The 112711-nt window shown below is 68.5% G+C and carries 100 protein-coding genes and 2 tRNA genes (2 of these 102 only partly in view); 48 read left to right on the plus strand and 54 right to left on the minus strand.

Translation table 11 applies throughout. The features are described from left to right. Positions 1 to 343 carry the 3' end of an alpha/beta hydrolase gene (locus AC3WQM_RS07870; RefSeq protein WP_492677756.1) on the plus strand. 659 nt of this gene lie to the left of the window's left edge, so the window shows 343 of its 1002 coding nt (coding positions 660–1002); its start codon lies beyond the left edge, outside the window; it ends in the stop codon at positions 341 to 343. Positions 344 to 348: 5 nt separating this feature from the next. On the opposite strand, the gene AC3WQM_RS07875 is transcribed toward AC3WQM_RS07870, so the two are convergent. Both AC3WQM_RS07875 and AC3WQM_RS07880 read right to left on the minus strand, forming a co-directional pair. Beyond that, complete coding sequence (locus tag AC3WQM_RS07875) at positions 349 to 636, minus strand: hypothetical protein (protein ID WP_492677758.1); 288 nt, start codon at positions 634 to 636, stop codon at positions 349 to 351. A 124-nt stretch (positions 637 to 760) separates the two neighbouring features. Further along, positions 761 to 836, minus strand: a tRNA-Lys gene (locus AC3WQM_RS07880). A 150-nt stretch (positions 837 to 986) separates the two neighbouring features. Between AC3WQM_RS07880 and AC3WQM_RS07885 the strand changes: the two genes are divergently transcribed. Then, positions 987 to 1694 carry an SDR family NAD(P)-dependent oxidoreductase gene (locus AC3WQM_RS07885; protein WP_489061801.1) on the plus strand — a complete coding sequence of 236 codons (708 nt, stop codon included), beginning with the start codon at positions 987 to 989 and terminating at the stop codon, positions 1692 to 1694. Between the two features lie 80 nt (positions 1695 to 1774). On the opposite strand, the gene AC3WQM_RS07890 is transcribed toward AC3WQM_RS07885, so the two are convergent. Beyond that, a tRNA-Ala gene (locus AC3WQM_RS07890) sits at positions 1775 to 1850 on the minus strand. An 88-nt stretch (positions 1851 to 1938) separates the two neighbouring features. Here AC3WQM_RS07890 and AC3WQM_RS07895 point away from each other — a divergent pair. Beyond that, positions 1939 to 2805, plus strand: a complete 867-nt coding sequence (locus AC3WQM_RS07895) for an alpha/beta hydrolase (RefSeq protein ID WP_492677760.1) — start codon at positions 1939 to 1941, stop codon at positions 2803 to 2805. Positions 2806 to 2847: 42 nt separating this feature from the next. On the opposite strand, the gene AC3WQM_RS07900 is transcribed toward AC3WQM_RS07895, so the two are convergent. Then, positions 2848 to 3825 (minus strand): GMP reductase, encoded by a 978-nt coding sequence (locus tag AC3WQM_RS07900; protein ID WP_095744259.1) that lies wholly within the window; start codon positions 3823 to 3825, stop codon positions 2848 to 2850. Between the two features lie 220 nt (positions 3826 to 4045). Continuing rightward, positions 4046 to 4699, minus strand: a complete 654-nt coding sequence (locus tag AC3WQM_RS07905; protein WP_492677762.1) for an OmpW/AlkL family protein — start codon at positions 4697 to 4699, stop codon at positions 4046 to 4048. Between the two features lie 199 nt (positions 4700 to 4898). Here AC3WQM_RS07905 and AC3WQM_RS07910 point away from each other — a divergent pair, with 199 nt between their 5' ends. The 3 genes from AC3WQM_RS07910 to AC3WQM_RS07920 all read left to right on the plus strand — a co-directional run bounded on the left by AC3WQM_RS07910 (position 4899) and on the right by AC3WQM_RS07920 (position 12779). Continuing rightward, a complete protein-coding gene (locus tag AC3WQM_RS07910; protein ID WP_307694475.1) occupies positions 4899 to 7352 on the plus strand; it encodes a UvrD-helicase domain-containing protein in 2454 nt (817 codons plus the stop codon). 109 nt (positions 7353 to 7461) lie between these two features. Next, positions 7462 to 11295 (plus strand): DUF2339 domain-containing protein, encoded by a 3834-nt coding sequence (locus AC3WQM_RS07915; protein ID WP_492677764.1) that lies wholly within the window; start codon positions 7462 to 7464, stop codon positions 11293 to 11295. Continuing rightward, positions 11292 to 12779: a DUF3999 domain-containing protein gene (locus tag AC3WQM_RS07920; RefSeq protein ID WP_492677766.1), complete on the plus strand. Its 1488-nt coding sequence runs from the start codon at positions 11292 to 11294 to the stop codon at positions 12777 to 12779. The genes AC3WQM_RS07915 and AC3WQM_RS07920 overlap by 4 nt, the downstream gene beginning before the upstream one ends. A 6-nt stretch (positions 12780 to 12785) precedes the next feature. Here the strand turns inward: AC3WQM_RS07920 and AC3WQM_RS07925 are convergent, their stop codons facing one another. The 3 genes from AC3WQM_RS07925 to AC3WQM_RS07935 form a co-directional block, all read right to left on the minus strand. After that, entirely contained in the window at positions 12786 to 13616 is an 831-nt protein-coding gene (locus tag AC3WQM_RS07925) for a BPSS1780 family membrane protein (protein ID WP_492677768.1), read from the minus strand. A gap of 8 nt (positions 13617 to 13624) precedes the next feature. After that, positions 13625 to 14674: a homoserine kinase gene (locus tag AC3WQM_RS07930; RefSeq protein ID WP_492677770.1), complete on the minus strand. Its 1050-nt coding sequence runs from the start codon at positions 14672 to 14674 to the stop codon at positions 13625 to 13627. Positions 14675 to 14747: 73 nt separating this feature from the next. Then, entirely contained in the window at positions 14748 to 15122 is a 375-nt protein-coding gene (locus AC3WQM_RS07935; protein ID WP_492677772.1) for a hypothetical protein, read from the minus strand. A gap of 97 nt (positions 15123 to 15219) precedes the next feature. Here AC3WQM_RS07935 and polA point away from each other — a divergent pair, with 97 nt between their 5' ends. The 6 genes from polA (at position 15220) to AC3WQM_RS07965 (ending at position 24586) form a co-directional block, all read left to right on the plus strand. Further along, positions 15220 to 18036 (plus strand): DNA polymerase I, encoded by a 2817-nt coding sequence (gene polA / locus AC3WQM_RS07940; RefSeq protein ID WP_492677774.1) that lies wholly within the window; start codon positions 15220 to 15222, stop codon positions 18034 to 18036. Positions 18037 to 18098: 62 nt separating this feature from the next. After that, positions 18099 to 19385, plus strand: coding sequence for a M20/M25/M40 family metallo-hydrolase (locus AC3WQM_RS07945; RefSeq protein ID WP_095946818.1), 1287 nt, complete (start codon positions 18099 to 18101; stop codon positions 19383 to 19385). Between the two features lie 22 nt (positions 19386 to 19407). Beyond that, positions 19408 to 20310 (plus strand): LysR family transcriptional regulator, encoded by a 903-nt coding sequence (locus AC3WQM_RS07950; RefSeq protein WP_095946819.1) that lies wholly within the window; start codon positions 19408 to 19410, stop codon positions 20308 to 20310. Positions 20311 to 20351: 41 nt separating this feature from the next. Next, positions 20352 to 20711: a hypothetical protein gene (locus tag AC3WQM_RS07955; RefSeq protein WP_492677776.1), complete on the plus strand. Its 360-nt coding sequence runs from the start codon at positions 20352 to 20354 to the stop codon at positions 20709 to 20711. A 117-nt stretch (positions 20712 to 20828) separates the two neighbouring features. After that, positions 20829 to 22994: a TonB-dependent receptor gene (locus AC3WQM_RS07960; RefSeq protein WP_492677778.1), complete on the plus strand. Its 2166-nt coding sequence runs from the start codon at positions 20829 to 20831 to the stop codon at positions 22992 to 22994. A 17-nt stretch (positions 22995 to 23011) separates the two neighbouring features. After that, entirely contained in the window at positions 23012 to 24586 is a 1575-nt protein-coding gene (locus AC3WQM_RS07965; protein WP_492677780.1) for a PepSY domain-containing protein, read from the plus strand. Here AC3WQM_RS07965 and AC3WQM_RS07970 read toward each other — a convergent pair. Beyond that, on the minus strand, positions 24519 to 25745 hold the full coding sequence (locus AC3WQM_RS07970; protein ID WP_492677782.1) for a D-amino acid dehydrogenase: 1227 nt from the start codon (positions 25743 to 25745) through the stop codon (positions 24519 to 24521). The two genes, AC3WQM_RS07965 and AC3WQM_RS07970, sit on opposite strands and share 68 nt — an antisense overlap. Positions 25746 to 25946: 201 nt before the next feature. On the opposite strand from AC3WQM_RS07970, the gene AC3WQM_RS07975 reads away from it, so the two are divergent. From AC3WQM_RS07975 to AC3WQM_RS07995, 5 genes are all read left to right on the plus strand, one after another. Then, positions 25947 to 26837: a transporter substrate-binding domain-containing protein gene (locus AC3WQM_RS07975; RefSeq protein ID WP_062468917.1), complete on the plus strand. Its 891-nt coding sequence runs from the start codon at positions 25947 to 25949 to the stop codon at positions 26835 to 26837. A gap of 29 nt (positions 26838 to 26866) precedes the next feature. Further along, a complete protein-coding gene (locus AC3WQM_RS07980) occupies positions 26867 to 27607 on the plus strand; it encodes an aspartate/glutamate racemase family protein (RefSeq protein WP_492677784.1) in 741 nt (246 codons plus the stop codon). 127 nt (positions 27608 to 27734) lie between these two features. Then, positions 27735 to 28634 (plus strand): dienelactone hydrolase family protein, encoded by a 900-nt coding sequence (locus tag AC3WQM_RS07985; protein WP_492677786.1) that lies wholly within the window; start codon positions 27735 to 27737, stop codon positions 28632 to 28634. Between the two features lie 112 nt (positions 28635 to 28746). Next, positions 28747 to 29652 carry a ZIP family metal transporter gene (locus AC3WQM_RS07990; RefSeq protein WP_139701903.1) on the plus strand — a complete coding sequence of 302 codons (906 nt, stop codon included), beginning with the start codon at positions 28747 to 28749 and terminating at the stop codon, positions 29650 to 29652. A 130-nt stretch (positions 29653 to 29782) separates the two neighbouring features. Then, positions 29783 to 30001 (plus strand): hypothetical protein, encoded by a 219-nt coding sequence (locus tag AC3WQM_RS07995; RefSeq protein ID WP_489062376.1) that lies wholly within the window; start codon positions 29783 to 29785, stop codon positions 29999 to 30001. 11 nt (positions 30002 to 30012) lie between these two features. Here AC3WQM_RS07995 and AC3WQM_RS08000 read toward each other — a convergent pair whose 3' ends face one another. The 14 genes from AC3WQM_RS08000 to AC3WQM_RS08065 all read right to left on the minus strand — a co-directional run bounded on the left by AC3WQM_RS08000 (position 30013) and on the right by AC3WQM_RS08065 (position 47216). Further along, a complete protein-coding gene (locus AC3WQM_RS08000) occupies positions 30013 to 31398 on the minus strand; it encodes an amidase (protein WP_139701902.1) in 1386 nt (461 codons plus the stop codon). A 63-nt stretch (positions 31399 to 31461) separates the two neighbouring features. Continuing rightward, positions 31462 to 33093 carry a dipeptide ABC transporter ATP-binding protein gene (locus tag AC3WQM_RS08005; RefSeq protein ID WP_492677788.1) on the minus strand — a complete coding sequence of 544 codons (1632 nt, stop codon included), beginning with the start codon at positions 33091 to 33093 and terminating at the stop codon, positions 31462 to 31464. 2 nt (positions 33094 to 33095) lie between these two features. Next, positions 33096 to 34046 carry an ABC transporter permease gene (locus tag AC3WQM_RS08010; protein WP_492677790.1) on the minus strand — a complete coding sequence of 317 codons (951 nt, stop codon included), beginning with the start codon at positions 34044 to 34046 and terminating at the stop codon, positions 33096 to 33098. A gap of 21 nt (positions 34047 to 34067) precedes the next feature. Next, positions 34068 to 35009, minus strand: a complete 942-nt coding sequence (locus AC3WQM_RS08015; protein WP_307694464.1) for an ABC transporter permease — start codon at positions 35007 to 35009, stop codon at positions 34068 to 34070. Positions 35010 to 35149: 140 nt separating this feature from the next. Further along, positions 35150 to 36748, minus strand: coding sequence for an ABC transporter substrate-binding protein (locus tag AC3WQM_RS08020; protein WP_492677792.1), 1599 nt, complete (start codon positions 36746 to 36748; stop codon positions 35150 to 35152). Positions 36749 to 36754: 6 nt separating this feature from the next. Next, positions 36755 to 37291 carry a MarR family winged helix-turn-helix transcriptional regulator gene (locus tag AC3WQM_RS08025; protein ID WP_095946830.1) on the minus strand — a complete coding sequence of 179 codons (537 nt, stop codon included), beginning with the start codon at positions 37289 to 37291 and terminating at the stop codon, positions 36755 to 36757. Positions 37292 to 37525: 234 nt separating this feature from the next. Further along, entirely contained in the window at positions 37526 to 38983 is a 1458-nt protein-coding gene (locus AC3WQM_RS08030; protein WP_492677794.1) for an N-acyl-D-amino-acid deacylase family protein, read from the minus strand. 13 nt (positions 38984 to 38996) lie between these two features. After that, positions 38997 to 40001 carry an ABC transporter ATP-binding protein gene (locus AC3WQM_RS08035; RefSeq protein WP_492677796.1) on the minus strand — a complete coding sequence of 335 codons (1005 nt, stop codon included), beginning with the start codon at positions 39999 to 40001 and terminating at the stop codon, positions 38997 to 38999. Beyond that, positions 39998 to 41032, minus strand: a complete 1035-nt coding sequence (locus tag AC3WQM_RS08040; protein ID WP_070095027.1) for an ABC transporter ATP-binding protein — start codon at positions 41030 to 41032, stop codon at positions 39998 to 40000. Before AC3WQM_RS08040 ends, AC3WQM_RS08035 begins: the two co-directional genes overlap by 4 nt. Positions 41033 to 41045: 13 nt before the next feature. Continuing rightward, a complete protein-coding gene (locus AC3WQM_RS08045; protein ID WP_492677798.1) occupies positions 41046 to 41963 on the minus strand; it encodes an ABC transporter permease in 918 nt (305 codons plus the stop codon). A 29-nt stretch (positions 41964 to 41992) separates the two neighbouring features. Continuing rightward, positions 41993 to 42928 (minus strand): ABC transporter permease, encoded by a 936-nt coding sequence (locus tag AC3WQM_RS08050; RefSeq protein WP_056574393.1) that lies wholly within the window; start codon positions 42926 to 42928, stop codon positions 41993 to 41995. 15 nt (positions 42929 to 42943) lie between these two features. Further along, positions 42944 to 44521: an ABC transporter substrate-binding protein gene (locus AC3WQM_RS08055; protein ID WP_489062388.1), complete on the minus strand. Its 1578-nt coding sequence runs from the start codon at positions 44519 to 44521 to the stop codon at positions 42944 to 42946. Between the two features lie 49 nt (positions 44522 to 44570). Further along, positions 44571 to 46022, minus strand: a complete 1452-nt coding sequence (locus AC3WQM_RS08060; RefSeq protein ID WP_492677800.1) for a M81 family metallopeptidase — start codon at positions 46020 to 46022, stop codon at positions 44571 to 44573. A 33-nt stretch (positions 46023 to 46055) separates the two neighbouring features. Then, a complete protein-coding gene (locus AC3WQM_RS08065) occupies positions 46056 to 47216 on the minus strand; it encodes an NAD(P)/FAD-dependent oxidoreductase (protein ID WP_492677802.1) in 1161 nt (386 codons plus the stop codon). A 204-nt stretch (positions 47217 to 47420) separates the two neighbouring features. Between AC3WQM_RS08065 and AC3WQM_RS08070 the strand changes: the two genes are divergently transcribed. The 3 genes from AC3WQM_RS08070 to AC3WQM_RS08080 are packed head-to-tail and all read left to right on the plus strand — an operon-like array spanning position 47421 to position 48791. After that, on the plus strand, positions 47421 to 48134 hold the full coding sequence (locus AC3WQM_RS08070) for a helix-turn-helix domain-containing protein (RefSeq protein WP_390345616.1): 714 nt from the start codon (positions 47421 to 47423) through the stop codon (positions 48132 to 48134). Between the two features lie 58 nt (positions 48135 to 48192). After that, positions 48193 to 48390 (plus strand): hypothetical protein, encoded by a 198-nt coding sequence (locus AC3WQM_RS08075; RefSeq protein ID WP_492677804.1) that lies wholly within the window; start codon positions 48193 to 48195, stop codon positions 48388 to 48390. A 50-nt stretch (positions 48391 to 48440) separates the two neighbouring features. After that, positions 48441 to 48791: a DUF2200 domain-containing protein gene (locus AC3WQM_RS08080; RefSeq protein WP_492677806.1), complete on the plus strand. Its 351-nt coding sequence runs from the start codon at positions 48441 to 48443 to the stop codon at positions 48789 to 48791. 7 nt (positions 48792 to 48798) lie between these two features. Here the strand turns inward: AC3WQM_RS08080 and AC3WQM_RS08085 are convergent, their stop codons facing one another. From AC3WQM_RS08085 to AC3WQM_RS08125, 9 genes are all read right to left on the minus strand, one after another. Further along, positions 48799 to 49614: a class I SAM-dependent methyltransferase gene (locus AC3WQM_RS08085; protein ID WP_492677808.1), complete on the minus strand. Its 816-nt coding sequence runs from the start codon at positions 49612 to 49614 to the stop codon at positions 48799 to 48801. Positions 49615 to 49829: 215 nt separating this feature from the next. Continuing rightward, on the minus strand, positions 49830 to 50195 hold the full coding sequence (locus AC3WQM_RS08090; protein ID WP_492677810.1) for a DUF2845 domain-containing protein: 366 nt from the start codon (positions 50193 to 50195) through the stop codon (positions 49830 to 49832). Positions 50196 to 50239: 44 nt separating this feature from the next. Further along, a complete protein-coding gene (locus AC3WQM_RS08095; RefSeq protein ID WP_159274588.1) occupies positions 50240 to 50536 on the minus strand; it encodes a hypothetical protein in 297 nt (98 codons plus the stop codon). 134 nt (positions 50537 to 50670) lie between these two features. Continuing rightward, a complete protein-coding gene (locus AC3WQM_RS08100; RefSeq protein WP_492677812.1) occupies positions 50671 to 51129 on the minus strand; it encodes a chromate resistance protein ChrB domain-containing protein in 459 nt (152 codons plus the stop codon). Continuing rightward, the gene (locus tag AC3WQM_RS08105) at positions 51126 to 52052 is read right to left on the minus strand and encodes a Fe-Mn family superoxide dismutase (protein ID WP_492677814.1); all 927 of its coding nucleotides are present in this window, start codon (positions 52050 to 52052) and stop codon (positions 51126 to 51128) included. Before AC3WQM_RS08105 ends, AC3WQM_RS08100 begins: the two co-directional genes overlap by 4 nt. Positions 52053 to 52062: 10 nt before the next feature. Next, positions 52063 to 53436 carry a chromate efflux transporter gene (gene chrA, locus AC3WQM_RS08110; RefSeq protein WP_492677816.1) on the minus strand — a complete coding sequence of 458 codons (1374 nt, stop codon included), beginning with the start codon at positions 53434 to 53436 and terminating at the stop codon, positions 52063 to 52065. Between the two features lie 129 nt (positions 53437 to 53565). Next, positions 53566 to 54657, minus strand: coding sequence for a hypothetical protein (locus tag AC3WQM_RS08115; protein WP_492677818.1), 1092 nt, complete (start codon positions 54655 to 54657; stop codon positions 53566 to 53568). A 16-nt stretch (positions 54658 to 54673) separates the two neighbouring features. Then, complete coding sequence (locus AC3WQM_RS08120; protein WP_492677820.1) at positions 54674 to 55114, minus strand: surface-adhesin E family protein; 441 nt, start codon at positions 55112 to 55114, stop codon at positions 54674 to 54676. Between the two features lie 195 nt (positions 55115 to 55309). After that, a complete protein-coding gene (locus tag AC3WQM_RS08125) occupies positions 55310 to 55846 on the minus strand; it encodes a GNAT family N-acetyltransferase (protein WP_492677822.1) in 537 nt (178 codons plus the stop codon). Positions 55847 to 56101: 255 nt separating this feature from the next. On the opposite strand from AC3WQM_RS08125, the gene AC3WQM_RS08130 reads away from it, so the two are divergent. Beyond that, positions 56102 to 57163 carry a type II asparaginase gene (locus AC3WQM_RS08130; RefSeq protein WP_492677824.1) on the plus strand — a complete coding sequence of 354 codons (1062 nt, stop codon included), beginning with the start codon at positions 56102 to 56104 and terminating at the stop codon, positions 57161 to 57163. 24 nt (positions 57164 to 57187) lie between these two features. Here the strand turns inward: AC3WQM_RS08130 and AC3WQM_RS08135 are convergent, their stop codons facing one another. Beyond that, positions 57188 to 58852, minus strand: a complete 1665-nt coding sequence (locus AC3WQM_RS08135; protein WP_492677826.1) for an ankyrin repeat domain-containing protein — start codon at positions 58850 to 58852, stop codon at positions 57188 to 57190. Positions 58853 to 59034: 182 nt separating this feature from the next. Further along, on the minus strand, positions 59035 to 59667 hold the full coding sequence (locus AC3WQM_RS08140; protein WP_492677828.1) for a class I SAM-dependent methyltransferase: 633 nt from the start codon (positions 59665 to 59667) through the stop codon (positions 59035 to 59037). 136 nt (positions 59668 to 59803) lie between these two features. Between AC3WQM_RS08140 and AC3WQM_RS08145 the strand changes: the two genes are divergently transcribed. Continuing rightward, on the plus strand, positions 59804 to 61075 hold the full coding sequence (locus tag AC3WQM_RS08145; protein WP_492677830.1) for a M20/M25/M40 family metallo-hydrolase: 1272 nt from the start codon (positions 59804 to 59806) through the stop codon (positions 61073 to 61075). 40 nt (positions 61076 to 61115) lie between these two features. On the opposite strand, the gene AC3WQM_RS08150 is transcribed toward AC3WQM_RS08145, so the two are convergent. The 8 genes from AC3WQM_RS08150 to AC3WQM_RS08185 form a co-directional block, all read right to left on the minus strand. Beyond that, complete coding sequence (locus tag AC3WQM_RS08150; RefSeq protein WP_492677832.1) at positions 61116 to 63371, minus strand: DUF3300 domain-containing protein; 2256 nt, start codon at positions 63369 to 63371, stop codon at positions 61116 to 61118. Between the two features lie 188 nt (positions 63372 to 63559). Continuing rightward, positions 63560 to 64186 (minus strand): DUF3299 domain-containing protein, encoded by a 627-nt coding sequence (locus AC3WQM_RS08155; RefSeq protein WP_070061814.1) that lies wholly within the window; start codon positions 64184 to 64186, stop codon positions 63560 to 63562. Positions 64187 to 64188: 2 nt separating this feature from the next. Beyond that, positions 64189 to 65451 carry an ABC transporter permease gene (locus tag AC3WQM_RS08160; protein ID WP_139701878.1) on the minus strand — a complete coding sequence of 421 codons (1263 nt, stop codon included), beginning with the start codon at positions 65449 to 65451 and terminating at the stop codon, positions 64189 to 64191. Further along, positions 65448 to 66194, minus strand: coding sequence for an ABC transporter ATP-binding protein (locus AC3WQM_RS08165; RefSeq protein WP_492677834.1), 747 nt, complete (start codon positions 66192 to 66194; stop codon positions 65448 to 65450). Before AC3WQM_RS08165 ends, AC3WQM_RS08160 begins: the two co-directional genes overlap by 4 nt. A 4-nt stretch (positions 66195 to 66198) precedes the next feature. Further along, the gene (locus AC3WQM_RS08170; RefSeq protein WP_492677836.1) at positions 66199 to 66789 is read right to left on the minus strand and encodes a DUF2796 domain-containing protein; all 591 of its coding nucleotides are present in this window, start codon (positions 66787 to 66789) and stop codon (positions 66199 to 66201) included. Then, positions 66786 to 67694 (minus strand): sulfurtransferase, encoded by a 909-nt coding sequence (locus tag AC3WQM_RS08175; RefSeq protein WP_492677838.1) that lies wholly within the window; start codon positions 67692 to 67694, stop codon positions 66786 to 66788. Before AC3WQM_RS08175 ends, AC3WQM_RS08170 begins: the two co-directional genes overlap by 4 nt. 53 nt (positions 67695 to 67747) lie before the next feature. Continuing rightward, complete coding sequence (locus tag AC3WQM_RS08180) at positions 67748 to 68680, minus strand: DMT family transporter (RefSeq protein WP_369644206.1); 933 nt, start codon at positions 68678 to 68680, stop codon at positions 67748 to 67750. A gap of 58 nt (positions 68681 to 68738) precedes the next feature. After that, positions 68739 to 69884 (minus strand): aromatic ring-hydroxylating oxygenase subunit alpha, encoded by a 1146-nt coding sequence (locus AC3WQM_RS08185; RefSeq protein ID WP_139701876.1) that lies wholly within the window; start codon positions 69882 to 69884, stop codon positions 68739 to 68741. Positions 69885 to 70156: 272 nt separating this feature from the next. Between AC3WQM_RS08185 and xseB the strand changes: the two genes are divergently transcribed. From xseB to AC3WQM_RS08205, 4 genes are all read left to right on the plus strand, one after another. Next, positions 70157 to 70423 carry an exodeoxyribonuclease VII small subunit gene (xseB, locus tag AC3WQM_RS08190; RefSeq protein ID WP_062468817.1) on the plus strand — a complete coding sequence of 89 codons (267 nt, stop codon included), beginning with the start codon at positions 70157 to 70159 and terminating at the stop codon, positions 70421 to 70423. Between the two features lie 11 nt (positions 70424 to 70434). Further along, a complete protein-coding gene (locus AC3WQM_RS08195) occupies positions 70435 to 71349 on the plus strand; it encodes a polyprenyl synthetase family protein (RefSeq protein WP_492677840.1) in 915 nt (304 codons plus the stop codon). A gap of 175 nt (positions 71350 to 71524) precedes the next feature. Continuing rightward, positions 71525 to 73369 (plus strand): 1-deoxy-D-xylulose-5-phosphate synthase, encoded by a 1845-nt coding sequence (dxs, locus tag AC3WQM_RS08200; RefSeq protein WP_492677842.1) that lies wholly within the window; start codon positions 71525 to 71527, stop codon positions 73367 to 73369. Positions 73370 to 73499: 130 nt separating this feature from the next. Beyond that, a complete protein-coding gene (locus AC3WQM_RS08205; RefSeq protein ID WP_354347505.1) occupies positions 73500 to 74579 on the plus strand; it encodes a TRAP transporter substrate-binding protein in 1080 nt (359 codons plus the stop codon). Between the two features lie 72 nt (positions 74580 to 74651). Here AC3WQM_RS08205 and AC3WQM_RS08210 read toward each other — a convergent pair whose 3' ends face one another. The 3 genes from AC3WQM_RS08210 to AC3WQM_RS08220 form a co-directional block, all read right to left on the minus strand. Then, positions 74652 to 75173, minus strand: coding sequence for a hypothetical protein (locus tag AC3WQM_RS08210; protein ID WP_492677844.1), 522 nt, complete (start codon positions 75171 to 75173; stop codon positions 74652 to 74654). After that, a complete protein-coding gene (locus tag AC3WQM_RS08215) occupies positions 75170 to 76708 on the minus strand; it encodes a TRAP transporter large permease (RefSeq protein ID WP_492677846.1) in 1539 nt (512 codons plus the stop codon). Before AC3WQM_RS08215 ends, AC3WQM_RS08210 begins: the two co-directional genes overlap by 4 nt. Before the next feature lie 64 nt (positions 76709 to 76772). Further along, the gene (locus AC3WQM_RS08220) at positions 76773 to 77312 is read right to left on the minus strand and encodes a TRAP transporter small permease subunit (protein ID WP_492677848.1); all 540 of its coding nucleotides are present in this window, start codon (positions 77310 to 77312) and stop codon (positions 76773 to 76775) included. A 167-nt stretch (positions 77313 to 77479) separates the two neighbouring features. On the opposite strand from AC3WQM_RS08220, the gene AC3WQM_RS08225 reads away from it, so the two are divergent. After that, positions 77480 to 78772, plus strand: a complete 1293-nt coding sequence (locus AC3WQM_RS08225; protein ID WP_492677850.1) for an SUMF1/EgtB/PvdO family nonheme iron enzyme — start codon at positions 77480 to 77482, stop codon at positions 78770 to 78772. A 6-nt stretch (positions 78773 to 78778) separates the two neighbouring features. Here the strand turns inward: AC3WQM_RS08225 and AC3WQM_RS08230 are convergent, their stop codons facing one another. The 5 genes from AC3WQM_RS08230 to AC3WQM_RS08250 all read right to left on the minus strand — a co-directional run bounded on the left by AC3WQM_RS08230 (position 78779) and on the right by AC3WQM_RS08250 (position 85459). After that, complete coding sequence (locus AC3WQM_RS08230; RefSeq protein ID WP_492677852.1) at positions 78779 to 80221, minus strand: MFS transporter; 1443 nt, start codon at positions 80219 to 80221, stop codon at positions 78779 to 78781. Between the two features lie 77 nt (positions 80222 to 80298). Then, on the minus strand, positions 80299 to 81429 hold the full coding sequence (locus AC3WQM_RS08235; protein WP_492677854.1) for a 2-aminoethylphosphonate--pyruvate transaminase: 1131 nt from the start codon (positions 81427 to 81429) through the stop codon (positions 80299 to 80301). A 51-nt stretch (positions 81430 to 81480) separates the two neighbouring features. Continuing rightward, positions 81481 to 83205, minus strand: coding sequence for a putative 2-aminoethylphosphonate ABC transporter permease subunit (locus tag AC3WQM_RS08240; RefSeq protein ID WP_492677856.1), 1725 nt, complete (start codon positions 83203 to 83205; stop codon positions 81481 to 81483). Further along, on the minus strand, positions 83202 to 84344 hold the full coding sequence (locus AC3WQM_RS08245) for a putative 2-aminoethylphosphonate ABC transporter ATP-binding protein (protein WP_492677858.1): 1143 nt from the start codon (positions 84342 to 84344) through the stop codon (positions 83202 to 83204). The genes AC3WQM_RS08240 and AC3WQM_RS08245 overlap by 4 nt, the downstream gene beginning before the upstream one ends. A gap of 77 nt (positions 84345 to 84421) precedes the next feature. Continuing rightward, on the minus strand, positions 84422 to 85459 hold the full coding sequence (locus AC3WQM_RS08250; protein WP_492677860.1) for a putative 2-aminoethylphosphonate ABC transporter substrate-binding protein: 1038 nt from the start codon (positions 85457 to 85459) through the stop codon (positions 84422 to 84424). A gap of 160 nt (positions 85460 to 85619) precedes the next feature. Here AC3WQM_RS08250 and AC3WQM_RS08255 point away from each other — a divergent pair, with 160 nt between their 5' ends. From AC3WQM_RS08255 to AC3WQM_RS08275, 5 genes are read left to right on the plus strand one after another with little or no spacing between them, the layout of a single operon-like run. Beyond that, positions 85620 to 86366 carry a phosphonate utilization associated transcriptional regulator gene (locus tag AC3WQM_RS08255; protein ID WP_492677862.1) on the plus strand — a complete coding sequence of 249 codons (747 nt, stop codon included), beginning with the start codon at positions 85620 to 85622 and terminating at the stop codon, positions 86364 to 86366. A 1-nt stretch (position 86367) separates the two neighbouring features. Beyond that, positions 86368 to 87594 carry a phosphonoacetate hydrolase gene (gene phnA, locus AC3WQM_RS08260; protein WP_492677864.1) on the plus strand — a complete coding sequence of 409 codons (1227 nt, stop codon included), beginning with the start codon at positions 86368 to 86370 and terminating at the stop codon, positions 87592 to 87594. 21 nt (positions 87595 to 87615) lie between these two features. Further along, positions 87616 to 89064: a phosphonoacetaldehyde dehydrogenase gene (gene phnY, locus AC3WQM_RS08265; RefSeq protein WP_492677866.1), complete on the plus strand. Its 1449-nt coding sequence runs from the start codon at positions 87616 to 87618 to the stop codon at positions 89062 to 89064. 2 nt (positions 89065 to 89066) lie between these two features. Continuing rightward, the gene (locus tag AC3WQM_RS08270) at positions 89067 to 89639 is read left to right on the plus strand and encodes a phosphonate degradation HD-domain oxygenase (protein ID WP_492677868.1); all 573 of its coding nucleotides are present in this window, start codon (positions 89067 to 89069) and stop codon (positions 89637 to 89639) included. Between the two features lie 9 nt (positions 89640 to 89648). Continuing rightward, the gene (locus tag AC3WQM_RS08275; RefSeq protein WP_492677870.1) at positions 89649 to 91037 is read left to right on the plus strand and encodes an FAD-dependent oxidoreductase; all 1389 of its coding nucleotides are present in this window, start codon (positions 89649 to 89651) and stop codon (positions 91035 to 91037) included. A gap of 18 nt (positions 91038 to 91055) precedes the next feature. Here AC3WQM_RS08275 and AC3WQM_RS08280 read toward each other — a convergent pair whose 3' ends face one another. Both AC3WQM_RS08280 and aptA read right to left on the minus strand, forming a co-directional pair. Beyond that, complete coding sequence (locus tag AC3WQM_RS08280) at positions 91056 to 92573, minus strand: CoA-acylating methylmalonate-semialdehyde dehydrogenase (protein WP_492677872.1); 1518 nt, start codon at positions 92571 to 92573, stop codon at positions 91056 to 91058. 22 nt (positions 92574 to 92595) lie between these two features. Next, on the minus strand, positions 92596 to 93951 hold the full coding sequence (gene aptA, locus AC3WQM_RS08285; protein WP_095744314.1) for an omega-aminotransferase AptA: 1356 nt from the start codon (positions 93949 to 93951) through the stop codon (positions 92596 to 92598). Positions 93952 to 94057: 106 nt separating this feature from the next. Between aptA and AC3WQM_RS08290 the strand changes: the two genes are divergently transcribed. Further along, the gene (locus tag AC3WQM_RS08290; protein ID WP_062468761.1) at positions 94058 to 95038 is read left to right on the plus strand and encodes a LysR family transcriptional regulator; all 981 of its coding nucleotides are present in this window, start codon (positions 94058 to 94060) and stop codon (positions 95036 to 95038) included. 20 nt (positions 95039 to 95058) lie between these two features. Beyond that, positions 95059 to 95517 (plus strand): GNAT family N-acetyltransferase, encoded by a 459-nt coding sequence (locus AC3WQM_RS08295; RefSeq protein WP_492677874.1) that lies wholly within the window; start codon positions 95059 to 95061, stop codon positions 95515 to 95517. Positions 95518 to 95529: 12 nt separating this feature from the next. Here the strand turns inward: AC3WQM_RS08295 and AC3WQM_RS08300 are convergent, their stop codons facing one another. Further along, a complete protein-coding gene (locus tag AC3WQM_RS08300; protein ID WP_489062442.1) occupies positions 95530 to 96294 on the minus strand; it encodes a FadR/GntR family transcriptional regulator in 765 nt (254 codons plus the stop codon). 214 nt (positions 96295 to 96508) lie between these two features. Here AC3WQM_RS08300 and AC3WQM_RS08305 point away from each other — a divergent pair, with 214 nt between their 5' ends. The 9 genes from AC3WQM_RS08305 (at position 96509) to AC3WQM_RS08345 (ending at position 105498) form a co-directional block, all read left to right on the plus strand. Continuing rightward, entirely contained in the window at positions 96509 to 97714 is a 1206-nt protein-coding gene (locus tag AC3WQM_RS08305; protein ID WP_492677876.1) for an ABC transporter substrate-binding protein, read from the plus strand. 88 nt (positions 97715 to 97802) lie between these two features. Then, a complete protein-coding gene (locus tag AC3WQM_RS08310) occupies positions 97803 to 98663 on the plus strand; it encodes a branched-chain amino acid ABC transporter permease (RefSeq protein ID WP_062468750.1) in 861 nt (286 codons plus the stop codon). Positions 98664 to 98670: 7 nt separating this feature from the next. Continuing rightward, positions 98671 to 99630 (plus strand): branched-chain amino acid ABC transporter permease, encoded by a 960-nt coding sequence (locus tag AC3WQM_RS08315; RefSeq protein WP_492677878.1) that lies wholly within the window; start codon positions 98671 to 98673, stop codon positions 99628 to 99630. Then, positions 99627 to 100394: an ABC transporter ATP-binding protein gene (locus tag AC3WQM_RS08320; protein ID WP_492677880.1), complete on the plus strand. Its 768-nt coding sequence runs from the start codon at positions 99627 to 99629 to the stop codon at positions 100392 to 100394. The genes AC3WQM_RS08315 and AC3WQM_RS08320 overlap by 4 nt, the downstream gene beginning before the upstream one ends. Continuing rightward, a complete protein-coding gene (locus tag AC3WQM_RS08325) occupies positions 100391 to 101098 on the plus strand; it encodes an ABC transporter ATP-binding protein (RefSeq protein ID WP_070063982.1) in 708 nt (235 codons plus the stop codon). The genes AC3WQM_RS08320 and AC3WQM_RS08325 overlap by 4 nt, the downstream gene beginning before the upstream one ends. Before the next feature lie 27 nt (positions 101099 to 101125). Continuing rightward, positions 101126 to 102406 carry a Zn-dependent hydrolase gene (locus tag AC3WQM_RS08330; RefSeq protein ID WP_492677882.1) on the plus strand — a complete coding sequence of 427 codons (1281 nt, stop codon included), beginning with the start codon at positions 101126 to 101128 and terminating at the stop codon, positions 102404 to 102406. Beyond that, positions 102403 to 103539, plus strand: coding sequence for an ABC transporter substrate-binding protein (locus AC3WQM_RS08335; protein WP_492677884.1), 1137 nt, complete (start codon positions 102403 to 102405; stop codon positions 103537 to 103539). Before AC3WQM_RS08330 ends, AC3WQM_RS08335 begins: the two co-directional genes overlap by 4 nt. After that, a complete protein-coding gene (locus AC3WQM_RS08340) occupies positions 103536 to 105029 on the plus strand; it encodes a M81 family metallopeptidase (protein ID WP_492677886.1) in 1494 nt (497 codons plus the stop codon). The genes AC3WQM_RS08335 and AC3WQM_RS08340 overlap by 4 nt, the downstream gene beginning before the upstream one ends. 91 nt (positions 105030 to 105120) lie before the next feature. After that, entirely contained in the window at positions 105121 to 105498 is a 378-nt protein-coding gene (locus tag AC3WQM_RS08345; protein ID WP_447742316.1) for a nuclear transport factor 2 family protein, read from the plus strand. A gap of 13 nt (positions 105499 to 105511) precedes the next feature. On the opposite strand, the gene AC3WQM_RS08350 is transcribed toward AC3WQM_RS08345, so the two are convergent. Then, positions 105512 to 106651 carry a helix-turn-helix domain-containing protein gene (locus AC3WQM_RS08350; protein ID WP_492677944.1) on the minus strand — a complete coding sequence of 380 codons (1140 nt, stop codon included), beginning with the start codon at positions 106649 to 106651 and terminating at the stop codon, positions 105512 to 105514. Between the two features lie 190 nt (positions 106652 to 106841). On the opposite strand from AC3WQM_RS08350, the gene AC3WQM_RS08355 reads away from it, so the two are divergent. The 5 genes from AC3WQM_RS08355 to AC3WQM_RS08375 form a co-directional block, all read left to right on the plus strand. Beyond that, complete coding sequence (locus AC3WQM_RS08355; RefSeq protein ID WP_099795899.1) at positions 106842 to 107339, plus strand: (2Fe-2S)-binding protein; 498 nt, start codon at positions 106842 to 106844, stop codon at positions 107337 to 107339. A 13-nt stretch (positions 107340 to 107352) separates the two neighbouring features. After that, positions 107353 to 109737 (plus strand): xanthine dehydrogenase family protein molybdopterin-binding subunit, encoded by a 2385-nt coding sequence (locus AC3WQM_RS08360; RefSeq protein WP_492677888.1) that lies wholly within the window; start codon positions 107353 to 107355, stop codon positions 109735 to 109737. Between the two features lie 35 nt (positions 109738 to 109772). Beyond that, a complete protein-coding gene (locus tag AC3WQM_RS08365; RefSeq protein WP_492677890.1) occupies positions 109773 to 110564 on the plus strand; it encodes an FAD binding domain-containing protein in 792 nt (263 codons plus the stop codon). A gap of 64 nt (positions 110565 to 110628) precedes the next feature. Further along, entirely contained in the window at positions 110629 to 111531 is a 903-nt protein-coding gene (locus tag AC3WQM_RS08370; protein WP_070063989.1) for an AAA family ATPase, read from the plus strand. Positions 111532 to 111550: 19 nt separating this feature from the next. Then, on the plus strand, positions 111551 to 112711 hold the 5' portion of the coding sequence (locus tag AC3WQM_RS08375; RefSeq protein WP_492677892.1) for a vWA domain-containing protein. Its footprint extends 54 nt past the window's final position; only the first 1161 of its 1215 coding nucleotides appear in the window; its start codon is at positions 111551 to 111553; its stop codon lies off the right edge, out of view.

Below are 112711 nucleotides of genomic sequence, written 5' to 3' on the forward strand. Positions count from 1 at the left end.
CGGCGCCTTCGGCGGCTTCCTGCGGACCGTGTTCTGGTCGTACAGCGGCAGCAAGGATTTCCAGAACGCACCGGCTTTCGAGACCGCGTCGGTGCGCCGCTATGTGACCGGGGCCTTTCCGCCGTCGTTCATCACCGCGGGCAACGGCGATCCGCTCGAAGGGCAGTCGCGGTCGATGGCGCAGACCTTGGTCGCCAAAGGCGTGCAGGTCGACAGCCTGTTCTTCCCCGCCGACCAGACGCCGGCGTTGCCGCACGAGTACCAGTTCAACCTCGACGATGCGCCGGGGCGACTTGCCTTGGAGCGCTCGCTGCAGTTTCTTCGGCGCGTCACGGCGCCGTAGCTGCGTCAGCCCTGGGGCTTCTTGCTCGGCAGATCGCCTTCACGCAGCTTGCGGCCGACCCACATCAGGCCGGTGGCGTAGTCGGCGCTGCCGACCTGGACGCCGCCCACGGTGCGCAGCGCGCCGGTGCCGTCATCGGTGGCCGGGCCTTCGCCCGTGAGGTCGCCGGGGACCAGCAGGCGGCCGTCTTTCAGGAAGTCGGCAATGCGCAACTGGCGCATGCCGCGGCCCCAATGCCAGTGCTGCTTGAGGTCGAAGGATGTCGGCGATGGCGCAGGTTTGGATTTCTTCACGGGATGTCGGGGAGGGGCTTGCGAAGGGGCGCGTCGGCGCAAGCAAACGTACAAGCGAACGCACCATGAAAAAAGCCTGCTACCTTGTGGGTAGCAGGCTTTCCAGCGTTGCCGCGATGTTGGTTGGTGGGCCCTGAGTGACTCGAACACTCGACCTACGGATTAAGAGTCCGCTGCTCTACCAACTGAGCTAAGAGCCCTTGCTTTGAAAACCGTTAGTGTTTTCTGGCAAGACCACGAGTATATACCAATCTTTTTGGGACTTCAAAAATTTTCTGCACATTTGTACGAGAGCGTTAGGATGCGCGACCGTCGGGGCCCCGCCCCACCCCCTATCCGAGGAGTTTTCGATGAGCGATGCAAGCAACACGCCCCATGTCCTGATCACCGGCGCCGCGGGCGCGCTGGGCCGGGCCGTGGCCCAGCACTTTCTTGACCAGGGCGCGCGGCTCGCGCTGGTCGATCACCACGCCGGTCGCCTGGCCGAAGTCTTCCCGGGCCTGGACAACTCGCAGCACCTGCTGCTGGCCGGCGACGTGACCTCGGCGCCCGACATGGCCGCGCTCACCGGCCAGGTGCTGCAGGCCTTCGGCCGTGTCGACGCGCTGGTGCACATCGCCGGCGGCTTCGAGATGGGCGAGGCGACGCACGCACTCACGCGCGCGAGCTGGGACCGGATGATGAACCTCAACGCCTGGTCGTTCGTCGCCGTGACGCAGGCCGTGCTGCCCTCGATGATCGAGCGCCGCGCGGGCCGCATCATCGCGGTGACGGCGAAGGTGGCGGCGCGCGGCCTGCCGGCGATGGCGGCATACATCGCGTCGAAGAGCGCGCTGCAGCGGCTGGTGGAATCGATGGCGGCCGAGGCCGCGCCGCACGGCGTGAACATCAACAGCGTCGCGCCCAGCGTGCTCGACACGCCGGCCAACCGCCAGGCGATGCCCGACGCGAACCCGGCCGAGTGGGTTTCCACCTCGGTCGCGGCGCAGACCATCGGCTTCCTGGCATCGCCGGGCGCCGCGGCGCTGCACGGCCAGCACCTGACGCTCGACGCCTGACCTGATATTTCCCGGCGGCAGCGCACAGCTGCAAACGAAAAAGGCCTTGGCGATTGCCAAGGCCTTTTTGCTGGGTCGGTTGGTGGAGAGGATGAGGATCGAACTCACGACCTCCGCATTGCGAACGCGGCGCTCTCCCAGCTGAGCTACCCCCCCAACACACCCCACATTTTATCCAGCCGGGCAATTCCATGCACGCGGCCGTGCCAAGATGCGCCCCGGAAAAACTAGGAGCAAGCACCGCATGGAAGCGCACGATCCCGCCTGGCTGGAAGGCATGTACAACAACCTGGCGCGGGTGAAGGACCACCCCGCGTACTTCGCGCGCTGGGGGCGCGATTCCGCCGCGGCGCGCGACACCCTGCCGTGCCGCATCGATGTGCCCTACGGCACCGGCCCGAACGAAACGCTCGACGTCTTCCCGGCGCCCGTGCCCGATGCGCCGGTGCTGGTCTTCATCCACGGCGGCTACTGGCGCGCGATGGACAAGAAGGACCATTCGTTCATCAGCCCCGCGTTCCACGACCGCGGCATCTGCGTGGTGCAGCCCAACTACGCGCTGTGCCCGGGCCCGGCCGACCAGCCGGTGACGGTGCCGGGTATCCTGCTGCAGATGGTGCGGGCGCTCGAATGGACCTGGCGCCATGTGGCGGCGTATGGCGGCGATCCGTCGCGCATCACCGTCGCGGGGCATTCCGCGGGCGGCCACATGGCGGCGGCGTTGCTGGCCTGCGACTGGAAGGCGGTCGCGCCCGATCTACCCGCGCAACTCGTGCGCAATGCGTTGTCGGTGTCGGGGTTGTTCGACCTGCGGCCGTTGCAGCGCACGCCGTTCCTTGAGCACACGCTGAAGCTCACCGATGCCGACGCGCGGCGTGCGAGCCCGGCGCTGTGGCCTGCGCCGGCGCGCGGCCAGCTCTATGCGGCGGTGGGGGGCAACGAGAGCGCCGAGTTCCTGCGCCACAACGCGATGATCCGCGAGGCCTGGGGCCGACACACCGTGCCGGTGTGCGAGGTGCTGCCGGGGCTGGACCACTTCGGCGTGGTCGATGCGCTGGCCGATCCGGCGCACGCGCTGCACCGCTACGCGGTGCAGTTGCTCGAGGCCTGAAAGAAAGACGGGCGAAGACGGGCGGAGGGCCGCCCGTCGTGCTCACATCAGCAGGTGTTCGCCGGCGTTGTCGCCGCCCAGCGTGACGTAGTTGACCTTGCGGATGTCCATCAGCGTGCGGCCGCCCGCGTAGCTGATCGAGCTCTGCACGTCCTGCTCCATCTCGACCAGCGTGTCGGCCAGCTTGCCCTTGATGGGCTCGAGGATGCGCTTGCCTTCGACGTGCTTGTACTCGCCCTTGTTGAAGTCGCTGGCCGAGCCGTAGTACTCCTTGAAGAGCGTGCCGTCGACGTCGACCGTCTTGCCCGGCGACTCTTCGTGGCCCGCGAACAGCGAGCCGATCATGACCATCGACGCGCCGAAGCGGATGCTCTTGGCGATGTCGCCATGGTCGCGGATGCCGCCGTCGGCAATGATCGGCTTGGTGGCCACGCGCGCGCACCACTTGAGCGCCGACAGCTGCCAGCCGCCCGTGCCGAAGCCGGTCTTGAGCTTGGTGATGCAGACCTTGCCCGGGCCGATGCCGACCTTGGTGGCGTCGGCGCCCCAGTTCTCCAGGTCGATCACGGCTTCGGGCGTGCCGACGTTGCCGGCGATCACGAACGACTTGGGCAGCTTGGCCTTGAGGTAGCCGATCATGTTCTTCACGCTGTCGGCATGGCCGTGCGCGATGTCGATCGTGATGTATTCGGGCACGAGGCCCTGGGCCACCATCTGGTCGACGGTGTCGTAGTCGGGCTTCTTCACGCCCAGCGAGATCGAGGCGAACACGCCCTTGCCCTGCATGTCCTTCACGAACTGGATGTTGTCCAGGTCGAAGCGGTGCATCACGTAGAAGTAGCCGTTCTGCGCGAGCCACAGGCAGATCGACTCGTCGACCACCGTTTTCATGTTGGCAGGCACCACCGGCAGGCGGAAGGTGCGCTCGCCCAGCGTGACGCTGGCGTCGCATTCCGAGCGGCTTTCCACGCGGCATTTGCGCGGCAGCAGAAGGATGTTGTCGTAATCGAAGATTTGCATGACCAGGCTCCAGAAAGGAATCGTTGAGTGGAACGAATGAGCGCTTGGTCCGGCCGGTTCTCGTGGTCGCGTCATGAAAATGACGGCCAAAAAAAACCGGACGCAAGAAACTTGGGCCCGGTGATTGATTTTACGGCCATGGCGGTGATGCGCAAGTTGCCGGGGCGTATTGACCCTATGGGTTGCTGCGTATACCCGACGACCGTGGTGCGGTTCTTCGTCAGAACCGGTAGCCGATGCCCACGCCGAACAGCCACGGGTCGACCTTCACGGTCGACAGCTGCACGCCGTTCATGTTCACGGCGCTGCGGATGCGCAGCTTCTTCACGTCGAGGTTGAGGTAGGTGTTCTTCGCCACCTCGATGTCGACGCCGGCGCCCAGCGCGAAGCCGAAGCTCTCGTTCTGCAGCTGCAGGCGGCCGACCGTCGGCACCTGCAGATTGACGCTGCTCAGTCGCGTGTAGTTCAGGCCCGCGCCGATGTAGGGCCGGACCTTCGCGGTGGGCATGAAGTGGTATTGCAGCATCAGCGAGGGCGGCAGGTGCTTGAAGGTGCCGATGTCCACCGGGCCGCCCAGTGCGCTCTGCTGCACGGTGACCGTCTGCTTCTGCGGCACCGTCAGCACCAGTTCGGCGGCGATGTTCGGCGTGAAGAAGTAGGTGACGTCGAGCTCGGGAATGGTCTTGCTGTTGATGGTGATGGCATCGGCCGGAATCGACAGGTCGGCCACCGGGGCCGAGTGGTTCGCCGGCTTCAGGTACACGGCGCGGGCGCGCACCAGCCAGTTGCCTTGTGCTTCCTGCGCCGCGGCCGGCAGGGCGGCCATGGCGCCGAGCAGGGCGGCGAGGCAGGCGGGGGCGAATTTCTTGGGCATGGGTTCTCCAGTGACGGCCGGCGCGCAGGGCCGGCAACTGGACGGCAGTCTCCCGCCGGGCACCGCCGCCTCGCTTGATCTGTCGCAAGCGCGGCGGGCCGGCGCACGCCAGTGGGCACTGCCTTGATCCAGGTCATGCCCGCAGGGGCAACCGGGTCCGGCGGCGCCCGCGGCGGGGCAGCTTTCTACAATGGGCCCCATGCTCCCTCACGACCTGTTTTCCGGCGCGTCCGCAGCCGATACGGGCGGCCCTGCCTCGCCGTTGCTGAACAACCTCAACGCCGAGCAGCTTGCTGCCGTCACGCTGCCCGCGGGCAATGCCCTCATCCTCGCCGGTGCCGGCTCCGGCAAGACGCGGGTGCTCACCACCCGCATCGCGTGGCTGCTGCAGACGGGGCAGGTGTCCGCCGGCGGCATCCTGGCCGTCACCTTCACCAACAAGGCCGCCAAGGAAATGATGACGCGGCTGACCTCGATGCTGCCCGTCAACGTGCGCGGCATGTGGATCGGCACCTTCCACGGCCTGTGCAACCGCCTGCTGCGCGCGCACTGGAAGCTGGCCAACCTGCCCTCGACCTTCCAGATCCTCGACACGCAAGACCAGCTCTCGGCCATCAAGCGCCTCATGAAGCAGTTCAACGTCGACGACGAGCGCTTTCCGGCCAAGCAGACGCAGTGGTTCATCGCCGGCGCCAAGGAAGACGGCCTGCGCCCCGGCGACATGGAAGCGCGCAGCGACGACGACCGCAAGAAGGTCGAGCTCTACCAGCTGTACGAAGAGCAGTGCCAGCGCGAAGGCGTGGTCGACTTCGGCGAGCTGATGCTGCGCAGCTACGAGCTGCTGCGCGACAACGACCCGGTGCGCGAGCACTACCAGCGGCGCTTCCGTCACATCATGGTCGACGAGTTCCAGGACACCAACCGCCTGCAGTACGCGTGGCTGAAGATGCTCTCGGGCCACACGGCGGCCGGCGGCCACTTCACGCCGGGCGAGCACAACAGCGTGATCGCCGTGGGCGACGACGACCAGAGCATCTACGCCTTCCGCGGTGCGCGCGTGGGCAACATGACCGACTTCGTGCGCGAGTTCGACGTGCGCCACCAGATCATCCTGGAGCAGAACTACCGCAGCTACAGCAACATCCTCGACTCGGCCAACGAGCTCATCAGCCACAACAAGAAGCGCCTGGGCAAGAACCTGCGCACCGAGCAGGGGCCGGGCGAACCGGTGCGCGTGTACGAATCGCCCACCGACCTCGCCGAGGCGCAGTGGATGGTCGAGGAAATGCGCCAGCTGGCGCGCGACGGCTTCGACCGCAAGGAAATGGCCGTGCTCTACCGCAGCAATGCGCAGAGCCGGGTGATTGAAACGGCGTTGTTCAACGCCTCGGTGCCGTACCGCGTGTACGGCGGCCTGCGCTTCTTCGAGCGCGCCGAAATCAAGCACGCGCTGGCCTACCTGCGCCTGCTCGAGAACAAGGACGACGACACCAGCTTCCTGCGCGTCGTCAACTTCCCGCCGCGCGGCATCGGCGCACGCACGCTCGAAAGCCTGCAGGACGCGGCACGCGCTGCCGGACGCTCGCTGCACGACGCGGTGAGCGCGGTCGGCGGCAAGGCCGGCTCGAACCTCACGGCCTTCGTCGCCAAGATCGACGTGCTGCGCGAGCAGACACAAGGTGTGAGCCTGCGCGAGATCATCGAGCTGGTGCTCGACCACAGCGGCCTCGTCGAACACTACAAGGCCGATCGCGAAGGCGCCGACCGCCTCGAGAACCTGGACGAACTCGTGAACGCGGCCGAAAGCTTCGTCACGCAGGAAGGCTTCGGCCGCGACGCCGTGGCGCTGCCGGTCGACGAGCTGCGCCAGTCGCCCGCCAGCCAGGGGCTCGACCCCAGCCGGCCGGTGCTCGACGAGCCGTTGGCGCCCGATGCTGAAACCGGCGAAACGCTGAGCCCGCTCGCGGCCTTCCTGACGCACGCGGCCCTCGAGTCGGGCGACAACCAGGCGCAGGCCGGCCAGGACGCGGTGCAGCTCATGACCGTGCACGCCGCCAAAGGCCTGGAGTTCGACTGCGTGTTCATCACCGGCATGGAAGAGGGCCTGTTCCCGCACGAGAACTCGATGAGCGATTTCGAGAGCCTCGAGGAAGAACGGCGCCTGATGTACGTGGCGATCACGCGGGCACGCAAGCGCCTGTACCTGAGCCATTCGCAGACGCGCATGCTGCACGGCCAGACCCGCTACAACGTCAAGAGCCGCTTCTTCGACGAGCTGCCGGAAAGCGCGCTCAAGTGGCTCACGCCGAAGAACCAGGGCTTTGCGCCCTCGGCCTTCGGTTACGGCGGCGGCTACGGCAGCACGCGCGGCGGTGCCGGTGGCTACGGCGGTGGTGGAGGCGGCGGTAACCGCTACGGTGGTGGCGGCAGCAGTGCCGGCAAGGACACCTTCGCCAGCCCGCCCGTGCCGCCGCAGAAGACCGCGCCGTCGCACGGCCTGCGCTCAGGCATGCAGGTGTTCCACAACAAGTTCGGCGAGGGCACGGTGACCGCGCTCGAAGGCACCGGCGACGACGCGCGGGCGCAGGTGAAGTTCGCGCGCCACGGCGTGAAGTGGCTGGCGCTGTCGGTGGCGAAGCTCACGCCTGTTTGAATTTGCTACAAAAGTTGTAGCTGACTGCAAAGACGGGCCGGGCGTTAGAGCGTCTTTTCTCCTGTAGCAGTCGTACACTCCGGGCTCGCCAAAACAAGGGGAGTCAGGGATGTGGTTCGTAGGCATGATGGCCGGCCTGTTCATTGGGGCGATGCTCGAATCGCTGCCCATGGCGCTGCTTCTCGCGCTCGTCGGCGCGCTCGCGTTCCAGAAGCTGCTCGGCAAGAAGAAAAAGGACGAGCCGCAGCGCACCGAGGCTGAAAGTGCGTTGTCGGACGGCCGCGTTGCCGGCACGCCGTCAGCAGACGGCATGCTGAAGCTGCAGCAGCGGGTGACCGAACTCGAGGCGCGTGTCGGCCAGCTCGAACGCCGGCTTGCGCAGGGCGCGGGCGAGGTGACCGTTGCCCCGGCAGCAACGTCGGTCGGCGACCTCGCCACCTCGATGGCCAGCACGCCGGCGGCCGAGTCGCCTTCATTGCCGCTGGGTCAACCGGCGACCGCACGCGCCGCCGAGATGGCGCGGCCCCGCATCTCGAGCCTGCAGGTTCCGCGGCCTGCCGTCGTTGCCAAGGAGCCCGCTGCACAAGCGCCAGCCGCACCCGCCATTCCCGCGGTCGACAAACCGGCCGCGCCACGTCCGCCGGAGACCGTCGCGGCCCCTGCGCCGGTCACCGTGCCGCCGCTGGTCCGTCGTCCACCCCCGCCGCCTCCGCCGCCACCGGTCCCGCTGCGCGACCGCCTGCCTGCACCGATCGCCAACCTGATCTTCGGCGGCAACATGCTGGTCAAGCTCGGCGTGCTGATCCTTTTCCTTGGCCTGGCTTTCCTGCTGCGCTACACGGCCGAACGCGTCACGGTGCCGATCGAACTGCGCTACGCCGCGGTCGCCCTGGTGGGCGCGGGCCTGCTGGTGCTGGGCTGGCTGCTGCGCCACAAGCGCGCGGGCTATGCGCTGATCCTGCAGGGCGCGGGCATCGGCGTCTTCTATCTCACGACGCTCGCGGCCATGAAGCTCAGCGGCCTGCTGCCGGCCGGCGTGGGCTTTGCTTTCCTGTTCGGCGTGGCGGTGCTCAGCGCCGCGTTGGCCGTGCTGCAGAACGCGCCGGTGCTGGCCATCGTCGCCGCGCTCGAAGGCTTCGCGGCGCCGGTGCTGGCATCGACCGGCTCGAACCAGCCGGTGGGCCTCTTCACCTACCTGCTGGTGCTCGACGTGGGCATCGTGCTGATCGCGTGGTTCAAGGCCTGGCGCGTGCTGAACCTGATCGGCTTCGTCGGCACCTTCACGCTGGCGGCCGGCTGGGCGCACAAGTACTACACCGACGACCAGTACGGCACCGTGCAGCCGTTCCTCGTCGTGTTCTTCCTGCTGTTCACCGCCATTGGCCTGTTCTTTGCGCGGCGCACGCTGTTCGATGCGCCGGTGCAGCCCGCGCAGCCGCTGGCCACGCGCGCGCTGGACACGTTGCGCCGCGCGGGCCGTGTCGACAGCTCGCTCGTCTTCGGCACGCCGATGGTCGCGTTCGGCATGCAGTACCTGCTGATGCGTCCGTGGGACTACGGCGCCGCCTTCTCGGCGATGGCACTTGCGGCCTTCTACCTCGTGATGGGCCGGCTGGTGTTCGCGACGCAGCCCAAGGGGCTCGCGCTGCTGGCGGAGGCCTACGCCATCGTCGGCGTGATCTTCGGCACGCTCGCCATTCCGCTCGGCCTCGAAGGGCAGTGGACCGGCGCGGCGTGGGCGGTCGAAGCGGCCGGCATGTACTGGCTGGGTGCGCGGCAAGGGCGTGTCTATGCGCGCGCCTTCTCGTTCCTCGTGTTCGCGGGCGCCGTGTGGAAGCTGCTGGAAGCCACGCAGCCGGATGGGGCGGCGGGGCACCCGCTGCTGCAGGGCTCGGTGATCGGCCCGCTGCTGGTGGCTGTCAGCGCCTTCGCGATGTGGGCCATGCAGCGCCGCGCCAAGCTCGACGAGGGCGACAGCATCGAGGCCATCGTCGGCAGCGCCTTGCCGTGGCTCGGCATGGCTGCGCTCACGCTGCTGCTGTGGCAGTGGTTCACGCCGCCGTGGGCTGCGGCTGCGACGGCCGTGCTTGCGTCGGCCACGTTCGCCGTCGCCGTGCGCTTCGCGTTGCTGCCACTCACCCATGTGAGCTTCGGCATGCAGGCGCTGGCGGTGGCGGGCTTCATTGCCACGCTGCATCGTGCAGGCGACGGGCTCGATGCGAAGCAGGCGCTCGAAAGCGGCTGGCAAGGCGCCGCGGCTGCGTGCCTCATTGCGCTCAGCGTGCTCGGCAGCGCCGCCTGGTCGATGCTGCAGGCGCACCGCGCGGCCCTGGCGCGTGGCGTGCAGCCCGTGTGGTCGGTCGGCAATGTGGTGGGCGTGATCGCGGGCGTGGGCCTGCTGCACCTGGCGATGCTGTTCCAGATCAGCCTCACCCAGGCCGCGCTGCTGTGGCCGCTGACCGCCACCGTCGTGCTGTGGGTCGCGCTGCGCATGGCGCACCTGCCGCTCGCGGCGTTCGCCGGCGTGCTGCATGCGGTCTCGGCGGTGCTCTTCATCGTGCTGGCGGAGGCGAGTGGCGACATGCGCGCGCTGCGTCCCGCGTTCGGGCATCTGGGCTTCTGGACGCCGGTGGTGCTGGGCCTCACGGCGCTGCTGGCCGGCGACTGGCTGCGCGATGAAGCACGGCCGCGCGAAACCGGGGCCGTCGGCACAGCGCACAAGCGCTGGGTCAACGCGTGGTGCGCATTGCCTGCGGTGCTGTGGACGCCGGTGGTCTGGGGCCTGGGCTGGTGGCTGGTCGGCATGCTGGACGAAAGCGTCCGGGTGCTGAACCTCCACGCGCTGGCGAGCCATGTGCCCGCAGTTGCAATGGCGGTGGTGCTCGTGACCTCCGCGCTGTCCGCGCTCGTGGCGCACCGCCGCGATTGGTCGCAGCTCGGCAGGGCGACGCTGGCCACGCTGCCCGGCTTCGGCCTGATCGCCGCCTACGGCATCGCAGGCGGGCCGACGCTGTTCTACGTGCCGTCGAGCGCACTCGGCTGGATCGCCTGGCCGCTGGCGCTCGTGTGGCACCTGCGCCTGCTGCGTGCGCAGAAGCGCTGGCTCGACGCCTCGGTGCTGACGCCGTTCCACGTCGCGGGCTTCTGGCTCTTCCTGCTGCTCGCGGCGCGTGAATGCCAGTGGCAGCTCGGCCGCATCGGCGCCGAGTGGTCGAGCTGGCAACTGCTGGGCTGGGCCCTCGTGCCGGCGCTCGTGCTGTGGGCGCTGCGCTCGCGCGTGCTGCTGCAGCGCTGGCCGCTCAGCGAATACCGCAGTGCCTACCTGGAATTTGCCGCGACGCCGGTGGCGGTGTACCTGCTCGCCTGGGTGTGGGTGACCAACGCCGTGAGCCCCGGCGATGCGGCGCCGCTGCCGTATGTGCCGCTGCTCAATCCGCTCGAACTCGCGCAATGGCTCGTGCTGTTCGCGCTGGTGCTCTGGTGGCGCGCGCTGCCGCAGGGCTCGTTCGCGCGGGTGCAGCCGATGGTCGCCAAGGGCGCGGTCGGCTTCACCGGCCTCGCGCTGCTGACCGGCATGGTGCTGCGCACCTGCTATCACTACGCGGGCGTGGAATGGCGTTTCGATGCGCTCTATGCCTCGTGGCTCACGCAGGCGGCGCTGTCGATCACCTGGGCGATCTGCGGTGTGGTCGCGATGGTGCTCGGCCATGGGCGCCGGGTGCGCACGCTGTGGATCGCGGGCGCTGCGCTGCTTGGCGTCGTGGTGCTGAAGCTGTTCTTCGTCGAGCTGGCGGACCGCGGCGGGCTGTTCCGCATCGTGTCGTTCATTGCCGTGGGCGCCTTGCTGCTGCTGGTGGGGTACTTCGCGCCGGTGCCGCCGAAGAAGGAAGAGGCGGAGCCGACCGAAGAAGAAGCGGCGCCGACCGAAGGAGGTGCGGCATGAGCGGTCGTTCGATCCCTGTTGTCCTTGTCGCGCTGATGGCTGCGGCAGGCGCTGCACAGGCGCAGCCGGTCACTTCCGCGCCCATCGCGCTGCAGGGCGCGGGGCCGTATCACCGGCTCACGCTGCCCCTCGCCATCTACGGCCGTGCCGCCCATGGCGACCTCAGCGACCTGCGGGTGCAGAACGCCGCGGGGCATGCAGTGCCCTACGCCTGGCTGCGCAACGAGGCGGCAGCGCCGCGCACGGCGTCGCAAGCAGTGCCGATCTTCGCGTTGCCCGGCAACACGGCAGCGGGCGACACCGTGCTGGCCTTCACCGTGCGCCCCGACGGCTCGCTGGCGCTGGACCGCAAGGCCGCCGCCAAGCCGAGCGACGCGGCGCAGTGGCTCATCGACGTGAGCCAGGTCAAGGGCAGCCTGCTGCAGGCACGTTTCGAGGTCGCGCCCGATGCGCGCGGCCTGTTCGCCTTCCGGCTGGAAGCCAGCGACGACCTGCGGCAATGGCGCCCGGTCGGCGGCGACGAGCAGCTGGTGCGCCTGGCCCATGGCGGCCAGACCATCGAGCGCATGGCGGTCGAGCTGGGCAACCTGCGCACGCGTTTCCTGCGCCTGCGCTGGAGCGATCCGCAGCAGGGCGTGCCGCTCGCCAAGGTGGAGATCGACAGCGTGCAGGAGGTCGAGCCGGTGGCGCCGATCGAATGGTCCGGCGCGCTCAAGCCGGAGCGCTGCGCGGAGGATTACTGCGACTACCCGCTGCCGCGCGGCCTGCCGGTGCAGAGCCTGCGCATCGACCTGGCCGACATCAACACGCTGGCGCAGATCGGCGTGTCGGGCCTGGTCGATGCGGTGCCGGCTTCGGCGACGCCGCCGCAGTTCGTGCCGCGCAATCCGCTCTACGCGTTGCGGCACTCGCAGCGCCGAACGACCGCGCTGCCCACGGGCCCGGGCGAGGTGCCGCTGCTCGACACGGTGGTGTATCGCCTCGCGCAAGCCGGCGGCGAGGCGCGCTCACCGGTGCTGGCGCTCGACGGTGCGGTGTATTCGCGCTTGCGGCTGCGCACTTCCGGCCCAGTGAGCGTCCTCGGCGCCACGTCGCCGACGATTGCGGTGGGGGCCACGCCGCGCACGCTGGTGTTTCTCGCGCAGGGCAGTGCGCCGTTCTCGCTCACATGGCGTGCGGCACCCGAGACGGGCGCGGTCCAGGGGGCGGTGCCAGGTGCGCCGCTCGCGCTGTCCACGCTGATCCCGGGTTACGCGGCGGACAAGCCCGTCGTGGCGGATGGCGCTTCGGTCACGCTGCCGGTGGCGGCGGTCGAGGCCGCTGTCGCAGCCGCTGCGCTCGCACCGGTTCCCAAGACGGCACCGCACGATCCGTCGCGCAAGTGGTGGCTCTGGGGGGCGCTGGGCGTGGGCCTGCTGTTGCTCGCAGGCATGGCGTGGTCGCTGTTCGCGAGCCTGCGCAAGGACAGCGCTGGAACCGACTGAGCCGGCTCAGTTCGCGTCGAAGCTGTCCCGGAAGGTGAACCAGGTCGAGGCCAGCGACATGGCCGCCAGCACCAGCGCGGTGCCGATCATCAGGATGTTGCCGATCGCCAGCGCCGCGCCGTCGGAGCCCATGGCGCCGACGCCGATCAGCACGGTGGCGAGCAGGCCGATGGCGATGCCCGCGAGCATGAACACGCCGAACCACGCCAGGCCGAACAGCGCGTAGGCGCCGAAGTTGCGGAACAGCGCGACGATGCTGAAGAAGATGCTCTTCACCGGCTCCACGCGGTGCCAGTGCACCAGCGCCGGCGCATGCCACATGGCCAGCGACAGCGGCAGGTTCAGGCACATCAGCAGCGTGCGCGCCGTGAGGAACTCGCTGCTCTTCATGACCTCGGGCGTCACCGCTTCATCGAGCAGGTAGGCGCGCATGAGCTGGCCGCCGTCGACCAGTGCCGTCAGCGTGACGGCCAGCACGAAGTACACGGCCGAGATCACGCCCAGCGTGACCAGCGCGCGCCATTCGGTGCGCATGGCGTCGAACACCGCGATGAACATGGCCGAGCCCGTGGGGCGGCCCAGGTCGCCTGCGTTGCCCAGGCCGTCGGCGTTGTCGGCCGCGGCCACCGAGGTCGCGACCATCAGGCCCAGCGTCATGAAGGGCAGCAGGATCGGCGCGAGCACGCTGCCGAGCAGCGGCAGCATCGACACCGTCGAGATCATCGCCATCAGCAGGAAGAACAGCGAGATGAAGGCCAACGGCTGGCGCCAGAAGGTCTTGAGTCCGAGGCGGACCCAGTCGAAGCCGGTGCGCGCCGGCACGAGGTGGAGTTTCATGTGTACGGTCAGGCTGCCAGCGCCGGCTCTAAGACGTGGGCGATGGCGTGCGGGTGGGTGGCGCGCTCGCGCAGCACGCGCTCGAAGTGCGTCGGGTCGTGGGGCTTGAGCATGCTGGCCTCGCGCGGCAGGTGGAAGTCCCACAGGCGCGAGATCCAGAAGCGCAGCGCAGCGGCGCGCAGCATCGCGGGCAGCAGGGCGCGCTCGGAGGCGTTCAGCCTGCGCACGCTCTCATACGCGGCGAGCAGGGCGTCGGCGCGGGCGGCGTCGTGCCGGCCGCTGGCCAGGTCGATGGCCCAGTCGTTCAGGCACACGGCCAGGTCGAACAGCCAGGTGTCGGTGCCGGCGAAGTAGAAGTCGAACACGCCGGTGAGGCGCGGCGGCGCATCGGGCTCGCCGCCGGTCGCGAACATCACGTTGTCGCGGAACATGTCGGCATGCACCGGGCCGCGCGGCAGCGCCGCGTAGGCCGACGATTCGGCGACATGGTTCTGGTAGGCCAGCTCGGCGCGCAGCAACGCAGCCTGCGCCTCGTCCATGTGGGGAAGCACCACCGGGGCGGTCTCGTTCCACCAGGGCAGGCCGCGCAGGTTGGGCTGGATGCGCGGGTAGTCGCGCCCGGCCAGGTGCATGCGGGCCAGCATGGCGCCCAGTTCGGCGCAGTGGGCGGCCGTGGGGGCCAGCTCGCTGTGGCCCGACAGCTTCTGCACCAGCGCCGCGGGCTTGCCGGCCACGCGGTGCAGCAGTTCGCAGGGCGCCTGCGCGGGGATCGACAGCGCATGGCCGGTCGGTGGTGCCACGGCCGGGTCGGCCACGGGCGCGGGCACCGGCAGGCCGGCACCGGCCAGGTGCTTCATGAGGCAAAGGTAGTACGGCAGCTGCTCGGCGCTCAGGCGCTCGAACAGCGTCAGCACGAACTCGCCCGACTCGGTGGTCGCGAAGTAGTTGGTGTTCTCGATGCCGCCCTCGATGCCGCGCAACTCGCGCAGGGCGCCCATGCCAAGGCGCTGGACGAGCGCGTCTGCCTCGCCGAACTGGACTTCGGTAAAAACTGCCATGGCGATGCTCAGCGCCGGACGGCGGCTGCGGGAGAAAAGAGGGAGGGCGGGAAGGAGAACGACAGCGTCACGGTCAGAACTTCAGCACGTTCCAGACACGCGGGCCGTTGCCGCCGCTGTTCGCGTCGCCGCTGGCACCGGGGCGGGCGCTGCCGCCGTCGTTGGGCAGCACTTCGTAACCGGGCATGTTCGACTTGGGCTTGACGTTGATGCTCTGCGTGCGGCCGCCGTAGCGCACCTCGTCGACCGAGGCGCCGCTGTCTTCCGTGTGGAGGTGCTCGACCTTCTGGTTGCGCCGGCCGTCGGCCTGCTCCTGATTTTGTAGCGGTTCCGCCGGTGCCGGCTGGGCGGCAGGCGCGGCCGGTGCCTGCGCAAGCGCGGCAAAGGGGGTGGCGAAAGCCAGCGCCAGCAGGATGCGGCGGGCGACCAGGAGTGGGGAGCTAGGCATGCGCAGATTGTAGGCGTGCACCCGCTGGCGGCGTGTCGGCCGCCAGCCGACCCTGGTGTCGTTCGGGGCGCCGGTCCGGGCACGGCAAAATGCCCCGATGACCGACAAGAAAACGCTGCTGCTCGTCGATGGCTCGAGCTACCTGTACCGGGCCTTCCACGCGATGCCCGATCTGCGCGCCGTGCCCGGCGACCCCAAGAGCCCGGCCACCGGGGCGATCCGGGGCATGATCAACATGATGACCGCGTTGCGCCGCGAGGTGCGCGCCGACTACGCGGCCTGCATCTTCGACGCCCCCGGCAAGACTTTCCGCGACGACTGGTACCCCGAGTACAAGGCCAACCGCTCGCCGATGCCCGACGACCTGCGCAGCCAGATCGACCCCATCCACGAAGTGGTCAAGCTGCTCGGCTGGCCGGTGATCACCGTGCCCGAGGTCGAGGCCGACGACGTGATCGGCACGCTTGCCAAGGTGGCGGCCGCGCAGGGCGTCGAAGTGATCGTGTCCAGCGGCGACAAGGACCTGAGCCAGCTGGTCGACGAGCACATCACCATCATCGACACGATGAACGGCAAGAAGCGCGACATCGCCGGCGTGACGGCCGAGTTCGGCGTGCCGCCCAGCCTCATGGTCGACTACCAGACGCTCATCGGCGACACGGTCGACAACGTGCCCGGCGTGCCCAAGGTCGGCCCCAAGACCGCGGCGAAATGGCTGCTCGAATACGGCTCGCTCGATGCGCTGGTCGAACGCGCCGCCGAAGTGAAGGGCGCCGCCGGCGAGAACCTGCGCCAGGCGCTCGACAAGCTGCCGCTGAGCAAGCGCCTCGTCACCATCCGCACCGACTGCGACCTGAACGGCTTTGTCGAAGGCCTGCCCTCGCTCGAAGGCCTGCCCGTCGGCGCGCCGCAGACGGCCGAGCTGAAGCCCTTCTACGAGAAGTTCGGTTTCAAGAGCCTCGTCAAGTCGCTCGAAGCGCAGGAAGTGCCGCCCGAGCTGATCGAAGAGAACGCCAAGAAGAAGGCCACCTCCAAGGCCGACCGGGACCAGGGCGGCCTGTTCGACGAGCCTTCCGAGCTGGAGGCGCAAGAGGCCGCCGCGCCCGCGAGCAACCTGAAGTACGACACCATCATGGAGTGGGCGCAGTTCGACGCCTGGCTCGCCAAGCTCGAGGCCGCCGAACTCACGGCCATCGACACCGAGACCACCTCGCTGGACGAAATGGTGGCGCAGATCGTGGGCATCAGCTTCAGCGTCACGCCAGGCGAAGCGGCCTACATTCCGCTCACGCACAACTACCCCGACGCACCCGCGCAGCTGCCCATCGACGAGGTGCTCGCCAAACTCAAGCCCTGGCTCGAGAACGCCGACAAGAAGAAGCTCGGCCAGCACATCAAGTACGACCGCCACGTGTTCGCCAACCACGGCATCGAGGTGCAGGGCTACGCGCACGACACCATGCTGCAAAGCTACGTGCTCGAAGTGAACAAGCCGCACGGCCTGTCGTCCCTGGCCGAGCGCCACCTGGGACGCAGCGGAATCTCCTACGAAGACCTGTGCGGCAAGGGCGCGCACCAGATTTCGTTCAGCCAGGTCGACATCGCCAAGGCCGCCGAGTACTCGTGCGAAGACAGCGACCAGACGCTCGACGTGCACCGCACGCTCTGGCCCCTGCTGCAGAAGGAAGAAAAGCTGGCCTACATCTATCAGCTCGAAATGGATTCGAGCGAGGCGCTGTACCGCATCGAGCGCAACGGCGTGCTGATCGACGCACCCACGCTGGCCGCGCAGAGCCACGACCTGGGCACGCGCATCATGGCGCTGGAGCAAGAGGCCTACGACATCGCGGGCCAGCCCTTCAACCTCGGTTCGCCCAAGCAGATCGGCGAAATCTTCTTCACCAAGCTGGGCCTGCCCGTGGTCAAGAAGACGCCGAGCGGCGCGCCCAGCACCGACGAAGAAGTGCTCGAGAAGCTGGCCGAAGACTACCCGCTGCCCGCCAAGATCCTCGAGCACCGCGGCCTCTCGAAACTCAAGGGCACCTACACCGACAAGCTCGGCCAGCTGGCCAACCCGCGCACCGGCCGCGTGCACACGCACTATGCGCAGGCCGTGGCCGTCACGGGCCGCCTGAGCAGCAACGACCCCAACCTGCAGAACATCCCGATCCGCACGCCCGAAGGCCGCCGCGTGCGCGAGGCCTTCGTGGCGCCCGCGGGCAGCGTGATCGCCAGTGCCGACTACTCGCAGATCGAGCTGCGCATCATGGCCCACATCAGCGGCGACGAGTCGCTGCTGCGCGCCTTCACCGACGGCGTCGACGTGCACCGCGCCACGGCGGCCGAGGTGTTCGGCACCACGCCCGACCAGGTGTCGAGCGAGCAGCGCCGCTATGCCAAGGTCATCAACTTCGGCCTCATCTACGGCATGAGCAGCTTCGGCCTGGCGAAGAACCTGGGCATCGAGACCAAGGCCGCGGCCTCGTACATCGAGCGCTACTTTGCGCGTTACCCGGGCGTGAAGACCTACATGGACCAGATCGTGGAGTTCGCGCGCGAGCACACCTACGTCGAGACCGTGTTCGGCCGGCGCCTCTACCTGAGCGAGATCAACGGCGGCAACGGCCCCCGCAAGAAGGCGGCCGAGCGTCAGGCCATCAACGCGCCGATGCAGGGCACGGCGGCCGACCTCATCAAGCTCAGCATGGTCAAGGTACAGAACGTGCTTGACGAAGAAAAGCGCGCCACCAAGATGATCATGCAGGTGCACGACGAACTGGTGTTCGAAGTGCCCGAGGCCGAGGTCGAATGGGTGCGCACCGAAATCCCGCGCCTGATGGCTGGCGTGGCGGCGCTCAAGGTGCCGCTGCTCGCCGAGATCGGCGTCGGTCCCAACTGGGACAAGGCCCACTGATCCCCACTGATCCACGTTCGCACGACCCAACGAGACATCCCGAAGAAAGAAGAAGCACCTCCATGAAACTCCAGCCCCGCACCTTCCTGCTCGCCGCCGTCTGCGCGGCCTTCCTCGGCACTGCCTCCGCTGCCCCTGATGCCCGCATCGCCGCGCTGGCCGCCAAGGAAAAGCCCGCCCTGCTCGAGACGCTGAAGGAGCTGGTCTCCATCGAGTCGGGCAGCCGCGACATCGAAGGCCTCGAGAAAATCTCCGACCTCATCGCCGCGAAGTTCAAGGCACTGGGCGGCGAAGTGGAGCTCATCGACCCGAGCGCCGACGCTTACCGCATGGAAGACACGCCCGAGAAGATCGGCCGCGTGGTGCGCGCCACCTTCAAGGGCACGGGCACCAAGAAGATCATGCTCATCGCGCACATGGACACGGTCTACACCGTGGGCATGCTCAACAAGCAGCCGTTCCGCGTCGACGGCGACAAGGCCTATGGCCTGGGCATTGCCGACGACAAGCAGGGCGTGGCGGTCATCACGCACCTGGTGTCGATGCTGCAGGCGCTGAAGTTCAAGGACTACGGCACGCTCACCGTGCTGATCAACGGCGACGAGGAAATCAGCTCGCCCGGTTCGCGCGCCTTGCTCACCAAGCTGGGCGGCGAGCACGACGCCGTGCTGTCGTTCGAGGGCGCGTCCATCAAGGACGACAAGCTCTCGCTGGCCACCGCGGGCATCGCCTCGGTCACGCTGAACGTGGCGGGCAAGGCCTCGCACGCGGGCTCCGCGCCCGAGCTGGGCGTGAACGCGCTGTACGAGCTGTCGCATCAAATCCTGCAGATGCGCGACCTGTCCGACCCGTCCACGGGCCTGAAGATGAACTGGACCATCTCCAAGTCGGGCACCAACCGCAACGTGATCCCGGCCAGCGCCACGGCGGGCGCCGACGTGCGCGTGCTCAAGGTGGCCGACTACGACCGCATCGAGCAGCAGGTGAACGAGCGCGTGAAGAAGCAGCTGGTGCCTGACGCCAAGGTCGAGCTGAAGTTCGAACGCCGCCGTCCGCCGCTCGAGGCCACCGACGCGTCGCGCGCGCTGGCCAAGCACGCGCAGGCCATCTACAAGGACGAGCTGGGCCGCCCGCTGGGCGCCGACGACAAGGCCGCCGGTGGCGGCACCGACGCGGCGTTCGCCTCGCTCAAGACCAAGGCGCCGGTCATCGAGCGCTTCGGTTTGCAAGGCTTCGGCGCGCACACGGCCGACGCGGAGTACGTGCTGATCGACTCCATCGAGCCGCGCCTGTACCTCGGCGTGCGCATGGTGATGGACATCGCCACCGGCAAGACCACCGTCCGCTGACCGCCACCGACCACCGTCGGCCATGCGGCTGCGCCACATCGAGGTCTTCAACGCGATCATGCTCGCGGGCAGCGTGAGCGCGGCCGCGCGGCTCATCAACATCACGCAGCCGGCCGTGAGCCGCACGCTGCAGCATGCCGAGCTGCAGCTGGGCTTTCCGCTGTTCCAGCGCGCCAAGGGGCGGCTCACGCCGACCACCGAGGCGCTCACGCTGTACCCGCACATCGAGCGGCTGTTCGCGCAGCTCGACGAGGTGCAGCGGTTGGCGGCGAACCTGCGCGCGGGCAACGACACGGGCGAGCTGCGCATCCTCAGCGTGCTCGCGCTGAGCTACGAAATCCTGCCGCGCGCGCTCAAGGCCTTCCGCGAGATGCACCCGGGCTACGCGATCACGGTCGAGTCGCTGCACTCGCCGCAGATCATGTCGGCGCTGCTGCTGCAGGAGGCCGATGTGGGCTTTGCCTTCAGCCCCGCGGTGCATCCCTCGCTCACGCAGGAGACCCTGGCCGACAGCCGCATGGTGTGCGTCGCGCCCAAGGGCATGCTGCCGCGCGCGCTGGTGCGCAATGGCTCGGTGGCGCTGCACGATCTCATCGATCGCCCGGTGATCGGCCTGGACGGCCGCGACCCGGTCGGCACCAGCCTGAGCCAGGCCTGCCGGCAGGCGGGCGTGGGCTTCCAGCAGGCCGTGGTCACGGTGCAGACCTACCACGCGGCGCTGGCCATGGCGCACCACGGGCTGGGCGTGGCGCTGGTCGACGGCTGCACGGCGCGCTCGGCCGACCGCGCCAAGGTCGAGGTGCTGACGCTGGAGCCGCACATTCCGGTGCCGGTGCGCGCGCTGCGCTTCGCGGGCCGGCCCGACTCGGTGGCCGTGCGCGGCATCACGCGCTGCATGCGCGAAGCGATCGAGCAGACCGCCTGAGAAAGATGCGGGGCATTCGCCTCGCGCCATAATCCGCGCCCATGCACGCCCTTCGAACCTTCTGCGCAATGCACCGCCTGGTGCTGGCGTGGTTCATGGCGTCGCTGTTGATCGCGGGCGCATCGCCGCTCGTGAATCCGCAGGCGATGGAGCTCGTGTGTTCCGCCGCGGGCACCGTCAAGCTCATCGTGCAGGGCGACGACGGCGCCACCGAAGTCGGCATGGCGGTCATGGACTGCCCGCTGTGCATGGTCTCCGGCCCGCCGCCTGCCACCGTGCAGGTGACGCTGCCCACGCCGCTGCCGCTGGGCCGCGCGCTGCAATCGATTCCCGCTGCCCGCCTCGCGGCAGCCACGGCCTCGCCGCCGCCGGCGCGCGGGCCGCCCACGCATCTCTCCTGAGCTTCGTCGTTCCTGCACCTGACGCCGCCTGAACGGGCCGCGCGGTGCGTTCCCGGTCGTTGTGCGGCCGGCGCTGCGCTTCATTGGTTTCGCCAGCGCCGTCGCAAGAGAGATGCCATGCCCACCCTTTCCCGTGCCCCCGCTTTGGGGCTGCTTGCCTTGTTCGGCGCCGTCAGTTCGCCTGTCCAAGCCCAGACCGCCGTGTCGTCGCTGCCCCCGATCGAAGTGGCCGACGACGCCCCGCGCCCCAACGGCCGGCTCGACCTCGACACGCCCGCCGACACCGCGAGCCGCCTGGGCCTCACGCCGCGCGAGACGCCGGCCTCCGTCACGGTGGTGAACCGCGCGGTGCTCGATGCGCGCGGCGCGCAGAACACGCAGGAGGCGCTGCGCGCCGTGCCCGGCGTGACCGCGCACGACGCGCCCGGCAACGTCGGCGTGAGCTACCGGGGCTTCGGCAGCGGCTCGATCGCGCAGCTGTTCAACGGCATCAACCTGCAGTATTCGATCGCGGCGCGCCCGGTCGACAGCTGGATCTACGACCGCGTCGAGGCCATCGGCGGCCCGTCGAGCTTCCTGTTCGGCTCGGGTGCGCTGGGCGGATCGATCAACTACATCACCAAGGCGCCCGAGCGCAGCGACTTCGCCGAAGCGCAGCTGCGCCTGGGCACGCAGAACCTGAAGGAGGCCTCCTTCGGCCTCAACCGCCGCATCGCCGGCGACGGCGGCGCGGGCAGCCACTACGCGCGCATCGACGTGAACCACCGCGACGCCCACGGCTGGACCGACGGCACCAAGAGCAAGTCGACGCAGCTCGCGGCCTCGCTGCTGTCGGACTTCGGCGGCGGCCTGAAGCACACGCTGGCCTACGAGTACCAGGACGAAGACGTCACGCGGCCCTACTGGGGCACGCCCGTGCTGAACCCGGCGGGCGGCGAGATGCGCATCGACCGCGGCACCCGCTTCAAGAACTACAACAGCGCCGACGGTCTCTACGCGCAGCGCGTGCAGTGGCTGCGCTCGGTCACCGAATGGCAGGCCAGCGATGCGCTGCAGTTCAAGAACACCTTCTATGCCTACGACGCGCTGCGCGACTACCGCAACGTCGAGAACTACCGCTACAACGCGCGCAACACGGCCGTCATCCGCTCGGGCGCCTTGCTGCAGCGGCACGACCAGGACGTGTGGGGCAACCGCGTCGAAGGCCTCTACAAGGGGCAGCTCGGCGGGCTGAAGAGCGACTGGTCCTTCGGGCTGGACTTCAGCGTGAACCGGCAGACGCGCTTTCCCAACAGCCTGCCCGGCACCGTGAGCACGGTGAATCCGTACGTCTTCGCCACCGAGCGCTTCTTCGACGTGCCGGGCATGACGCCGGGCTTCCGGCCCGACCGCGACAACAAGGTGCGGACCACCGCGCTGTACCTGGAGAACCGCACCGCGCTGCAGCCGTCGCTGCACCTCGTGACGGCGCTGCGCCACGAGCGCATCGACCTCGACCTGGTCAACCGCCGCACCGTGGACGCGGCGAGCCCGGCCACCTTCCATCGTGGCTACAAGCCCACCACAGGCCGCATCGGCCTGGTGTGGGACTTCGCGCCGGGCGCCAACCTGTACGCGCAGTACGCCACGGCGGCCGATCCGCCATCGGGCGTGCTCTCGACCGCCTCGTTCGCCGACGTGCGCAACAACAGCGAGCTCACCACGGGCCGGCAGGTCGAGGTCGGCACCAAGCTCGACTTCTGGCAGGGCAAGGGCACGGCCACGCTCGCGGCCTACAGCATCCGTCGCACCAACATCGCGACGCAAGATCCGAGCAACAGCGCGCTCACGGTGCTCGTGGGCGAGCAGTCGTCCAAGGGCGTGGAGCTGGCGCTCGGGCTGCAGCCCACGCCGCAGTGGTCGCTGCAGGGCAACCTCACCTACGTCGATGCGCGCTACGACCAGTTCCGCCAGGGCGGCGTGTCGCTCGCGGGCCGCACGCCGACCAACACGCCGGCGGTGGTCGCGAACCTCTGGGTGTCGTATGCCATCACGCCGCGCCTGCAGGCCACGGCGGGCGTGCGGCATGTGGGCAAGGTGTACGCCGATGCGGCCAACACGATGCACTGGCCCGGCTACACGCTGCTCGACCTCGGGCTGAGCTGGCAGGTGAACCGCAACGTCACGCTGGTGGGGCGCGTGCGCAACGCGACCGACCGCGTGTACGCCGCGAACGTCGGCGCTGGCTTCGCCTACCTCGGCGCGCCGCGCACGGCCGATGTGTCGGTGCGCGTGAGCTTCTGAACCCAGGGAGCGCCGCCATGCATGCCAAACGCTGGTTGTTCCTGATCCACCGCTGGGTCGGCGTGGTCGTCTGCGCCTTCTTCGCGATGTGGTTCGTCTCGGGCGTGGTGATGATGTACGTGGGCTACCCCAAGCTCACCGAAGCCGAGCGTCTGCAGCACCTGCCGGCGCTCGATGCGAAGGCGCCCTTGCTGGGGCCGCGACAGGCGCTCGATGCGGCCGGTATCGCGGGGCCGTTGCAGGACCTGCGGTTGGCCGCGGCCAGCGGCGGGCAGGCGGTGTACCTCGCGGTGCCGGCGAGCGCGGCAGAACCCGGTGCGCGCCGATCACCGCCGGGGCGCGGCGTGGTCGTCGTCGATGCGCACACCGGCGCCGTGCTGCGCCAGGTCGACCGCGCCCGCGCACTCGTGAGCGCACAGGCCTATGGGGGCGAGGCCGTGGTGCTCCGGTACCGGGGCACCATCGACGAAGACGCCTTCACCCATTCGCGCGGGCTCGACGCGCACCGCCCACTGCACGTGGTCGACCTGGCCGATGCGCAGGCCACGCGGCTGTACATCTCGGGCCGCACCGGCGAGGTGGTGCGCGATGCACCGCGCGCCGAACGGCTGTGGAACTACGCCGGCGCATGGATCCACTGGCTGTACCCGCTGCGCGGCACGGGCCTGGACCGCTACTGGGCCGACATCGTCAACTGGCTGTCGATCGTCGGCATCGCCGTCACGCTCACGGGCACCGTGGTGGGCGTGATGCGCTGGCGCTTCCGGCGCACCTACAAGAGCGGCTCGCACTCGCCGTACCAGGGCTTCATGATGCGCTGGCATCACATCAGCGGGCTGCTGTTCGCACTCGTCACGCTGACGTGGATCTTCAGCGGACTGATGTCGATGAACCCCTGGCGCGTGTTCGACAGCGGTGCGCCGGCATTGCGCATGGCGGCGATGCAGGGCGGGCCGCTCGTCGTAGGAGCTGGTGATGCAGCGCCCGCTGCGCTGCTTGCTTCCACGCGTGGCGACATCCGCGAACTGCGCTGGGTGCGCGCGGCGGGGCAAACGCTGGTGCTGGCCAGCACCGCGAGTGGCCGGCCGCTGGTGCGCGATGCGGTCAGCGCGCAGCCGCAACAGATCGACCCGGAGGCGCTGCGCACCGCCGTCGCGCAACTGCTGCCCGACCCGGTCGCACGCATCGACGTGCTCACCGCCTACGACAGCCACTACTACACGCGCGAAGCGCACACCATGACCGGCGGCGGCGAGAAGCCGCTGCCCGTCTGGCGCGTGGTGTTCGCCGACACGCACGCCACCTGGGTCCATGTCGATCCGCAGACCGGCGCCGTGCTCGGCCGCAGCGACAGCACGCGGCGCCTGAGCCGCTGGCTGTTCGCGATGCTGCACAGCTGGGACTGGCTGCCACTGCTCGAACGCCGTCCGCTGTGGGACCTGCTGCTGGTCGCGCTGAGCGCGGGCGGTGCGCTGCTGAGCCTGACCGGCGTGGTGATCGGCTGGCGGCGCCTGGGCCGCAAGCTCAGAAGCGCGACGGGGCCGCGTCCAGCGCCTGCGCGATCCGCTGCGCCGAGCCGAAGGCCAGCGTGAACCCCAGCGCGCCGTGGCCGGTGTTGAACAGCATGTTCGACGGCGCATGCGGCAGCCGCCCGATGATCGGCAGGCCCTTCGGCGTGGCGGGGCGCATGCCGGTCCAGGGGTGCAGCTCGGCGAGCCGGCTCGCGCGCGGGAACACGGCGCGCGTGGCGTCGGCCAGCGTCTCGATGCGCGTGGCCGGAATGCTTGCGTCGTGCCCCACGAGCTCGGCCATGCCGGCCACGCGCAGGCGCGAGCCGATGCGCGCGAAGACGACCTTGCGCGCGCTGTCGGTCACGTTCACGCGCGGCGCCGCGCCGGGGGCGGGATCGACGTCGACCGTGATGCTGTAGCCCTTGAGCGGATACACCGGCAGGTAGGCGCCGAGCGCACGACCGAGCTTGTGCGAGGCCGAGCCGAGTGCCATCACGAAGGCATCGGCTTCGATGTCGCCTTCGCTCGTCTGCACGGCGGCGACACGGCCCTCGCTGCGCGCAAAGCCGTGCACGTCGGCACCGAGCAGGAAGCGCACGCCGCGCGCGCTCAGTGCGCGCATCAGCTCGGCGCACACCTTGAGGCAGTCGGCCGCGCACTCGCTCGGCGTGTGGACCGCGCCCGCCATCTGGCCGCGGTAGTCCGCGAGCGCGGGCTCGATGACCACGCACTCGTCGGGCGTGACGATGCGTTGTTCGCTGCCCAGCGTGCGTTGCAGTTCGACTTGTGCGCGCGCACCGGCCAGCGAGGCGGCGCTGGCATAGAGCACCAGCTTGCCGGTGGCGGAGAAATCGCAATCGGGCGCGATGTCGGCCTGCATGGCCTCGAAGCCGGTGCGGCTCGCGGCCGCCAGCGCGAGCAGCTGCGCGGTGGTGTCGCGCGAGGTCGCGGCGTTGCACGCGGCCAGGAAGGCCAGGCCCCAGCGCCATTGCAGCGGATCGAGCTGCGGGCGCAGCTTCAGCGGCGAGGTGGGGGAGAACAGCAGCTTGGGCAGCTGCGTCCAGATCGACGGATCGGCCAGCGGCTGCACGTACGAGTAGCTCAGCTGCGCGCCGTTGCCGCCGCTGGCGCCCGCGCCGGGCGTCGCGCGGTCGATCACCGTGACCTGGTGGCCCTGGCGCTCGAGTTGCCAGGCGGTCGCCAGGCCCACGATGCCGGCGCCGAGCACGCACACATGCATGGAGGCAACTTTCCGGAAGTGAAGAAGAAAGGGAACAGAAGAGACAGCGTGCGACTGTAGAGGCCCCTCGCCGTGCCCGGAAATGCCAAAAGAACCCAGCCCATAACCTTTGGGCATGACCCCGGGGTTAATTGGAATTGTCCCGATGTGTCACTCCTTCTTACACTGGCTGTCTGTTCAATCCAACCGATGAAGGCTCGAATGAAACTCTCCGTTTTGATGGCGTCCCTGGCTGCCGCGGTCCTCTTCACTGCACCGGCCGCGCAGGCTGCCGACACGCTCGCCAAGATCGCCGAGTCCGGCAAGATCTCGCTCGCCTACCGCGAGTCGTCGGTGCCCTTCAGCTACCTGGACGGCCCCAACAAGCCGATCGGGTTCTCGGTGGAACTCTCCAACGCCGTGGTCGAGGCGGTGAAGAAGAAGTTGAACAAGCCCAACCTGCAGGTCTCGCTGATGGCGGTCACCTCGCAGAACCGCATCCCGCTGATCACCAACGGCACCATCGACCTGGAGTGCGGCTCCACCACCAACAACACCGCGCGCGGCAAGGACGTGGCCTTTGCGGTGAACCACTTCTACACGGGCACGCGCCTCTTGACGAAGAAGTCGTCCAAGATCAAGGACTACGCCGACCTGGCGAAGAAGACCGTGGCCAGCACCACCGGCACCACCAACGCGCTGGTCATGCGCAAGTACAACACCGAGAAGAACCTCGACATGAACATCGTGCTCGGCAAGGACCACGCCGACGCGTTCCTGCTGGTCGAGAGCGACCGCGCCGTGGCCTTCGCCATGGACGACATCCTGCTGTTCGGCCTCATCGCGAACTCGAAGAACCCGGCCGACTACGAAGTGGTGGGCGAGTCGCTGCAGGTCGAGCCCTACGCCTGCATGCTGCCCAAGGACGACCCGGCCTTCAAGAAGCTGGTGGACGACACCTTCACCGCCATGATGAAGAGCGGCGAGTTCGAGAAGCTCTACACCAAGTGGTTCATGCAGCCGATCCCGCCGAAGAACGTGCCGCTGAACCTGCCGATGAGCGACCAGCTGAAGGAAAACCTGAAAGCCTTCAGCGACAAGCCAGCGACCTGATCGCACAGAGAGAGCGAAAGAGAAAAGACATGGTCGCAGCCACACAGGTCGTCGGCATCCTCGGGGGCATGGGCCCCGCGGCGGGCGCCGACTTCGTCCGGCTCTTCGTGCAGGCCTGCGCGCAGCAGATGCGTGCGCGCGGCGAGCCGGTGCGCGACCAGTCCTTTCCCGAGCACTGGCTGGCGCAGGTGCCGGTGCCCGACCGCACCGGCGCGCTGGCCTCCGACGCGCAGGGCGCGCACCAGCCGCTCGAGCCGATGCTGCAGGCGTTGGGCCGGCTGGCCGCGCTGGGCAGCCGCGCCGTGGCCATCGCCTGCAACACGGCGCATGCGTGGCATGCCAACCTGCAGGAGCGCTTTCCGCAGGTCGAGCTGCTGCACATGGCGCGCGAAACCGCGCAGCAACTGGCCGCGCAAGGCGCGACCGAGGTGGCGCTGATGGCCACCGAAGGCACCTACCGCGTGCGGCTGTATGAAGAGGCACTGGCCGAGGCCGGCCTGGGCTGCCATGTGCCGTCGGCCGACGAGCGCCAGACGATCATGCGCGGCATCTTCGACGGCGTGAAGGCCGGCAACCTGCCGCTGGCCGAACGCTGTTTCTCCGAGGTCGCGCTGCGGCTGGCCGAACGGCACGGGCCGGTCACGATCATCATGGGCTGCACCGAGGTGCCGCTGGGCCTGCAGGGCTCGGCCGCGGTAGCGGGGCTGAGCCTCGTCGATCCGGCGCAGGTGCTGGCCGAGGCGCTGGCACGGCGGGCCTACGGCACCTGAGCGCAGCCCGAAGCGGCCCGGCTGCTTTACGGTCCGGTCATACGGCCCGGCCCGATTTCGCCTACATTGCGGCGTGCGTTTTTCTACGCCACACCCCCTTGTCAGACGATTCAACCGGAGCCCTTGCATGACCTCCTTCGACGACAACCGTTCCGAATTCGATTCGCTGCGCCCCGGCGACAGCACCGAGCAGGGGGCCACGCGCCGCACCGCGCTCAAGGCCGCCCTCGGTGTCGGCTACGCCGCCGCCGTGCTGCCGGTGGCCGCGCAGACGACCATCTCGACCCCGGCCGAAGGCCTGAAGGCCGGCCCCATCAAGTACACCGTGAACGGCTTCGAGGTGCCCGCCTATGCCGCGGCGCCGGCCGGCAAGACCGGGCTGCCGGTGGTGCTGGTGATCCAGGAAATCTTCGGCGTGCACGAGTACATCGCCGACACCTGCCGCCGCTTCGCCGAGCTCGGCTACCTGGCCATTGCGCCCGAGCTGTATGCGCGCCAGGGCGATCCGCGCGGCTACACCGACATTCCCAAGCTGCAGGCGGAGGTCGTCACCAAGGTGCCCGACGCGCAGGTCATGGCCGACCTCGACGGCGCGCTGGCCTGGGCCAAGGCCAACGGCGGCGACACGAGCAAGGCCGGCATCACCGGCTTCTGCTGGGGCGGGCGCATCGTGTGGCTGTATGCGGCCACCGGCAAGGTCAAGGCCGGCGTGGCCTGGTACGGCCGGCTGGTCGGGCAGGCCAGCGAATTGCAGCCGAAACACCCCGTGGACATCGCCGCCAGCCTGCAGGCGCCGGTGCTCGGCCTGTACGGCGGAAAAGACCAGGGCATCCCCCTTGACACGGTTGATAAGATGAAAGCTGCTCTGGCCACTGGAACTGCAGCGGCCAAGGCATCGAGCTTCGTCGTGTACCCCGAAGCAGGCCACGCGTTCCACGCCGACTACCGCCCCAGCTACCTCAAGAGCGCCGCGGACGACGGCTGGCAGCGTGCCACGGCCTGGTTCAAAGCCAATGGTGTCGCCTGACCGAAGACGGCGCCCGTAGCCACCCGCCGCCGAAGGCCGTCCGAAGTGACGGCCTTTCTCTTTTTATGAACGGAACAAGGCCGTACCGGCCGTCCCTCTTGCGCAAGCAGCTATGAATTTGATAGTAATCCTCGTGGCGACCCTGGTCGCCGGCATCGGAAGCGTCTGGCTCGCGGCCCTGTTGCTGCGCGTGGGCGTGCGCAGCGGCGGCGGCGGTGTGAACCCGCAGCACCTGCTGAGCCTGGCGGCCGGCGCGCTGCTGGCCACCGCCTTCATGCACCTGCTGCCCGAGGCCTTCGAAAGCCGCATCGAGCCCGCGCTGCTGTTCGCGGTGCTGCTGTTCGGGCTGGTGTTCTTCTTCCTGCTCGACAAGGCCGAGCTGTGGCACCACGGGCATGAGCACCATCACGGCGATGCCGCACCGGCGAAAGAGGGCGCGCACGATCACCACGGCCATGATCATCACGACCATTCGCACGCTCATCATCACCACGCACCCCCCACGGGCGGCGGCGGCTGGGCCGTGCTCACCGGTGACAGCGTGCATTGCTTCGGCGACGGCATCCTGATCGCCTCGGCCTTCGTGGCCGACATCCGCCTGGGCCTCGTGGCCGCGCTGGCCGTGCTCGCGCACGAGGTGCCGCACCACATCGGCGACCTTGTCGTGCTGCGCCAGAGCTCGGCCAATTCGCGCGCGGCGCTGGTGAAGGTGTCGCTCGCGGGCACGATGACCATGCTCGGCGGCATCGCGGGCTGGTGGCTGGTCGACCAGCTGCATGGCTGGCTGCCGTACTTCCTGGTGCTGGCGGGCAGCAGCTTCGTCTACGTGGCGCTGGCCGACCTGATCCCGCAGCTGCAGAAACGCCTGCCCGCGCGCCAGACCGCGGCGCAGATCGCGTGGCTCGCCGCGGGCATCCTGCTGGTCACGCTCGTGAGCCGGTTGGCGCACGGCGAGCATGGCCACGAACACGGCCATGATGAAGGACACGGCGAGCACGGCCACGTCCACAAGGACTGACGACAACGCGTGCGTGGGCCTCGGGTGACGGGAAACTTTCCGACACCGACGTCAGCCCGTCGATCCACCGCAAGGGGCAAAACAGGCGCACCATAGAGGGCCGTTTACTCATCTGCCGAGGAATTCGATCATGACGCCCCACGCCGATGCCACCGCGCGCACCGCCTCGTCGTCCGAAGACGACGATGACGACAGCACGCCTGCCGACGACTTCGATGAACTCGAAGCCGATGCGTCCGACGACCTGTCGGACGAAACGGGCATCGACCTCACCGATGCCAGCGAGCTCGATGCCGACAACGTGCCGGCCGACGAAGAGTTCGACCGCGTGATGAACGCGCCGGACTGACCAGGCCCCCTTCAGGCCGGTTCAGGCCAGCGCGCCTGTGCCGGGCGCACCGATTCGTAGAAGCGCGCCATCTGCAGCACGCCCAGGTCGTCGAAGCGACGCCCCGCGATCTGCAGGCCGATCGGCAGGCCGTTCTTTGCATGGCCGCAGTTGATCGACGCGGCCGGTTGTTCCGACTGGTTGAACACCGACGTGAAGTGCGAGTCCTTCAGCAGGTTCTCCGAGCCGCTGTTGATGGCGTCCGCCGCAAAGGGCAGCACCGGCGACACCGGCGACAGCACGTAGTCGAAGGGCTGCGTGGCCGCCACGGTGGCCGCGCGCAGCGCCTGCATGCGCGTGAAGGCGCGGAAGGTGTCTTCGGGCGTGAGCGAGGCGGCGAACTCGGCCGCCTGGTGGATGTAGCCGGCCGCGAGCTTCGCGCGCTCTGGCGGCATCGCGGCCAGGTCGACGCGGCAGCGCATGGTGAAGAAGTGGGCCATGCCCATGCGCATGTCCAGCGTGCTCCAGTCGGCCAGCGGCTCGACGATGGCGCCGGCCTGCTCGAACAGGCGCGCTGCGGCCAGCACGGCTTCTTTCACTTCCGCATCGATGGGCCAGCCGCCCATGGTCTCGGTCCACAGGCCGATGCGCAGGCCCTTCACATTGCGCTCGAGGCGCTGCCACGCGAAGTCGTTCGGCGGCAGGCTCATGTAGTCGCGCGCGTCGGGGCGCGTCACCACCTGCATCAGCAGCGCGGCGTCGGCCACGGTGCGCGTCATCGGGCCGATCACGCGCGCCGCGGCGGGTGGGTCGACCGGAATGCGGCCCTGGCTGGGCTTGAGGCCGAACACGCCGCAGAAGCTGGCCGGAATGCGCACCGAGCCGCCGATGTCGGTGCCCAGGTGCAGCGGGCCGTAGCCCGCGGCGGCAGCGGCGCCGGCGCCCGAGCTCGAGCCGCCGGTGTTGCGGCCCAGGTCCCACGGGTTGCGCGTGAGCGCGTGGAAGCTCGACGGCGCCGCGCCGAGGAAGCCGAAGTCGGGCATCGTCGTCTTGGTCACGATCACCGCGCCGGCTTCGCGCAGGCGCGCGGCGGCGGGGGCATCGGCCGCGGCGGGCGCCAGCACGGTGGCCGCGCTGCCGATCGGCGTGGGCGTGCCGCGCGTGGCGATGTTTTCCTTCAGCGTGACCGGCACGCCGTCGAGATCGCCCTGCGGTTTGCCCTGGGCCCAGCGTGCCTCGGAGGCGCGCGCCGAGGCCAGCGCGGCCTCGGCGTCCAGCCCGTAGGTGGCGTGGATGTGCGGCTCCCAGCGCTCGATGCGCGCAAGCACGGCCTGCGTCACCTCGACCGGCGACAAGGCGCGGTCACGGTAGCGTTCGAGCAACTGGAGGGCACTGAGTTCGTACAGGGGTGTGGTCATGTCTTCGTTTCTTCTTGGGGTGGTGGGATGAAGGTGGGGTGAAAGAGAGGAAGAGGACGGCGCTCAGCCGCCCCCGAACGCATAGCCCTGGCCCGGCGCCGCGGCCAGCAGCGTGCGCGTGTAGGCCTCGCGCGGCGACAGCAGCACGTCGTGCGCGCTGCCTTGCTCGACGATGCGGCCCTTGTGCATCACGATCAGGCGGTCGCAGATCTGGCTGGCCACGCGCAGGTCGTGGGTGATGAACAGGATGCCGATCGACAGCCGCTGCTGGATCTCCGCGAGCAGCTTCAGGATCTGGTCCTGCACCGACACGTCGAGTGCCGACACGGCCTCGTCGGCGATCAGCACGCGCGGCTCGCAGGCCAGCGCGCGCGCAATGCACAGCCGCTGGCGCTGGCCGCCCGAGAACTCGCTCGGGTAGCGGTGCAGCACCTCGGGCTGCAGCCGCACCAGCGCCATCAGTTCCTCGGCGCGCTGCCAGGCCTTGGCGTGCGGCACGCCGAAATTCACCGGCCCCTCGACGATCGACTGGCCCACCGTGCGGCGCGGGTTGAGCGAACGGTTCGGGTCCTGGAACACGACCTGCACCATGCGCCGGAACGCCGAACGCTGTGCGCCGCGCGAGCCCTCGATGCCCGGCACGCGGATGTCGCCGTCGGTCGGCTCGATCAGCCGCGCGATGCAGCGCGCCACGGTCGATTTGCCCGAGCCCGATTCGCCCACGATGCCGACCGTCTCGCCCGCATGCAGCTTCAGTGACACGTCGGCCGCCGCATGCACCGTGCGGCGCTTGCCGGGCCAGCTGCCCGTGCGGTAGACCTTGCCCACGCCGCGCGCATCGAGCAGCGGCGCCCGGGCGTCGATGGGCGCGCGCAGCACCGGGGCCAGCCGCGGCACCGCGTCGAGCAGCATGCGCGTGTAGGCCTCCTTCGGGCGGCGCAGCACCTCGTCCTTCGGGCCGCTCTCGACCTGCCGGCCCAGCTGCAGCACCACCACCTGGTCGGCGATGTCCGCCACCACGCCGAAGTCGTGCGTGATGAACAGCACGGCGGTGCCGTTCTCCTGCTGCATCTCGCGGATGAGCGCGAGGATCTCGGCCTGCGTGGTCACGTCGAGCGCGGTGGTGGGTTCGTCGCAGATCAGCAGGGCCGGGCGCAGGATCAGCGCGATGGCGATCACGATGCGCTGGCGCTGCCCGCCCGAGAGCTGGTGCGGGTAGGCGTCGTAGATGCGCTGGGGCTCGGGCAGCCGCACGCGCTCGAAGATGGCCAGCACGCGCGCGCGGCGCGCGGCGGCGCCCAGCGTCGTGTGCTCGGCCAGGATCTCGTCGACCTGCGCGCCGCAGCGCATCACCGGGTTGAGCGCGGTCATCGGCTCCTGGAACACCATCGCCATGCGCGCGCCGCGCAGGGCCCGCAGCCGCGCCGGGCTGGCCGCGAGCACGTCCTCGCCCTGCACCTCGATGCGCCCGGCCGAGGGCCGCAGCGACGCGGGCAGCAGGCCCATCGCGGCCTGCGCGATGACCGATTTGCCGGAGCCCGATTCGCCCAGCAGGCACACGACCTGGCCGGGCATCACGTCGAACGAGATGCCGTGCACCGCGTGCGCGCGGTCGGCGCCGGCGGGCAGGTCGATGGCGAGGTCGCGCACCACGAGGCAGGGCGCGGCGGATGTTGTGGAAGTGGGGGATGTCATGTTCAGCCTCCGCGTGCCTTGAACTTGGGATCGAGTGCGTCGCGCAGGCCGTCGCCGAGCATGTTCACGGCCAGCACCGTGAGCGCCAGGAAGAGGCCGGGCAGCAGCACGGTCGAGGGGTGCGAGGTGAAGTGCGTGCGGCCTTCGGACATGATGTTCCCCCAGGTCGGCACCTCGGACGGCAGGCCGATGCCCAGGAAGGACATCACGGCCTCCACCAGCATCGCCGCCGCGCAGATGAAGGTGCCCTGCACGATCAGCGGTGCCACCGTGTTGGGCAGGATGTGGCGCACCATCAGCTTCCAGGTCGGCGTGTCGAGCGCGACGGCCGCCTCCACGTACGGCTCTTCGCGCACCGACAGCACCACCGAGCGCACCAGCCGCGCCACGCGCGGCGTCTCGGGCACCACGATGGCCAGGATCACCGTGAGCAGGCTGGGCCGCCACACGGCCACCAGCACGATCGCGAACAGGATGCCGGGGATGGCCATCATCCCGTCCATCACCCGCATGATCACGCCGTCCAGGCGCCGGAAGTAGCCCGCCACCATACCCACCACGAGGCCGAACGCGACCGAGCCCAGCGCCACCGCCACGCCCACCGACAGCGAGATGCGTGCGCCGTAGGCCGTGCGGCTCCACAGGTCGCGGCCCATGCTGTCGGTGCCCAGCGGGAAGAAGCGATCGAAGCTGTCGCCCGCCAGCGTGGTGAATTCGGCGCGCGCGCCGGGCGGCAGGTGCGAGTTCGCGGGGTCCATCGCGTTGGGGTCGATGGTGCCGAGCCAGGGCGCGGCCACCGCCAGCAGCAGCATCGCGGCCAGCAGGACGCCGCCGATGCGCACGCCGCCGTTGGCGAGCAGGCGGCGCAGCAGCGAGCGGGCCGGGGCCCGGGGTGCGGCGGGCGGAACCGCGGCAGAGGCAGGCGCATCGTCGCGCAGGGAGATCGAAGTCATGGCGGGGCTTTCGAAGGAAGGTCAGTACCGGATGCGCGGATCGAGCAACAGGTAGCTCAGGTCCACCAGCAGGTTGACCACCACGTACACGAGCGAGAAGAAGAGGGTGATCGCCTGGATCAGCGGGTAGTCGCGCGAGAGCACGGCGTCCACCGTGAGCTGGCCCAGGCCGGGGATCGCGTAGATCGTCTCGGTGACCACCACGCCGCCGATCAGGCCCGCCACGCTCAGGCCGATGACGGTGGCGATCGGCACGGCCGCGTTGGCCAGCGCGTGGCGCAGCAGCATGCGCCACTCGGCGATGCCCTTGGCGCGCGCGGTGCGCACATAGTCTTCGGTGAGTGCCTCCGACACCGCCGCGCGCGTGACCCGCGCGATGAGCGCCGCGTACATCACGGCCAGCGTGATGCAGGGCAGGGCGAGGTGGCGCAGCCACGGGCCCACGCCGTCGCCGATGCGCTGGTAGCCCTGCGAGGGCAGCCAGCCGAGCTGCATCGAGAACAGCCAGATCATCACGTAGCCGGCCACGAACACGGGCACCGAGAAGCCGAGCACCGAGGCGCCCATGATGAAGCGGTCGAGCCGGCCGCCGCGCCGCGAGGCCGCGAGCACGCCCAGCGGCACGGCGATCAGCACCGTGAGCACCACCGTCACCGCCGCCACCGAGAGCGTGGGCTCCAGGCGCTGGCCGATCAGGTCGGTCACGCGCATCCGGTAGAAGAACGAGTAGCCGAGGTCGCCGCGCAGCACCTGGCCGAGCCAGTGCACGAACTGCGTCACGATCGATGCGTCCAGGCCCAGCTGGGCGCGGATGCGTGCGATGTCCTGCGCACTGGCCGCGTCGCCGGCAATGGCCGCCGCGGGGTCGCCGGGCGTCATGCGCAGCAGCAGGAAGACGATGACGGCCACGATCAGGAGCACGGGCGCGGTGGCCAGTCCGCGGCGCAACAGGAAGTGGAGCATGTGAATCAGGTCCTTGACGAGGGGCCGGGCGTGTGGCGCGGGCAAAGGAAGTCCCGCCCGGCTGCCGCGCGAGGCGCAGCCGGTCAGGGGTGGCGATCAGAAGGGAGAGGGGCGGGCGCGCGGGCCGGCCTATGTCGCGGTCATGGCGATGGCGCGGACGTCTTGCGCACGTTCCAGTACAGCACCGCCGGCGACGGCAGCAGGCCGGTGATGGTGCCGCGGCGCACGGCGGTGGGCGCCTTGCCTTCGCCGAGCGGGGCCAGCACGCCGTGCTCGAGCACGACCTGCTGGATCTGCGTGGCGATCTCCTTGCGCTGCGCGAGGTCGGCGGTGGCGATGAACTTGGTCTTCAGCGCCTCGAGCTCGGGCACCACGGGCCAGCCGAAGTAGCCCTGGTCGCCGTTGCCGGTCAGCGGGCTGTAGCCGATGGGGCTGCTCGCGTCCACGCCGCCCCAGAAGGTGATGAAGGCGTTCCAGCCGCCGTTTTCGGGCAGGTCTTTCTTGGCGCGCCGGGTCACGAGCGTGGCCCAGTCGGTGGTCTGCACGTCGACGTTGAAGCCCACCTGCTTGAGCAGCTGGCCGTACACCGCGGGCAACTTGTTCAGCGCGGGCGCGTCGCCCGGCAGCAGGATCACCACGGGCTTGCCGTCGTAGCCCGATTCCTTGAGCAGCTTGCGCGCCTCTTCGAACTGCGGCTTGCCGGTGTAGAAGCCTGTCTTGTCGCTCGCATAGAGCGAGCCGCACAGGTAGATCGAGGCGCAGGGCTTGTAGAAGTCGCGGAAGGTGACCTGCGCGCGCAGCATGGCCTCCTGGTTGATGGCCAGCATCGCGGCCTTCAGCGCCTTCGGGTTGTTGAAGGGCGGCACCTTGTGGTTGTAGAGCACGGTGAAGGGGCCTGCCGGCATCACGTCGACCAGCTCGATCTTGTCGTTGGTGCGCATGCCGGTGTAGCCGGACGAGGGCACGGTCTCGAGCATGTCGACCTCGCCGTTGAGCAGCGCATTGGCCTGCGTCTGCGGGTCGCGCAGCATCACCCATTCGACGCGGTCCACATGCACCACCTTGCCGCCGGCCAGGCCCGAGGCGGGTTCCTTGCGCGGCACGTAGGCGGTATTCTTGCGGTAGATGACGCGGTCGCCGGGGCGGAAGTCTTCCTTGGCGAGCGTGAAGGGGCCCGAGCCCACCAGCTCGTCGATCTGCTTGTCGGCGGGCGTGTCGGCCACGCGCTTGGGCATGATGAACGGCACCAGCGGGTTGGGCTTGCCGAGCGCGTCGAGCACCACACCGAAGGGCTGCTTGAACGTCATGCGAAAGCCGTTGGGGCCGTCGGCGGCGATGCTGTCCATCGCCTCGTACATCTTCTGGCCCAGCGTGTCGCGCTTGGCCCAGCGTGCCAGCGAGGCGATCACGTCCTGCGAGGTGACCGGTGCGCCGTCGTGGAACTTCAGGCCCGGGCGCAGCGTGAAGCTCCACACCTTGTTGTCGGCGCTCGCGCTGTACCTGTCGACCATCTGCGGCTTGATGACGCCCTTCTCGTCCATCGCGAAGAGGGTGTCGTAGATCATCAGGCCGTGGTTGCGCGTGATGTTGGCGGTGGTCCAGATCGGATCGACGATCTTCAGATCCGACGAGGGCACGGTGCGAAGCACGGTCTGGGCGGACGCGGTGGCGGCGAAGCACAAAGCGAGCGCCGACAGGGAAGCCGCCGCGACGCGGCGCGGTGAAAGGTGGATTGCCATGGAGCCTTACTTCTTTCGGGAGGGAGCGGAAGAACCGGGGGAGGAAGGGGGCGATTCCTTGCTTTCGCGCAGCTGCACCAGCAGGAATTCGAAGATGTCGCGCGAACCTTCTTCGGCGTCGATGAGCTTGTGCATGATGCGGCGCAGGTTCTCGATGTCGGCGACGCTCAGGCAGTCGAGAAAGCGCGCTTCCATCTCGTGCCCGATGGGCTCGGCGCGCAGCACCATGTCGATGCCGGCGGGGCTCAGGCACAGGCGGATCTGCCGCGCGTCCTCGGCGCCGATCTGGCGCTCGACCAGCTCGCGCTGCACCAGCGAACTCACCAGCTTGGAGACCAGCGTCTTCTCGATGGCGCAGGTCTGCACCAGCTGGCCCATGGTGATGCCGGGCGCGGCGCCGATCATGCGCAGCAGGCGCACGTCGCGGATCGACAGGCCGAGCTCGATCTCGTAGATGCGCGAGCCGCGGTCGCGCGTGCGCTGCGACGCCAGGTCGAGCAGGACGTTGAGGTAGTCGTCTTTCAGGCGAAGCGGGGCGTGCATGGCGGGTTGGTAGAAGTCTTCAATAGTTGAAATATTCAACTATGTGGACAAACTACGCAAGCTCCGGGCCAGATGTCGAGGGAAATCCCCTAGAAACGCACTGCCAGAGGGGAAAAGCGCAAAGAAGAAAGAAAAACCGGGCCCCTGAGGCCCGGCGTGTTCACCGATCCGGTGCTGCGCATGCACCAGGATGCGAAGGCGGGCACCGTGCAGGCGCCGCCGGGGTGCGCGCTGTCAGGCGGCGTCCTGGCGCACGATCACCTGCCCGTTGCGCGCCCCGCTGTGCACGCCGTGGCGCCAGGTGACGGCGCCGTTCACGATCACCGCGTCGATGCCTTCGGCCGGTTCGGTCGGCGTCTCGTAGTTCGCGGTGTCGCGCACGGTGGCGGCATTGAAGACCACCACGTCGGCGTGGTGCCCGACCTTGAGCGCGCCGCGCTCGTGCAGGCCGAAGTTGCGCGCCGTGAGCCCGGTCATCTTCCAGACCGCCGTCTCCAGCGGGAACAGCCCCACGTCGCGGCTGTAGTGCCCCAGCACGCGCGGGAAGGTGCCCCACAGGCGCGGGTGCGGCTTGTCGCCCAGCGGAATGCCGTCGGAGCCGATCATGGTTTCGTCGAAGGCGAGCACGCGCTGCACGTCGTCCTCGTCCATCATGAAATAGATGGCGCTGCCGGGCGACAGGCGCAGCGCGGCCTCTTCGCCCGACACGCCCCATTCGGCCGCGATGTCCTTCAGGTCGCGGCCCGCGCATTCGGGGTGCGGCACGCTGGAGGCGATGAGCACGCGCCCGTCCATCATCCCGCGGTCGGTGCGGATCATGGTGGAGCCGGCCGTGTACGGATAGCAATCGAGCCCGATGCACTGGTGCTTCATCGCTTCCTGAATGAAGGGCAGTGTGACCTTGGTCTTGCCGAAGTTCTGCGTGTTCTGCACCTTGTGGTGCGACACCACCACCGGGATGTCGAGCGCGCGGCCGATGTGGAAGGTTTCTTCGAGCGACTGCATCACGTGGTCGCTCTCGTCGCGCATGTGCGTCACGTACAGCGCCTTGCGCGCCGTGAGCGGGCGGCCGACCTCGATGATCTCCTCGGTGGTCGCCTTGACGGCCGGCGGGTAGAAGGTGCCGGTCGACAGGCCGATGGCGCCGGCCTGCATGGCTTCTTCGACCAGCGCCTGCATGGCGGCGATCTCCTGCGCGGTGGCGGGGCGGTCGAGGTCGGACATGGTCACGGCGCGCAGGGTCGAGTGGCCGACCATCGCCGCCACGTTGACCGACGAGGGCGTGGCGCGCAGCGCGTCGAGGTAGGCCGCAAACGTCGTGAAGCGGTCTTCCGGCGGCGTTTCGAGCAGGCTCAGCGGCATCGGCAGGTCCATGTCGGCGCGCAGCGGCGCGGCGCTGATGCCGCAGTTGCCCGCCACCACCGTGGTCACGCCCTGCGACACCTTGAAGGGCATCTGCGCATGCGACAGCACGGCCTGGTCGTCGTGCGTGTGCGAGTCGATGAAGCCCGGTGCGACGATGCGGCCGGTGGCGTCGAGCGTCTGGTCGGCCGTGTGGCCCGCGAGCTTGCCGATGGCGGCGATGCGGCCGTCGACGATGCCCACGTCGGCGTCGAAGCGCGGCGCCTTGCTGCCGTCGATCACGGTGCCGCCGTGGATCAAGAGGTCGTAGTGGGGTGTCTTGTCGGTCATGAGGGCAGTGCTTTCAACGGAAGTGGCAGGCGACCCAATGGCCGCCCTGGGAAGACGAAGGGCGCTCGCTCAGTTCGGGCGTCTTCTCCTTGCACACGGCCTGCGCCATCGGGCAGCGCGTGTGAAAGCGGCAGCCCGAGGGCGGGTTGGCCGGGCTCGGCGGGTCGCCCTGCAGCAGCAGGCGGCGTGCGGGCGTGCGCGGGTTGGGCACGGGCACGGCCGACAGCAGGATCTCGGTGTACGGATGGCGCGGCGCCGAGAACAGCGTGTCGCGGTCGGCGATCTCCACGATGTGGCCGAGGTACATCACGGCCACGCGGTGGCTGATGTGGCGCACCACGGCGAGGTCGTGCGCCACGAAGAGGTAGGCGATGCCGAACTCGGCCTGCAGGTCCATCAGCAGGTTGACCACCTGCGCCTGCACCGACACGTCGAGCGCCGACACGGGCTCGTCGCAGACGATCAGCTTGGGGTTGAGCGCCAGCGCGCGCGCAATGCCCAGGCGCTGGCGCTGGCCGCCCGAGAACTCGTGCGGAAACTTCTTCGCCGCCTCGGGCCGCAGGCCCACGCGCGAGAACAGCCACTGCACGCGTTCGCGCCGCTCGGCCACCGACACGTCGCCGAAGTTGCGCAGCGGCTCGGCCACGATGTCGCCGGCCGTGAGGCGCGGGTTCAGCGAGGCGTACGGGTCCTGGAAGATGATCTGCAGGTCGCGCCGGCGCTGGCGCATCGCGTTCGCGGGCAGGGTCAGCAGCTCTTCGCCGTTCAGCCGCACCGAGCCCGAGGTGGGCTCGACCAGCCGCATCACCGACTTGGCCGTGGTGGTCTTGCCGCAGCCCGATTCGCCGACCAGTGACAGCGTCTCGCCGTGCCCGACGTTGAACGACACGCCGTCGACCGCCTGGATGGCCGGCTTGGCCGGGCGCAGCCAGCGCCGTGGCGAGGTGTAGTGCTTGCGCAGCTCGCGCACCTGCAGCAGCGGCGCCTTCGTGGATGTTGTTGTGGTTGTCGTCGTCATGCGCTCACCTCGGCAGCCTCGTCGGTCCATTGTTCCTGCACCGCGAAGCAGGCGACCACGTGCCCGTCGCCCTGCGTCGAGAGCGGCGGTGTCTCTCGGCGACAGCGTTCGCGCGCCTGCGCGCAGCGCGCGGCAAAGGCGCAGCCGCGCCCGAGCTCGTGCGCGGCGGGCACCATGCCCGGAATCTCGTGCAGCCGCGCGCTCGACGTGCTCATGGCGGGCATCGAGGCCATCAGCGCACGCGTGTAGGGGTGCAGCGGGCGGTCGAACAGGTCGACCACATCGGCCTCTTCCACCTTCTTGCCGGCGTACATGACGACCACGCGGTCGCAGCTTTCGGCCACCACGCCCAGGTCGTGCGTGATCATCACCACGCCCATGCCCAGCTCCTTCTGCAGCCGCTTGATGAGGTCGAGGATCTGCGCCTGGATGGTCACGTCGAGCGCGGTGGTGGGCTCGTCGGCGATCAGCACCTCGGGGTTGCAGGCCAGGGCCAGCGCGATCATCACGCGCTGGCGCATGCCGCCCGAGAGCTGGTGCGGGTACTCGTTCACGCGCCGCTCGGGTTCGGGGATCTGCACCAGGCGCAGCATCTCGACCGCGCGCTGCAGCGCCTCGGCGCGGCTGGCCTTCTGGTGCAGCTGCACGGTCTCGGCGATCTGCCGGCCCACGGTGAGTACCGGGTTCAGCGAGGTCATCGGCTCCTGGAAGATCATCGAGATGCGGTTGCCGCGGATCTGCCGCATCTCGCGTTCGCTCAGCTGCATCAGGTCGGTGCCGCGCAGGCGCACCGCGCCCATGTGGCGACCGGGCGGCGTGGGCACCAGCCGCAGGATCGAGAGCGCGGTCACGCTCTTGCCGCAGCCCGATTCGCCGACCACGCCGAGCGTGCGGCCCGCGCGCACGGTGTACGACACGCCGTCGACCGAGCGCACGGTGCCGGCGAGCGTGCTGAAGTAGGTGCGCAGGTTGTCGACCTCGAGCAAAGGCTCGCCGGGGGCGAGGGTGGCCTGGGACATGGGGATGGTCATGGCGCGTTCCTCTTCACAGCTGCCGCGCCAGGCGCGGGTCGAGCGCATCGCGCAGGCCGTCGCCAAGCAGGTTGATGGCCAGCACCGTGGCCGCCAGCAGCAGGCCCGGGTACAGGATGATGTGGAAGGCCACGGTCACGAAGTTGCGGCCCTCGGCCATCATGTTGCCCCAGCTCGGCGTCTGCGAAGGCACGCCCACGCCAAGGAAGGACAGCGCGGCCTCGGTGAGCACGGCGGCGGCGGCCACGAAGGTGGCCTGCACCACCAGCGGCGCCACGATGTTCGGCAGCACGTGGCGCACGAGGATCACCGGCAGCCGCGTGCCGACCGCATGCGCGGCCTCCACGAACAGCTGCTCGCGCAGCGTGAGCGCCAGCGAGCGCACCAGCCGCACCACGCGCGGAATCTCGGGCACGGTGATGGCGATGATCACGGTCGTGAGGCTGGCGCGCGTCACGGCCATGAGTGCAATGGCCAGCAGGATGCCGGGGATGGCCATGAGCCCGTCCATCACCCGCATGATCGGGCCGTCGGCCCAGCGCACGAAGCCCGACACCAGGCCCAGCGCGATGCCGAAGAAGGTGGCGAGCACGGCCACCGAGGCGCCGACGATCATCGACACGCGGCCGCCCCACACGGCGCGGCTGAACACGTCGCGGCCCAGCGCGTCGGTGCCGAACCAGTGCTCGGCCGAGGCCGGCTGCATGCGCGCCAGCGGGTCGATGTCCTGCGGGTCGTGGGTGGCGATCCAGGGCGCGGCGATGGACAGCGCGGCCACCGCGATGAGCAGCAGCGCGCCGACGATCAGCGTCGGGTGCTTGCGCACCCAGCGCCAGCGCGGCGGTACGAAAGGGGCGTCTTCGGCGGAAGCGGCGGCGGCATCGGCGGGCACCGGCGCATCGGCCTCGCGCAAGGGCAGGGCAGTGGACATGGCGTCGTGGGGCTCGTTCTTTGTTCTAGCTAGTACTGGATGCGCGGATCGAAGAGGCGGTAGCTCAAATCGATCAGGAGGTTGATCAGCACGTACACGCCCGCCGACAGCAGCAGCACGCTCTGGATCACCGGGTAGTCGTGGCGCTGCACCGAATCGATCACCAGCCGGCCCACGCCCGGAATGGCGAACACTGTCTCGGTGACCACCACGCCGCCGATCAGCAGCGCAATGCCCGCGCCGATGGTGGTGGCGATGGGAATGGCCGCGTTGCGCAGCGCATGGCCGAGCACCGGCAGCACGCCCAGGCCCTTGGCGCGCGCGGTGCGGATGTAGTCCTCGTGCAGCACCTCGAGCACGGTGGCGCGCGTCATGCGCGTCACCAGCGCGATGTACACCAGTGCCAGGTTCACGCAGGGCAGCACCAGCGCGCGCAGCCAGGCGCCGGGGCCTTCGGAGAAGTTCACGTAGCCCTGCACCGGGAACCACGGCAGCTGCACCGCGAAGGTGTAGACCAGCAGGTAGCCCACGAGGAACACCGGCACCGAGAAGGCCAGCACCGCGAACAGCATCACGAGGCGGTCGATCCAGGTGCCCGCGCAGTAGGCCGCGAGCGTGCCCAGCGGCACGGCCGTCACCAGCGTGATGAGCATGGTCAGCGCCGCGATCGACACCGTCGGCTCCAGCCGCTGGCCGAGCAGCTGCGTCACCGGCACCTGCGTGAAGATCGAGGTGCCCAGGTCGCCGGTGAAGATCTTGCCGATCCACAGCCCGAACTGCTGCCACAGCGGCAGGTTCAGCCCGAGCGCGGCGCGCAGCTTGTCGATGTCTTCGGTGGTGGCGAGGTCGCCCGCGATGAGCGCGGCCGGGTCGCCCGGCGACAGGTGGATCAGCAGGAACACCACCACGGCCACCACCGCCATCACCGGCAGCGTGGAAAGAAAGCGTCGAACGATGTAGCCCATGGTGGTGCGCGTGGCTTACTTGTCGAGCACCCAGACGGTGGGCATGCCAGCCCACATCTTGTCCAGCCCCTTGATGCTGGCGCGCGCCGCGAACGCGGCCGAGTACTGGCCGGCGTTGATGTACGGCACGGCCTCGTAGGCGCGCGACTGGAAGGCGTCGAGCAGTTCCTTGCGCTTGGCCGGCACGGTTTCCTTCAGCCAGGCGGTGCGAAGCTCGTCGAGTTTCTTGTCGCAGGGCCAGCCGGGCAGCGTGTTGCCGCAGGCCGCGCCCAGGTAGGCGTTGCTGATGGGCGAGTTCACGTCGAACTCGCCGGCCACCGTGACGTACATGTTCCAGCCGCCGGCGTCGGACGCATCGCGCTTGGCGCGGCGTGCACCGATCGAGGCCCAGTCCATGGTCTGCGCATCGACGTTCAGGCCGATGCTCTTCATGGTCTGCGCGGCCATCAGCGCCTCGGCATTGAGGTAGGGCACGTCGCTGGGCACCATCAGCACCACCTTCTCGCCCTTGTAGCCGGCGTCGGCGAGCATCTTCTTCGCCTTGGCGACGTCGGCCTTGCGGAAGGGTTCCGCGCCGGCCGAGGTGTCGTTGGGGCTGCCGCAGATGAACCAGGTGGCGCAATAGGCCATGCGCATGTCCAGCGGAAAGCCCATGGCCGCGACGAAGCGTTCCTGGTTCACGGCCTGCAGCAGCGCCTGGCGCACCTTCGGGTTGTCGAAGGGCGGGTGCAGCTGGTTCATCACCAGGAAGCCCTGGTAGGCGCCGCCGGAGCCGATCTTGATGTTGCTGTCGGTGCGCAGCGGCGCGATGTAGTCGGGCGCCAGCTGCTCGATGTAGTCGACCTCGCCGCGCTTGAGCGCCGAGATCGCACTGTTGGCGTCGGGCAGGTAGAGCCATTCGACGCGGTCGAGGCTGGTCTTCTTGCTGCCGGCCAGGCCGCTCGGCGGCTCGCTGCGCGCCACGTAGTTCGGGTTGCGCACGAACACCGTCTTGTTGCCCGGCACCCATTCGTCACGCTTGAAGATGAAGGGCCCCGAGCCGACGACCTCGGTGAGGGGCGCGGTGGCCGGCAGCTTGGCGATGCGCTCGGGCAGGATCACCGGCGGAAAGCCCGAGGGCTTGGCCAGCGCGTCGAGCACCATGCCGAAGGGCTCGTTGAGCGTGAGCGTGAGGGTGCGCGCGTCGGTCGCCTTCCACTCGGCACCCACGCCCGTCATGGCACGGCCCAGGCTGTCGCGTGCCGCCCAGCGCTGCAGTGAGGCCACGGCGTCGGCCGAGGTCACGGCGGCGCCGTCGGAGAACTTCAGGCCGGGGCGCAGCGTGAAGCTCCACTGCTTGCCGTCTTTCGAGGTCGTGTACTTCTCGACCATCTGCGGCTGCGGCTTGCCGGTGGCATCCTGCGCGAACAGCGTGTCGTACACCATGTGGCCGAAGTTGCGCGAGATGTAGGCCGTGGTGAAGGTCGGGTCGAGGATCTTCAGGTCGGCATGCGCCACCACCTTGAGTGTCTTGGGCGGCGTCTGGGCGAGCGCGGGAAGGCTGGCGGCCGAAAGGGCCAGGGCAGCGAGGGCAGCAAGCGTTCGTCGGGTCATCGTCGGTTCTCCGGTCGGTGGGGCGAAACAAAAAAGAAGAAGAGGGAGTTCAGGCGGCGACGCCGATGGGCCACTTCGGCAGGCGAGCCTTGCGGTACGGCAGGGTGGTGAGGTCGAGCGTCACGGCGCCCGGCGCGCCGGCGTAGATCACATGCTTGGCCACCTGGGAGTACGACGCGTAGAAGTGCTGCGACGACTTGACCACGACGATCTTCTTGGCCGCCAGGTCGCAGCCCAGCTGCGTGAACAGGTCGGTGCCCATGGCCTGGTTGCGCCGCGTGATCAGCACGATGTCGATGCCGTTGACCTCGACCAGCGCGCAGTCGCCCATGGCGGTGGGCGTGTTCGACAGGCCCGTCATCACCAGGTCTTCCTTCAGCGCCTTCACGGTGCATTCGAGGTCGAGCGGGTCGCCCGACAGCGGGCTGATCTTGCCGCCGATGCGCATCTGTAGCTTCGCGCCCACGCCGGCGTCGAAGGCGATGCGCACGGCGATCGGGTCCCACATCGGGCCCAGGGCCGCATTGGTGATGCCGCGCTCGAGCATGCGGCGCAGGATGAAGGTGGAGTCGCTCGCCGCGCCGCCGCCGGGGTTGTCGGCGCCGTCGGCCAGCACCACGGGGCCGCCGTCGAAGGCCAGGGCCTCGTCGAGCGAGTCGTCGATGCTGGGGTAGTTGACCGTGAGGCCGTCGCGCATGCCGATGACTTCGTCGGCCAGCTGGCGTGCCAGTGCATTCGCCTTGGCCTGGTCGCCGTCGGTGTAGACCAGCACCTTGGTGCCCATCTCGGGCACGTCGCCCCACGAGAAGCCGTGCGTGAGCGAGACCGAGAGCACGCCGTCCTTGCCTTCGAGCGCCTGCATGCGCTGCACGAAGCTGCGCGCCGGTTCGCGCGAGGTGTGGACGGTGACGATGATGTCGCAGTCGACCATCGCGACCACCGGCTTGACCTTGCCTTCGACGGCCGCGGCACAGATGTCGACCAGCTCCAGCCCGCGTTCGAGCACGTCGGTGTGCGGGTACTCCTTGAAGGAGACCATCACGTTGGCGTTGTCCACCATGGCGGGCGTGAGGTGGTTGTGCGGGTCGAGCTCGGCGCCGATCACCACATCAGGGCCCACGATCTGGCGCACGCGCGCCAGCATGTCGCCTTCGCAGTCGTCGTAGCCGTCGGCCACCATCGCGCCGTGCAGGCCGAGCAGCACCATGTCGACCGGCAGCGCGGCGCGCAGGTCGTTCAGCATCTCGTCGCGCAGCGTTTCGTAGGCGTGGCGCGTGGTGATGCCGCTGGGCTGCGCGCCCGCCACCATGCCTTCGAGCAGCGTCCAGCCTTTTTCCTTGCCGCGGATGCGCGCGGCCCACAGCGGGCCCGAGTAGATCGTCAGCGCATCGGGATGCTGGCCGGCGGGAAAGTAGCCGCGGTCCTTGAAGGACGCGATGCCGGTCGGCATCGGGCCGAAGGTGTTGGTTTCGGTCGCGAGGGAAGCACTGAAGACACGCATGGGATGGTCTCTTGGGGTTGTGGGTTGTTCTTGTCAGGCGGCAGCGGCAGTGCGCAGTCGCTGCGGCCCGAGCATCTCGGCCGTGAGCCCGAAGCCCGCGATGCGCTCGGGCAGCGGCAGGCCGCGTGCCAGCGCGGCGCAGGCCTCGCCCATGGCGGCCGAGGTCTGGATGCCGTAGCCGCCTTGCGCCGCGACCCAGAAGAAGCCGGGCGCGTCGGGCGCGAAACCGCCCACCAGGTCGCCGTCGGCCACGAAGGAGCGCAGGCCGGCCCAGGTGCGCGTGGGGCGGCGGATGGCGAGCGTGGTCGCCTCCTCGATGCGGTGCATGGCGATGGCGATGTCCATCTCTTCGGGTTGCACGTCCTGCGGCTCGACCGGGTCGGCGTTGGCCGGCGAGCCCAGCAACATGCCCGCGTCGGGCTTGATGTACCAGCCTTCGTCGGCGGCGAACACCATCGGCCAGTGCGCCACGCTCTGGCCCTCGGGCGGCGCGAAGATGAAGGCCGAGCGGCGGCGCGGCTCGATGCCCAGCGGGCGCACGCCCGCCAGCTGCGCGATCGTGTCGACCCAGGCGCCGGCGGCGTTGAGCACCACGGGCGCTTCGTACACCGTGCCACCCGCCGTCACGCGCCAGCGGTCGCCCACGCGCTCCATCGCCGTGACGTCGGCGTCGCACACCAGCTTGCCACCGGCCTGGCGCATGCCGCGCAGGTAGCCCTGGTGGATGGCGTGCACGTCCATGTCGGAGGCGTCGGGTTCGTACACCGCGCCGGCCACCTGCTCGGGGCGCAGCGCCGGCACCATCTCGCGCGCCTGCTCGCCATCCAGGCGCTGGGCGCCGACGTTCATGGCGCGCAGCAGCTCCCAGTGCGCTTCGAGCTCGTGCAGGTGCTCGGTGCCCGCGACCATCATCGCGCCGCGCGGCGTGAGCAGCGGGTGCTCGGCGAAGCCTTCGGGCGGGTGTTCGAGGAAGGCGCGGCTGGCCATGGTGAGGGCGCGCACCTGCGGCGTGCCGTAGCTCTCCATGAAGAGCGCCGCCGAACGGCCGGTGGAGTGGTAGCCCGGCTGGGCTTCGCGTTCGAGCAGGATCACGCGGGCATGCGGGGCGAGCCAGTGGGCCACCGAGGCCCCGGCGATGCCGCCGCCGATCACGAGGTAGTCGGCCACGACGGGAGTGGTTGTGCTTGTTGTCATCGCCGAAAAGTGTAGGTAGAAATTTGCGGATACGCAAATTGATTTGCGCCAACCAAGGGGAAACCATGGGTGCAACACCGAGGTGAAATTTGCGTACACGCAATTTGCGCATACGCAAAACGCATGCCGGGGCTGTCGCGCCGTGCGTGGCCGGCCGAGCGCGGGGCTGGCAGAATCGCCCGGCATACCTAGAGAAAGCCAAGCGTGACTCCACACACAGGGAACCGGGGCGGGGCGAAGCCGAAGGAAGAGCCGCCCACGCTGGACCGCACCACTTTCGGCCATCGCCTGCGCACCGCGCGCAAGCGTTTCGGCTGGACGCTGGCGCAACTGGCCGAGCGCTCCGGCGTGTCGATCACCACCATCTCGCGCGCCGAGCGCGGCCAGCTCGCGCTCGGTTACGAGAACTTCACCGCGCTGGGCCGCGCGCTCGAGATGGACATGAACGCCATGTTCGCGGGCGCCGGCGTCAAGCCCGAGCAGCTCGACGGCCCGGTCGTCACGCGCGCGGGCAAGGGCGTGGTCTACAAGGGGCTGGCCATCGCCTACGAGTTCCTGGGCACCACCGCCGCCGGCAAGCAGATGAGCCCCATCGTCGGCACCGTGCACGCGCGCCGCATCAACGGCCCCGAGGACTTCGTGCGCCACACGGGCGAAGAGTTCGCCTACGTGCTGTCGGGCGAGATCGACGTGTACTTCGACAACGGCGAAGTGGTGCGCCTGGCGCGCGGCGATTCGCTGTACTTCGACAGCCGCCTCGGCCACGCCTACGTGAGCGTGAGCCGCCAGCTCGCGAAGATCGTGGGCATGACCTCGGGGGAGAGCGGGCACATGAAGTCGGCGCGCGAGGCGCCTGCGATGAAGCCGGCGCGCAAGACTGTGGCGGCGAAGAAGACAGGTCGGGGCGGGAAGGGGTGAGGGACGCGGCGCTTCTCGGGCGCCATTTTTCGCTCAAGCGAACACGGAAAGGATTCGAATGGCAGATTGGAAAGGTCGACTCTTCTTTCTCGCCTTCGGCGCACTCGTTGCTGCGGTCGGCTATTTGTTGAACCACTGGGGTGAGCCGGTCGGAATCCTGATCGGCCTCGTGGGTGGGGCGTGTATTGCCGTGAGCACGGTGTTTTCGGATCGCCTGTTCGAGAAGACCATCGGCTTCATGGCCCGGTTCTGGTAGCGGTGGAGCGCCGTCAAAATCATTCCGACCGACATGAAGGAGACATGACGATGTCAGAGCACCGGATCTTCGCGATGCCGTTCGCCAAGGTGTACCCCATGTACGTCCAGAAAGCGGAGCGCAAGCAGCGCACGAAGGCAGAGGTCGACGAGGTCATCTGCTGGCTCACCGGCTACGACGCGGCGGGGCTGCAGCAGCAGATCGAACAGCAGAACGATTTCAGGACCTTCTTCGCGCAGGCCCCGGCGCTGCACCCGAACCGCGCGTTGATCAAGGGCGTGGTGTGCGGCGTGCGCGTCGAGGAAGTCGAAGACCCGCTGATGCAGAAGATCCGCTACATGGACAAGCTGGTCGACGAGCTGGCCAAGGGCAAGGCGATCGAGAAGATCCTGCGGACGTAGTACATGTTTAGCCGGTCGCCACGATGACGTGCGCCTGGATCTTCCCAGCCACCGGCCCGGTGCCATGCCGGCTGGCAATCGCCTCGGCCGAGCGGTCGGTCGCGAGCTGAAGCAGGCTCGCATCGCGCGCCTCGATCTCGTTGCGCAGCGGCGTTCCCTGGCAGTAGGCCATGGCCACCTCGCTGGCAGAAGGCGAGCGGCTCAGCTTCTCGAGCGTCTTGATCTCGATGTCGGTGAACCCCGCGCGGCCAAGGTCTTGGCGGATCAGTGCGACGTCGTGGTAGCCGTGCGGCGTGCGCGCGAGAAAGCGCGGCGGGTCGTCCGGGAACACGGTGGCGACAGCGCGGGTGACGTCGTCGGCGAAGGCGTTGTCTTCGATGCGGTCCCAGACGCTGAACACGAAGCGCCCGCCGGGCTTGAGCACGCGGCGCGCCTCGCTGTAGCCGGCGACCCGGTCAGGGAAGAACATCGCGCCGAACTGGCAGAGAACCACATCGAACGAAGCATCGTCGAACGGCAGGGCGAGCGCGTCGGCCTGCCGCCATTCGATGCGGTTGTCAGCCGCTTGGCGGGTGACGGCGTAGTCGAGCATGGCCGGGTTGAGGTCGGTCACCACGTAGCGCGCGTCGGCGCCGAGCTGAGGTGCCAGCATCCGCGTGACCGCGCCGCTGCCGGCTGCCGTTTCCAGCACCGCGCCGGGTGAAAACGCAGCGACCAATGCTGCGACGTCGACGGCGTAGCCCTCGAAGATCAAGGGGACCATCAGCGTGTCGTAGAACTTCGGGATCGAGCCCGCGAACACCTTGTCGCTTTCGGCAGCCATGGGAACTCCTTGAAAGCTCTGAACAGTGCATGGCTTGACCATGCATTGCAGAGCGGGCTTGCTCCCTTGCTCCAACGCGTCCGTTGCCTGTTTGGGCATGCGTGACGGGGACGATGGGCCATGGTGGCCCTGCCGGGCATCGTCGTCAACGCCGTTGCGCGGGCGTTCTCCCCTGTAGTGGGTACCGGAGATGTTGCCGGGCGTTTCCCGGCGCTTCAACGGCCGCGGTCGCCGTCGCGCACCGATTCGATGGTGCCGTTGTAGAGGCGCACGATGCCGAAGAAGGTGCCCGGACCCCGGTCGTAGGTCCATTCCTCCATCGGTACGCATTGATTGGCGAGCACCGCCTCGGGGCTGCCCGGCCGGAACGGCGTGAGGACCCAGCCCAGCTGCACCATCGGCACACAGACCGCCTGCCGATAGACCGGCTCGCCGCAGGTCTGGAGCAAGGTCGCAGGAGATGCCCCTTTTCCGACGAGGTAGCCGTTGCAGGCGAGGGACTGTGCCGAGGCCGAGCCGGTCGCGAGCAGGGCGGTGGCTGCGATCGACAGCCCCGTGGCGAGGCGTGCGAAACGAATCACGCCCGGCATCGTTGACCCTCTTGAATGCTTCATGCGTTCGTCACTCACTCACGAACCAGCTGGGCGTACCGCCAGAGGCCCCAGATCGCACCGACGGTGATGCCGATGCCCACGCTCCAGCCCGCCGGCACATCGAATCCGAGCGCCAGGATCAGCATCAGGCCGACGCTGACCAGCGCGATGAACGTCAGCGTGACGAAATCGAAGCGCGCGACCTCGACGGTGTCTTCCGCCACGCTGCGGTTGCGCTGGCCGTGCTTGCGGCGCAGGCCTCGGAACAACAGGACATCGAGAACGAAATCGAAGATGCCGACGACAAGGTCGGCCAGGATGCTCCACATCGGGATGCTCCATGTTTGCAGTGACACCCTGGGTTGTCGCAGACCTCGCGATGGTCCGACCCGGGTGGAGCGGCGGAGCCGGGCGAAATGTTAGCGTGCTTCCGGCAAGGCAGGCCGTCGTCCTCCGACCTGCTTCACCCCGGCATCTTCGGTGGCCAGTTGTGCGTCTCGCCGCGGCCCTCGCGGCACCACGCATACAGCGCGTCGTACATCACCAGCCCGTGCTGCAGCATGGCGTGGTCGTCGGCGAACACGCGCGACAGGCCCAGCGAGATCGCGTAGAGCCCGGCCGACTGCGGCGTGAGGTCGAGCCGCGAGGTGTCCGCACCGCGCACGATGTCGGCCATCTGGTGCAGCGCAGGTTCGGTGAGCCGGTACTTCGCGAGGAAGGCGTCGAAGCTGCAGCGCTCGCCGACGTGGCTCATCTCCACGCCCGGAATGTCGTAGGGCGTGGCGCCGGTGCTTTGCGCCATGGCCAGCACGTCGGCCGATGGCACGTAGAGAAACTCGGCCTCGCGGTCGATGAAGCGCAGGATCAGCCACGGGCAGGCGATGCGGTCGATCTTCGGGCGTTCGCGGGTGATCCATTTCATGACGTGGCTCCTGGGTCGGCAGGCTTGGGCTGGAGCGGCCGGCCGGCGGCCTGCCAGCCGTCGATGCCGCCGCGCAGATAGCGTGCATCCAGGCCCGCGGCGCGCAGCCGCAGGGCCGTGCTGCGCCCCACCTCGTGGCCGTAGACGCAATAGACGACCAGCGCGCGGTCGGCCGGGAGTTCGGCGGCCCAGCGATCGATCGTGGCTGGGTCGCGCCAGCGGGCACCGGGGAGCATCGACGCGGCCTGCGCGAACACGCCGGCACGGCGCACGTCGAGCAGCATCGAACCGGCCACCTCGTCCTGCGCTGCGGCGAAGGGTTCGCTGGCGGCGTGCACCGCCTGCTGGTAGCGCGCATACGCCGGCGCCCAGTCGATGTTGGCCATGAAGGCATCGACATACGCGCCGGCGGCGGCGCCGTGGTCCAGGTGGTAGGCGTGCTCGTACATGTCCAGCGCCAGCAGGGGCGTGCCGCCCGCCAGCGCGTGGGTGTGGTCAGCAGCCCATTGGTTGACCAGCGTGCCTTCACGCGGCTGGAAGCTGAGCAGCACCCAGCCCGAACCGCCACCGAGCGCCTTGCCCATGGCTGCGAATTCCTCGCGCCATCGGTCCACGCTGCCGAAGCTGGCCGCCAATGCGAGTGCCATGGCAGGCTCCATCGTCTGGCCGTCGCCGCCGAGCGATGCGAAGTACAGCTCGTGCAGCAGCATCGAGTTGCTGGCGATGAGCTCTTCGCGCTTGAGGCCGTTGAGTGCGAAGCCGGGCATGGCGGTGAACGATGCCGTGGCGAGCTGCGCGCGGATGGCGTTGAGGCGCTTCACGGCGCCGCCATAGTTGTTCTGGTGATGGCTGTTCAGAAGCTTCTGCGACAGGCCCCGCAGCGTGGCGGGGTCGAAGGGCAGCGGTTGGGGGCGGGCGTCCATGGGAACTCCTTCAGCGCGGCAGGGCAGACAGCCACGTGAGCGCCAGCCCGATGGCCGCGCAGGCACCGAGCAGTGGCATCACGCCGACCTTGAAGCGGAACAGGGCGAGCGTCGCGGCCACGGCCATCACCGCCGACACCGCATCGAAGCGGCCTGCAAAGCCATGCGGCCAGAGCACGTGGTACGCGAAGAACAGCGCCAGGTTCAGGATCACGCCCACCACCGCCGCGGTGATCGCCGACAGCGGCGCCGTGAAGCCCAGCCGGCCGTGCGTGGCCTCGATGGCGGGCCCGCCGGCCAGGATGAAGATGAACGAGGGCAGGAAGGTGAAGAAGGTGACGACCGTCGCGGCCAGCGCGCCGGCGAGGAACAGCGAATCGGGCCCCAGCACCTGCGTCAGCCAGCCGCCGACAAAGCCGACGAAGGCCACGACCATGATGAGCGGCCCCGGCGTGGTTTCTCCCAGCGCCAGCCCGTCGATCATCTGCGCGCCCGAGAGCCAGTGGTACTGCTCGACGGCCCCCTGGTAGACGTAGGGCAGCACGGCATAGGCGCCGCCGAAGGTCAAGAGCGCGGCCTTGGTGAAGAACCATCCCATCTGCGAGAGCGTGCCGTGCAGGCCCTGGGTCGCGACGAGCACGCCCATGGCCAGCAGCCACAGGCCCAGGCCGATGCCCAGGATCTTGAGCAGGTGCGCGCGGGAAAAGCGTGCGTGCGCTGGCGTGGGCGTGTCGTCGTCGATCAGCGCCGGGCCGTAGTGCTGCTGCGCGCTGCCATGGCCGCCGCCGAGTGCGAACACCTCGGGCGCCCGTCGCGCGCCGAAGTGGCCGATGAGGCCGGCGGCCAGCACGATCGCCGGAAACGGCGCGTCGAACGCGAAGATGGCGACGAAGGCCGCGGCGGCGATGCCCCACATCCACCGGTTCTTCAACGCGCGGCTGCCGATGCGGTGTGCCGCGTGCAGCACCAGCGCGGTGACCGCGGGCTTGATGCCGTAGAAGATGCCCGCCACCACCGGCACGTTGCCGAAGCGCAGGTAGACCCACGACAGCGCGATGAGGATGAACAGCGAGGGCAGCACGAACAGGGCGCCGGCCACGATGCCGCCGCGCGTGCGGTGCATGAGCCAGCCGATGTAGGTGGCCAGCTGCTGCGCCTCGGGGCCGGGCAGCAGCATGCAGAAGTTCAGCGCATGCAGGAAGCGCTTCTCGCTGATCCAGCGCCGCCGCTCGACCAGCTCCGCATGCATGATCGCGATCTGCCCGGCGGGCCCGCCGAAGCTGATGAATCCGAGCTTGAGCCAGAAGCGAAACGCTTCGGCAAAGGAAATGGGCGTGGGGGGCGCAGGAAGCGCTGAGGGGGCGTCAGGCAAGGCGGTGTCCACGGAAAACTCCGTTGAGGGTCACCAGCGCTTGGACGGGACACCGTCTTGCTTTGCAGCGCGGGAGGCTGTTTTCCCGCGGAAGGGCATCGTAGCAGTGGATATTCCCTGCTGGCAACGTGGGCCAGATCGTCAGATGCCGCCGGTCCCTGTGCCGTCCGGCGAAACCGCCGGAATGTCCTTGGCGAGCTTCGCCAGCTCTCGCTTGTACGACGGCGCGCGGATGGCGGCACGCACGCGCTTGAGCGTGGCCGCATCGCCGATGAGAGGCCAGCAGTCCATCAGCAGCCAGTCCCGGCGCCGGCTCTGCGCCTTCGAGACCGTGGCGTCGACGGCGATGATGCGCGCCAGGACCGCATCCAGGGCCGGGGGATCGTCTGCAGGTGCGTGCGGCGTGCTGGCGCGCAGGGCGTCCACCAGCAGCTGCAGGCGAGCCAGCGCATCGAATGAGGTGTCCAGCTCAGCCAGTTCGGGCGCGGTGGCCAGCAGGTGGTCCAGTTCGAGCACGGCGGTTTCTTTCGCCAGCGGCTGCAGTGCGATGAAGGCCATGCCGTGGACGTGGCCCTTGGTGCCGATCCGCTTGTCGCGCGTCAACGCCAGGGCGTCGCGCCAACCATGGCGCCGGGAGACGGCCTTGACCAACTGGCGCCGCATGCTGTCCACCCAGTGGCGTTCGTGGCGCGACACATAGTTCGGCCACAGGGCCAGGAACGCCCGCGCATCGGCATGCGCCGCATGGTGCTCGCCGATGGCCCGCCAACCGACCCATTGCGCATCGCCGAAGTGCGGGCTTGCCGCGGCCTGCATGGCGCCGGGCAGATCCCCGTCGGCCAGCAGGCGGTAGACGATGGCGCGCTGCAGGAAGCGTGGCGCCAGGTCGGAGGCGCTCACCTCGATGGCGCGTTGCGCCGTGGCCACCGGAATCAACCCGCCCGCCAGCAGCATGCAGACAGCGTCGCTCACGTTGAAGTCGGTGTGCTCACTGATGACCGTGGGCGCGCAGGCGCTGAAACGCAGGGCGGATTCGTAGAGGCGCCGCGAGCAGAAGGGGTCAGGGTCGGGGCCCTGCGTGAGGCGCGTGCGCAGGGCGGTTCGCGCCGCGTCCTGGAACGGAACCAGCGCGGTCGGCATCGGATACGGCGGGCGTGCGGCCGCCTCGGACTCTTCATCCGAAGGCGCGTACCCGATGGCGGCGACAGCCAGGTCGTCGAGCGGGGTCGTCAAGGCGTCGTCATCCCGATCAACGCGCCTGCGCGCACACGTGCTTGAACACGATGCCGCTCACCGTGGTGGGGCCGCCCACGGGCTTCCAATCGCTGCGCCGGGCGAGGTCGATGTCGTGCACCTCCAGCGGCCCGTTGTGGCTGATGACGCGGCGCATCTTTTCGCGCCCGCCCTTGCAGTCGTAGTCGTAGAGATAGCGCGAGGTGCGAAACGGGGTCTTGCCCACGTCGGTCTGCAGCTCTTCGTAGCGATAGAGCGTCCATGCCTCCACGGCATCGCCATGCGGTTTGACCGACTCGCGCTGGAGCAGCACCTTCTTGCGAGGGGTGGTGGCGATCTCGGTCCAGTTGTCGGCCGCTTGCGCGGGCACTGCCGTCAGCAAGGTCGCTGCCGCGCAGGCGGATGCGACGAGGTGGAAGGCCCGCACTGCGCGGTGCTTGAGCGGATGAGGCTTCATTCTGTTCACTCCCTGTGAGTCAATGGGGGCCTCGCGCGTTCGTTTTTCTCGGTGGCACGCTGCGAGGTTCAGCCAGTGGGGTCGACGCTTGACCGCATGCAGCCAAGGCGCCGTCATCCTATCGAATCTCGCGCACACAGTGAGGCCCGAAGCCGCCGCCTGGCTGCAAGCGGCATGAGCGCCTTGTTTCTGTTTCTATCTGTCAGGCAGGTTCAGGCCGTAGGTCAGCAAATCTTCGAAGGCGCCGCGGTGGTTCACGTGCTTCACGAGGCGCCCTTCCAGGAGGAACCCTGCCTTTTGAATGACGCGCGCAGAGCCGATGTTCTTCGGAAGGCAGCTGCAGACGATGCGACTCAATCCGAGTTCGTGGTGTGCGTAATGGATGAGTGCCCCGACGGCTTCGGAGCAGATGCCGGTCGACCAGTGCGTAAAGGCGATCCAGTAGCCCAGTTCGGCGCGGCGGTGGAGCGTGGACCGATGAGCGAGTTGCACGGCGCCCAGCAACTCCCCGTTCTCTGCGCTCGTCACGGCGTAGACGACCCCGTCTCCGGCGCTGAACATGTCCGCGTGGGATGCGATCCACGCCTGCGCCGCGCCGTCGGGGTAGGGATGGGGAACGTTGGCCGTCGGCTCGGCGACGCGCACATCTCCTGCGATGCGTTGAACGTCATCCGCATCGGCGATGGTGAAGGGTCGAAGGACCAGGCGCGGGGTTCGAAGATGAGGCTGCATGGAGGCGTTTGTAGCGCATGCATCGACCGCGCCAGCCCATGAGACTGCGGCATGGGCTGCGTGCAAAAAGTGATAACCGGCCCGCCGATCGATCCGCAACAATCGCCTCGCCATGGGACGTTCCCCTGTGAAAGTGCAGTGCGGAGTCGTGCTTCCTGGTGCTGCCGCGAGGGCAGATCGATCGTTTTCTTTCGCTCTGGCGGCGCCCGACGTTCAATCAAATCACGGAGACATATGAAGCTATCGATGATGCGGATGACCCGCCACCTTGCGTGCGGATTCCTGATGCTGGCGGCGGGCAGTGTGCCGGCGTTGGCCCAGGAGGCGAAGAAGGCCAACCTGGTCGTGATCGGGACCGGGGGAACGATTGCCGGCGTCGGTGCGTCGAGCGCCAACACCGGCGCCTACCAGTCCGCGGTCGTGGCCGTGGACAAGATCATTGCCGCGGTGCCCGAGCTGAAGAACGTCGCCAACGTGAAGGGCGAGCAGATCTTCCAGATCGGCTCCGAGAGCTTCAACAACGAGCGGCTGCTCAAGCTGGCGCACAGGGTTTCCGAACTTCTCAAGTCCGGGGACGTGGATGGCGTGCTGGTCACCCACGGCACGGACACCATCGAGGAGACGGCCTACTTCCTGAACCTCACGCTGAAGAGCACGAAGCCCGTGGTGCTGGTGGGGGCCATGCGACCCGGCACGGCACTGAGCGCCGATGGCCCGCTGAACATCTACAACGCGGCCGTCGTTGCCGCCAGCAAGGAGGCCGTGGGAAAGGGCGTGCTGGTGGTGCTGAATGACGAGATCCACACGGCCCGCGACGTGACCAAGTCGAACAGCCTGAAGGTCGAGACCTTCAAGTCGCCCTATGGCCCGCTGGGCTACGTCGTGGAGAGCAAGCCGCTGTTCTACCGGGCCCCGATCCGGCCGCACACCGTTGCCAGCGAGTTCGACATCGACCAGATCCGGTCGCTGCCGGAGGTCAACATCGTCTACGGGCACGGCAACATGAGCCGCGCGCCCTACGATGCACTGGTGGCAGCAGGCACGAAGGCGATCATTCACGATGGCACCGGCAACGGCAGCATCGCGGACTACATCGCGGATGCCGTCAAGGAGGCGCGCTCGAAGGGTGTCTTCATCGTGCGCGCCACGCGCACCGGCAGCGGCGTCGTGGTGCGCAACGGCGAAGTCGACGACGACAAGAACGACTACATCGTCGTCGACGACCAGAACCCGCAGAAGGCTCGCCTGCTGATGGCGCTGGCGTTGACCAAGACCCGCGATACCAAGGAAATCCAGAAGATCTTCTGGAAGTACTGAGGCCTCTTCACGTGGCCATCGGCACTACGGGCGCGCCGCGCCAGCAGATGCCGCGAGCAGAAATTCCGTGACCTCGTCCGAGAACACGCCGCGCCGCGCACCGATGAGCACGCCGTCCGCACGCTCCGGGTCGGGCCGTGCGGAAGGCATGCCGTGGGCCACCAGGGCCTGCGCGCAACCGACCCAGTCGCCGCCATCGACAGGCTCGTTCAGCGAAGCCCACGACAAGGTGCCGCAGGCGTTGTCGCCGAAGCCGTGCGGCGCCTGCCAGTCCGCGCCGTGTTCGAGCAGGAACCGGACAAGCGCCGCATCGCCGCAGAACACGGCGTGGTTGAGCGCCGAGGCGTCCCAATCGCCACCGCGGACCTCGAGTGGCCAGCCGAGCGTGACCATCGCCTTCACCGCATCGCTGCAGCCCTGGGCTGCGAGTTCCGGCAGCAGGCGAAGCTGTGTGGTGTCGAGCGTGCCGATGAGGCCGGGGTGTCGTGCCTGCAGGTCTCGCGCCGTGGTTTCGTCGCCGCGCGCGCAGGCGGCGATGAAGGCTTCGCTGGTGGAGAGTGGCGCCTGGTCGCCGCTCGCGGCCTGCAGGAGCTGCGCGACCTCGGTCAGCCCGAAGCGCAGGGCGACGGTGTGGGCGGGCGTGCCATCTGGCGTGAACACGTTGGGGTGTGCGCCGGCGGCCAGCAAGGCCTCGATGTGCGCCGGTGAACGGCGGCGGCGAATGGCCCACAGCAGTGGCGAACCCCAGTCCAAGATGGGCGGACCCTGCGGCTGTTCGTTCGCATCGCCGCCATGTGCAAGCAACAGGCGCAGCGTCTCGACGTCGTCCAGGTCGAGCACCCGGTACAGCGCGTTCGAACCCGTCACGCGTGCGCCGGCTTCCAGCAGCAGCTTCGTGCAGGCAGGCTGGTCCAGCGAGTGGTACAGCGATTCGCCGTCGTTCGGGTCGGCCCCGGCGTCGAGCAGCAGCTTCGTGAGTTCAGGGTCGTGGTTCTGACCGGCCGCGCCATACAGCGCGGACAGCCGCTCGGTGTCGGCGGGCGCTTCGAGCGATGCGGGCGGCCAGCGGTTGCCGGCCGATTGATCGGGCGAGGCGCCGGCGTTGAGCAGGAACTTCGCGCATGCGTGCAGGCGTTCGCGATGGCCCGGCAGTCGCATCAGGCCGGAGTGCGTGATGGCCACGAGGGGCGGCAGTTGCAGTGGGCCGCCCGCGCGATGGACCCATGCCGGGTCTTGCGCGGTGACATGGCGCAGCGTGGCCTCATCGCCGATGGCGCAGGCCAGGTACGGGTCGCCGCCCGTCAGCAGGGCGGGGTTCTCGTCGAGCATGCGCAGGGCCACCGCAGGCCGTGCGCGGTTCGTGCCGCCAGTGATGTCGCCCGCATACACGAGGCGCAGCCAGTGGAGCACCGCTTGGGCCGGGTCATCGACCTGCGCCCTGCGGGTGAGGACAAAGCCTTGCAGGTCGGCCCACGACGCGAAGCTGTACTCGCGCGCCACGCACGACTGGGCATCGTGCAGGCGCAAGCCCTGGGCTGCCAGGGTGGCGTCGGTCTTGCCCGATGCGGCCGGCAGGGCGCTGCGAAACCGGTGAAAGGCCTCGGGGTCGTTGCTTCGGTAGAGCGCCAGCAGTTCCTTGGCTTGCTTCTTCAGGTGGCCGATGTCGGGCCGGGCGGGAATGCGCTTCATGGAAACCTCCGTGCATCAGGCGCCGATGACCCGCAAATCCGGCTGCACAAAAGGCTGTGGATCGTCATGAAGAAGGCAAGTGGGTTCAACCCTTCCCGCGGGCCCGGGCGCGGCTTGCACCGCGGGTCGGATGGTAGCGGATCGGGGCAGGGCGACAGCATGCGCCGAAGCCCTGATCAGTGCTAGCGCGCGACGATGTAAGGACGGTTCTCGCCACCCTTCGTCGCGTGGTTCTCGGTGGCAAGCACCTCGAAGCCGGCCGCCTGCAGATGCGCCCCGAGCTCCGCCGCCCGGAACACACCGGCATGCGGCGCCAGCCCGATCGCGCGCATCGCGGGGAGCAAGGCCAGCCGAAGCAGCGGGGTCATGTCACCGAGGCAGGGCGTCTTGGAGATGAACAGGCCCGGCGGTGCGAGCAGGGCGTGGATGCGGCGCAGCGTGCCGGGCAGGTCGCGCACCAGGTGGAGGTAGTTGAAGCCCAGCACGGCGTCGAAGGGGCCTTCGTCCGGTGCCAGCGTCTCGGCGGTCGCCACGCGGAACGCCAGGCCGGGGACCGGGGCGGCGGCGTGCTTCTCTTCGGCGATGGCGATCATGCCGTCGGCGATGTCCGTGGCCAGGTACGCGCGAACGTGGCCCGCCAGGCGCAGGGCCGTCGTGCCGGTGCCGCAGCCCAGCTCGAGCACGCGCGCGTCGGGCTTGAACAGGGCGCGGGTCCGCTCCAGCGTGCGCGCGTAGCCGGCCTCGTCCGCGATGGCGCTCTTCGCGTAGCGGCGCGAGCTGCGGTCCCAGAATCTGGCGTCGTTCGCGAGGCTCATGGTTTTCGATGCGCGGTGTGTGGAAGGGTGCGGCGCACTGTAAACCGCCGGCCGGGCGCTGTCGCCGATTTGCGCCGATTCGCCCGCCATGTCGCTATGCTGGCGCCCGCCAATCACTCCAAGAAAAGAGACTCTCATGACCGTGCGTACCTCGTCTTTCTTTTCCCTGCGTTCCATCGCCCTGGCCTGCGGCCTGGCGCTCGGCGCCGTGGCCACCGCGCAGGCGGCGCCCGATGCGAAGCTGCTCGCCGCTGCCGAGAAGGCGCAGCCCGCCGTCATCGACAACCTGAAGGAAATGGTGGCCATCGAGTCGGGCAGCCTGAACGTCGAGGGCCTGATGAAGATGGCCGACGTGATCGAAGGGCGGCTGAAGGCCGCCGGCTTCAAGACGGAGCGCCGCAAGGCTTCGGCCGGCGCGGGTGCCGACATCGTCATCGGCACGATCAAGGGCACGGGCAAGCGCAAGATCATGCTGCAGGGCCACATGGACACGGTGTACGCGCAGGGCATCCTGAACACCCAGCCCTACAAGGTGGACGGCAACCGCATCTACGGTCCCGGCATCGCCGACGACAAGGGCGGCCTCGCGGTGATGATGGCGTCGCTGAAGATCCTGGCCGACGCGGGCTGGCGCGACTACGACACGCTCACCGTGCTCGTGAACCCCGACGAAGAGGTGGGCTCGGTGGGCTCGGGCGAACTCATCGCCACCACGGCCGACCTGCACGACACGGTGCTGTCCTTCGAGCCGACGGCCGCCAAGGCGGTGGCCAAGGGCGAGTCGCTGTTGCTCGGCGCGGCCGGCATCGCGCAGGCCACGCTCGAGGTGAAGGGCCGTGCGGCGCACGCCGGCGCCGCGCCCGAGCTGGGCCGCAACGCGCTGTACGAGCTGTCGTACCAGATGCTGCAGACCAAGGACCTGGCCAAGGACATCCCCGGCGTGACGCTGAACTGGACCGTGGCGCGCGCCACCGGCCCGATCAACCAGATCACCGAGAAGGCGCAGGCGCTGGGCGACATCCGCATCACGCAACCCGGCGCCGAGAAGAAACTCACCGAAGCGCTGCAGGCCAAGATCGCCAGCGGCAAGCTGATTCCCGACACCGAGACCACGGTGAAGGTCGAGGTGGGCCGCCCGGCCTTCGTCGCGGGCGCCAAGGGCCGCGCGCTGGCTGAGAAGGCGCAGGCGATCTACAAGGAACTCGACCGCGAACTGGCGCTGACGCCAATGACCGGCGGCGGCACCGACGCGGGCTTCGCGGGCCGCTCGGGCAAGGCCACGGTGGTCGAGAGCTTCGGCCTCGCGGGCTTCGGCTACCACGCACGCGACGAGTACATCGAGGTCGACTCGATCGTGCCGCGCCTGTACCTCGTGACGCGGCTGCTGACCGAGATCGGCAAGAACTGAGCCTGTAGCGCGCAGTGCGCCCGCGGCAGGGGCCGCGGGTTCACTGCGGTGCGTTGGGATCGCCCGGGCGGCGGCGATGGGCGGCGGCAGCCGCCGCTTGAGCCTGCGCTTGCGCCTGCTGCTGCATCTGTTGCTGCTGCGCCTGCTGGTGCCGCATCTGTTCCTGTTGTTGCTGCTGTTGCTGGCGCGCCTGGTTCTGCGCCGCCTGCTGCATCTGCTGCTGTTGCTGCATCTGTTGCCGGTGCATCTGCTCCTGCTGCTGGCGCAGCTGGGCCTGGGCGGCTTGCTGCTGTTGCATCTGCATCTGGCGCGCCTGTTCCATCTGGGCCTGGCGTTGCTGTTGTGCGGCCTGGGCCTGCGCCTGTTGTTGCTGTTGCAACTGCTGCTGGCGACGGGCCTGCTCCTGCTGAGCCTGCTGAGCCTGCTGAGCCTGCTGAGCTTGTTGCTGCATCTGCTGCGCACGCCGGGCCTGTTCCTGCTGCGCCTGCTGCTGTTGCTGCTGCCGCTGCGCCGCCTGGGCCTGCTGCTGTTCCTGCTGGCGCCGTAGCTGTTCCTGTTGCGCCTGTTGCTGCTGCATCTGTTGGCGGCGGCCCTGCTCCTGCTGAGCCTGTTGTTGACGTTGCGAGTCCTGCGCGGCCTGCTGTTGCTGCATCTGTTGGCGACGGGCTTGTTCCTGTTGCGCTTGCTGCTGACGTCGTGTCTGCTCTTGTTGGGCCTGCTGCTGACGCTGCGGATCCTGCGCGGCCTGCTGTTGTTGCATCTGTTGGCGACGGGCTTGTTCCTGCTGCGCTTGCTGCTGACGCCGTGCCTGCTCCTGCTGGGCCTGTTGTTGACGCTGCGGGTCCTGCGCGGCCTGCTGTGGCTGCATCTGCTGGCGACGGGCCTGTTCCTGCTGATCCTGCCGTTGACGCAGGGCCTGGTCCTGCTGCATCTGCTGCTGACGCCGTGCCTGTTCCTGCTGCGCCTGCTGTTGGCGTTGCTGGTTCTGCGCGGCCTGTTGCTGCTGCATCTGCTGGCGTCGTGCCTGCTCCTGCTGGTCCTGGCGTTGGCGCAAGGCCTGTTCCTGCTGCACCTGCTGCTGGCGCCGAGCCTGTTCCTGTTGGGCCTGCTGTTGCTCGCGCAACTGGTTCTGGGCCGCCTGCTGCTGCATCAGCGCCTGTTGCTGTTGTTGCTGCTGGGCACGCGCCTGTTGTTGCAGCAGCTGTTGCTGCTGCGCTGCCTGCCACGCCGGTGCGCCGGGTGGCGGGCCGTTGCGATCGCCCGCGTAGTTGTTGGTGTAGACGTTGCGCACGTTGTTGACCACCGTGGTCGAGCGCGAGACATACGTGCTGTTGTTGTAGACCACCGCGGGCCGGTAGGCCGGTGGCGGCGGCGCCGCGCGGTCGCGCCAGCGCGGCGCGCCCCAGTTCATGTTCCAGGCGTTCCAGCCCCAGCCGTGGCGCTCCAGCGCCGAGCCGACGATCACGCCGCTGCCGAAGGCGAGGGCGCCCACGGCGGCCACCTGGCCGGGGCTGTAGCCGGGCTCGACCACCACCGGCGGCGGTGCATAGGCATAGCCGGGGTAGACGGGCATGGGCGCGTCGTACACCACCTGCGGGTCGTAGCGCGGCACGTACACCACGTCGGGCTGCACGGGCTCGATGGTGATGAGCTCCTCGGGCGGCTCGATCACCGTGGGGCCCGCGTACATCGGCTGCATGTCGGGCGCGGGCGTGTAGTTGGGCGGCGTCGCGGCGCGCGCGATGCGCAGCTTGTCGTTGTTCTTGAGGCGACCGGCCTTCGACGCGCGCTGGCGCATCACCTGGATCGCGTTCATCACGTCGGCCGGGTCGTTGTAGTAGGCCTTGCCCAGCGAGGTGGTCCACGCGATGTTGCCGGCCATCTGGTCGATCACGGGGCGGAACGCGGTGAGCGACTTCACGCTCGGGTCCCAGGGCTGCTGGTTGGCGGCGTCGGCGAGCGGGCCGGCCTTGAGCGTGGGGTTCTGCTGCAGCCAGCCGTGGGCCGCGGTGATCTGCTCGGGGTAGGTGGCGCCGGCCAGGATCTGCGCGACGAGCTTGTCGGGGTACAGCGCGATGGGTGCGACCAGCTGGTAGAGCTGTTCGGCCGAGGGCGGCGTGTAGGCGGCGGGCACCGGTGCGGCGACGGGCGCGGGCGCTGGTGCCTGGGTGGCCGGTGCTTCAGCGGCTGGAGGCTGTGGTGCGGGCTTGTCGCAGCCCGCCACGAACAACGCTGCGACGCACAGCGAAGCCATGAGGCGCCGCTGAAGAAGGGGGCGGTGGGGAGAGGGTGTCATCTGGCATGTCCTGAAGACGCCGGCATGGTGCCCGGAACTCCTTCAACGGCGGGCCAGCGCAGGCGATGACACAGCCTGCGCCCCGGATGCAACGGTCTGTGTCGGCGGTGCGCCGTCTGTGCTGTCGGCGCAGGACCACGAGACCACCGGGCGACGCGGCTGTCGCCCGGGGAAGAACCTCTGTGTCGTTACTTGGCGCCGCCCGAGTACTTGGTGACGCTGCTGGCCTTCACGTGGTACCCACTCACGCCCATCATCGAGTCGTTGCGCAGCGTCTGCAGCTTGCCGGTGACCCACACGGTGTCCATGGCGCGGAACTTGGCGCCCTTTTGCGGAATGACGTGCAGGATCTGGTTGGCCGGCGGCGGCGGCGTGTGGATGCAGGCGCCGAAGTAGGGCACGAGCAGGAACTCGGTGACCTCGCCCTTGGCCTCTTCGAGCGGCACGATGAAGCCGGGGATCTTCACTTCCACGCCGTTGAGCGCGGGGTTGGTGGGCGCGTTGTTCGACACCTCCTGCATCTTCATCAGCAGCTCGTTGGCGCGCGGGTCGCCGTCGTCGAGCGTGCTCAGGTCGATGCCCTTGAAGGCCTTGGCCGGGTCCCAGTCCTTGGGCACCAGCTCTTCCCAGCTGATCTGGCGCGGCTGGCCCGCCGCGGCCTGCGGCGCGGTGGCGGCCGGCTTGCCGCCCAGCGGGTTGGTCGCGGTGGTGTCCTTCGGTGCGGGCTCGGCGGCCCAGGCGGCGGCTGCGAGGCCGGCGCCGGCCAGCAGCATCGACAGGGCGGTGAGCACGCGGGGTGTGGAGGTCTTCGTCATGGTCAGATTCTCGGAGAAAGGCCGTCGGCCAGCGACAGGCGGTAGGCCCGGATGCCGGGCAGCAGGCTCGCGAGCCAGCCGGCGACCAGCAGGCTCGCCGTCAGCAGCCATTCGTTCAGTGTAGGTTCGGACAGGCTCAGCGTCAGCCCGAACTGCGCCTGCAGCCATGGCGAGAGCAGGGCGATGCCGAGCACCGCCATCGTCACGCCCAGCAGCACGCCCAGCACGGTGACCAGCGCGCCTTCGAGCGCCAGCAGCGCCAGCACATGGCGCAGGCCCGCGCCCACGGCGCGCAGCACGGCGAGCTCGCGGCGGCGTTCGTTCAGGCCCGCCATCACCACCGACACCAGCCCCGCCAGGCTCACGAGCGCGACCAGGGCCGACATCAGCAGCAGCGCGTTCTCGCCGATGCCGATCACGCTCCACAGCTCGTCGAGTGCCACGCCGGGCAGGATGGCCATCAGCGGTTCGCCGGTGTAGGTGGAGATCCAGCGCTGCACACCGAACACGGCGGCGCGGTTCTTCAGGCCCACGAGCGCGGCTGTCACGTTCTTGGGCGTGAGGTCGAACTTGCGCACCTGCTCGGCCGGAATCTTCACGCCCGGCATCGGCGCGCCGCCCACCCATTCGAGGTGGATGGCTTCCATCGCTGCGAGGCCGATGTGCACCGTGCGGTCGACCGGCGTGCCGGTGCGCGCGAGCACGCCCACCACGGTGAAGGGCTTGTCGGCATGCTCGGCCACGTTGAGCTCGCCGCTGCCGTGCGCCAGCGTGATCTTCTGGCCCACGTGGTAGCCGAGCTTGTCGGCCACCTCGGCGCCGACCACGGCATCGAACAGCGCGTCGAAGGGCTTGCCTTCGCGCAGCTTCAAGGTCTGGCGGTCGCCGTAGCGAAAGTGTGTGAAGTACTCGGGCGTGGTGGCGAGCACCGAGAAGCCGCGGTGCGAATCGCCCAGCGACAGCGGCACCACCCAGTCGACACCGGGGTGGGCCTGCAGCGCCTGCACGCTCTTCCACGAGATGTTGTTGGTGGCCGCGCCGATGCGGAACACCGAGTACAGCAGGAGCTGCGTGGAGCCGGTGCGCGCGCCTACGATGAGGTCGGTGCCCGACACCGACGACGCGAAGTTCTCGCGCAGCTCGGTGCGGATGCGCTCGACGCCCAGCAGCAGGAAGGTCGACAGCGCAATCGAGAACACGGTGAGCGCGAGCGTGAAGCGGCGGTTCCAGGCGCTGCGCCATGCAATGGAGAACAACGCTTTCATGCGTCCACCGCCATCGCGCTGCTCGCCGCACGGTTGATCTCCGGCAGCAGCACATGCCGGGCAAAGCGCTGCGCGATGCGCTGGTCGTGGCTCACGAACACGAGCGCGCTGTGGTTCACGGCGCAGGCCGTGAGCAGCACGTCGAGAAAGGCTTCGCGCCGGTCTTCGTCGAGCGCGGAGGTGGGCTCGTCAGCGATGACGACCTCGGGCTGGCCGATGAGCGCGCGCGCCGCGGCCACGCGCTGCTGCTGGCCCACGGACAGCTGCAGCGCCTGGCGCTTCCACAGCGCGCGGTCCAGGCCCATCTGGTCGAGCAGGTGCTCCGCTTCGTCGCGCGAGCTGCCGTTGCGCGCCGCCTGCGCCTCGCGCCGCGCCGAGAAGCGGCAGGGCAGCAGCACGTTGTCGAGCACGCTCAGGTAGGGCAGCAGGTTGAACTGCTGAAAGATGTAGCCCACGTGCGCCACGCGGGCGCGGTCGCGCTGCGTGCCCGAGAGCTTCGACCAGTCGTGGCCCAGCAGCGTGACGCGGCCTTCGTCGGCCACCAGCACGCCAGCCAGCAGCGACAGCAAAGTGCTCTTGCCGCAGCCGCTCGGGCCGTGCAGGAACACGGATTCACCCGCCGTGATGCGCAGGGCCTCGATGTCGATGCACGGTGTCTTCACGCCGGGCCAGGTGAAGCGCAGGGCTTCGGCGGCGAGCACGGCGCGCAAGGGCGTGGTCTCGGCCTGCGGGGTGGTGCTCACGCTGTCACTTGCCCAGCGTCAGGCGGGAAGGCTGCGCCGCCTGCGCGCCGCTCGGGCGCTTCAGCTGGCGCTTGAACTGGCCTTGCGCGGAGGCGATCTGCACGTCGATCTGGCGTGCGCCCTTGAAGGCCGTGAACAGGTTCAGGTCGATGAACTTCGCGGCGGCGGCCTGCGTGCAGTTGAAGGAGAAAGAGGCGTCGAGGTCGGCATGGCCGCTCGATTCGGCGGGGTCGGGGTTGCCCAGGCCGAGCGCACCGGAGCGCAGATCGACGGGGCCGAGCTTGCAGTTGGCGGCGGGGTCGATGGTGAAGAGCTTGTCGGCCGCGCGCAGCTGGGCGATGGCGGCTTCGACGGTCTTCTTCTCGGCGTCGGTCTTGGGCGCGCGCTCGAAGCCGACGATGTTGTCCAGCGGCGATTCCATGGCGATCACGATGGTGGGCCCGTCGATGGCCACGTCGAGCTTGAGCTGGCCGTGCACATGCGCGTGCTGTTGCTGGGCGTGTGCGGGAAGGGCGGCGGCCGCGAACAGCGCGGCGGCGGTCAGTGCGAAGCCGGACGAGGTGCGTCGAAGTCGGGTGTGCAGGGTGTGCATCATGGTTCTGCGCCTTGCCGGGTCGGCAGCCCCGGCGTGTTGCTCCATTCGCTCCAGCTGCCGGCATAGAGCGCGGTCGTCCCGAACCCCGCGATCTGCATCGCGAGCAGGTTGGGCACGGCGCTCACGCCGCTGCCGCACTGGTGGACGACGGTCGCCGCATCGCGCCCCGCGAGCAGCGCTTCGAACTCGGCGCGCAGTTGCGCGGCGGGCTTGAACTTGCCGTCGGGACCGATGTTGTCGGCGAAGGGCCGGTTCAGGGCCCCGGGGATGTGACCCGCGATCGGGTCCAGAGGTTCCACCTCGCCGCGGTAACGTGCACCGGCACGCGCGTCGATCAGCTGCTGGTCAGGTTGACCGAGCCGGCGCACCACGGTGTCAGTGGTCACGAGCTTGGCAATCGGCTCGCCCTGTACGAAATTCGACTGGAAGCGCGCGGGCTCCTCGCGGTCGGTCACTTCGCCGCCCGCGGCCTGCCAGGCCTGCAGGCCGCCGTCGAGCACGGCCACGGCGTCGTGGCCCATCCACTTGAGCATCCACCACAGGCGCCCGCAGTAGTTGGCGCCGTTGCGGTCGTACACCACGGCCTGCATCGTGTTGGAGAAACCCACGGACGACAGCCAGGCCGCGAACTTCTCGCGGCTGGGCAGCGGATGGCGTCCGCCCGAGGCGGGCACGCCGTCGTCCTGCGCCACCACCACGTCGCCGCGCGCGCCGGGCAGGCCGTGCTTGGCGCTGAGGTCGGTGTCGAGGTTGGCGTACTGCGCGCCCGGGATGTGCACGGCGGCGTACAGCTGCGCGCCGGCCTCGGGCTTCATGAGGTCGAAGCTGCAGTCGAAAACCATGAGGGGCGAGTCGCCCTCGCGCAGCTGCCTGAGTTGTTCGACGGAGATGAGGGTGGTGTACATGGTGAGAGCTCCTTCGAAAAATGGTTCGGCGACAAGTGCCGTGGCTGCTGCGTTCAGTGTTCCTCGGCCGGCGCCTTCGGCACGGCCCGCTGCCGCAGCACGGTGGCCGCGATGCCGCTGGCGATGATCAGCGCCATGCCGCCCCAGCCGGCCGCGTCGATGCGGTCGTCGAACAGCACCACGCTGTAGAAGGCCGCGAACACGATGCCCGAATATTGCAGGTTCGCCACCACCAGTGTGCCGGCCTGGGTCTTGGCGGTGGCGTAGGCGCGGGTCATGCACAGCTGTCCGAGGGCGGCCAAGAGGCCGATCGGCAGCAGCCACAGCGCATGCTGCCACGTCCACGAACTGCCGCCCGAAAACCCGGTCGCGGCCGTGGCGAAGGCGCCGGCCACGGCCGAGCCGACCGCGAAGTAGAAGACCGTGCGCAGCTCGGGCTCACCGATGCGCGACAGCGCCACCACCTGCATGTAGGCAAAGGCGGCCGTGACGCCCGACAGCAGGCCCAGCATGCCCGCGAAGCCGTCGCCGCCGCCCACCGTGGGCTTGAGCATGAGCACCACGCCGGCAAAGCCCGCGAGCACGGTCATCACCAGCGGGCCCTGCAGCGGCGGGCGCTCGATGCGGCCGTCGCGCCCGGGCACCGGCACCCAGGCCAGCAGCGCGCCGCCGACCAGGAAGGCCGCGACCCACACGCTGCTCATGTAGTTGAGCGTGACGGCCGTGGCCAGCGGCATGTGGGCGATGGCGTAGAACCACGCGCCCAGCGACACCACGCCGATGGTGCTGCGCCAGGCGTGCATGCCGGGGTACTTGGTGGCGAGCGAGGTGCCGCGGTTGCGCGCCAGCAGCCAGAGAAACACGATGCCGATGAGGCCGCGCCCCAGGACCATCTCACCGCTGTTGAACCATTGCGAGGCCACCTTCACGACCACGCTCATGGTAGCGAACAGAAAGGCCCCGAGCACCATCCACAGCGCTTGCATCGATTGACATCCAGATCAGAAAAAAGAAAGCCCCGGCGGGTGCGGGGCGGGGCGGCGTTCAGGCGCGTGGTTGTTGCATCGCGTTGCGGTACCACTCGTGGAACTGCTGCATGCCGTCTTCCATGGGGCTCTGGTAGGGGCCGGTTTCGTTGTCGCCGCGCAGCATGAGCGCGCGGCGCCCGGCGTCCATGCGCTCGGCGATCTCGTCGTCCTCCACGCAGGTCTCCATGTAGGCGGCCTGCTGGGCCTCGACGAACTCGCGCTCGAAGGCGACGATTTCCTCGGGGTAGAAGAACTCGACCATGTTGAGCGTCTTGGTCGGGCTCACCGGGTGCAGCGTCGACACCGTGAGCACGTGCGGGTACCACTCGATCATCACGTGCGGGTAGTAGGTGAGCCAGATCGCGCCGTACTTCGGCGGCTTGCCGTCGCGGTACTTGAGCAGCTGCTCCTGCCACTTCTGGTAGACCGGGCTGCCCGCACGGCCCAGGCGGTTGGCCACGCCCACCGTCTGCACCGAGAACTCGGGCTTGAACTCCCAGCGCAGGTCGTCGCAGGTGACGAAGCTGCCCAGGCCGGGGTGGAACGGGCCGACGTGGTAGTCCTCGAGGTAGACCTCGATGAAGGTCTTCCAGTTGTAGTTGCACTCGTGCAGCTCGACGCGGTCGAGCGCGTAGCCCGAGAAGTCGAGGTCGGCCTGCGGGCCCAGGCCCGCCATGTCGGCCGCCACGTCACGGCCGCTGCCGTCGGCGTTCTTCTCGAACAGAAGACCGTTCCATTCGGTGAGCGGGTAGTTGTGCAGGTTCAGGCACGGGTCCTGGTCGAAATGCGGGGCGCCGATCAGCGTGCCGGTGGTGCGCGCATCTTTCGCGGCGTAGGTCCAGCGGTGCAGGGGGCAGACGATGTTGCCGCCGGTCTGGGTGTCGAGCTGGCCCCGGCCCTGCAGGATGAGGGCCTGGCGGTGGCGGCAGACGTTCGAGATGAGCTCCACGCCCTTGGGCGTGTGGACCAGCGCGCGGCCCTGGTGTTCTTGCGGCAGGGTGTGGAAGTCACCCGGCTCGGGCACGGCCAGTCGGTGCCCGACGTAGCGGGGCCCTCGCGCGAAAAGGTTCTGCATTTCGCGGGCGTACAAGGCCTCGTCGAAATACGCGGTAACTGGAAGTTGGCTCGCGGCCTGCTGCAGTTGAAGACTTAAATCAGACATGGAGGACCTGACCAAGCTCCCCACAGGGAGAAAAAAAGAAAAAAACGGAAGGCGCCGTCTGCAAGGGTGACGGCCCGAAGAGGTGTGCCGGTGTGACCGGCGGGGGAAGCGGGGATTGTACCCGGGGGGCATTTTTGCGCCCGCCGGGTTTTTGCCTCGCATGGCCGGGCGTCCTACAGGGTGTTGCAAAGGGTCGCGCACAGGTGCACAGGCTGCCCGGCGGTTCGTTGCGCCCCGCCCTAAAATGCTTCGTTTCATCCACGATTCGTTGCATGCCCAAGGTGCCTTCTCCTTCCACGACCAGCCCGGCGGCGACGCCCGACACCGGGCCGCTGCCCGCCAGCTACGAAGCCGGGCTCCAGGAACTGGAACAACTGGTTGCAGAACTCGAATCGGGCCAGCTGCCGCTGGACCAGCTGCTGGGCAGCTACCAGCGCGGCGCCGCATTGCTCGGCTTCTGCCGCGACAAGCTGCAGGCGGTCGAGGACCAGATCAAGGTGCTCGACGCAGGCAGCCTCAAGCCCTGGACGGCCGAATGAGCGCCGTCCCGATGACCTCCACTGCCACCACCCCCTGGGACGCGAAGACGCTGGCCGGCTGGGCCGAGCCCCACCTGGCCACGGTCGAAGCGGCGCTGTCGCGCTGGGTCGGCGTCGATGCGCCGGTGCTGCTGGGCGACGCCATGCGCTATGCCGTGCTCGACGGCGGCAAGCGGCTGCGGCCGCTGCTGGTGCTTGCGGCCAACGAAGCGGTCGGCGGCAACGCCCACGCCGCGCTGCGTGCGGCCTGCGCCACCGAACTCATCCACGCCTATTCGCTGGTGCACGACGACCTGCCGTGCATGGACAACGACGTGCTGCGCCGCGGCAAGCCCACCGTGCACGTGAAGTTCGGCGAAGCCGACGCGCTGCTCGCGGGCGACGCGCTGCAGGCGCTGGCCTTCGAACTGCTCACGCCCGAGGGCGACGAGGTGCCCGCGGCCATGCAGGCCCTGTTGTGCCGCCTGCTGGCGCGCGCCGCCGGCAGCCAGGGCATGGCCGGCGGCCAGGCCATCGACCTGGCCAGCGTCGGCATCGCACTGAACGAAACCCAGCTGCGCGAAATGCACCGCCTGAAGACCGGCGCGCTGCTGCAGGGCAGCGTCGAGATGGGCGCCGCCTGCGGCACCGTGTCGCCGGCCGCGCTGGCGGCGCTGCGCGACTACGGCGCCGCCATCGGCCTGGCGTTCCAGGTGGTCGACGACATCCTCGACGTCACCGCCGACTCGCAAACCCTGGGCAAGACCGCCGGCAAGGACGCCGCGGCCGACAAGCCCACCTACGTGTCGCTGCTCGGCCTGGACGGCGCGCGCGCGCAGGCGAGCCAGCTTCTTGCCGATGCCATCGCCGCACTGAACAAGAGCGGCCTGGCCGACACCTCGGCACTGCGCGCCCTGGCCCACATGGTGGTCGACCGCGACCGCTAGGATGAAACTTACCCCCAGTCTTCGCGCACTTCGTGTCGCTTCGCCAACCCCCTTTCAGGGGGCGACACCAGCAGCCCGGCAAAGCCGGTTCTGCGGTGTCTCCCCGACTGAATCGCGGCAGTTTCGTGCGCCGCGCGTCATGCGTGCGTGATGGAACACTGAGAAAAGAAAAACCATGGCTCCGCTGCTTCCCACTCTCCACGACCCTTCGCCGATCCGCCAGTACGACCGGGCCCAGCTCAAGCAGCTGTCCGACGAGGTGCGCGCCTGCGTGCTCGACAACGTCTCGCGCACCGGCGGCCACCTGAGCTCCAACCTCGGCACGGTCGAGCTGACGGTGGCGCTGCACCATGTGTTCAACACGCCGCACGACCGGCTGGTGTGGGACGTGGGCCACCAGACCTACCCGCACAAGATCCTCACGGGCCGGCGCGAGCGCATGCCCACGCTGCGCCAGCTCGGCGGCATCTCGGGCTTTCCGCAGCGCACCGAAAGCGAGTACGACACCTTCGGCACCGCCCACTCGTCGACCAGCATCTCGGCCGCGCTCGGCATGGCCATGGCCGCCAAGCAAAAGGGCGAGAAGCGCCATGCCGTGGCCATCATCGGCGACGGCGCGCTCACGGCCGGCATGGCCTTCGAGGCGCTCAACAACGCGGGCGTGTGCGACTGCAAGCTGCTGGTCATCCTGAACGACAACGACATGTCGATCAGCCCGCCGGTGGGCGCGCTCAACCGCTACCTCGCGCAGCTCATGAGCGGCAACTTCTACGCCGCCGCCAAGAGCGTCGGCAAGAGCGTGCTGCGCAATGCGCCGCCGCTGTTCGAGCTGGCCAAGCGCCTGGAGCAGCATGCCAAGGGCATGGTCGTGCCGGCCACGCTGTTCGAGCAGTTCGGCTTCAACTACGTCGGCCCCATCGACGGCCACGACATCGACTCGCTGGTGCCCACGCTCGAGAACCTCAAGCACCTGGACGGCCCGCAGTTCCTGCACGTGGTCACGAAAAAAGGGCAGGGCTACAAGCTGGCCGAGGCCGACCCGGTGGCCTACCACGGCCCGGGCAAGTTCGATCCGCAGGTGGGGCTGGTCAAGTCGACCACGGCCGCCAAGCAGACCTTCACGCAGGTCTTCGGCCAGTGGCTGTGCGACACGGCCGCGCACGACGGCCGCCTCGTGGGCATCACGCCCGCGATGCGCGAAGGCTCGGGGCTCGTGGAGTTCGAAAAGCGCTTTCCCGACCGCTACTACGACGTCGGCATCGCCGAGCAGCACGCCGTCACCTTCGCGGCCGGCCTGGCCTGCGAGGGCCTGAAGCCCGTGGTGGCGATCTACTCGACCTTCCTGCAGCGCGCCTACGACCAGCTGATCCACGACGTGGCGATCCAGAACCTGCCCGTGGTGTTCGCGCTCGACCGCGCGGGCCTCGTGGGCGCCGACGGCGCCACGCACGCGGGTGCGTACGACATCCCGTTCCTGCGCTGCATTCCCAACATGAGCATCGCCTGCCCGGCCGACGAGCGCGAGTGCCGCCAGCTGCTGACGAGCGCCTACGAGCAGAACCACCCGGTGGCCGTGCGCTACCCGCGCGGCGCGGGCGCCGGCACCACGCCGCATCTCACGCTCGACGCGCTGCCCTTCGGCAAGGGCGAGGTCCGCCGCGAAGGCCAGCGCATCGCCATCCTCGCGTTCGGCACCCTGCTGTACCCGGCGCTCACGGCGGCCGAGTCGCTCGACGCCACCGTGGTCAACATGCGCTGGGCCAAGCCGCTCGACGTCGAGTTGCTGCTTCAAGTGGCGGGCACGCACGACGCGCTCGTCACGCTCGAAGAGGGCGCCGTCATGGGCGGCGCGGGCAGTGCGGTGGTCGAGGCCCTGCAGGCTGCGGGCGTGCAGAAGCCGGTGCTGCAACTGGGCCTGCCCGACCGCTTCATCGAGCACGGCGATCCGGCCAAGCTGCTTGCATCGATCGGTCTCGATGCCGACGGCATTGCTGCCGCGATCAAGAAACGCTTCGTTTGACAAGAGGTCGCAGGGTAAACCCCCGCCGACCGCGTGTAAGCGCGTTTTTACAATCAAAAGGACTCACAAAAGTCCCTGACGCGGTCACAAGCCGCGTTTTGTTTTTTCCAAAGCACTCGGAGTGAATTCAATGGATCGTCGTTCCCTCATCAAAAACGCGGGCATCGCCGGCGTTCTGGCTGCCGGCATCGCGCCCGCGGTTCACGCGCAAGCCACCGTTCGCTGGCGTCTCGCATCGAGCTTTCCCAAGTCTCTGGACACCATCTTCGGCACCGCCGAGGTGTTCTCGAAGAGCGTGAGCGACATGACGGGCGGCAAGTTCCAGATCTCCGTGCATGCAGGCGGCGAGCTGATGCCCGCCTTCGGCGTGGTCGACGGCATCCAGAGCGGCGCGGTCGAAATGGCGCACACGGCGCCTTACTACTTCTACGGCAAGGACCCGACCTTCTGCCTGGGTTGCGCCGTGCCCTTCGGCATGAACACCCGCCAGCAGAACGCCTGGATGTACGAAGGCAACGGCCTGAAGCTGATGCGCGCCTTCTACGCCAAGTACAACATCATCAACCTGCCGGGCGGCAACACGGGCGCGCAGATGGGCGGCTGGTTCCGCAAGGAAATCAAGTCGGTCGCCGACCTGAAGGGCCTGAAGTTCCGCACCAACCCGTTCGCCGGCAAGGTGCTCGAGCCCTTCGGCGTGATCCCGCAATCGATCCCCGGCGCCGACCTGTACCCCGCGCTCGAAAAGGGCACGCTCGACGGTCTGGAATGGGTCGGCCCGTACGACGACCAGAAGCTGGGCTTCAACAAGATCGCCCCGTTCTACTACTACCCCGGCTGGTGGGAAGGCGGCCCCGAGCTCGACTTCTACATCAACACCAAGGCATGGGAAGGCCTGTCGGCCGATTTCAAGGCGGTGGTCGAAGCGGCTGCCGCGCACGCCAACATCACGATGACGGCCAAGTACGACGCCAAGAACCCGATCGCGCTCAAGCAGCTCGTGGGCTCGGGCACCAAGCTGCGTCCGTTCTCGCAGGACGTGATGAACGCGGCCTTCAAGTCGGCCCAGCAGATCTACTCGGACCTGAACAACAGCAACCCCGAGTGGAAGAAGATCTACAGCGACTGGTCCAAGTTCCTGGCCGACCAGAACGCCTGGTTCCGCTACACCGAAGGCACCTTCGACCGCTTCATGCAACAGCAGAAGCTGTAAGGCACGCGGCGCCGCAACCCGGCGCTTCGCACCTCACAAGAAAAAGCCCCGCCGGTTTCGGCGGGGCTTTTTTCATTTGGACGCGGGGTCGGGTTCGGGGGAGGGCGGCGGCGCGGAGGGCAGCGTGCGCATCGCCACCTGTTCGCCGAACGCGATCAGCACCTGCGGATCGTAGGCATGGAACCAGGTGATGCCGCCGAAGCGCCGGCGCACCAGCAGGCGCGGCGCGATCACGCGCTCGAGCATGCGGATGTGCACCAGCTTGAGCTGCGCCACGTCCTGCGCGCTCACGCGCTTGTTCCACAGCCAGGTCTGCGTCAGCACGTCGCCTTCGAGGCGGGTGCGGCTGTAGACGATCCAGTAGCCGACCCAGATCACGCACAGGCCCGCCACGCCGAAGACGAACAGGCTGGTGGCCGACCAGCTGGTGGTGCGCAGCGACGGCAGGCTCCACAGCGCGAAGGCGAAGAGATCGACCACCAGCACCACCGCCAGCGTGCGCAGCAGCGGCGGGAAGGCGGCGCTTTCGAGCGGGTCGCCTTCTGTCGTCGCGGGGTGGTCGTTCGGGGCGTCGCCGGGGCGGGCGTCGCTCACGGCTTGGAGGCTTCGCCCGCCGCCGGGGCCGCCGGCGCCGGCGTTTCCTCGGGCGTCTTCTGGTTGCCGAACGGGTCTTCCATGTTCACGCCGTTGTCGGTGGCGGGCGGCGCGTTCGGGTCCACCGGCATGTCGAGGTTGACCTTGTCGATGTCGACGACCTTTTCCTTCTCGAGGAACACGGTCACCGTCTGCGGGAAGAAGATCACGATGGCCACCAGCAGCAGCTGCATCGCGACCCAGGGCACGGCACCCAGGTAGATGTCGCGCGACTCCACCTTCTTGGGCAACGCCCCGTTCTTGAACAGGGTGTCGGCGATGCCCCGCAAGTAGAACAGCGCGAAGCCGAACGGCGGGTGCATGAACGAGGTCTGCATGTTCACGCACAGCAGCACGCCGAACCACACCATGTCGATGCCCAGCTTGTGGGCCACGGGGCCCAGCAGCGGCAGGATGATGAAGGCGATCTCGAAGAAGTCGAGGAAGAACGCCAGGAAGAACACGAAGATGTTGACCGCGATCAGGAAGCCGATCTGGCCGCCCGGCAGGCCCGAGAGCATGTGCTCGATCCACTTGGCGCCGTCCACGCCCTGGAACACCAGCGAGAACACGCGCGAGCCGATCAGGATGAACACCACCATCGCCGTGAGGCGCATGGTGCCTTCCATCGCGTCCTTCATCAGCGCCCAGTTCAGGCGCCGGTGAATGAGCGCCAGCACCAGCGCGCCCACCGCGCCCATGGCGCCGGCCTCGGTCGGCGTGGCGATGGCCTTGTCCATGAAGGGCAGGCCGCCCATCGAGCCGAGCACCGCGAAGATCAGGATGGCCGAGGGGATGATGCCGCGCAGGCACTTGCCCCACAGCGCCCAGCCGTGCAGCGTGCGCGCCGTGGCGGGCAGGCCGGGCACGTAGTGCGGGCGGATGCGCGAGACCAGGAAGGTGTAGATCGCGAAGATCACCACCTGCAGGATCGACGGACCCCAGGCGCCCTTGTACATCTGGCCGACGTCGGTGCCGAGCTGGTCGGCCATGACGATCAGCACCAGCGAGGGCGGCACCAGCTGCGTGATGGTTCCCGAGGCGGCGAGCACGCCGGTCGAGTAACGCATGTTGTAGCCGTAGCGCATCATGACCGGCAGCGAGATCATCGCCATCGCGATCACCTGGCCAGCCACGGTGCCGGTGATGGCGCCGAGGATGAAGCCCACGATGATCACCGAGTAGCCCAGGCCGCCGCGGATCGGGCCGAAGAGCTGGCCCATCGAGTCGAGCATGTCCTCGGCGAGCCCGCATTTCTCTAACACCGCTCCCATGAGCGTGAAGAACGGAATGGCGAGCAGCGTCTCGTTCGACAGGATGCCGAACACATTGAGCGGCAGGTTGGCCATGAAGCCGGCCGGGAACCAGCCCATCTCGATGGCGAAGAAGCCGCAGATCAGGCCGAGGGCCGAGAGCGAAAACGCGACCGGAAACCCGATCAGCATGATCACCACGAGCCCCGCGAACATGATCGGGGCGAAATTTTCCATGTGCATGATGTCTACTTGTCCTGCGGTGCGGGCGGTGTCGGGGCGGTCTGGCGAAGCGCGACGAACGCCATCACTGCACCGGCTTCTCGTAGTGCGTGTTCATCTCGATCAGTCCGCGCAGGTAGGCGATGCGCTTGATGATCTCGGCGACACCTTGCAGGAACATCGTGCAGAAACCCACGGGCATCAGCAGCGCGGCGGGCCAGCGGATCAGCCCGCCGATGTTGCCCGACATCTCGCCCGACACCCAGGTGTTCCAGAAGAACGGCCAGGTGAGGTAGGTCATGAGGCCCATCACCGGCAGCAGGAAGAAGGTCAGGCCGAACAGGTCGACATACACCGGCCCGTGGCCCTTGAGCTTGCCGTAGAGGATGTCCACGCGCACATGCTCGTTGTAGCGCAGCACCACCGGCGCACCGAGCATCACGGTGGCGGCGAACAGGTACCACTGGATCTCGAGGAAGGCGTTGTTGCTGAAGTCGAAGCCGTACCGGACGAAGGCATTGGCGGCCGAGATGAGCGACGCGGCCAGAACCGCATAGCCGGCAAATTTGCCGAATTTTTCGCTGATCCAGTCCATGACGGCCGCGAATTTGAGGAATACAGACAAGGGGTGTCTCCCGCGAAGCCCAAGGTGAAGCGCCGGCCCCTGGTGGGGGCTGCGCGCAAAGCCCGCAATGGTATCTCGGTGAACCTTAGTATTGCCTTGACACAAACTCGGGTTTACCCGGAATCCGCGTCGCCAGAGGGCCTGTCGGGCGGTCGCCATAATGGCCCATGTCTTCGAGCCCGCCGCCTTCGACGCCCTTCGGTGCGGCGAGCCCGCCTTTGTCGATCGACTCCCCCGACATGCGCCGCGCCGGCCGCGACCTGCTCTCGCTGGCCCTCATCGACGCGCGCAACCACACGCTGCACCTGCTGTCCCTGTTCGAACAGGCGCTGGGCGAAAGCATGCGCGTGATGCAGCAGCCGGCCGTGCTGCCGCCGGTCTGGCTGGCCGGCCACATCGGCTGGTTCGCCGAATGGTGGATCGGGCGCAACACCCAGCGCGCCTTCGGCATCGACTGCCCCGTGCGCCCCACGCGGCTGGCCGCCATCGACCCCGACGCCGACGACTGGTGGAACCCGGCCCAGGGCGCGGCCGAGCGCTGCTGGTCGCCCGACCTGCCGGGCCTGGGCCAGACCAAGGCCTACCTGCTCGAAACCCTCGAAAGCACGCTCGAGCTGCTCGAGAACGCCGCCGAGACCGATGCCGGCCTGTACTTCTACCGGCTCGCGCTGTTCCATGAAGACCTGCGCGGCGAACAGCTCGTGGTGCTGGCGCAGACGCTGGGCCTGCCGCTGAACATCGAGCAGCCGCCCACCGCCGTCACGCGCGAGCCGCTGCTGCTGCCGGCCACGCGCTGGGAGCTCGGCCTGCCCGAGCACAGCGGCTTCCTGTTCGCGCAGGAAGGCGCGGCGCACCGCGTCGACGTGCCCGAGTTCGAGATCGACGCCCAGCCTGTCACCTGGGACCAGTACATCGAGTTCGTCGACGACGGCGGCTACGACCGCGAGGAGCTGTGGCACGGCGACGGCTGGCGCTGGCTCGCTGCGCAGACCGAAGGCCGGCGCGGGCCGCGCCATGTGGAGCAGATCGGCGTGGCGCGCAACGGCACCGGCGGCTCGGTGCTGCAGCAGCGCTTCGGCGTCACCGTGCGCGCGGCCGGGCACCACAGCGCCGTGCACCTGAGCTGGTGGGAGGCCGACGCCTGGGCGCGCTGGGCCGGCCGGCGCATCGCGACCGAGGTCGAATGGGAAATCGCGGCCCACACGGCCGCGCGGCGCGGCTTCCGCTGGGCCGACGTGCACGAGTGGACAGCGGGCACGCTGCAACCCTGGCCGGGCTTCCGGGCCGATCCGTGGAGCGCCGGCGGCGAGTTCGATCCGGTGGCCGCCTTCGGCCGTGCGCGCGTGCTGCGCGGCGCCTCGTTCGCGACGCGTGCGCGCCTGCGTTCGCCGCGTCGCCGTGGCTTTGCGCTGCCAGACAGCGACGACGGCTTCTTCGGCTTTCGCACCTGCGCGCTGTAGCCGCCTTCAGGGCCGCTCGCCGCCGGCCTCCGACGACAGCGGCGGCGCCACTTCCTCCAGCGGCTTGCGTTCCGCATCGGCCGCGTGGCGCAACGCCAGCAGCCCCGCGACGATGACCAGCGCGGCGCCGATCAGGTAGCCCACCATCACCGCGCCCCGGCTGCCGGTCTCGATCAGCATCCCGAACAGCACCGGCGCCGCGAAGCCGCCCGCGCCCATGCCGATGGCGTAGAAGATCGCGATGGCCATGGCGCGCATCTCCAGCGGGAACACCTCGCTCACGGTCAGGTAGGCCGAGCTGGCCGCCGCCGACGCCAGGAAGAACACCGCCGACCAGCACAGCGCCTGGCTGCGCGCGTCGAGCCAGCCCTGCATGAAGGCCCAGCCCGTGAGCGCCAGGCCCACGCCGGCCAGCACATAGGTCAGCGCGATCATCCTGCGCCGGCCCACGCTGTCGAACAGCGGGCCCAGCAGCAGCGGCCCCATCACATTGCCCAGCGCGAACGGAAAGATGTACAGCGCCACGCGGCCTTCGGCCACGCCGTAGAAGCGCGTGAGCACCAGCGCGTAGGTGAAGAAGATCGCGTTGTAGAAAAAGGCCTGCGACACCATCAGCGCCGTCGCCACCACGCTGCGCGCCGGGTAGCGCCGCAGCAGCACGCGCGCCACCTCGCGCATCGGCGGGCTGTTCTGGCGGGCGGCGGTGTACATGACGTGGCCTTGCGCGGCGGGCAGCGGGCCGTGCTGCACTTCGACTTCGCGCTCGATGTCCGCGACGATGCGCTCGGCCTCATCCGCGCGTCCGTGCGCGATGAGCCAGCGCGGGCTCTCGGGCACGTGGCGTCGCACCAGCAGGATCGCCACCGCCAGCACCGCGCCCAGCGCGAAGCCCGCGCGCCAGCCCCACACGGGGCCGATCACGCGCGCATCGAGCAGCACCAGGCTCAGCGCCGCGCCGAGCGCCGCACCGATCCAGAAGCTGCCGTTGATGGCGAGGTTGACGCGCCCGCGCACGCGCGCCGGAATGAGCTCGTCGATGGCCGAGTTGATGGCTGCGTACTCGCCGCCGATGCCCAGCCCCGTGACGAAGCGGCACAGCGCGAAGAAGGCGAAGTTGGGGGAGAAGGCTGTGGCCAGCGTGCCCAGCGTGTAGACCACGAGCGTGAGCAGGAACAGCTTCTTGCGCCCGAGCCGGTCGGTGAGCCGGCCGAAGACCAGCGCGCCGATCACCGCGCCCGCGATGTAGATCGAGCCCGACCAGCCGATCTCTGCGGCCGTGAGCCCGAGCGTGTCGGGCCGCTCCAGCACCGCGCCGATGGAGCCCACCAGCGTGACCTCGAGGCCGTCGAGGATCCAGGCCACGCCCAGCGCGATCACCACGCGCCAGTGCCAGCGCGACCACGGCAGGCGGTCCAGGCGGACAGGGATGTCGCTGCGCAGAACCGTCATGCGGGGCATTATGCGAAGCGCATCACCCCCGCGTTGTAGGACCGGCGCTGCAATGCGCCGGTCTGCTCAGAGGTGCTTCAGGCCGCGACGGCCGCGGTCACCTGCCGGATGCCCATGGCTTTCAGCGTGTCGGCAATGGCCGCCACCGCGCCCGGGATGCCCGCGTCGCCGAAGTGCCCCATGCAGCCCACGCGGAAGGTCTCAACCTGCGTCAGCTTGCCGGGGTAGAGGATGTAGCCGCGCTTCTTCACCTCCTGGTAGAAGGTCTTGAAGTTGTAGTTGGCATCGTCGGGCGCGTGGAAGGTGACGATGATCGGCGCCTGGATGGCCGGGTCGAGGAAGCTGCGAAAACCCAGCGTGGCGAGGCCGTCGACCAGCGCCTTGCAGTTGCGCGTGTAGCGCCCGCCGCGCGCGGGCAGGCCGCCTTCCTCGATGTACTGCGCGATGGCGGTGTCGAGCGCGGCCACCACGTGCGTGGGCGGCGTGAAGCGCCACTGCGTGGTCTTCTCCATGTAGACCCACTGGTCGTACAGGTCCATGCTCAGCGAGTGGCAGTTGCCTTCGCACTTTTCGAGCGTGCTGCGCTTGATGACCACGAAGCCCATGCCCGGCACGCCTTCGAGGCACTTGCCCGAGGCGGCGACCACGGCGTCGAAGGGGGTCTTGCGCGCGTCGATCTCCAGGGCGCCGAAAGAACTCATCGCGTCGATGATCAGGCCGCGCCCGTGCTTGGCGACCACCAGCGCGATCTCGTGCAGCGGGTTGAGCACGCCCGCGCCGGTTTCGCAGTGCACCACCGCGACGTGGGTGATGCTGGGGTCGGCCGCGAGCGCGCGGTCGACGTCGGCGGGCGAGACCTGTTTCTCTTCGGTGTAGTCGATGGTGGTGAGCTTGCGGCCCAGCACCTTGCAGATCTTGGCCAGGCGCTGGCAGTAGGCGCCGTTGCTCGGCACCAGCACATGGCCGTTGCGCGGCACGATCGTGCCGATGGCCGCTTCCACCGAGAAGGTGCCGCTGCCTTGCAAAGGCACGCATTCGTGCGTGCCCGTGCCGTGCACGATGTTGAGCACTTCCTTGCGGATGCGCGCCGTGATCTGGTTGAAGTCGGCGTCCCATGAGCCCCAATCGCGCAGCATCGCTTGGCGGGTGCGGTCCGAGGTGGTCAGGGGGCCGGGCGTGAGCAGGATGGGGTGGGCGGCTTGACTCATGGTGTCTCCAGGCAGGGAAAGGAAATGAGGGGCGAGAGGTAAAGGATTCGTTCAGCTGCGGCCGAGGTTGCGCCAGGCCTGCGTGCGTGCGAGCAGCACGCGCGTGAGCAGTGCGTAGGCGATGCACACCAGCGTCGAGGTGACGACGATCAGGCTGGCCAGCGCGGCGGCCGGGCCGATGTCGCCGGCGTCGTCCAGGTGCATGATCGCGACCGACGCGAGGATGGTCTCCGGCGTGTACAGGAAGATGGCGCACGACAGGCTGGCCATCGACACCACGAAGAAGTAGCGCCCGATGTCCAGGATGGCCGGCAGGCACACCGGCACCGTCACGCGCAGGAAGGTCTTGAAGAACGGCACCTTGAGCGACGCCGACACGGCCTCGAACTCGTTGTCGATCTGCTTGAGCGCCGTCACCGCCGTGAGGTGGCTCGAGGTGTAGTAGTGCACCACCATCGAGATGACCAGGATCGCCATCGTCTGATAGAGAAAGTTCAGCGGGTTGGCCGGATGGTTGAAGAACATCACGTAGCCCAGGCCCAGCACCAGGCCCGGCACCGCCATCGACAGCACCGCCATCAGGTGCATGCCCTTGCGCATGAGGCCCAGGTTGCGCGTCTTCTCGATCAGGTAGGCGCCCACGAACACGATGAGCGAGCCCGCCACCGCGGTGACCATGGCCACCAACAGGCTGTTGCCGTAGGCGGCGGCCATGTCGCTTTCGACCAGCACGAAGTGGTAGTGCTTGAGCGTGAACGACAGGTCGTAGGGCCACAGCGAGATGGCCGAGGTGTAGATCGCCATGCCGATGGTGGCCAGCAGTAGGCTGCAGACCACGGTGCAGAACAGCGTGAGCAGTGCATCGGCCACCTTGCGGGGCTTGGGCGTGTAGGGCACCGAGCGCGCCGTGAGCTGCGCCTTCAGCTTGCGTCGCACCACGTAGTCGATCACGAAGGAAATGATCGACGGAATGAGCAGCAGCATGCCCACCACCGCGCCGATGGAGAAGTTGTGCTGGCCCACCACCTGCTTGAACACGTCGACCGACAGCACGTTGAAGTTGCCGCCGATGACCTTGGGCGCGCCGAAGTCGCTCACCACGTAGGTGAAGACCACGGTGGCCGCGCTGATCAGGCCGTACTTGCACGAGGGCAGGGTGATCGTCATGAACTGACGCAGGGGCCGCGTGCGCAGGGCGGTGGCCGCCTCGTACAGCCGGCCGTCGGCCAGCGACAGCGCGGTGACCAGGATCATCAGCGCATGCGGAAAGGTGTTGTAGACCTCGGCCAGGATGATCCCGGGCGCGCCGTAGATCGAGGCGCCGCCCAGCAGGAACTTGAGCGCGCCCTGGTTGCCGAACCACTGCACGAACGAAATGGCCGACAGCAGCGAGGGCGCGAGCAGCGGAATGAGCGCGATGAGCCGGAACACCGCCTTCAGCGGCGCCGGCATGCGGCTGCGCGTGAGCGCGTAGGCGAACACGAAGGCCGTGGGCACCGAGATCATCACCACCGCGGCCGACACCCAGATCGAGTTCCACGCCGCGCGCAGCAGGCTCGGCGTCTGGAAGTAGGTGATGAAGTGGGTCAGGCCGACGAAGCGGCCGTTCTTGTCCTGCACCGCGTGGGCCAGGATGGTCAGCAGCGGCGCGATGAGGAACACGAACAGCATCGCCATCACCACGAACAGGATGGCGCGCGCGATGGTCTCGTCGCGGCTCCAGCGCAGGGCGGGGCGTGCAGCGAGCACAGGCCGGGGATGTGCCAGCGTGTTCATGGCTTGGCGGTGCGCGCGGCAAAGGCGCGGATGCGGTTGGCGCGCAGCGCGATGTCGATCGTGTTGCCTTCGCGGATGTCCAGGTCGTGCAGCTGGTTCAGCGAGAAGTGCAGGCCCAGTGTCTGGCCGTGCAGCGCGTCGGCCGTCACTTCGGCAATGCACAGGCCGCCCAGGAACTCGACCTTCGTGACCTTGGCCTGCAGGCGATTCGGCGTGTCCTCGCGCAGGTGTTCCACCGCGCGGTCTTCGGGCCGCAGGTACAGGTTGACCGCGTCGCCGGGCTCGAAGGCGCCGTCGCAGGCGTCGCACTGCAGTTCCATGTCGCCGACCTGGAAGCGCTGGTTGCCCAGCGCCATCGCGCGCAGCACGTTGACCTTGCCCACGAAGTCGGCCACGAAGGGCGTGGCCGGCTGTTCGTAGATTTCCATCGGCGTGCCGACCTGCTCGATCACGCCGTGGTTCATCACCACGATGCGGTCGGCCATCGAGAGCGCTTCTTCCTGGTCGTGCGTGACCATGATGGTCGTGATGCCGACCTGCTTCTGCAGCCGGCGGATCTCGCCGCGCAGGCGGATGCGCTCCAGCGCGTCGAGCGCCGACAGCGGCTCGTCCAGCAGCAGCAGGCCCGGGCGCGTGGCCAGCGCGCGGGCCAGGGCCACGCGCTGTTGCTGGCCACCCGAGAGCTGGCTCGGGTACTTGGCGCCCGAGGTCGGCAGGCCGACCAGCTTCAGCAGCTCGTCGACGCGCGACTTGATCTCGCCCCGCTTCGCACGGCTGTTGACGAGGCCGTAGCCCACGTTCTCGGCGATCGACAGGTTGGGAAAGAGCGCATACGACTGGAACACGATGCCGTAGTCGCGCTTGTCCGGCGAGAGCCACGAGACGTCCTTGCCGTTCTGCAGGATCTGTCCGGCGGTCTGCGTTTCGAGGCCCGCGATGATGCGCAGCAGCGTGGTCTTGCCGCAGCCCGAGGGGCCGAGAAAGCACAGCATCTCGCCCGGGTTCACGCGCAGGTGCACGTCGCGCAGCGCGCTGAAGGTTTCGAAGTCCTTGCGAACGCCGACGATCTCGAGGGCCGCGGGCGGGGCCGAAGTGGGAGTCAACTGGCTGGCGATGAAGCGGGTGTCGGTCATGTCCATTTTTCGCACTCGTCGTTGGAGGGCGTCACCAGCTGCGGCGGCACCCTTGAATTGAAAACCGGGGGATGCCGTCGGGCTTACTTGGGTTCGGCCTTGCCTTCGTAGCGCTTGCTCCACTCCGCGAGGATGCGTTCGCGGTTCTTGGCGGCCCAGTTCAGGTCGTTCTTGGCCAGCAGCTTCTCGTAGTTCTCGGGAATGCCTTCGAGCTTGGAGACCACACCCGGGTAGGCCACCACGGCCCACCAGCGTGCGCTGATCTGGTTGGCTTCCTTGCTCGCCATCCAGTCGGCAAAGCGCTTGCCTTGGGCCAGCTTCGTGCTGGTCTTCATGAGGCTGGTGGCCTCGATGTCCCAGCCCAGGCCTTCCTTCGGGAAGATCAGGTCGACCGGCGCGCCCGACTTCTTCACCTGGTGCGCGCGGAACTCGAACGAGATGCCGATGGGGAACTCGCCCGCGCCCGCCTGCTTGCAGGGCTTGGAGCCCGAGTGCACGTACTGCGCGATGTTCTGGTGCAGCGCGTCCATGTACTTCCAGCCTTCGGCGTCGCCCATGTTCTGCAGCCAGTACGACACGTCGAGGTAGCCGGTGCCGCTGGAGGCGGGGTGCGGCATCGAGATCGTGCCCTTGTAGACGGGCTTGGTCAGGTCCTTCCAGCTCTCGGGCTTGGGCAGGCCGAGCTTCTTGGCCTCGACCGTGTTGAAGCAGATGGTGGCGGCCCACACGTCCATGCCGACCCAGGCGGGCGGGCGCGCGGCGTCGGAGTACGCGGGGTTCAGCTCCTTGAAGCCCTTGGGCTCATAAGGAAGCAGCATGCCTTCCTGCTGCAGCAGCGCCAGGCTGCTGGCGGCCAGGCCGGCCACCACGTCGGCCTGTGGGTTGGCTTTTTCGGCCAGCAACTTGGCGGTGACGATGCCGGTGGAGTCGCGCACCCACTTCACCTCGATGTCGGGGTTGGCCTTCTCGAATGCGTCCTTGTACAGCTTCATGGCGTCGGTCTCGAGCGCCGTGTAGACCAGGAGCGGCGTCTTTTGCGCCCACGCACTGCCGGACATGAGGCCGAGGGCCGCAACACACAGGGCGGCCGTGAGACGGCACGTGCTTTGTTTCATCGTCATCTGTTTCTCCTGAAAGGCTGGCTGTCACTGAAGAAGGGTGAGGGCTGGCGCCGGCGCGAGGGTGGGCAACGCCATCCGGTGTTTGCAATGTAGGTTGCTGATTGATGACTGTCAATAAAAAATTGTTGACAGTTGACGATCCTTCGGGAAAATACGCCCCATGGTCACCAGCAATCACTCCGCCGCCCTCGCGTTCCTCCAGTCCAGCTCGCTGCCGATGCTGATGCAGGAAGAAATCGAGCGTTTGATCATGACGGGCGAGCTCCCCGTGGGCAGCCGCATCAACGAGAGCGAGCTTTCGCAGCGCTTCAACACCAGCCGCGGCCCGATCCGCGAGGCGTTGCGTGCCCTGGAAGAAGCCGGCCTCGTGCGCAACGAGAAGAACCGCGGCGTCTTCGTGCGCGAGATCGCGTTCGAGGAGGCTGACGAGATCTACGAACTGCGCGAGGCGCTGGAAGAAATCATCGGCCGGCGCGTGGCCCTGGCCATCCAGTCCGACGCCGTGGAGCGCCTGCGCGCCATGGTCGATGCCATGCGCTCGGCGGCCCAGGCGCAGGACGTGGAGCAGTACGCGCAGCTCAACCTGCAGTTCCACGAGATCCTGCTCGACACCGCCGGCAGCAAGAAGCTCACCGAAACCTACAAGCGGCTCGTCAAGGAGCTGCACCTTTTCAGAATGCGCGCGCTCGACAGCGGCGGCGGCCTGCGGGTTTCGGCCGACGAGCACAGCCACATCGTCGACGCCATCGCCAGCGGCAACCCCGACACGGCAGGGCGCGCACTGCGCGAACACGTGGCCGGCAGCCGCGCACGCATGCACAAGGCCTTCGGCCGCATCGACGCCGATGCGGCTACCTCCAGCAACACCACCGCTACCCCGAACCACCCACCCCAAAAGGAAGTCTGAAATGACACCGGAGACACTTGAAGTCAATGCCAGGAGCTATCGCTGGATGGCGCGTCCGATCGTGGTCGTGTGCGTGGACGGCTGCGAGCCGGCCTACCTCGACGCGGCCATTGCGGCCGGCGTGGCGCCCTACATCGCCCGCATGCGCAAGGACGGTGCCGACCTGCTCGCCGACTGCGTCGTGCCTTCGTTCACCAACCCCAACAACCTGTCGATCGTGACCGGCGCACCGCCCGCGGTGCATGGCATCTGCGGCAACTACTTCTTCGACCGCGAGCTGGGCCAGGAAGTGATGATGAACGACCCCAAGTACCTGCGCGCCGGCACCGTGCTCGCGGCCTTTGCCGATGCGGGCGCGAAGCTCGCGGTGGTCACGGCCAAGGACAAGCTGCGCAAGCTGCTGGGCCACAAGATGAAGGGCATCTGCTTCTCGTCCGAGAAGTCGGACCAGGTGACGATGGAAGAGAACGGCATCGACAACGTGCTCGACATGGTTGGCATGCCGGTGCCGTCGGTGTACAGCGCGGAGCTGTCGGAGTTCGTGTTCGCCGCCGGCGTAAAGCTGATGGAATCGCAGCGTCCTGACCTGATGTACCTGTCGACCACCGACTACGTGCAGCACAAGGCCGCGCCGGGCAGCCCAGCAGCGAATGCCTTCTACCAAATGATGGACGGCTACCTCGCGCAACTCGACGCACTCGGCGCCACCATCGTGCTCACGGCCGACCACGGCATGAACGACAAGCACGGCGCGGACGGCTCGCCGAACGTCATCTACCTGCAGGACGTGCTCGACAGCTGGTACGGCGCTGAAAAGGCCCGCGTGATCCTGCCGATCACCGACCCTTACGTCGTGCATCACGGCGCGCTCGGCTCCTTCGCCACGGTGTACGCCCCCGACGAAGCCAGCGTGCCGGGCTGGATCGAACGCATCAAGGGCATCCCTGGCATGGAGCTCGTGCTCTCGCGCGCCGAAGCCGCCAAGCGCTTCGAGCTGCCGCCGGACCGCATCGGCGACATCGTGGTGGTGAGCGAGCAGAGCACCGTCATCGGCACCGCCGCCAGCCGCCATGACCTGTCGGCGCTCGAAGTGCCGCTGCGCTCGCACGGTGGTGTGTCGGAGCAGAAGGTGCCGCTGATCTGCAACCGCCCAGTCGAAGGCATCGCCCCCGGCCGCCGGCTGCGCAACTTCGATGCGCTCGACCTCGCACTGAACCACGCACGCTGAAGCCACACGGAGCAAGCACCCATGAGCCAAGCCATCCTGAAGCCAGGCACCGTCCACCGCGAGGCCCTGCGCATCGCGGGCGAGAAAGTCCACCGCGACCGCACCATCGAGGTCACCTACCCGTACACCGGCGAAGTGATCGCCACCGTGCCCAAGGCCACACTGGACGACGTGCGCCATGCCCTGCGCATCGCCCGCGACTACAAGCCCACGCTCACGCGCTACGAGCGCTACAAGATCCTCATGCGCGCCGGCGAGATCATCGCCTCGCGCCTGGACGAGATGTCGCGCACCATCACGCTCGAGTCGGGCCTGTCGCGCAAGGACTCGCTGTACGAAGTGGGCCGCGCCTCCGACGTGCTGCTGTTCGCCGCCAACCAGGCGCTGGTGGACGACGGTCAGGTGTTCTCCTGCGACCTCACGCACCACGGCAAGAGCCGCAAGGTCTACACGATGCGCGAGCCCCTGCTGGGCGCCATCACCGCCATCACGCCGTTCAACCACCCGCTGAACCAGGTGATCCACAAGGTGGCGCCGGCCATTGCGACCAACAACCGCATCGTGCTCAAACCCAGCGAGAAGACGCCGCTCACGGCCTTCCTGCTGGCCGACATCCTGTACGAAGCCGGCCTGCCGCCGCAGATGCTGTCGGTGCTCACCGGCGACCCGAAGGAGATCGCCGACGAGCTGCTGACCAATGCCGACGTCGACCTCGTCACCTTCACCGGCGGTGTGCCCATCGGCAAGTACATCGCGGGCAAGGCCACCTACAAGCGCCAGATCCTGGAGCTGGGCGGCAACGACCCGATCATCGTGATGGAAGACGCGGACATCGAGGAGGCGGCGACGCTCGCTGCCAACGGGTCTTACAAGAACTCGGGGCAGCGCTGCACGGCGGTGAAGCGCATGCTGGTGCATGAGTCGGTCGCAGATCGCTTCGTCGAGCTGCTGGTCGAGAAGACCCGCGCGCTGAAGTACGGCGACCCGATGGACCCCGACACCGACATGGGCACCGTGATCGACGAAGCGGCTGCGAAGCAGTTCGAAGCCGTGGTCAACGAAGCCATCGCCGCCGGCGCCAAGCTCCTGTACGGCAACGAGCGTCGCGGCGCGCTGTACTCGCCCACCGTGCTCGACCATGTCGACCCCGAGATGACCGTTGCCAAGCACGAGACCTTCGGCCCCGTGTCGCCCGTCATCCGCTTCAGGAACATCGACGAGGCGATCCGCATCTCCAACGGCACAGCCTACGGTTTGTCGTCGTCGATCTGCACCAACCGCCTGGACTACATCACGCGCTTCATCCGCGAGCTGAACGTGGGCAGCGTCAACGTGCGCGAAGTGCCCGGCTACCGCCTGGAGCTCACGCCCTTCGGCGGCATCAAGGACTCGGGCCTGGGCTACAAGGAAGGCGTGCTCGAGGCGATGAAGAGCTTCACCAACACCAAGACCTACTCGCTGCCCTGGTAACCATGAGCCTCAGCATCCCCGACATCGTCGGCCTCTTCGAAACCAAGGGCCATGCGCAGTACGACGGCGAGCCGGTCACGCAGCTGGAGCACGCGCTGCAGTCGGCGCACCTGGCCGAGCAGGAGGGCGCGGACAGCGCGCTGATCGCCGCCGCCCTGCTGCACGACCTGGGCCACCTGCTGCACGACTTCGGCGGCACGCCGACGCAGCAGGGACTGGACGACCTGCACCAGTACCGCTGCCTGCCGTTCCTGCGCGCGCTGTTCGGCCCGGCCACGCTGGAGCCGATCCGGCTGCATGTGGACGCCAAGCGCTTCCTGTGCGCGCGCGTGCCGGGCTACCTGGAGGCGCTGTCGCCCGACTCGAAGCGCAGCCTGCAACTGCAGGGCGGCGTGTTCGACGAGGCACAGGCCCAGGCTTTCGAGACGCTGCCATATGCAATGGACGCAGTGCGCCTGCGGCAGTGGGACGACACGGCCAAGCTGGCCGACGCCGACATGCCCGGCCTCGCGCACTTCGTGCGCCACCTCGAGATCAGTTCCGCCGAACACCGGCAAGCCCTCACCACCGCTTAAGGCACACGGATGCGCCCCTTCTGGATCGAACAAGCGCTCTTCAACGACGGCGATCTGGCACCGGCGCTGCAAGGTGAAACCACCGCCGACGTCTGCATCGTCGGCGGCGGCTTCACCGGCCTGTGGACGGCCATCCAGGCCAAGCTGCAGGCGCCCGCGCTCGACATCGTCATTCTCGAAAGCGACCTGTGCGGCGCCGGCGCGAGCGGGCGCAACGGCGGTTGCCTGCTCACCTGGTCGGCCAAGTTCCTGACCCTGCGGCGGCTGTTCGGCGAAGACGAGGCAGTGCGCCTCGTGAAGGCGTCGGAAGCGGCGGTGGGGCACATCGCCGACTTCTGCGCGGCGCACGGCATCGACGCCGAACTGCGGCGCGACGGCACGCTCTACACCGCGACCTCGCAGGCGCAGATCGGCACGCTCGATCCGATGATGCAGGCGCTGGAGGCGCGCGGCATCCACTCGTACCACGCGCTGCCGCCCGACGAGGTGGCGCGGCGCTCGGGCTCGGCGCGCAACCTGGCCGGCGTGTACTCGCCGATCGCCGCCACCGTGCACCCGGGCAAGCTGGTGCGCGGGCTGCGGCGCGTGGCACTGGCGATGGGCATCCGCATCCACGAGCGCACGCCGATGCTCGACTTCAGCACCGACCAGCCCGTGCTGGTGCACACGCCTACCGGGCGCGTGCGCGCGAAGAAACTGGTGCTCGCGATGAACGCGTGGATGGCCAGCCGCTTCCCGCAGTTCGAGCGGACCATCGCCATCGTGTCGAGCGACATGATCATCACCGAGCGCTGCCCCGAGCTGCTGCAGCAGATCGGGCTGACCGACGGCGTGTCGGTGCTCGACTCGCGCACCTTCGTGTACTACTACCGCAGCACGGTCGACGGCCGCATCATGCTGGGCAAGGGCGGCAACACCTTCGCGTGGGGCGGCCGCATGGCCAAGGTGTTCGACGAGCGCTCGCCCTACGAGGGTGAGCTCACGCAGGCCCTGCATTCCTTCTTCCCGGCCTTGCGCGACACGCCGATCACCGCCAGCTGGAACGGCCCGTCCGACCGCTCGGTGACGGGATTTCCGTTCTTCGGCAAGCTCGATGGCGCGCCGCACATCTACTACGGCTTCGGCTACTCGGGCAACGGGGTGGGGCCGACCTACATGGGCGGGCAGATCCTGTCGTCGCTGGTGCTCGACCAGGACAACGCATGGACGCGCAGCCCGATCACGAACGGACCGCTGGGCTACTTTCCGCCGGAGCCCATGCGCTATGTGGGCTCGATCGTCGTGCGCAACGCGATCCGCCGCAAGGAACGCGCTGAGGATGAGGACCGCCAGCCGTGGCTGGTGGACCGCATGCTCAGCAAGCTCGCCAACGCCGCAGGCAAGGCCGACAAAGCCTGACCTGCGGGTGCTGCGATATCAGCGGTTCGACGGGAACGAGAACATCGTCCCCTCACGCACGCCGGCCGAGGGCCAACGCTGCGTGACGGTCTTGCGCTTGGTGTAGAAGCGCACGGCGTCGGGGCCGTAGGCGTGCAGGTCGCCGAACAGCGAACGCTTCCAGCCGCCGAACGAGTGGTAGGCCACGGGCACCGGCAGCGGCACGTTGATGCCGACCATGCCGACCTGGATGTTGTCGCTGAACCAGCGCGCGGCCTCGCCGTCGCGCGTGAAGATGCAGGTGCCGTTGCCGTACTCGTGCGCGTCAATCAGGTCCATCGCCTCTTGCAGCGTCTTCACGCGCACCACGCCGAGCACCGGGCCGAAGATCTCTTCCTGGTAGATCGTCATGCCGGGCTTCACATGGTCGAACAGGCAGGCGCCCAGGTAGTAGCCGCCTTCGTGGCCCTCGACCTGGATGCCGCGGCCGTCGACCACCAGCTTGGCGCCGGCGGCCACGCCCGCGTCGACGAAGGCCTTGACCTTCTCGAAGTGCGGCTGGGTGACCAGCGGGCCCATGTCGTTGCCGTTGTCGGTGCCGGGGCCGACCTTCATCTTGGCGATCTCGACCTTCAGGCCCTCGACCACCGCGTCGGCCGTGGCATCGCCCACGGCCACCACCAGCGGGATCGCCATGCAGCGCTCGCCGCACGAGCCGTAGGCCGCGCCCATGAGCGCGCTCACGGCGTTGCCGATGTCGGCATCAGGCATCACCACCGCGTGGTTCTTGGCGCCGCCCAGCGCCTGCACGCGCTTGCCGTGGGCCGTGCCCGTGGTGTAGATGTATTCGGCGATGGGCGTGGAGCCCACGAAGCTCACGGCCTTCACGCGGCGGTCGGTCAACAGTGTGTCGACCGCTTCCTTGTCGCCGTTGACCACGTTCAGCACGCCCGGCGGCAGGCCGGCCTGCAGCGCGAGTTCGGCCATGAACAGCGTGGAGGAGGGCGTGCGCTCCGAGGGCTTGAGCACGAAGGTGTTGCCGCAGGCCACGGCCATCGGCCACATCCACAGCGGCACCATGACGGGGAAGTTGAACGGCGTGATGCCGGCCGCGACGCCCATGGCCTGGAACTCGCTCCACGAGTCGATCGACGGACCGACGTTCTTGCTGTGCTCGCCCTTGAGCAGCTCGGGCACGTAGCTGGCGTACTCGACGTTCTCGATGCCGCGCTGCAGCTCGCCGTGCGCGTCGGCCAGCACCTTGCCGTGCTCGGCGGTGATCAGCGCGGCGATGGTGTCGGCGTTTTCTTCGAGCAGCGTCTTCAGGCGGCTCATCACGCGGGCGCGCTTGAGCGGCGGCGTGTTGCGCCAGTCCGGGAAGGCGGCCTGCGCCGAGGCGATGGCCTGCTCGACCGTGAGCTTGTCGGCGAGCGCGACGCTCTTGGCCGACAGGCCGGTGGCGGGGTCGAACACCGGCTGCACGCGGCTGCCGCCGCCGACGTGCTTGCCGTCGATGAAGTGGCCGATGGTGGCGGTGACGTTCTTGTCGTGTTGCATGTCTTCAGGTCTCGAAAGGGGATCAGTTGGTTTCGGCCAGAGCGTCGGCGAGGGCGTTGACCATGCGGTCGATCTCGGCCTTCTCGGCGATGAACGGGGGGGCGAGCTGGATCGTGTCGCCGCCGTAGCGCACGTAGAAGCCCTTCTTCCAGCAGTTCATCGCGATCTCGTAGGGGCGGCGTGCGGGCTCGCCGGGCAGCGCGGCGATGGTGATGCCGGCGGCCAGGCCGTAGTTGCGGATGTCGGCGACGTGCTTGCTGCCCTTCAGGCTGTGCACGGCGTTCTCGAAGTGCGGGGCCAGCGTCTGCACGCGGCCGATCATGTCTTCCTTCTGGAGCACGTCGAGTGCGGCGATGCCGGCGGCGCAGGCCACGGGGTGCGCGCCGTAGGTGTAGCCGTGCGGGAACTCGAGCATGTACTCGGGGCCGCCGGCGGCCATGAAGGTGTCGTAGATGTCCTTGCTGGCCACCACGGCGCCCAGCGGCTGCGCGCCATTGGTGACCTGCTTGGCGATGTTCATGATGTCGGGCGTGACGCCGAAGGCATCGGCGCCCGTGAGCGCGCCGCAGCGGCCGAACCCGGTGATCACTTCGTCAAAGATCAGCAGGATGTTGTTCGCCGTGCAGATGTCGCGCAGGCGCTTCAGGTAGCCCTTGGGCGGAATCACCACGCCGGCCGAACCCGCGAAGGGCTCGACGATCACGGCTGCGATGGTCGAGGCGTCGTGCAGCGCAATGAGGTCGAGCAGGCGGTCGGCCAGCTCGGCGCCGCTTTCGGGCATGCCGCGCGAGAAGGCATTGCTGGCCAGCTGCGTGTGCGGCAGGTGGTCGGCCTCGACGCCCTGGCCGAACAGCTTGCGGTTGGCCGCGATGCCGCCCACCGAGATGCCGCCGTAGTTCACGCCGTGGTAGCCCTTCTCGCGGCCGATCAGGCGCGTCTTGCCGGCCTGGCCCTTGGTGCGCCAGTAGGCGCGCGCCATCTTCAGCGAGGTGTCGGCGGCTTCGGAGCCCGAGCCGGTGAAGAACACGTAGTCCAGGCCGGCGGGCGTCAGTTCCTTGATCTTGTTGGCCAGCTCGAACGAGAGCGGGTGGCCGAACTGGAAGGCGGGCGAGTAGTCGAGCTTGGCGATCTGGCGGCTCACCGCCTCGGTGATCTCGGGGCGGCCGTGGCCCAGGCCCGAGCACCACAGGCCCGACAGGCCGTCGAAGATCTTGCGGCCGTCGTTGTCGGTGAAGTAGGCGCCCTTGGCCTCCACGATGATCCGCGGATCGGCCTTGAAGTTGCGGTTGCCGGTGTAGGGCATCCAGTGCGCCTCGAGCCAGGCGGCGTCGGTGCGCGCGGTGGGCGTGGGTTCGATGGCGGGTGTGGCGAGGGTCATGGCGCATCCCGCGCAAGGCGGGCTCCGGGGGTGAAGGGATGCGCCGATTGTTCGCAACGCCTTCAGTGTGGAGAATGGCGCAATATCAATGTTCACTTGACGATCCATGCAAGTAAAGGCCAAGGCCTCGCCCGCCGACGAAACCGCTGCCCAGGGCACCCGCAACCGCGCCGTGCTGGGGCAACTCAGCGACATGGACCTGCGCCTGCTCAAGGTGTTCAAGAGCGTGGTCGACTGCGGCGGCATGGCGGCGGCGGAGCTGGAGCTGAACATCGGCACCTCCACCGTGAGCCGCCACGTCAAAGACCTGGAAACCCGCCTGGGCCTCGTGCTGTGCCGGCGCGGCCGGGCGGGCTTTGCGCTCACGGCCGAGGGCCAGCGCGTGTACGACGAGACGCTGCGCCTGCTGGCCTCGGTCGACGCCTTTCGCGGCAGCATCGACGACATCCACAACCGCATGGGTGGGCAGCTCGACGTGGCGCTGTTCGACAAGACCGCGACCAACCCGAAGGCGCGCATCGGCGAGGCCATTGCGCGCTTCACCGAGATCGCGCCCGAGGTGAACCTGGCGGTGCACGTGGGCTCCATCAACGCCATCGAGCAGGGCGTGCTGGAGGGCAACTTCCAGATCGGCATCATCCCGGCGCACCGCAGCTCGAAGAGCCTGGTGTATGCCGACCTGTTCGACGAGACCATGCTGCTGTACTGCGGCCAGGGGCATCCGCTGTTCGACAGCCCGCACGGCAAGCTCACGTGGTCGAAGCTGGGCGAGCACCATTTCGCGGGGCTGGGGTATCACTCGCCGAACATGGAGCTGAGCCACCGGGCGAGGCTGTCGCGCAAGGCGACGGGGTTCGACCAGGAGGCGATCGCAACCTTGATCCTGTCGGGGCGCTTCCTGGGCTTCCTGCCCGACCACTACGCGCAGGTGTTCGAGCAGCGCGGGTTGATGAAGGCGGTGCTGCCGGCGCGCTTCAACTATGCGTGCCGGTTCGTGAGCCTGCTGCGGCGGTCGCCGAAGCCTTCACGGGCGGTGCTGGCGTTTCAGGCGTGCCTGGAGCAGGCGCATGGCGGTGCGAAGATCTGAAGGCACTGAAACCACCCCAGATGACCGAAACACCACTGCGTATTCGCCCTGCACTTGCGTCGGAACACCGGGCACTCGAAGACTTGCAGCGGCGCGCATCGCTCGCGAACCCTGGCGATCGCGAGGCGATTCAGTCCGACCCGGACGCCATCGAACTGCCTCTGGCCCAGATCGTCGATGGCCGGGTGTTCGTGGCAGAGTCCCATGGCGTGACGGCGGGATTCGCTGTCGTGCTGCCCAACGATGACGGCAGCGCCGAACTCGATGGATTGTTCGTCGAGCCCGAGGCATGGCGTCGCGGCATCGGCAAGGCATTGGTCGCGCACTGTGTCGGGCTTTCCCGGCGCCAGGGTGCGTCGGCACTCCACGTCACCGGCAATCCGCACGCCGGGTCGTTCTACCTTCGATGCGGATTCGAGGCGAACGGCACTGTCGCCGTGCGTTTCGGCAGGGCCGAGCGGTTCCGCAAGGTCTTCTAGACCTTTGTGGTGCTATCGCTGCCCGCTGGGCAGCAACAAATGCTTAGCGCCAATGTGCGCTTCCATCTCATGCATGTGGTGCTCCGCATCCACCATGTGCTCCGCCATCAGCCGCCGCACCTCGTCCGCATCTTCCTTGCGGTAGGCCGCCAGCAACTGCGTGTGGTAGTCCACGTTGGTCTCGCCGAAGTGGTGGTGATCCAGCGCCTTCTTGTAGACGACGAGGTCGCGCAGCAGGTCGTTGAGAAAGCGGCACATGAAGGACAGCACCGGATTGGGGCAGGCCTCGGCCAGCATCGTGTGAAAGGCCAGCTCGGCCTCGCGCTGCGTGCGCAGTTCGTCTTCGTTGGTCGGCTCGACGGTGCACAGGCGCACGTTCTCTTCGAGCCGCGCAAACTGCTCGGGCGTGAGACGCCCGACCACGCTCACGGCCAACTCGGGCTCCAGCGCCTTGCGCAGCTGGTAGATGTGGTGGCCGTCCAGGTGGTGAAAGTGCAGGAAGTTGCGCAGCGGCTCCGACGCATGGTCGACCGACACCTGCTGCAGGTACGCGCCGCCGCCGGGGCCGGTGCGGATCGAGATCAGCCCGCGCACCTCGAGCGCCTTCAGTGCCTCGCGCACCGTGCTCTTCGAATAGCCGAAGAGCTCGATCAGTTCCTTCTCGTTCGGTAGCCGGTCGCCAGGCTGCTTGCGCTCGGCAACGATCCACCGCTTGACGTCTTCGACGATGACGTCCGAGAGCTTTTGCCGCTTCGGAGGGTTGTGCCCCACTCTCATCAAAACGCTCCATCCATGCACATCGGGAGATGCGCGGGATGCGCAACAGCGCGCGATCTTAACGGCGTCATCGGCAGGGTCGGGTTGGGTTTGGGCACGGGGCTTGCTAACGGGTTTTTACCAACATATTAATCCTATTTATCCGCTTAAATTGCCGGCGATCGCAGGCACTGTGTTTTCTTCCCCACTTCCCACACCACGACCGGAGAACCCCATGCAACGCAGACAACTCCTTCAGCTCGCCGCCCTGTCGGCCGCCCCGGCCTCGCTCCTGATGAGCCGCTCGGCCATCGCCCAGGCCACCGACGTGATCCGCTTCGGTGCACCGGTGCCCATGTCGGGTGCCTTCGCAGCCAACGGCAAGTTCGCCGACCTGGGCACCAAGCTGGCGATCGAGCAGTACGGCAAGGTGCTGAACCGTCCGCTGGCCTACACGCTGCTGGACACCGAAGGCAAGCCGGCCACCGCCGTGCGCAAGGTGCAGGAAGCCTCGCAGCAGCAGGGCGCCAAGTTCTTCGCGGGCGGCATCCTGTCGTCGGAAGCCCTGGCCATGGGCAAGGAGGCCGAGAAGGCCGGGGGCCTGTTCATCACCACCGCGGGCGCCGACGAGATCACGGGCAAGGACTGCAACCCCGCCACCTTCCGCTGGTCGGTGCCCACCTTCGGTGCGATCGAGCAGACGGTGCGCCCGCTGATCGCGGCCATGCCCAAGGCCAAGCGCTGGTACACGATCACGCCGCAGTACGTGTTCGGCGACGGCCTGCTGAGCGCAGCCAAGACCATCTTCCAGGAGAAGGGCATCGAGCACGTGGGCAACAGCTACCACTCGCTCAACGACAAGGAGTTCAGCGGCTACCTCACCAACGCCATGGCCGCCAAGCCCGACGTGCTGCTGCTGCTGAACTTCGGCGCGCAGTCGTCGGCCGCGCTGCGCCAGGCGGTGAGCTTCGGCATGCACAAGAACATGACGATCCTCATGGCCTGGGCCTCGGGCCTGGAGCAGTTCGACGAGCTGGGGGCCGACCTGTGCGACGGCGTCTACTTCGGTGCGCAGTACTGGCACACGGTCGACACGCCGCTCAACAAGGACCTGGTGAAGCGCACCGCCGACAAGCTGAAGATCGTGCCCAACTACAGCCTGGCCGGTTCGTACATCTGCACCAAGATCCTCATCGACGGCATCGTCAAGGCCGGCACGGTCGACCAGAAGGCCGTGATCGCGGCGCTCGAAGGCATGAAGTTCGACGGCCTCACGGGCGTGGAAGAAATCCGCAAGGCCGACCACCAAGTCATCAAGGACTACTACCTGCTCAAGGGCAAGGCGAAGTCGAAGATGGCCAACCCGGCCGACTACGTGGACGTGGTGAGTTCCGGCAAGTCGTTCCTGCCCGTCGACAAGACCGGCTGCAAGCTGGCCTGACGCCGCCCGGGTTCGCGCCGCGCCCGTGCCGTTTCGAGGCGCGGGCAGGGCGCGTGCCGCCTGCACGTTTGCCACCCCCACGACACCTATGTCCGTCTACCTGCTCCAGACCATCAACGGAATCGGCATCGGCATGCTGTATTTCCTGCTGGCCGTTGGCTTGTCCATCGTGTTCGGCCTGCTGCGCTTCGTGAACTTCGCGCACGGCGCTTTCTACCTGCTGGGCGCCTACCTGTGCTTCCAGGCCATGCAGTGGGGGCTCAATTTCTGGGCCGCGCTCGTGCTGGTGCCGCTGTTCGTCGGCGCGCTCGGCTGGCTGGCCGAGAAGCTGCTGCTGCGCCGCGTGTACGCCAAGCCGCACGAGTTCCACATCCTCGTGACCGTGGGCCTGGCGCTCGCGGTGCAGGAGATCGTCATCGTGTTCTGGGGCCCGCTGGGCAACAGCGTGCCCACGCCCGACCTGCTGCAGGGCGTGGTGATGTGGGGCAGCTTCATCTACCCGAAGTACCGGCTCTTCGTGATCGGCTTCACCGCCGTGCTCGCGGTGGGGTTGTGGTGGGTGCTCGAAGGCACGCGCCTGGGCAGCGCGGTGCGTGCGGGCAGCGAATCGACCGAGATGGTCTCGCTGCTGGGCATCAACGTGTTCCGCGTGTTCAGCCTGGTGTTCGCGCTCGGCGCGGCCACGGCGGCGCTGGCCGGCGTGCTGGCCGCGCCCATCCGCGGGGCCGAGCCCTTCATGGGCGTCGAGGCGCTGGGCGTGGCCTTCGTGGTCGTGGTGATCGGCGGGCTCGGCAGCTTCAGCGGGGCGCTGGTCGGCGGCGTGCTGATCGGCATCGTGCAAAGCCTCATGAGCACCATCTGGCCGCCCGGGGCGAGCCTGATGATCTACATCGCGATGGGCGCCGTGCTGCTGCTGCGCCCGCATGGCCTGCTCGGCCGCAGAGGATGAACGCGCCATGCCAAAGAAATACACCTTCCTTCTGGCGCTGATCGTCGCGCTCGCGCTGCCGCTGTTCATGCGCTCGGGCTCGCTCGCGAGCGAAGTGCTCATCTACGCGCTCGCGGCCCTGGGCTGCAACCTGCTGCTGGGCTACACGGGGCTGCTCTCGTTCGGCCAGGGCATCTTCTTCGGGCTGGGCAGCTACACCATTGCGATCCTGCTCACGCGGCTGCAGCTGCCGATGCCGCTCGCACTGTTGGCGGCCATCGCCATGGGCGCGCTGGGCGCGGCGGTGGTCGGCTGGGTCGCCATCCGCCAGCGCGGCACCTACTTCGTGATGCTCACGCTGGCCTTCGCACAGATGTTCTATTTCATCGCCTACACGGCCTCGGGGCTCACGGGCGGCGACAACGGCCTGCTCGACGTGCCGCGCCCGGCGTTCATGGACACGCCGTGGAAGTACTACGCCTTCGTGGCGGTGATCTTCCTGGCCGCGTTCGCGCTGCTGCTGAAGGTGACCGACTCGGTCTTCGGCCGCACGCTGCTCGCCATCCGCGACAACGAGGACCGCGCCGCCGCCGTGGGCTACGACCTGAAGCGCTTCAAGCTGCTGGCCTTCGTGATCTCGGGCGCCGTCACCGGCCTGGCCGGCGGCCTGCACGCGATGATGACCGGCATCGCACCGCTGTCCAACGCCGAATACCACACGAGCGAGATGATCCTGGTCATCACCGTGATCGGCGGCACCGGCAACCTGTTTGCCTCGGTGCTCGGCTCGGCCTTCTACGTGCTGCTGGCCGACTGGCTTTCCACGCTGTGGCCGCGCTGGCTGCTGTTGTTGGGCCTGCTCCTGATCGGCGTGAGCATCGGCATGCAACGCGGCCTCTGGGGCCTGGGCGAAAGCGCCTGGCGCCGGGTGTTCCGCAAGACGTCGCCTGCGGACAAGGCGCCGCTGGCGCAGGGAGAAAAAGCATGAGCGACATCCTCATCGAAGCCATCGGCGTCACCAAGCACTACGGCAAGTTCGCCGCACTCGGCGGGGTCGACCTGAAGATCAAGCGCAACACCGTGCACTCGGTGATCGGGCCCAACGGCGCGGGCAAGACCACGCTGTTCCACATGCTCACGGGCACTGGCACCACCACGGGCGGGCGCATCCTGTTCGACGGCCACGACGTGACGCGCGAGCCTGACCACAAACGCGTGCAGCGCGGCATGGCGCGCTCGTTCCAGGTCACGAGCCTATTTCCCAGCCTGTCGGTGCGCGAGAACCTGCGCGTGGCGGCGCAGGGCATTGCGCCGCGCCAGGCCATGAACTGCTGGCGCGCACCCATCGGCGAGCGCGCCTGCGCCGACACGGTGGCCGAGGTGCTCGCGCGCGTCGGCCTCGAACGGCTGGCAGACACACCCGCCAGCGTGCTCTCGCACGGCCAGCAGCGCCGCCTTGAGGTGGGCATGGCGCTGGCCGCAAAGCCCAAGGCCATCTTCCTGGACGAGCCGACCTCGGGCATGGGCATCGACGACCTCGACGACATGAAGCAGCTCATTCGCGGCCTGCGCGACGCGCACACCGTGGTGCTGATCGAGCACAACATGAACATCGTGATGGACATCTCCGACACCGTGACCGTCATGCAACTGGGCCGCGTGCTGGCCGAGGGGCTGCCGGGCGACATCCGGTCCGACGCGCGCGTGCGCACGGCGTACCTGGGCAACATGATCACCGGAGGCAAGGCATGAGCAACATCCTCGAAGTCGAAGGCCTGCACGCGCACTACGGCAAGAGCCATGTGCTGCAGGGCGTGTCGCTCACGGTGGGCGAGGCCGAACTGGTCACGCTGCTGGGGCGCAACGGCGCGGGCAAGTCGACCACGCTCAAGAGCATTGCCGGCGCCGTCACGCCCACGAAAGGGCGCGTGCGCTTCCAGGGCGCGGACATCGCGGGCCAGCCGCCGCACCGCATCGCCACGCGCGGCGTGTGCCTGGTGCCGGAGCACCGCGGCATCTTCAAGCTGCTCACGGTGGAAGAGAACCTGCTGCTCGGCCTGCGGCGCGATTCGCCCTGGCAGCTGGCCGACATCTACCGCATCTTTCCACGTCTGAAGGAGCGCCGGCGCAACGGCGGCGGACAGCTGTCGGGCGGCGAGCAGCAGATGCTGGCCATCGGCCGCGCGCTCATGAACCACCCGCGCCTGCTGATCCTGGACGAGCCCGTCGAAGGCCTGGCGCCGGTGATCGTGGAAGAGATCGTCGCGCAGCTCAAGACCATCAAGGCCGCGGGCGTGGCCATCCTGCTGGTCGAGCAGAACCTCGAGGTCTGCGTGCAGCTGGCAGACCGCCACTACATCGTGGAGCAGGGCGTGATCGTGCACGAGGCCGGCAACGCCGCCTTCATGGCCGACCACGACGTGAAAGACCGCTATCTCGGCGTCGGTCTCGCCTGACCCCGCCCTTCATTCGTCGCAAAAATCATGAACACAACGAACGAACTTTCCACCGCAACGGATGTGCACGCCCTGCGCGTGAACGGCCAGCGCCTCTGGGACTCGCTGATGCAGCTGGCGCAGCTCGGCGCCACCGAGAAGGGCGGCGTGTGCCGCATCGCGCTCACCGACCTGGACCGCCAGGGCCGCGACCTCTTCACGCGCTGGGCGCGCGAAGCGGGCTGCGAGGTGCGCGTGGATGCCATCGGCAACATCTTTGCGCGCCGTGCGGGCCGCAACAACGCGCTGCCACCCATCACCACCGGCAGCCACATCGACACGCAGCCCACGGGCGGCAAGTTCGACGGCAACTACGGCGTGCTCGCGGGGCTCGAAGTGATCCGCAGCCTGAACGACGCCGGCATCGCCACCGAAGCGCCGATCGAGGTGGCGGTGTGGACCAACGAGGAAGGCTCGCGCTTCGTGCCCGTGATGATGGGCTCGGGCGTGTTCGCCGGCGCCTTCACGCTGGAGCATGCGCTTGCGCAGCGCGACACCGAGGGCGTGAGCGTGGCCGAGGCACTGTCGGCCATCGGCTACGACGGCGCCGTGCCCGCCTCGGCGGCGGCGTCGCCGGTCGGCGCCTACTTCGAGGCGCACATCGAACAGGGGCCGGTGCTCGAAGCCAACGAACGCGTCATCGGCGTGGTCGAGGGCGCGCTGGGCCAGCGCTGGTACGACGTGGTGGTGCAGGGCATGGAAGCCCACGCCGGCCCCACGCCGATGGAGCTGCGCAAGGACGCGCTGCTGGCCGCCGCCGAACTCGTGGTCGAGGTGAACCGCATCGCGCTCGCGCATGCGCCGCACGGGCGCGGTACGATCGGCTGGATCGACAACTACCCGAACTCGCGCAACGTGATCCCGGGCCGCGTGAAGCTCAGCGTCGACCTGCGCGCGGCCGACGACGTGGTGCTGTCGGCCATGGACGCGGCGCTGAAAGAAGCCGTGCAGCGCATCGCCACCAAAGGCAAGGTCGAGGCGACGGCCGAGCAGGTCGTGTACTTCCCACCGCAGCCGTTCACGCCCGCGCTGGTGTCGGCCGTGCGCGAGGCCGCGCAGGACCAGGGCATGACATGGATGAACGTGATCAGCGGCGCCGGCCACGACGCGGTGTACCTCGCGCGCGTGTGCCCCGCGGCGATGATCTTCGTGCCCTGCCTGGACGGCATCAGCCACAACGAGATCGAGGACGCGCAGCCCGACCACCTCGAAGCCGGCTGCAACGTGCTGCTGCAGGCGATGCTGCAGAGCGCGGGAGTGGCCGCGTGAAGGCGGCGTTTCGCCACATCGGCCTGCACTGCGTGCTGGCGATGGGCATGGTCGCGGCGTCGACGGCCGCCCTCGCTGCAGGTGAGCCGATCCTGGTCGGCCAGTCCGCGGTGCTCACCGGCCCGTTCACGCCGAACAGCCTCGCGTTCATGGAAGGCCAGACGCTGTTCCTCGACCAGTTGAACAAGGCGGGCGGCGTCGGGGGCCGGCCCGTCAAGATGATCACCTACGACGACGCCTACATCCCCGAGAAGGCCGCGGCCAATGCCGAGAAGCTGCTCGGCACGGACCGCGTCGTCTGCTTGTTCGGAACCATGGGCACGGGCATCGGCGCGGCCATGGTGCCGGTGGCGGCGAAGTACGACAGCTTCATCTTCGGCGGGCTGACCGGTGCGGCGGTGCTGCGCGGGCCGAAGGTGCCGATCTTCCACGTGCGGGAGTCGTACGCCGACGAGGTCTCGCGTGTGATGAACCACCTGACGACCGTGGGCCTGACGCGCATCGCCATCGTCTCCAGCGATGACGCCTACGGCAAGGGCATCGAGAAGGACGCGGTGGCCGCGCTCGAGAAGAACAAGCGGCCGGCCCTGCTGTCGCTGCGCTTCGATCCGAAGGAAAAGGACCATCCCGCCATCGCGCAGCAGGTCATCGCGAGCGGGGCGCAGGCGGTGTACGTCATCGCGGCCGGCACGCCGGCCATCAACATCATCCGCTCGCTGGTGGCTGCGCCCATCCATCCGCAGATCTACACGAACTCGGTGGCGAGCTCGTTCCTTCTGTACAAGGAACTCGGCGACAAGAGCCGCGGCATCGTGCTGTCGCAGGTGGTGCCGCCGTTCTGGAAGACCCGCTTTCCCATCGTCGACGAATACCAGCGCGCGCGGAAGGCCGCGGGCAGCGAAGGCGAAGGCTCCTACCTGGGGCTGGAGGGCTACATCACGGCCAAGGCCTTTGCGGAATCGCTGCAGCGCGTGAAGGGGCCGATCACCACCGAATCGCTGCGCCGCAGCATCGAGAACTCGCCGCCCATGAACCTGAACGGCTTCACGGTCGCGTTCCGTCCCGACAACCGCAACGGCTCCAGCTTCGGTGACATCACCATGCTGGGCAGCGCCGGAAAGTTTGCCCAATGAAAGTCCTGATCGCCCGTCTCAACCACGAGACCAACACCTTCTCGCCCGTGTCCACGCCGCTCGCGGCCTTCGGGCCCGACGGCCCGACCTTCGGCGCGCAGGCCTACGCCGACAACAAGGGCATGCGCACCGCGATGTCGGCCTTCATCGACCTGGCCGAAGCGGCGGGCGCGCAGCTCGTCACGCCGGTGTCGGCCTCGGCCAACCCGAGCGGGCCGGTCGATGCACAGGCCTACACCACGCTCACGCAGTGCATCGTCGATGCGGCGCCGGGCTGCGACGCGATCCTGCTCGACCTGCACGGCGCGATGGTGGCGCAGAACAGCACCGACGGCGAAGGCGACCTGCTGGTGCGCCTGCGCGCCGCGGCGCCCGGCGTGCCGATCGGCGTGGCGCTGGACCTGCATGCCAACGTGACGCCCGCGATGGTGGAGAACGCCGACGTGATCGTCGGCTTCAAGACTTACCCGCACGTCGACATGTACGAGACCGGCGAGCACGCCGGCCGCCTGCTGTTCGACCTGCTGGCCGGGCGCAGCCAGCCGCACATGCGCTGGCGCCAGCTGCCGCTCATGGCGCACACGCTGCGCAGCGCCTCGTTCACGGGCGCGATGCAGCGGGCCATCGAGGCGGCGCGCGCGGCGGAAGTCTCCGAGTCGCTGGCGGTGTCGATCCTGGCGGGTTTCTCGCTGTCGGACATCACGGCGCCGTGCATGAGCGTGATCGTGGTCGATGCGCAATCGCCCGCGCGCGCGCAGGCCACGGCCGACCGCATCGCGGCGCAGATGTGGGCCGAGCGCGAAGCCTTCATCTACCGCAGCGAGCCGCTGGCTGCATCGGTCGCGCGCGCGAAGCTCATCGCGGGCGGCGCGACGCGCCCGGTGCTGCTGCTCGACCACGGCGACAACTGCATGTCGGGCGGCAGCTGCGACACCATGGACGTGCTGCAGGAGGCGCTGGCGCAGGGCCTGGACGGCATCGGCGTCGGGCCGCTGTGCGACCCCGAGGCGGTGGCCGCGCTGGTCGCGGCGGGCGAGGGCGCCGAGGTGACGGTGGCGCTGGGCAACAAGGTGTCGCTGGAAGGCATCGGCCTGAAAAAAACGCCCGTGCGGCTGACCGGCATGGTGCGAACGGTCAGCGACGGCGAGTACGTGATCACCGGCCCCACCTACACCGGCCAGCGCAGCAGCATGGGACGCACCGTGCTGTTCGACATCGGCGCGGCGCGCATCGTCGTCACCGAGCGCACGCAGGAGCCGTGGGACATCGGCGTGTTCGAGTGCGCCGGGCTCGACCCGCGCAAGGAGCGCTTCCTGCTGCTGAAGTCGCGCATGTACTGCCGGCCGGTGTTCGAGCCGCTGTCGGCGGCGCTGGTGGAGTGCGACAGCCCGGGCGTGACGAGCTCGGACTACAGCCTGTTCCCGTTCAGCCAGGTGCGCCGGCCGGTGTTTCCGCTCGACGCGAACGCGGCGATGGACGCGCCGGCATAACCTGCCACGTCATCGACGCGCGGCGCGTGCCCCGCGACCATTCCTTCACCCCGCGCTGTTGCGGGTCGAACCCTCGAAAGGAACAGTCGCCATGAACACCGCCGCCCACGACGCCCATGCCATCGCCACGGGCTACATCGCCGTCTGGAACGAGACCGACGCCGCGCGCCGGGCCGCGCTCATCGACGCCGGCTGGACCGCCGACGCCCGCTATGTCGACCCGATGGCGCAGGCCAGCGGCCGCGAGCAGATCAGCGCGCTGGTCGGCGCTGTGCACCAGCGCTATCCGGGCTTTCGTTTTCACCTGCTGGGCAAGGCCGAGGCGCACGGCGACAACCTGCGCTTCTCGTGGACCCTGGGCCCGAGCGGCGCCGACGACCTGATCCAGGGCACTGACTTCGCCCAGCTCGATGCGGGCAAGCTGCGCGCGGTGACGGGTTTTCTCGACCGCGTGCCCGCAGGCGCGTGATTAAGCAGGCGGGTCAGTCGCCCGCGGGCCGGCCGCGCCAGAGCTTGCGGTAGACCGTGGCGCGGCTGATGCCCAGCGTGCGCGCCGCCTCGGCCACATTGCCGCGTGCGTCGCTCACCGCCTTGCGGATCAGCGCGGTTTCCACGTCGCGCAGGCGGGGGCGGCCGTCGGTCGCGGCGCCGGGTACGTCGCCGTGCTCGCTGCCGCCGCGCTGGGCCCGCACCTGCACCCGCAGGCCCGACCACAGCGGCACCTCGAGCATGGCGTCGCCGCGCCGGGCGGCGTCGAACATCATGTGCAGCGGCAGCGCGAACAGGTCGTTGAAATGCAGGCCGCCGGCATGGCAGGCCAGCGGCTGGTGCAGCATCTGCCGCGCCGCCGCGTTGGCGCCGGTGACGTGGCCGGCGGCGTCGATGCACAGCAGGCCTTCGGTGGTCTCGCTGCTCGGACAACCGGGCCAGAGCAGCCGCAGCAGCAGCTCGCAGGGCTCGCGCTGCACCAGCAGGTTCTCGATGCTGCGCGCCGACAGGGTGGCCAGGTGGCGCAGCTCGGGCCGCTCGACCACCTGCACGCCCGTGAGGTCGAGCATGCCGATGCAGTCGCCCCGGGGCCCGAAGAGCGGGGCGCCGGCGCAGCTGTACACACTGGTGTCGTCAAAGAAGTGTTCACCCCGGTGCAGCCACACCGATTCCTGCTCGGCCAGCGCCGTGCCGATGGCGCTGGTGCCGATGGCGTTTTCGGACAGGTCGACGCCGATGCGCCCGATGTCGCGCGCATAGCGGGCGGCGGGGTCGGTGCCGTCGGGCAGGGTACCCACGTCGACCACGATGCCGCGGGCGTCGGTCAGGATGGCGAAATAGCGGGTGTCGGCAATGGCGCGCGAGAGCCTTTCGATCACCGGACGCGCCGCCGTGACCAGGGCCCGGTTGCATTCCGTGACCTCGCGGCTGGCGGTGCGGCTCACGGGCTCGAAGCTCACGCGCTGCTGGGGCCGGCGGCCGGCCTCCAGGCAGCGCTGCCAGGAGCGCGTGATGCCCGGGTCGACCCGCGCGCCGGTGCGCGGACGCGGGCCGTCGCCTTCGATCAGGTCGCGGCGCGCCTGCGCAATGGCCAACGAACGCTCGACGGGAGGTGGGGCGGCGGAAGCGGACATCATCATGTGGATTCTTCTTCGCGCGGGGAGGGCGGGCGGCTTTTCCGGGCTCGCGGGACGACAAGCTGTTTCATTTTGAGAATTTCCAGCGGTCTGTGCAAGTGTCAAGGGTTTTGCCTAGGATAGTGCGAAAGGGTGGCATCCAAGATGCCTCGCAGAACCAGCCATCACCTTCCACGGAGACAGCCACATGCAGGTCGCTTTCAAGGTCAACGGCCGCCCGGTCACGGTCGACGCCCCACCGAACACCTTCCTTGTGCACGCGATCCGCGAGCACCTCCACCTCACCGGAACCCACGTCGGCTGCGACACCGCCCAGTGCGGCGCCTGCACGGTCCACCTGAACGGCCGCGCGGTCAAGTCGTGCAACATCCTGGTCGCGCAGGCGGCCGGCGCCGATGTCACCACCATCGAGGGCATCGCCGAGGCCGACGGCACCATGCACCCCATGCAGGCGGCCTTCAAGGAGTGCCACGGCCTGCAGTGCGGTTTCTGCACCCCGGGCATGGTCATGAGCGCCATCGACCTGTGCACCCACCACCCCAAATCGAGCGAATCGGAAATCCGCGAGCTGCTCGAGGGCAACCTGTGCCGTTGCACGGGCTACCAGAACATCGTGAAGGCCGTGAAGATGGGCGGCGAGGCCATGGCCTCGGGCACCCCGGTCAAGACCACCGTCGCAGCCTGAAGGGAGCCGCATCATGGGTGCTTCCGACTTCTCCAACCTGCCGCACATCGGCGAGGCCCTGCGGCGCAAGGAAGACTATCGCTTCCTGACCGGCGCGGGCAACTACACCGACGACATCACGCTGGCCAACCAGAGCCATGCGGTCTTCGTGCGCTCGCCGCACGCCCACGCCGTCATCAAGTCGATCGACATCACCGAGGCCTCGAAGATGCCCGGCGTGGTCGGCATCTTCAGCGGCAAGGACATCGAAGGAAAGATGGGCGGGCTGCCCTGCGGCTGGCTCATCAACAACCCCGACGGCACCCCCATGAAGGAGCCGATGCACCCGATCCTGGCGATCAAGAAGGTGCGCTACGTGGGTGACCACGTCGCCATGGTGGTGGCCGAGACGGTCGAGCAGGCCAAGAACGCGGCCGAGGCCGTGGTGGTCGACTACGACGTGCTGCCCGCCCTGGTGAGCGTGGCCGACGCCGCCAAGAAGACCGGCAGCACCACGCTGCACGACGAAGCGCCCGACAACCAGTGCTACAAGTGGGTGCTGGGCGACAAGGCGGCGGTCGACAACGTGTTCACCACGGCGGCGCATGTCACCCAACTCGACCTCGTCAACAACCGCCTGATTCCCAACCCGATCGAGCCGCGCGTGGCCATCGGCAGCTACAGCCGCGGCACCGACGACTACACGCTCTACGTGTCGAACCAGAATCCGCACGTCGAGCGCCTGCTGATGACGGCCTTCGTGCTGGGCCTGCCCGAGCACAAGGTGCGCGTGATCGCGCCCGACGTGGGCGGCGGCTTCGGCTCCAAGATCTTCCTGTACGCCGAAGACGTGTGCCTGACCTGGGCCGCCAAGCAGCTCAACCGCAACATCAAGTGGACGGCGGAGCGCTCGGAGTGCTTCCTGTCCGACGCGCACGGCCGCGACCACGTGAGCCACGCCGAGATGGCCATGGACAAGGACGGCAAGTTCCTGGCCATGCGCGTGCACACCGACGCCAACCTCGGCGCCTACCTGTCGACCTTCTCGACCGCGGTGCCGACCATCCTGTATGCCACGCTGCTGGCGGGCCAGTACACCACGCCGCAGATCTACGTCGAGGTCGATGCCTGGTTCACCAACACCTCGCCGGTCGATGCGTACCGCGGGGCCGGGCGGCCCGAAGCCACCTACCTGCTGGAGCGCCTGGTGTCGCGCTGCGCCTGGGAAATGAACCTGGGCCAGGACGAGATCCGCAAGCGCAACTTCATCACCAGCTTCCCGTACCAGACGCCCGTGGCGCTGCAGTACGACACCGGCGACTTCCATGCCTGCATGGACAAGGCGCGGGTGCTGGCCGAGGTCGACGGTTATGCCGCGCGCAAGGCCGCGACCGAAGCCAAGGGCAAGCTGCGCGGCATGGGCTATTCGAGCTACATCGAGGCCTGCGGCATCGCGCCGTCGAACATCGCGGGGGCGCTCGGCGCGCGCGCGGGCCTGTTCGAGTGCGGCGAGATTCGCGTGCACCCGACCGGCAGCGTGACGGTGTTCACCGGTTCGCACAGCCACGGCCAGGGCCATGAAACCACCTTCGCGCAGGTCGTGGCCGCGCGCCTGGGCATTCCGGTCGAGAACGTCGACGTGGTGCACGGCGACACCGGCCGCGTGCCCTTCGGCATGGGCACCTACGGCTCGCGCTCCATCTCGGTGGGCGGCGCGGCCATCATGAAGGCGCTCGACAAGATCGAGACCAAGGCCAAGAAGATCGCCGCGCACCTCATGGAGGCGAGCGACGCCGACATCGAGTTCGCCAACGGCGAGTTCACGGTCAAGGGCACCGACAAGAAGATCCCGTTCGGCCAGGTGGCGCTCACGGCCTACGTGCCGCACAACTACCCGCTCGACAAGCTCGAGCCCGGCCTGAACGAAACCGCCTTCTACGACCCGACCAACTTCACCTTCCCGGGCGGCACCTACATCTGCGAGGTCGAGATCGACAAAGAGACCGGCGAGGTCAAGGTCGACCGCTTCACCGCGGTGGACGACTTCGGCACCATCATCAACCCGATGATCGTCGAGGGCCAGGTGCACGGCGGGCTGGTGCAGGGCATCGGGCAGGCGCTGCTCGAGAACTGCGTCTACGACAACGAAACCGGCCAGCTGCTCACCGGCAGCTTCATGGACTACGCGATGCCGCGCGCCGGCGACTTCCCGCAGTTCAAGCTCGACACCGTCTGCACCCCCTGCACCCACAACCCGCTGGGCACCAAGGGCTGCGGCGAGGCGGGCGCCATCGGGTCGCCGCCGGCCGTCATCAACGCCGTGCTCGACGCGCTGGCGCCGCTGGGCGTCAAGGATTTCGACATGCCCGCTTCGTCCAGCCGCGTCTGGGAAGCCATGCAGGCCGCCGCCAAGCCCTGAACCGACACAAGAAATAACAGAGAAGGAATCACCCCATGTATGCCTTCACACTCGAACGGCCCGCCAGCGTGGCAGATGCCACCCGGCTGATTGCCGCGGGCGGCAAGCCACTGGCCGGCGGACAGACCCTGCTGGCCTCGATGAAGCTGCGGCTCTCGGCGCCTGAACAGCTCGTCGACCTCAGCGGCATCAAGGAACTCACCGGCATCAAGAAGGATGGCGGCGCGATCACCGTCGGCGCCATGTCGCGCCACCTCGACGTGGCGAACAACGCCGACGTGAAGGCCGCGTACCCGGCGCTGGCCGACCTCGCGTCGCGCATCGGCGACCGGCAGGTGCGCGCGATGGGCACCGTCGGCGGCTCGGTGGCCAACAACGACCCGGCGGCGTGCTACCCGAGCGCGGTGCTGGCCTCGGGCGCGACCATCGTCACCTCGAAGCGTGAGATTGCGGCCGACGACTTCTTCCAGGGCCTGTTCACCACGGCGCTCGAAGAAGACGAGCTGATCGTCGCCATCCGCTTCCCGATCCCGACGCGCGCGGTGTACGAGAAGCTGCGCCAGAAGGCCTCCAACTTCCCGCTGGTCGGCATCTTCCTGGCGCAGTACGACAGCGGCGTGCGCGTGGCCGTCACCGGCGCGGGCAACGGCGTGTTCCGCCATGCCGGGCTCGAAGACGCGCTCAACAAGAGCTTCACCGCCGCGTCCGCCGCGGCCGTGAAGATCGACGCGAGCGACCTGAACAGCGACCTGCATGCCTCGGCCGCCTACCGCGCGAACCTGATCAGCGTGCTGACGCAGCGCGCCGTGACCAAAGCACTCGGCTGAAGCAGCCCAGCGCCGCCGCCCACCGGAAGGCGCGACAGCCTCGCGTCTTCCGCTACGCTTGCCCATGATCTTCCCGACCATCGACGCCCTTTCCGACGGCTTGCGGCAGGCCGGCTACTTTGCCGACCGCCGCCTGGCCACCGCGGTGTTCCTCGCGCTCAAGCTGCAGCGTCCGCTGCTGCTCGAAGGCGAGCCCGGCGTCGGCAAGACCGAGCTGGCCAAGGCGCTGTCGACGGCCCTGAACCGCGAGCTGCTGCGCCTGCAGTGCTACGACGGCATGGAGCAGCGCGAGGCGCTCTATGAATGGAACTACGCCGCGCAGCTGCTGCACATGCGCGCGGCCGAAGCCACAGGGGCGGCACGCGACGTGGAGGCCGAGGTCTACCAGCCGCACTACCTGATCCGCCGCCCGCTGCTGCAGGCGCTGCAGACGCCGGCCCCCGGCTCGGTGCTGCTGATCGATGAGGTCGACCGCGCCGACGAGCCCTTCGAAGCCTTCCTGCTCGAGTACCTGGGCGAGTACCAGGTCAGCATTCCCGAGCTGGGCACCGTGCGCGCCGTGGTGCCGCCGGTCACCTTGCTCACCAGCAACCGCACGCGCGAGCTCAACGACGCCGTGAAGCGGCGCTGCCTCTACCACTGGCTCGACTACCCCGAGCGCGAGCGCGAACTCGCCATCGTGCGCGCGCAGGTGCCGCAGGCCGGCGAGGTGCTGTCGGCGCAGGTGGCGGCGTTTGTCGCGCGGCTGCGCTCGGCGCCGTTCGTCAACGCCTTCCAGCGCGCGCCCGGCATCGCCGAAAGCGTGGAGTGGGCGCGGGCGCTCATTGCGCTCGACACCGTCGAACTCGACCCCGAGGTGGTCGTCGACACCGCCGGTATCCTGTTCAAGCAGCGCGACGACGTGGCGGCGCTGACGCACGAGCTGGCCTCCGATCTGCTGAGGCCCGAGGAACCGCTCGCGAGCTGAGCGAGGCCGAGGCACCGACATGGCCGGCATCCAGCAACTCGGCGACGTGCGCAGCGGCAAGCTGGCGGGCAACATCGCCGCCTTCGGCCGCGCATTGCGCCGCGCCGGCGTGCGCACCGATGCCATGCGCATCGCGCTCGCGACCGAGGCGGTCACGCTGGTCGGCGTCGAAGACAAGCTCGACCTGGGCGCCGCGATGGAAGCCGTGATGGTCAGCCGCGAGCAGGACCGCCTGGTGTTCCGTGAACTCTTCGACGCGTGGTTCCGCGACCCCGAGCTGGCCAACAAGCTGCTCGCCCAGATGCTGCCCAGCGCCGAGGGCAAGGCCGAGCCCTCCAAGCGCCGCCCGCGCGTGCGCGAGGCGCTGAGCCCGCCGCGCGATGCCGTGAAGCCCGCAGCGCCGACGAAGCCCGACGAGGAGATCAAGTTCGACGCCGCCATGACGGCCAGCGACCGCCAGCGGCTGCAGCATGCCGACTTCAACGCGCTCGGCGCGGCCGAGTACCGGTTGGTCGAGCGGCTGGCGCGCGACATCACGCTGCCGGTGCCCCGGCTGCCCACGCGCCGCCTGCGCCCGGCCGGCGATGCGGGCAGCGCGCACGCCCGCATGCACTGGCCCGGTGTGCTGCACGAGGCGGCCCGCACGGGTGGCGAGATCCTGCGCCTGCCCCGGCTGTCGCGGCGCGAGCAGCCCTTGCCGCTGCTGGTGCTGGTCGACGTGTCGGGCTCGATGGAGCGCTATGCGCGCCTGTTGCTGGCCTTCCTGCATGCCGCGACGCGGCGGGCCGGCCGGCGCGACGTGTTCGCCTTCGGCACGCGGCTGACCGACCTCACGCCGGCCTTCCGGCTGGCCGACACCGACGCCATGCTGGGGGCCGCGAGCATGGCCATCGACGACTTCGCGGGCGGCACGCGGCTGGGCGGCTCGCTGGCCGAGCTGCGCCAGTCGCACGCGCGCCGGCTCATCGGCCGCCGTACGCTGGTGCTGGTGATCAGCGACGGCCTCGACACGGGCGAGCCCGCGCAGCTCGAGACCGAGCTGCAGTGGCTCCAGCGGCATTCGCGCCGGCTGCTGTGGCTCAACCCGCTGCTGCGCTTCGAGGGCTACGCCCCTCTGGCGCGTGGGGCTGCCGTGCTGCACCGCCATGCGGACGCGATGCTGGCGGTCCACAATCTGAAT

The organism is Variovorax sp. FW301-JW7, from assembly GCF_058788795.1.

Bases quoted from the DNA above. Each gene is read 5' to 3' on its own strand.
- xseB (WP_062468817.1), top strand. From the start codon at position 70,157: ATGCCCAAGGTGCCTTCTCCTTCCACGACCAGCCCGGCGGCGACGCCC.
- AC3WQM_RS08045 (WP_492677798.1), bottom strand. From the start codon at position 41,963: ATGTCCACTGCCCTGCCCTTGCGCGAGGCCGATGCGCCGGTGCCCGCC.
- AC3WQM_RS08030 (WP_492677794.1), bottom strand. From the start codon at position 38,983: ATGACCGACAAGACACCCCACTACGACCTCTTGATCCACGGCGGCACC.
- AC3WQM_RS08230 (WP_492677852.1), bottom strand. From the start codon at position 80,221: ATGACGGTTCTGCGCAGCGACATCCCTGTCCGCCTGGACCGCCTGCCG.
- AC3WQM_RS08310 (WP_062468750.1), top strand. From the start codon at position 97,803: ATGTCCGTCTACCTGCTCCAGACCATCAACGGAATCGGCATCGGCATG.
- AC3WQM_RS08315 (WP_492677878.1), top strand. From the start codon at position 98,671: ATGCCAAAGAAATACACCTTCCTTCTGGCGCTGATCGTCGCGCTCGCG.
- AC3WQM_RS08040 (WP_070095027.1), bottom strand. From the start codon at position 41,032: ATGACCATCCCCATGTCCCAGGCCACCCTCGCCCCCGGCGAGCCTTTG.
- AC3WQM_RS07970 (WP_492677782.1), bottom strand. From the start codon at position 25,745: ATGCATGTGTGCGTGCTCGGCGCCGGCATCGTGGGCCTGGCGACCGCC.
- AC3WQM_RS08245 (WP_492677858.1), bottom strand. From the start codon at position 84,344: ATGGACATGACCGACACCCGCTTCATCGCCAGCCAGTTGACTCCCACT.
- AC3WQM_RS08355 (WP_099795899.1), top strand. From the start codon at position 106,842: ATGCAGGTCGCTTTCAAGGTCAACGGCCGCCCGGTCACGGTCGACGCC.
- AC3WQM_RS08000 (WP_139701902.1), bottom strand. From the start codon at position 31,398: ATGACCACACCCCTGTACGAACTCAGTGCCCTCCAGTTGCTCGAACGC.
- AC3WQM_RS08105 (WP_492677814.1), bottom strand. From the start codon at position 52,052: ATGGACGCCCGCCCCCAACCGCTGCCCTTCGACCCCGCCACGCTGCGG.
- AC3WQM_RS08155 (WP_070061814.1), bottom strand. From the start codon at position 64,186: ATGACGAAGACCTCCACACCCCGCGTGCTCACCGCCCTGTCGATGCTG.
- AC3WQM_RS08290 (WP_062468761.1), top strand. From the start codon at position 94,058: ATGCAAGTAAAGGCCAAGGCCTCGCCCGCCGACGAAACCGCTGCCCAG.
- AC3WQM_RS08185 (WP_139701876.1), bottom strand. From the start codon at position 69,884: ATGTCTGATTTAAGTCTTCAACTGCAGCAGGCCGCGAGCCAACTTCCA.
- AC3WQM_RS08100 (WP_492677812.1), bottom strand. From the start codon at position 51,129: ATGAAATGGATCACCCGCGAACGCCCGAAGATCGACCGCATCGCCTGC.
- AC3WQM_RS07905 (WP_492677762.1), bottom strand. From the start codon at position 4,699: ATGCCCAAGAAATTCGCCCCCGCCTGCCTCGCCGCCCTGCTCGGCGCC.
- AC3WQM_RS07895 (WP_492677760.1), top strand. From the start codon at position 1,939: ATGGAAGCGCACGATCCCGCCTGGCTGGAAGGCATGTACAACAACCTG.
- AC3WQM_RS08005 (WP_492677788.1), bottom strand. From the start codon at position 33,093: ATGACATCCCCCACTTCCACAACATCCGCCGCGCCCTGCCTCGTGGTG.
- AC3WQM_RS08050 (WP_056574393.1), bottom strand. From the start codon at position 42,928: ATGGGCTACATCGTTCGACGCTTTCTTTCCACGCTGCCGGTGATGGCG.
- AC3WQM_RS07910 (WP_307694475.1), top strand. From the start codon at position 4,899: ATGCTCCCTCACGACCTGTTTTCCGGCGCGTCCGCAGCCGATACGGGC.
- AC3WQM_RS08150 (WP_492677832.1), bottom strand. From the start codon at position 63,371: ATGACACCCTCTCCCCACCGCCCCCTTCTTCAGCGGCGCCTCATGGCT.
- AC3WQM_RS08370 (WP_070063989.1), top strand. From the start codon at position 110,629: ATGATCTTCCCGACCATCGACGCCCTTTCCGACGGCTTGCGGCAGGCC.
- AC3WQM_RS08025 (WP_095946830.1), bottom strand. From the start codon at position 37,291: ATGCACGCCCCGCTTCGCCTGAAAGACGACTACCTCAACGTCCTGCTC.
- AC3WQM_RS08170 (WP_492677836.1), bottom strand. From the start codon at position 66,789: ATGATGCACACCCTGCACACCCGACTTCGACGCACCTCGTCCGGCTTC.
- AC3WQM_RS08125 (WP_492677822.1), bottom strand. From the start codon at position 55,846: ATGCAGCCTCATCTTCGAACCCCGCGCCTGGTCCTTCGACCCTTCACC.
- AC3WQM_RS08035 (WP_492677796.1), bottom strand. From the start codon at position 40,001: ATGACGACGACAACCACAACAACATCCACGAAGGCGCCGCTGCTGCAG.
- AC3WQM_RS08225 (WP_492677850.1), top strand. From the start codon at position 77,480: ATGTCTTCGAGCCCGCCGCCTTCGACGCCCTTCGGTGCGGCGAGCCCG.
- AC3WQM_RS08135 (WP_492677826.1), bottom strand. From the start codon at position 58,852: ATGAAGCGCATTCCCGCCCGGCCCGACATCGGCCACCTGAAGAAGCAA.
- AC3WQM_RS08295 (WP_492677874.1), top strand. From the start codon at position 95,059: ATGACCGAAACACCACTGCGTATTCGCCCTGCACTTGCGTCGGAACAC.
- AC3WQM_RS07965 (WP_492677780.1), top strand. From the start codon at position 23,012: ATGCATGCCAAACGCTGGTTGTTCCTGATCCACCGCTGGGTCGGCGTG.
- AC3WQM_RS08075 (WP_492677804.1), top strand. From the start codon at position 48,193: ATGGCAGATTGGAAAGGTCGACTCTTCTTTCTCGCCTTCGGCGCACTC.
- AC3WQM_RS07985 (WP_492677786.1), top strand. From the start codon at position 27,735: ATGACCTCCTTCGACGACAACCGTTCCGAATTCGATTCGCTGCGCCCC.
- AC3WQM_RS08060 (WP_492677800.1), bottom strand. From the start codon at position 46,022: ATGCGTGTCTTCAGTGCTTCCCTCGCGACCGAAACCAACACCTTCGGC.
- AC3WQM_RS07900 (WP_095744259.1), bottom strand. From the start codon at position 3,825: ATGCAAATCTTCGATTACGACAACATCCTTCTGCTGCCGCGCAAATGC.
- AC3WQM_RS08255 (WP_492677862.1), top strand. From the start codon at position 85,620: ATGGTCACCAGCAATCACTCCGCCGCCCTCGCGTTCCTCCAGTCCAGC.
- AC3WQM_RS08325 (WP_070063982.1), top strand. From the start codon at position 100,391: ATGAGCAACATCCTCGAAGTCGAAGGCCTGCACGCGCACTACGGCAAG.
- AC3WQM_RS08250 (WP_492677860.1), bottom strand. From the start codon at position 85,459: ATGACGATGAAACAAAGCACGTGCCGTCTCACGGCCGCCCTGTGTGTT.
- AC3WQM_RS08300 (WP_489062442.1), bottom strand. From the start codon at position 96,294: ATGAGAGTGGGGCACAACCCTCCGAAGCGGCAAAAGCTCTCGGACGTC.
- AC3WQM_RS07955 (WP_492677776.1), top strand. From the start codon at position 20,352: ATGCACGCCCTTCGAACCTTCTGCGCAATGCACCGCCTGGTGCTGGCG.
- AC3WQM_RS08145 (WP_492677830.1), top strand. From the start codon at position 59,804: ATGACCGTGCGTACCTCGTCTTTCTTTTCCCTGCGTTCCATCGCCCTG.
- AC3WQM_RS07975 (WP_062468917.1), top strand. From the start codon at position 25,947: ATGAAACTCTCCGTTTTGATGGCGTCCCTGGCTGCCGCGGTCCTCTTC.
- AC3WQM_RS08280 (WP_492677872.1), bottom strand. From the start codon at position 92,573: ATGCAACACGACAAGAACGTCACCGCCACCATCGGCCACTTCATCGAC.
- AC3WQM_RS08130 (WP_492677824.1), top strand. From the start codon at position 56,102: ATGACCCGCCACCTTGCGTGCGGATTCCTGATGCTGGCGGCGGGCAGT.
- AC3WQM_RS07945 (WP_095946818.1), top strand. From the start codon at position 18,099: ATGAAACTCCAGCCCCGCACCTTCCTGCTCGCCGCCGTCTGCGCGGCC.
- AC3WQM_RS07935 (WP_492677772.1), bottom strand. From the start codon at position 15,122: ATGCCTAGCTCCCCACTCCTGGTCGCCCGCCGCATCCTGCTGGCGCTG.
- AC3WQM_RS07885 (WP_489061801.1), top strand. From the start codon at position 987: ATGAGCGATGCAAGCAACACGCCCCATGTCCTGATCACCGGCGCCGCG.
- AC3WQM_RS07990 (WP_139701903.1), top strand. From the start codon at position 28,747: ATGAATTTGATAGTAATCCTCGTGGCGACCCTGGTCGCCGGCATCGGA.
- AC3WQM_RS08270 (WP_492677868.1), top strand. From the start codon at position 89,067: ATGAGCCTCAGCATCCCCGACATCGTCGGCCTCTTCGAAACCAAGGGC.
- AC3WQM_RS08140 (WP_492677828.1), bottom strand. From the start codon at position 59,667: ATGAGCCTCGCGAACGACGCCAGATTCTGGGACCGCAGCTCGCGCCGC.
- AC3WQM_RS08330 (WP_492677882.1), top strand. From the start codon at position 101,126: ATGAACACAACGAACGAACTTTCCACCGCAACGGATGTGCACGCCCTG.
- AC3WQM_RS07960 (WP_492677778.1), top strand. From the start codon at position 20,829: ATGCCCACCCTTTCCCGTGCCCCCGCTTTGGGGCTGCTTGCCTTGTTC.
- AC3WQM_RS08305 (WP_492677876.1), top strand. From the start codon at position 96,509: ATGCAACGCAGACAACTCCTTCAGCTCGCCGCCCTGTCGGCCGCCCCG.
- AC3WQM_RS07980 (WP_492677784.1), top strand. From the start codon at position 26,867: ATGGTCGCAGCCACACAGGTCGTCGGCATCCTCGGGGGCATGGGCCCC.
- AC3WQM_RS07920 (WP_492677766.1), top strand. From the start codon at position 11,292: ATGAGCGGTCGTTCGATCCCTGTTGTCCTTGTCGCGCTGATGGCTGCG.
- AC3WQM_RS08345 (WP_447742316.1), top strand. From the start codon at position 105,121: ATGAACACCGCCGCCCACGACGCCCATGCCATCGCCACGGGCTACATC.
- polA (WP_492677774.1), top strand. From the start codon at position 15,220: ATGACCGACAAGAAAACGCTGCTGCTCGTCGATGGCTCGAGCTACCTG.
- AC3WQM_RS08215 (WP_492677846.1), bottom strand. From the start codon at position 76,708: ATGCACATGGAAAATTTCGCCCCGATCATGTTCGCGGGGCTCGTGGTG.
- AC3WQM_RS08340 (WP_492677886.1), top strand. From the start codon at position 103,536: ATGAAAGTCCTGATCGCCCGTCTCAACCACGAGACCAACACCTTCTCG.
- AC3WQM_RS08055 (WP_489062388.1), bottom strand. From the start codon at position 44,521: ATGACCCGACGAACGCTTGCTGCCCTCGCTGCCCTGGCCCTTTCGGCC.
- AC3WQM_RS08180 (WP_369644206.1), bottom strand. From the start codon at position 68,680: ATGCAAGCGCTGTGGATGGTGCTCGGGGCCTTTCTGTTCGCTACCATG.
- AC3WQM_RS07930 (WP_492677770.1), bottom strand. From the start codon at position 14,674: ATGGCAGTTTTTACCGAAGTCCAGTTCGGCGAGGCAGACGCGCTCGTC.
- AC3WQM_RS08205 (WP_354347505.1), top strand. From the start codon at position 73,500: ATGGATCGTCGTTCCCTCATCAAAAACGCGGGCATCGCCGGCGTTCTG.
- AC3WQM_RS08350 (WP_492677944.1), bottom strand. From the start codon at position 106,651: ATGTCCGCTTCCGCCGCCCCACCTCCCGTCGAGCGTTCGTTGGCCATT.
- AC3WQM_RS08175 (WP_492677838.1), bottom strand. From the start codon at position 67,694: ATGTACACCACCCTCATCTCCGTCGAACAACTCAGGCAGCTGCGCGAG.
- phnY (WP_492677866.1), top strand. From the start codon at position 87,616: ATGAGCCAAGCCATCCTGAAGCCAGGCACCGTCCACCGCGAGGCCCTG.
- dxs (WP_492677842.1), top strand. From the start codon at position 71,525: ATGGCTCCGCTGCTTCCCACTCTCCACGACCCTTCGCCGATCCGCCAG.
- AC3WQM_RS07950 (WP_095946819.1), top strand. From the start codon at position 19,408: ATGCGGCTGCGCCACATCGAGGTCTTCAACGCGATCATGCTCGCGGGC.
- AC3WQM_RS08015 (WP_307694464.1), bottom strand. From the start codon at position 35,009: ATGCTCCACTTCCTGTTGCGCCGCGGACTGGCCACCGCGCCCGTGCTC.
- AC3WQM_RS08120 (WP_492677820.1), bottom strand. From the start codon at position 55,114: ATGAAGCCTCATCCGCTCAAGCACCGCGCAGTGCGGGCCTTCCACCTC.
- AC3WQM_RS08240 (WP_492677856.1), bottom strand. From the start codon at position 83,205: ATGAACACGCTGGCACATCCCCGGCCTGTGCTCGCTGCACGCCCCGCC.
- AC3WQM_RS08080 (WP_492677806.1), top strand. From the start codon at position 48,441: ATGTCAGAGCACCGGATCTTCGCGATGCCGTTCGCCAAGGTGTACCCC.
- phnA (WP_492677864.1), top strand. From the start codon at position 86,368: ATGACACCGGAGACACTTGAAGTCAATGCCAGGAGCTATCGCTGGATG.
- AC3WQM_RS07925 (WP_492677768.1), bottom strand. From the start codon at position 13,616: ATGAAACTCCACCTCGTGCCGGCGCGCACCGGCTTCGACTGGGTCCGC.
- AC3WQM_RS08085 (WP_492677808.1), bottom strand. From the start codon at position 49,614: ATGGCTGCCGAAAGCGACAAGGTGTTCGCGGGCTCGATCCCGAAGTTC.
- AC3WQM_RS08365 (WP_492677890.1), top strand. From the start codon at position 109,773: ATGTATGCCTTCACACTCGAACGGCCCGCCAGCGTGGCAGATGCCACC.
- AC3WQM_RS08360 (WP_492677888.1), top strand. From the start codon at position 107,353: ATGGGTGCTTCCGACTTCTCCAACCTGCCGCACATCGGCGAGGCCCTG.
- aptA (WP_095744314.1), bottom strand. From the start codon at position 93,951: ATGACCCTCGCCACACCCGCCATCGAACCCACGCCCACCGCGCGCACC.
- AC3WQM_RS08320 (WP_492677880.1), top strand. From the start codon at position 99,627: ATGAGCGACATCCTCATCGAAGCCATCGGCGTCACCAAGCACTACGGC.
- AC3WQM_RS08195 (WP_492677840.1), top strand. From the start codon at position 70,435: ATGACCTCCACTGCCACCACCCCCTGGGACGCGAAGACGCTGGCCGGC.
- AC3WQM_RS07995 (WP_489062376.1), top strand. From the start codon at position 29,783: ATGACGCCCCACGCCGATGCCACCGCGCGCACCGCCTCGTCGTCCGAA.
- AC3WQM_RS07915 (WP_492677764.1), top strand. From the start codon at position 7,462: ATGTGGTTCGTAGGCATGATGGCCGGCCTGTTCATTGGGGCGATGCTC.
- AC3WQM_RS08160 (WP_139701878.1), bottom strand. From the start codon at position 65,451: ATGAAAGCGTTGTTCTCCATTGCATGGCGCAGCGCCTGGAACCGCCGC.
- AC3WQM_RS08235 (WP_492677854.1), bottom strand. From the start codon at position 81,429: ATGAGTCAAGCCGCCCACCCCATCCTGCTCACGCCCGGCCCCCTGACC.
- AC3WQM_RS08020 (WP_492677792.1), bottom strand. From the start codon at position 36,748: ATGGCAATCCACCTTTCACCGCGCCGCGTCGCGGCGGCTTCCCTGTCG.
- AC3WQM_RS08065 (WP_492677802.1), bottom strand. From the start codon at position 47,216: ATGACAACAAGCACAACCACTCCCGTCGTGGCCGACTACCTCGTGATC.
- AC3WQM_RS08010 (WP_492677790.1), bottom strand. From the start codon at position 34,046: ATGACTTCGATCTCCCTGCGCGACGATGCGCCTGCCTCTGCCGCGGTT.
- AC3WQM_RS08275 (WP_492677870.1), top strand. From the start codon at position 89,649: ATGCGCCCCTTCTGGATCGAACAAGCGCTCTTCAACGACGGCGATCTG.
- AC3WQM_RS08095 (WP_159274588.1), bottom strand. From the start codon at position 50,536: ATGTGGAGCATCCTGGCCGACCTTGTCGTCGGCATCTTCGATTTCGTT.